The sequence below is a fragment of the Bacteroides clarus genome (assembly GCF_015555825.1).
In the GTDB taxonomy this organism is placed as follows: Bacteria; Bacteroidota; Bacteroidia; order Bacteroidales; family Bacteroidaceae; genus Bacteroides; species Bacteroides clarus.
In genome coordinates this window covers 1-92,792 of sequence record NZ_JADNLF010000015.1, presented here as the reverse complement: position 1 = coordinate 92,792, position 92,792 = coordinate 1, and the positions used below count along the sequence as shown (strand labels likewise).

Annotated in this window: 50 protein-coding genes and 1 tRNA gene; 16 read left to right on the top strand and 35 right to left on the bottom strand. The window is 44.9% G+C overall.

The features are described 5' to 3' along the window. Nucleotides 1-171: 171 nt before the first annotated feature. The gene (locus I2F54_RS14780) at nt 172-1,122 is read left to right on the top strand and encodes a transporter (protein WP_087412313.1); all 951 of its coding nucleotides are present in this window, start codon (nt 172-174) and stop codon (nt 1,120-1,122) included. A gap of 29 nt (nt 1,123-1,151) precedes the next feature. Here I2F54_RS14780 and I2F54_RS14775 read toward each other — a convergent pair whose 3' ends face one another. Together I2F54_RS14775 and I2F54_RS14770 are read right to left on the bottom strand one after the other, a co-directional pair. Next, nucleotides 1,152-2,099: a glycosyltransferase family 2 protein gene (locus I2F54_RS14775; RefSeq protein ID WP_009123092.1), complete on the bottom strand. Its 948-nt coding sequence runs from the start codon at nt 2,097-2,099 to the stop codon at nt 1,152-1,154. A 92-nt stretch (nt 2,100-2,191) separates the two neighbouring features. Next, nucleotides 2,192-2,569, bottom strand: coding sequence for a GtrA family protein (locus I2F54_RS14770; RefSeq protein WP_087412312.1), 378 nt, complete (start codon nt 2,567-2,569; stop codon nt 2,192-2,194). 93 nt (nt 2,570-2,662) lie between these two features. On the opposite strand from I2F54_RS14770, the gene I2F54_RS14765 reads away from it, so the two are divergent. From I2F54_RS14765 to I2F54_RS14755, 3 genes are all read left to right on the top strand, one after another. Next, nucleotides 2,663-4,378 carry an ArnT family glycosyltransferase gene (locus tag I2F54_RS14765; protein ID WP_009123094.1) on the top strand — a complete coding sequence of 572 codons (1,716 nt, stop codon included), beginning with the start codon at nt 2,663-2,665 and terminating at the stop codon, nt 4,376-4,378. 1 nt (nt 4,379) lies between these two features. After that, complete coding sequence (locus I2F54_RS14760; protein WP_022218331.1) at nt 4,380-4,916, top strand: HD domain-containing protein; 537 nt, start codon at nt 4,380-4,382, stop codon at nt 4,914-4,916. Nucleotides 4,917-4,995: 79 nt separating this feature from the next. After that, nucleotides 4,996-7,797, top strand: a complete 2,802-nt coding sequence (locus tag I2F54_RS14755) for a putative LPS assembly protein LptD (protein WP_009123096.1) — start codon at nt 4,996-4,998, stop codon at nt 7,795-7,797. Between the two features lie 119 nt (nt 7,798-7,916). Here I2F54_RS14755 and ung read toward each other — a convergent pair whose 3' ends face one another. Together ung and asnA are read right to left on the bottom strand one after the other, a co-directional pair. Beyond that, on the bottom strand, nt 7,917-8,579 hold the full coding sequence (gene ung, locus I2F54_RS14750; protein ID WP_009123097.1) for a uracil-DNA glycosylase: 663 nt from the start codon (nt 8,577-8,579) through the stop codon (nt 7,917-7,919). Nucleotides 8,580-8,707: 128 nt separating this feature from the next. Next, nucleotides 8,708-9,745, bottom strand: a complete 1,038-nt coding sequence (gene asnA, locus I2F54_RS14745; protein WP_022218330.1) for an aspartate--ammonia ligase — start codon at nt 9,743-9,745, stop codon at nt 8,708-8,710. A 217-nt stretch (nt 9,746-9,962) separates the two neighbouring features. Here asnA and I2F54_RS14740 point away from each other — a divergent pair. Continuing rightward, a tRNA-Arg gene (locus tag I2F54_RS14740) sits at nt 9,963-10,035 on the top strand. A 64-nt stretch (nt 10,036-10,099) separates the two neighbouring features. Here I2F54_RS14740 and I2F54_RS14735 read toward each other — a convergent pair. The 6 genes from I2F54_RS14735 to lysS all read right to left on the bottom strand — a co-directional run bounded on the left by I2F54_RS14735 (nt 10,100) and on the right by lysS (nt 16,741). After that, nucleotides 10,100-10,966, bottom strand: coding sequence for an outer membrane beta-barrel protein (locus I2F54_RS14735; protein ID WP_009123106.1), 867 nt, complete (start codon nt 10,964-10,966; stop codon nt 10,100-10,102). A 21-nt stretch (nt 10,967-10,987) separates the two neighbouring features. Further along, nucleotides 10,988-11,542 carry a hypothetical protein gene (locus tag I2F54_RS14730; protein ID WP_009123107.1) on the bottom strand — a complete coding sequence of 185 codons (555 nt, stop codon included), beginning with the start codon at nt 11,540-11,542 and terminating at the stop codon, nt 10,988-10,990. A gap of 199 nt (nt 11,543-11,741) precedes the next feature. Continuing rightward, the gene (locus I2F54_RS14725) at nt 11,742-12,479 is read right to left on the bottom strand and encodes an HAD family hydrolase (protein WP_195501668.1); all 738 of its coding nucleotides are present in this window, start codon (nt 12,477-12,479) and stop codon (nt 11,742-11,744) included. A gap of 147 nt (nt 12,480-12,626) precedes the next feature. After that, nucleotides 12,627-13,964, bottom strand: a complete 1,338-nt coding sequence (locus I2F54_RS14720; protein WP_195501667.1) for a glucose-6-phosphate isomerase — start codon at nt 13,962-13,964, stop codon at nt 12,627-12,629. A gap of 53 nt (nt 13,965-14,017) precedes the next feature. Further along, nucleotides 14,018-15,013: an NAD(P)H-dependent glycerol-3-phosphate dehydrogenase gene (locus tag I2F54_RS14715; RefSeq protein WP_009123110.1), complete on the bottom strand. Its 996-nt coding sequence runs from the start codon at nt 15,011-15,013 to the stop codon at nt 14,018-14,020. Between the two features lie 3 nt (nt 15,014-15,016). Beyond that, nucleotides 15,017-16,741, bottom strand: coding sequence for a lysine--tRNA ligase (gene lysS / locus I2F54_RS14710; RefSeq protein WP_022218326.1), 1,725 nt, complete (start codon nt 16,739-16,741; stop codon nt 15,017-15,019). 444 nt (nt 16,742-17,185) lie between these two features. Between lysS and I2F54_RS14705 the strand changes: the two genes are divergently transcribed. After that, nucleotides 17,186-18,544, top strand: coding sequence for an MATE family efflux transporter (locus I2F54_RS14705; RefSeq protein WP_009123113.1), 1,359 nt, complete (start codon nt 17,186-17,188; stop codon nt 18,542-18,544). A 20-nt stretch (nt 18,545-18,564) separates the two neighbouring features. On the opposite strand, the gene I2F54_RS14700 is transcribed toward I2F54_RS14705, so the two are convergent. After that, entirely contained in the window at nt 18,565-20,532 is a 1,968-nt protein-coding gene (locus tag I2F54_RS14700) for a sulfatase family protein (RefSeq protein WP_022218324.1), read from the bottom strand. Nucleotides 20,533-20,768: 236 nt separating this feature from the next. Between I2F54_RS14700 and I2F54_RS14695 the strand changes: the two genes are divergently transcribed. From I2F54_RS14695 to I2F54_RS14660, 8 genes are all read left to right on the top strand, one after another. Further along, a complete protein-coding gene (locus I2F54_RS14695; protein ID WP_195501665.1) occupies nt 20,769-22,670 on the top strand; it encodes a hypothetical protein in 1,902 nt (633 codons plus the stop codon). Nucleotides 22,671-22,710: 40 nt separating this feature from the next. Continuing rightward, complete coding sequence (locus I2F54_RS14690; RefSeq protein WP_195501663.1) at nt 22,711-26,754, top strand: two-component regulator propeller domain-containing protein; 4,044 nt, start codon at nt 22,711-22,713, stop codon at nt 26,752-26,754. Nucleotides 26,755-26,947: 193 nt separating this feature from the next. Then, nucleotides 26,948-30,136 carry a SusC/RagA family TonB-linked outer membrane protein gene (locus I2F54_RS14685; protein WP_009123118.1) on the top strand — a complete coding sequence of 1,063 codons (3,189 nt, stop codon included), beginning with the start codon at nt 26,948-26,950 and terminating at the stop codon, nt 30,134-30,136. A 26-nt stretch (nt 30,137-30,162) separates the two neighbouring features. Next, nucleotides 30,163-31,815: a RagB/SusD family nutrient uptake outer membrane protein gene (locus I2F54_RS14680; protein ID WP_229097212.1), complete on the top strand. Its 1,653-nt coding sequence runs from the start codon at nt 30,163-30,165 to the stop codon at nt 31,813-31,815. A gap of 127 nt (nt 31,816-31,942) precedes the next feature. After that, nucleotides 31,943-32,725: a DUF4886 domain-containing protein gene (locus I2F54_RS14675; protein ID WP_009123120.1), complete on the top strand. Its 783-nt coding sequence runs from the start codon at nt 31,943-31,945 to the stop codon at nt 32,723-32,725. Between the two features lie 80 nt (nt 32,726-32,805). Beyond that, nucleotides 32,806-34,419, top strand: a complete 1,614-nt coding sequence (locus I2F54_RS14670; RefSeq protein WP_148360206.1) for a sulfatase — start codon at nt 32,806-32,808, stop codon at nt 34,417-34,419. A gap of 39 nt (nt 34,420-34,458) precedes the next feature. Further along, on the top strand, nt 34,459-36,063 hold the full coding sequence (locus I2F54_RS14665; protein ID WP_195501661.1) for a sulfatase family protein: 1,605 nt from the start codon (nt 34,459-34,461) through the stop codon (nt 36,061-36,063). An 82-nt stretch (nt 36,064-36,145) separates the two neighbouring features. Continuing rightward, nucleotides 36,146-36,775, top strand: coding sequence for a cytidylate kinase-like family protein (locus tag I2F54_RS14660; protein ID WP_022218314.1), 630 nt, complete (start codon nt 36,146-36,148; stop codon nt 36,773-36,775). Between the two features lie 171 nt (nt 36,776-36,946). Here the strand turns inward: I2F54_RS14660 and I2F54_RS14655 are convergent, their stop codons facing one another. Both I2F54_RS14655 and I2F54_RS16235 read right to left on the bottom strand, forming a co-directional pair. Continuing rightward, complete coding sequence (locus tag I2F54_RS14655) at nt 36,947-38,608, bottom strand: putative transporter (protein WP_009123124.1); 1,662 nt, start codon at nt 38,606-38,608, stop codon at nt 36,947-36,949. Between the two features lie 21 nt (nt 38,609-38,629). Further along, a complete protein-coding gene (locus tag I2F54_RS16235) occupies nt 38,630-38,854 on the bottom strand; it encodes a hypothetical protein (RefSeq protein WP_087425558.1) in 225 nt (74 codons plus the stop codon). 22 nt (nt 38,855-38,876) lie between these two features. On the opposite strand from I2F54_RS16235, the gene mutA reads away from it, so the two are divergent. After that, entirely contained in the window at nt 38,877-40,778 is a 1,902-nt protein-coding gene (gene mutA / locus I2F54_RS14650) for a methylmalonyl-CoA mutase small subunit (RefSeq protein WP_195501659.1), read from the top strand. A gap of 84 nt (nt 40,779-40,862) precedes the next feature. After that, on the top strand, nt 40,863-43,010 hold the full coding sequence (scpA, locus tag I2F54_RS14645; protein ID WP_009123127.1) for a methylmalonyl-CoA mutase: 2,148 nt from the start codon (nt 40,863-40,865) through the stop codon (nt 43,008-43,010). A 225-nt stretch (nt 43,011-43,235) separates the two neighbouring features. Here the strand turns inward: scpA and I2F54_RS14640 are convergent, their stop codons facing one another. From I2F54_RS14640 to I2F54_RS14535, 22 genes are all read right to left on the bottom strand, one after another. Then, nucleotides 43,236-45,176, bottom strand: a complete 1,941-nt coding sequence (locus tag I2F54_RS14640; RefSeq protein ID WP_195501657.1) for a heparinase II/III domain-containing protein — start codon at nt 45,174-45,176, stop codon at nt 43,236-43,238. Nucleotides 45,177-45,225: 49 nt separating this feature from the next. Further along, entirely contained in the window at nt 45,226-46,494 is a 1,269-nt protein-coding gene (locus tag I2F54_RS14635; protein WP_195501654.1) for a DUF4995 domain-containing protein, read from the bottom strand. Between the two features lie 213 nt (nt 46,495-46,707). Then, nucleotides 46,708-47,400: a DUF6250 domain-containing protein gene (locus tag I2F54_RS14630; protein WP_195501652.1), complete on the bottom strand. Its 693-nt coding sequence runs from the start codon at nt 47,398-47,400 to the stop codon at nt 46,708-46,710. 4 nt (nt 47,401-47,404) lie between these two features. Continuing rightward, complete coding sequence (locus I2F54_RS14625) at nt 47,405-49,636, bottom strand: glycosyl hydrolase family 95 catalytic domain-containing protein (protein ID WP_195501650.1); 2,232 nt, start codon at nt 49,634-49,636, stop codon at nt 47,405-47,407. A gap of 192 nt (nt 49,637-49,828) precedes the next feature. Further along, nucleotides 49,829-52,120, bottom strand: a complete 2,292-nt coding sequence (locus I2F54_RS14620; RefSeq protein ID WP_195501648.1) for an alpha-galactosidase — start codon at nt 52,118-52,120, stop codon at nt 49,829-49,831. Between the two features lie 12 nt (nt 52,121-52,132). Further along, complete coding sequence (locus I2F54_RS14615; protein WP_195501646.1) at nt 52,133-53,797, bottom strand: alpha-L-fucosidase; 1,665 nt, start codon at nt 53,795-53,797, stop codon at nt 52,133-52,135. Between the two features lie 117 nt (nt 53,798-53,914). Next, a complete protein-coding gene (locus I2F54_RS14610) occupies nt 53,915-55,516 on the bottom strand; it encodes a SusD/RagB family nutrient-binding outer membrane lipoprotein (protein ID WP_195501644.1) in 1,602 nt (533 codons plus the stop codon). Between the two features lie 12 nt (nt 55,517-55,528). Further along, nucleotides 55,529-58,588 (bottom strand): SusC/RagA family TonB-linked outer membrane protein, encoded by a 3,060-nt coding sequence (locus I2F54_RS14605; RefSeq protein ID WP_195501642.1) that lies wholly within the window; start codon nt 58,586-58,588, stop codon nt 55,529-55,531. Nucleotides 58,589-58,756: 168 nt separating this feature from the next. Then, nucleotides 58,757-61,264 (bottom strand): DUF4962 domain-containing protein, encoded by a 2,508-nt coding sequence (locus I2F54_RS14600; RefSeq protein ID WP_195501641.1) that lies wholly within the window; start codon nt 61,262-61,264, stop codon nt 58,757-58,759. Between the two features lie 46 nt (nt 61,265-61,310). Then, complete coding sequence (locus I2F54_RS14595; RefSeq protein WP_229097211.1) at nt 61,311-63,992, bottom strand: glycoside hydrolase family 95 protein; 2,682 nt, start codon at nt 63,990-63,992, stop codon at nt 61,311-61,313. Between the two features lie 227 nt (nt 63,993-64,219). Then, nucleotides 64,220-68,251, bottom strand: coding sequence for a hybrid sensor histidine kinase/response regulator transcription factor (locus tag I2F54_RS14590; RefSeq protein WP_195501637.1), 4,032 nt, complete (start codon nt 68,249-68,251; stop codon nt 64,220-64,222). Between the two features lie 36 nt (nt 68,252-68,287). Continuing rightward, nucleotides 68,288-72,334 (bottom strand): hybrid sensor histidine kinase/response regulator transcription factor, encoded by a 4,047-nt coding sequence (locus I2F54_RS14585; RefSeq protein WP_195501635.1) that lies wholly within the window; start codon nt 72,332-72,334, stop codon nt 68,288-68,290. Nucleotides 72,335-72,544: 210 nt separating this feature from the next. After that, the gene (locus tag I2F54_RS14580) at nt 72,545-73,765 is read right to left on the bottom strand and encodes a glycoside hydrolase family 88 protein (protein ID WP_087426230.1); all 1,221 of its coding nucleotides are present in this window, start codon (nt 73,763-73,765) and stop codon (nt 72,545-72,547) included. A gap of 33 nt (nt 73,766-73,798) precedes the next feature. Further along, entirely contained in the window at nt 73,799-75,208 is a 1,410-nt protein-coding gene (locus I2F54_RS14575; RefSeq protein ID WP_022219549.1) for a sulfatase family protein, read from the bottom strand. A 28-nt stretch (nt 75,209-75,236) separates the two neighbouring features. Next, complete coding sequence (locus I2F54_RS14570) at nt 75,237-78,242, bottom strand: polysaccharide lyase family 8 super-sandwich domain-containing protein (protein WP_195501633.1); 3,006 nt, start codon at nt 78,240-78,242, stop codon at nt 75,237-75,239. A 139-nt stretch (nt 78,243-78,381) separates the two neighbouring features. Next, complete coding sequence (locus tag I2F54_RS14565) at nt 78,382-80,970, bottom strand: DUF4962 domain-containing protein (protein ID WP_195501631.1); 2,589 nt, start codon at nt 80,968-80,970, stop codon at nt 78,382-78,384. A gap of 208 nt (nt 80,971-81,178) precedes the next feature. Further along, a complete protein-coding gene (locus I2F54_RS14560) occupies nt 81,179-82,918 on the bottom strand; it encodes a DUF6562 domain-containing protein (protein WP_195501629.1) in 1,740 nt (579 codons plus the stop codon). A gap of 51 nt (nt 82,919-82,969) precedes the next feature. Then, nucleotides 82,970-84,025: a DUF6562 domain-containing protein gene (locus tag I2F54_RS14555; protein WP_009123145.1), complete on the bottom strand. Its 1,056-nt coding sequence runs from the start codon at nt 84,023-84,025 to the stop codon at nt 82,970-82,972. Nucleotides 84,026-84,037: 12 nt separating this feature from the next. Continuing rightward, on the bottom strand, nt 84,038-84,781 hold the full coding sequence (locus tag I2F54_RS14550; protein WP_195501627.1) for a DUF3575 domain-containing protein: 744 nt from the start codon (nt 84,779-84,781) through the stop codon (nt 84,038-84,040). Nucleotides 84,782-85,075: 294 nt separating this feature from the next. Then, nucleotides 85,076-87,625, bottom strand: a complete 2,550-nt coding sequence (locus I2F54_RS14545) for a DUF4962 domain-containing protein (protein WP_195501626.1) — start codon at nt 87,623-87,625, stop codon at nt 85,076-85,078. A 65-nt stretch (nt 87,626-87,690) separates the two neighbouring features. Beyond that, nucleotides 87,691-89,355, bottom strand: coding sequence for a RagB/SusD family nutrient uptake outer membrane protein (locus tag I2F54_RS14540; RefSeq protein WP_187366653.1), 1,665 nt, complete (start codon nt 89,353-89,355; stop codon nt 87,691-87,693). 23 nt (nt 89,356-89,378) lie between these two features. Continuing rightward, complete coding sequence (locus tag I2F54_RS14535; RefSeq protein WP_195501623.1) at nt 89,379-92,579, bottom strand: SusC/RagA family TonB-linked outer membrane protein; 3,201 nt, start codon at nt 92,577-92,579, stop codon at nt 89,379-89,381. Nucleotides 92,580-92,792: the final 213 nt, after the last annotated feature.

Sequence of the window (92,792 nt, the reverse complement as noted above, 5' to 3'; positions counted from 1 at the left end):
CTAACGAAAGGGCAACGGCTGTCTGACGTAAGGATGACAATTGTCTAACGAATTAAAAGTGCCGGATTTCCCGTTTATTCAACTCTTTTTTCCCTTTTATTTTCTGCGATGAGCCTACTTGTTGATAATATCCGTAACTTTGCGCGCAAATATTAATAGGTAGATACAGGTATGCTTCTTCGTTTTATAAAGAATTGGACATTGCCTTTGGCGATGCTTGCGGGTACCGCAGGGTACTTTTTCTTTGCAAGAATTCCTTTGCTTGCGCCGGCAAAACCCTGTCTGAACGGGCTGATAGCTCTCCTTACCCCGGCTTTGATTTTTGCGCAATTGCTACTGACTTTTTGCAAAGTGGAGGTGCACGAGCTGAAACCGAAGGCATGGCACGGTTGGCTGTTGCTGTTTCAGACGGTTTCGTGTCTGGCTGTTGCGGCTTTGCTGGTGTGCTGCCCCATGAAAGAGATGTATCGGGAAATCTTTGAAGGGGCTATGGTATGCCTTATCTGTCCTACGGCTACTGCTGCTGCGGTGATTACCGGCAAACTGGGCGGAAGTGCGTCGAGCCTTACCACGTATACATTGTTATCCAATCTTCTGGCTGCTGTGGCTGTGCCGTTGGTGTTTCCTTGGGTAGAGCCGCATGCCGACATAACTTTCTTTGCGGCTTTCCTGAAAATACTGAGCAAGGTGTTTCCGCTGTTGCTCCTGCCTTTCTTTATAGCATGGTTTCTGCGGGTGTTTGTTAAGAAGGCGCACCGGTATTTATTGGAGTTTCATGATGCGGCCTTTTATTTGTGGGCGGTGGCGCTTGCCATTGTGTCGGGGCAGACGGTGCGCTCGTTGGTGAATAGCGATGCGCCGGTGTTTGTGGAAGTCCTGATTGCTTTAGCAGGTTTGATAGCCTGCTGTGTCCAATTCTATCTGGGGAAGAGAATCGGCGGGCACTACAATGACCGTATCAGTGGCGGACAGGCGTTGGGGCAGAAAAATACGGTACTTGCCATCTGGATGTCCTATACTTATTTGAATCCGTTGTCCTCCGTGGGGCCGGGGTCGTATGTACTGTGGCAGAATATCATTAACAGTTATCAGCTCTGGAAAAAGAGAAAGAGGGAATCCTAAGCCCTCAGGGTACGGAGCATGTCAAGACATTATTCGTCGTACCCCAATTTCTTCTCGTTATAATCCGATGCGATATAGGCGGGGCGCCTTTTGGTTTCTTTGAAGATGCGTCCGATGTATTCTCCTATGACACCCAATGAGAACAACTGAATACCGCCCAAGAATAGGATAACCACTATCAAAGTGGGGAAGCCGGCAGCCTGGTCACCGTATATAATAGTCTTTATCAGGAAATAGATGGCGTAGATAAAGCTGGAAATAGAGCAGAGAATCCCGCATACGGTAGCGATACGTAAGGGAGCGGTGGAAGATGAGGTGATCCCTTCGATGGCCAGGTTCAATAGTTTGAAGAAACTCCAGGATGAATGTCCGGCGAGGCGGTCGCCCCGGTCGAACTCTATGCTTTTCTTTTGGTAGCCTATCCAGCAGAATAATCCTTTGGTGTATCGCTCTTGTTCCCGCAGACGCCTTAACGTCAATACGCAGCGGCGGTCGAGCAGGCGGAAATCACCTACGTTCGGCAGGATGTCTATCCGGCTCATGTTCTGCAGAATCTTGTAGAAAGCAAGCGACAGCCGGCGGCGCAACCAGCTCTCTTCTCCACGGCTGCGGCGCTTGGCGTAGATGTCGTCATAGCCTTCTTCCCAATATTGCAGCATCCGGTCTACGAGCTCGGGCGGGTCTTGCAGGTCGGCATCCATTATTACGCAGCAGTCTCCGGTCGTGTAGTCGAATCCTGCCAGCATGGCGATTTCTTTGCCGAAGTTACGTGAAAGATTTACGAAGTTCACCCTGTTGTCCGTTTGTCTGAGTTGGCGGATGACGTCGAGCGTCTGGTCGCTGCTGCCGTCATTTATAAACAAGATTTCCCACTCATAGGTATCGTTGCGGTTGATAAGCTCTATCAAACGTTGATAGAGAGCGGGGAGCATAGCCTCTTCGTTGTAGACCGGAATCAGTAAGGTTACTTTCTTCATTTCACAAGTGTGTATGATAAATACTTCGCAAATATATTATATTTAAGGAAGCTTTGAACAATATTACTTAAAAAAACATCGATTTGAGTACATCAACCTTTTCGTTTGAAAACGAAGCGCACCAATAAGAAATTGACCGGAATGGCTATGGCGAATACCGGAATAGGAGCGATGGCTTTGGAAAGTCCCAGCCACAGGAAGGTGTTCAGCAGTCCGATGTGCAACAGGTAATTGAATAAATGCGCCCCGCCGAAACCGAACGCTTTGCTCCATGACGGCTTTTTGCCGAACGTAAAGTAGGCGGTAAGGTAAAAATTGGCGATAAAGCTGAGGGCGTAACCGAGGGTGTAAGCTATATTTACATTGATGAATTTTTGCAGTAAGAAGTATATTCCGTAGTGCAGGGCGGTCGCAAAAACGCCCACCATGACAAAACGTATGAATTCGGGAAGTCTTTTTAATTGCTTCATTTTAGGTTTACACTATCATTGAGGCGGCAAAGTTAGGTATTGTTATAGAATAATTCGTATTTTTGCAGCGTGAAAATGTAAAAACGAAAATATATGTCAGACAGAAAGATAGCGTTCTGGTTTATTGCACTGTTAAGTGTGCTCGTATTGGTTCCCTTTTTAGGAGAAACCATTTTTTATTCGAAAGGGGAACCTCGTGAAGCGATAGTTGCGTATACCATGCTGGAAAGCGGTAACTGGATACTTCCGATGAACTATGGAGTGGAAATAGCTTATAAACCGCCTTTTCTTTATTGGACGATAGCCGTTATTTCATCCGTCTTGGGGGGAGTCTCGGAGTTTTCGGCACGTATGCCGTCGGCGCTCGCTTTTCTGGCTATGCAGTTGGTTTTCTTTAGTTTCGTTGCCAAACGTAAGGACGTAAAGACGGCGTTCCTGACCTCTATCCTTCTGTTGTCTTCTTTTGAAGTACACCGCGCGGCGGTAGCTTGCCGGCTGGATATGTTGCAAGTTTCCCTCATCGTGATTTCATTGTGCCTGCTTTTCCGGTGGGACGAGAAGAACTGCAAAGGAATTCCCTGGCTGGCCGTGTTGTTGATGGCATGCGCTACATTGACGAAGGGGCCGGTCGGCTCCATCTTTCCTTGCCTGGGTATCGGTGTGTACCAGTTATTGCGCGGACGTTCGTTCGGAAAGACTTTCTTTTCGCTGCTGGGTATCGGATTGTTATCCCTCATTCCTTTGGGTGTCTGGTTTTGGGCGGCTTATCAGCAAGGCGGGGAATCGTTTGTCAATTTGATGCTGGAAGAGAATACCGGACGCTTTTTCCGGAAAATGTCCTATGCGTCACATGAGAACCCGATATGGTATAACTTCCTGACTATTATTTGGGGATGGATTCCCTGGACTTTGGTACTGCTTATTTCCTTGTTCGGACTGAAATGGAAAAAGATGCATATCCTGCCGGAAGGGGCTTCCGTGGGTGAACGTTTGAAGAAAGGGTGGAATAAATTCCGTTCTCAGTCGCCGTTGCAGCTTTTTGCGTGGGTGGTAATCTTAACGATTTTCATCTTTTACTGTATCCCCAAGAGTAAACGCAGCGTATATTTACTGCCTATCTACCCGTTTATGGGAATGTTGCTTGCCGAATACCTGCTGGCATTGGTGCAACGGGGCGCGAAAGTGTTTAGGATTTCCGCCTGGATTTTTGCTTCATTGGCTATATTGCTTACCGTTACTTTCTTTGCGGTACGTCTGGGAATGATTCCCGAAAGCATTTGGGGCACAGGCAGGCACGCCGCCGAGAATATAGCGTTTACGCATGCGTTGCAGACCGTACAGCTTTCATTACCGAAATGGCTGATTGTGTTCTTGCCGCTTGTGGCTGCTGTCTGCCTGCTGTACATGCTGGTGAAGCGTGCGGATACGCGTTCGCTGTTATATGGCACGGCGGGATGCGTATTATGTATTTTTGTGTCATTGGACGGAGTTTACCAACCCAATATACTGGCGGTGAAGTCGGACAAGCATCTGGCTGTACGCTTGAATGAATTGGAGCCTCAGGGCACGGTATATTCGTATGGCGACTGGGTGAAATTCTATGGCATAAACTACTATTTGGGCGACCGCGTACGTATCTTTGATAGAATGCGGCCTGCCGAGGGGTATGTATTGGTGACGGATGAGTTGCAGGAAAAGTTCTTGCAGGAGAATAAAGATTCCTACCGGTTGGAAGAAGTGCATCGTACTCCTTTGCGCAGTTGTGATTTGCGTAGGAAAGTCATCGTTTATAAATTCAGCAAGAAATAAAATGTGCCCTCGCGAGTTGATTGACAAATATTATCCGGAAGCGGATGAACTGAAACATATTCTGCTGACGCACAGCCGTTCGGTGGCTGATAAGGCTTTATGGATTGCCGACAATCATCCGGAATTGTCTTTAGACAGAGACTTTTTGTATGAAGCGGCCATGCTGCATGATATAGGCATATTCCTGACGGATGCCGACGGTATCTGTTGCTTCGGCGATAAACCTTATATCTGCCATGGCTATTTAGGAGCGGATTTGGTGCGTTCGGAAGGTTACCCGCGTCATGCTTTGGTATGTGAAAGGCATACGGGAGCAGGTCTTTCACTGGAAGATATCATTGCGCAAAATCTGCCTGTTCCCCACCGTGATATGCTTCCGGTAAGCATGGAGGAGCAGGTTGTCTGTTTTGCCGATAAGTTTTACTCCAAGACGCATCTGGAACAGGAAAAAAGCGTGGAGAAAGCGCGGAAGAGTTTACAGCGCTATGGCGAAGCCGGCCTGCAACGCTTTGACCATTGGTGCGAACTGTTTTTGTAGCAATCTAAATTTCTTTAAAAAGGGAGATTATCCGTATAAATTACGTACTTTTGCCCTTTCAAGCGTAAACTGTTAGTTAATGACGCCATTGAAAGCAAATACATTCATATCATTCATACTACTATTCGTCTTACTCCTTCTTTCCGGTGAGGCTGCTTCGCAACGTCGTCGGCGAGGTGTTGTGCCGCCCGAAAGACAGCAAGCGGACTCTTTGCGGGGCGATTCGCTCGGACAGAGGATTGCGTCTTCTCACAGGAGAGGTGTGCGCGATACCTTGCAGGCCGATTCTTTGCAGATGGATACGCTGGCTGCTCCCGGCAAGAAAAAGCAGCCTTTGGATGCTCCGGTGACCTATGAAGCCAACGACTCTATTGTGTTTGCCCAAGGCGGATATGCGCATCTGTATGGCCAGGGAAAAGTGAATTATCAGCAGATAGAATTGGCGGCCGATGTTATTACCATGAATATGGATAGCAGCACGGTATATGCCCATGGGGTAGAGGATTCGTTGGGTGTGAAGAAAGGAACTCCGGTTTTTAAGGACGGGGAAACTCCGTATGAGACTAATACGATTCGCTATAACTTCAAGAGCAAGAAGGGTATTATAAGTAATGTGGTCAGTCAGCAGGGAGAGGGATATGTGACCGGAAACAATGCGAAGAAAGGCACTAATGACGAGCTGTATATGAAGAGCGGCCGATATACGACTTGTGACCACCACGAGCATCCCCACTTTTATATGCAGATGACTTACGCGAAAGTACGCCCTAAAAAGAATGTTGTGACGGGTCCTGCCTATCTGGTGGTTGAGGACGTTCCTTTGCCGCTGGCCGTGCCGTTTTTCTTTTTTCCGTTCTCGAGCAGCTATTCGTCCGGTTTCCTTATGCCTACATACATGGATGACTCCAGCCGCGGTTTCGGTTTGACGGATGGCGGGTATTATTTTGCTATCAGTGACAAGATGGATTTGAAGCTGCGGGCCGATATCTTTACGAAAGGTTCCTGGGCGTTGAATGCAGAGTCTAATTATATCAAGAGATACAAATATTCCGGCTTGTTCCAGGCAAGCTATCAGGTAACCAAGACCGGTGATAAAGGATTACCGGATTATTCCGTTGCAAAAGACTTCAAGATTGTCTGGTCTCACAGACAGGACGCGAAGGCCAATCCGAATCAGACGTTCTCTGCCAGCGTGAATTTTGCGACCAGCAGTTATGAGCGTACCAATATCGGAAACATGTACAACTCGAATGCCATGTCGCAAAATACGAAGACCTCAAGTGTCAGCTATTCCCGCTATTTCTTTGACAGGAAACTGACGGTTGCGGCAACCACCAATATTGCACAGACCATGAGGGACTCCTCGGTCAATGTCACTTTGCCCGACTTGAATATCTCTTTGTCTACGCTTTATCCTTTTAAACGTAAAAAAGCGGCAGGTGAGGAAAGATGGTATGAGAAAATCTCGATTCGGTATACGGGACGTTTGACCAACAGTATTCAGACAAAAGACAATCTTCTGTTTAAGTCCAATCTGATAAAGGACTGGAAGAACGGTATGAAGCATGAAATACCGGTCAGCGCTACTTTTACATTATTCAAATACTTTAATGTAACTCCTTCTGTCAGCTATACGGAGCGTTGGTACACGCGTAAGGTGATGAAAGATTGGGATCCCAATGCCGCCGGTGGCAGTGGCAAAGAAGTGGCTACCGATACGATTTACGGTTTCCATCGCGTATATAATTACAATGCCAGTTTGGGTATCAATACGAAGATATACGGTATGTATAATCCTATATTCCTGCCCAAAAAGAAGATACAGATTCGTCATGTCATAACTCCGTCGGTGAGCATAAGCGCTGCTCCGGATTTCGGTTCCTCACGCTATGGGTATTACGAGTCTTACATCAGGAATTATGCGGACGGAAGACGGGATACCGTGACGTATTCTCCCTATTCGGGACAAGCATTTGATGTGCCGGGAAGAGGCAAACAGGGAAATATAACCTTTAGCATATCCAATAACCTGGAAATGAAATATTACAGCAGTAAGAAAGATACTGTAAAGAAGGTTAGTTTGATTGATGAGTTGGGCGCCAATATCAGTTATAATATGGCTGCCGCAACGCGTCCTTGGAGTGACCTCGGTTTGAATTTACGTTTGAAGCTGAGTAAGAACTATACATTCAGTATGAGCTCTTCATTCAAAACATACGGTTATAAATTCGATAAGAATGGTAATGTGGTGCCTAATGACCGTACGGAATGGTCGTATGGACGTTTTGGTATATTCCAGGGGTACGGTTCTTCTTTCAGCTATACATTTAATAATGATACGTGGAAAAAGTGGAAAGAGAAACTGAGCGGTACCGGCGATTCCGATAAGGAGAAAAAAGACGAAGCGGCCTCTGAAGAAGGAGAGGGCACGGAAGACGGTTCCGATGATACCGGTATTCCTAAGAAGAAAGTTGAAAAAGCCGCTGTCGATTCCGACGGCTATCAAGTATTCAAAATGCCGTGGTCTCTGAACTTTAATTATAGTTTTAATATATCTGAGGATACCTCAAAGCCTATCAACCGGAAAACGATGCGTTATCCCTATCGCTATACTCATAACTTGAGCGCTTCCGGTAATATAAAACTTTCCAATAAGTGGGCGGTCAGCTTTAATTCCGGTTACGATTTTGAAGCTAAGAAGATAGTACAGACCACCTTTAATATCACGCGCGACCTGCACTGTTTCAGCATGTCGGCCAGTTTGTCTCCTTTCGGGCAGTGGAAATATTATAATTTCACTATCCGCGCCAACGCAAGTATCTTGCAAGACTTGAAATGGGAGCAGAGAAGCCAGACGCAGAGTAATATCCAGTGGTACTAATCATAATTTAAGTACGGATGACACGGATTCATTTTATTCTTTTTCCGTGCAATCCGTGTCGTCCGTACCTGAAAAATCATCAAATACATTTTGACGCAACTCCATTTACAGGTGCCGCTTTACCATTTTATCTCTTCCTCTCCGTGCGCTTTCAAATATTCATTGGCTTTGCTGAAATGCTTGTTTCCGAAAAAGCCGTTGTATGCGGAAAGGGGAGAAGGGTGGGCGGATGTCAATACCAGGTGCTTGTTGCGATCTATAAAGGCGCCTTTTCGTTGCGCATAAGCTCCCCATAATATGAAGACCAAATGTTCACGTTCTTCGGCAAGGATGCGGATGGCGGCATCCGTAAATGTTTCCCAGCCGTGGTTTTGATGGGAGCCGGCCTGATGGGCACGTACTGTGAGGGTGGCATTGAGCAATAATACGCCTTGTTCCGCCCAGCGGGTCAGGTTACCGGTGGGTGGCGCGTCCGTTCCGATATCTTCTTTGATTTCTTTGAAGATGTTGACTAAAGAAGGCGGAAAGGGTACGCCGTCATTTACGGAGAAACACAATCCGTGGGCTTGTCCGGGACCGTGATATGGGTCTTGGCCGATAATCACAACTTTTACTTTATCGAAAGGACATAAGTTGAAAGCGTTGAATATCAATTTTCCCGGTGGATATATGGCATATTTACCATATTCCTCACGAACGAAGTTCGTTAATGTATAAAAGTAATCTTTGTCAAATTCAGGCTGCAAATGGGCTTTCCAGCTATCTTCGATTTGAACGTTCATAATAAGAGGTGTTAGTGGTTTACGACGCTAAGATACAAATATTTCACCATAGTATACAAAGAGCCCCGCAGAGTTTTTGCTTTTTCCTTTGAAACTCTGCGGGACTTTATATCGTTTACAGGCTATATTCAGATTAGATGTATGTTGTGCGCCTTGCATTCCGCGCGCATGTCTTCAGGCCAGATGCTGGCTTGTATCTCTCCGATATGCGCTTTGCGCAAGTAGAACATACACAGTCGGGACTGGCCGATACCGCCGCCGATAGACAGGGGCAGAGCGTCTCCCATCAGGCGTTTGTGGAAGTAGAGTTCCAAACGTTTTTCTTCACCTTCCTGTTTGAGCTGACGCTGGAGGGCTTCTTTGTCTACGCGGATACCCATTGAGGATAATTCCACACTGCGCTGAAGCACATCGTCCCATAGCAATAAGTCGCCGTTTAGGCCGGGCAGGCCGTTCAAGCCGGGAGTTGTGTAGTCGTCATAGTCCGGGGCACGTCCGTCGTGTTTTTTACCGTCGCTCAGTTTGCAACCGATACCGATGATGAATACGGCTCCGAACTTTTTGGCGATGGCATGCTCCCGGCATTTCGGTTCTAGATTGGGATACATCTGCCGGAGTTCTTCCGCATGGATAAAGTGCAGTTTCTGTGGCAGGCAAGGCTTGATTTGCGGATACATTTCGTATACCATGTACTCTGTACGAACCATCGCCGCATAAATACGGGTGACTATCTCTTTCAGAAAATCTATATTACGGTCTTGTTCGGTGATAACACGCTCCCAATCCCATTGGTCTACATATAAAGAATGTAAGTTGCCTAATTCTTCGTCCGCGCGGATGGCGTTCATATCGGTATAGATTCCGTATCCCGGCTCTATATGGTATTCGGCAAGTGTCAGACGTTTCCATTTGGCAAGCGAATGTACCACTTCTGCTTGCGCATCGCCTAAATCCTTGATGGGAAAAGATACCGCCCGTTCCACACCGTTCAAATCATCGTTGATACCCATGCCTTTCAATACAAAAAGAGGGGCGGTGACACGACGCAGGCGAAGCTCGGAAGAAAGGTTCAACTGGAAGAATTCTTTAATCTGTTTAATACCTAATTCCGTTTGTTTTAAGTCCAATAAAGGTTTATATCCTTCGGGTTTTATCAGGTAGCTCATAGGTTTAATCTCTATAACTTCTATTAATTTGTTCGGCAAAGATAGGAATAATATTGATACTTGCTTCTATTTTGAGTGAAAAAATAACAAAATGTATGTGTATATTGCTTTGCTGCTCTCAAAATAATATCGAGGATATTCTGTGCGAAACAGATAGAAAAAATGCGTGAAGATTAGGAATATGCGGAGATTTTTTCTACTTTTGCATCCGAATTAAGGCTCCGTAGCTTAGTGAATAGAGCGTCAGATTCCGGTTCTGAAGGTCGTGCGTTTGAATCGCACCGGGGTCACTAAATAAAAAACTCCCTTTGCAGCCATGCGCAAAGGGAGTTTTCTATTATTATAAGTCTTAGTTTAGAAATAGAATGTCATGTTTAAGGCACCGCCAAGGCTTTCGGTTCCAATGTGGAAACCTCTGTCGCCCGGGCTGCTCAAATCGGTTCTTTCTTCGATTTTACCGAGTGTGGTGTTATATCCTTCTGTTTTTTGGTAGGACTGGGACCCGAACATATAATATGCTGTTACGTTAACCTCGGCGCCTAAAGAGATTTTAGGAGCAACGAACCATTCTACGCCGACACTTCCGGTAAGTCCCGTGTAGAAAGTACCGTTATCTTTTGTTTCCAGGGGGCGGTATCCGTTTGAGTATATACCATTGCCGCTGAATTCAGGAGAAATACTCGGTTGTTGGTTGACGGTAGTCATTTCATTGGCCCATTCGTAAGTGTATTTCTGTGTTTGAAAGGCGAAAAGGACACCTGCTCCAAACACGCCCTGTACTCTCTTCGAACCTTTGCGGTATTCCATTCCCAGGTTGAGGCTCATGCCGTTGTTGCTAACACGGCAGGCATCGATAATTTTATCTTCACTCAGAGGATTGTCCAAAAGAGCCTTATCATCTTGCACATAACCTCTGTATTTGTCGGCTCCGAACATGAAACCTACGTTGGCGCGCAGTGCGATGTTGTCTGTCAACATGTATTTGGCCAAAATAGAAACATCCGGTATTAAATTGAAGTCACTGTTGTCTTTTGTAAAAGACGAACCACCACCGAATGTATCGTTGTTATTACCACCGATGTGCTTCAGCAAAGGGATTACATTGACGCCGATGGCCCAATCTCCTGCTTCCGGAAGATACTGCTTGGCAGCCTTCTCCTGCGCATTTGCTCCCATTAACGGCAGCAAACAGATTATAAAGACGGATAATATCTTTTTCATGCGTTTATTATTTATTCTGCATTAATAGTTGAAGACGGTTTTATCTAATTCCTCATGGTTATATGTTGCCTTTCCTGCGGCGATAATATCATTAGGCTTTATGTCGCTTAATATTATTTCCGGTGAGCTATATACGGCATCTTTGGCGATAACAGAATTTTGGGTAGTGCCGCTACCGCTGTTAGAGTTGATTTTATAATACGGCGCCTCAAATGATTTGGCCTTAATAGTAACCGTAACTCCATTTTCAACGGCAGGAATTTCGATTTCGTATTTACCTTGGGCATCCGTTGTTGTTTCAAGAGTGGTATATCCTCCGTAACTGGAACTGTTGTTGTTAAAAGAAGAGTTATTTATCATTACATAAACAGTCGTGTTCATCACGGGCTTTTCGGTATTTACCGCAGTACTGCTTGATGAGGTTTTGTTATCATCATAAACGAAGCTTCCTTTGATGATAGCTTTCCCTTGGATATTGTCAATAGACAATGAAGTTTGATCTTCTGAGCAAGATGAAAACCCTAATGCTACGATAGCACAGGCGATTAAAGTTTTAATTCTAGTTAGTTTGTCCATAATTTTAAATGTTAGTAATTAATAAATATTGACGGCACAAATTTATTATTGTTTTATCTAACATCCAAATGAAAACTAAAATATTTTAATATTAATATCTTTTGTGTAAAATTAAATATCTGTTTTTCTGTATTTTAGGTCTATAAAGACTTTATCAACTTTAAGTAAAGCCGATGTGAAAAGTAAATAATATTTATGATTATTCTTGTGGCTCGAGCTCTTTCCGCACTATTTCCCAATTATCACAGAAAGCCTGCATGGAAGGAAACAATAAATCGGCTCCGGCATCCAATAGCACTTGTCCGTCCAATGGGCCGGTATTGACGGCAACCGTAAATATACCTGCTGCTACTCCGGCCTGTACACCGATAGGGGCATTCTCAATGACAATGGCTTCGTTGGCTTTTACGCCTGCTTTTTCCAATCCCATAAGATAAGGTTCGGGGTTGGGCTTACCGTATTTCACATCAAAAGCGGTTACCATACGTTCGCGCCGGAACATACCGGGAAAGTTATGGGACAACCGGTTTAACAAAGAGTGCTGGCCGGAACCGGTTACCAATACGGGAGTCAATCCTTCCGCTTTTATTTTTTGCAGCACCTCCCAGGAACCGGGCATACGTTCGGGGTCGGGGTGTTTGTTGAATTCTTCGCTTTTCTCGGCATAGATACTTTCTATCATGTCAGGAGTAGCGTCTTTGCCGTACTGCCGCTGATATACAAGATTTATTGTGGCGGCTCCGGTACGTCCTTCATGCATATAAGCTTCCTCTCTGCTCAGGTGCAGACCATGGCGTTCCATCACCTTATGCCAGGCATCCGCATGATAGGGCATGGAATTGAATAATACACCGTCCATATCAAAAAGGACGGCTTTCAGCCGGATATCAGCGTATCCGTGTTTTTTCAAATAGCGGGTAATTGATTCTTTGAACACTTGGTAAATTGAGAATTGAGAATTAAGAATTGAGAAATGGGGGGTGGGTAAATCAAGAGTTGAGAATAAAGAAACAGCTTCTTGACATTGCGCATGATTATTTGTGCGCAGCTATTTCTCAATTCTCAACTCCCGATTTTCAATTTATTACAGTCTTGCCTGAATTGCTTTGGATTCTTCTTCGTAGCCCGGCTTGTTTAATAAGGCGAACATATTCTTCTTGTAGGCTTCCACACCCGGTTGGTTGAATGGGTTGACGCCCAGGAGATAACCGCTGATACCGCATGCTTTTTCAAAGAAATACAGCAATCCGCCGATACTTTCCTCATTCAGTGCGGGGATAACGATGCGCATATTGGGTACGCCACCGTCTACGTGAGCCAGCTGCGTGCCGAGTTCTGCCATCTTGTTCACTTCGTCTACGTGCTTGCCGGCGAGGAAGTTCAGGCCGTCGAGGTTGGCTTCGTCCGAAGGAACTTGCAGGGAGTACTGGGTCTTTTCTACTGAGATGACGGTCTCGTAAATGGTACGTTCGCCTTCCTGAATCCATTGTCCCATGGAGTGCAGGTCGGTAGAGAAATCTACGGATGCAGGGAAGATACCCTTGTTCTCTTTACCTTCGGATTCACCGTAGAGTTGTTTCCACCATTCGCTCACGTAGTGCAGCTTGGGGTTGAAGTTTACGAGGATTTCAATCTTCTTGCCGTTCTTGTAAAGCTCATTGCGGGTAGCCGCATAGATGGCTGCCGGGTTCTCCGCGAACGGAACATCCTTTCCGCAAGTCTTTTCCATGGCTGCTGCGCCGGCTACCAGCTTCTCGATGTCAAATCCTGCTACTGCGATGGGCAGCAAACCTACCGGAGTGAGTACGGAGAAACGACCGCCTACGTTATCGGGAATAATGAAAGATTTGTAGCCTTCATTGTCTGCGGTGACACGTGCGGCACCCTTCTTGGCGTCTGTAACGGCAACAATCACTTTTTTTGCCATATCCTTGCCGCGTTGGTCTTCGCATTGCTTTTTCAGCAGGCGGAAAGCCAAAGCCGTTTCGGTAGTAGTTCCTGATTTGGAAATATTGATGACACCGAATTTCTTATCTTTCAGATATTCGGTAAGTTCGTACAGATAATCTTCACCGATGTTGTGTCCTGCATACAGAATAACCGGGCCGGACTTCTTGTCTTGCAACCATGTGAAACTGTTTGACAAAGCCTCGATAACGGCGCGTGCACCGAGGTAGCTTCCGCCAATTCCGGCAACAATCACTACTTCACAATTTTCACGCAATACTTGCGCGGTAGCTTTCAGGTTTGCCAAGTGCTCCTTTGTAATAGAAGAGGGAAGGTGCAGCCAGCCTAAAAAGTCATTACCTTTACCGGTACCGTTTTCCAATGCTTCTTGTGCAGCCTTAACTTGAGCTTCGTAGGCGAAAACGTTTTCTTTGGAAATGAATCCAAGAGTCTTTTCAATGTTCAAACTAATCATAATATTATAGGTTTTAAATTCTGTATTTCGTCCTTCCTGTTCCTTTTTCCGTATTACCGGAAAGAGTCAGTCAGTAACTTAATTTCAATCATCGGTGAGATGCGTTCATACAAGATGTTGTACACAGCATCCAGTATCGGCATATTCACGTGGTAATGCTTGTTGATTTCCTTGATACATTTGGTTCCGTAATAACCTTCGGCTATCATTTCCATCTCTATCTGGGCGCTTTTTACGGAATATCCCTTGCCTATCATCGTACCGAACGTACGGTTACGGCTGAAGTTGGAGTATCCCGTCACCAACATGTCACCCAGATAAACGGAATCACTGATGTTTCTGTTCAGCGGATGTACGGTTTGCAGGAAGCGGTCCATCTCCTGGATGGCGTTGGACATGAGTACCGCTTGGAAATTGTCGCCATACTTCAAACCGCTGCAAATCCCTGCGGCAATGGCATATACGTTTTTGAGCACGGAACCGTATTCGATGCCGGCCACGTCGTTGCTGACGGAAGTCTTGATGAATGAACTGGCCAGGCGACGGGAAAACTTGTCCGCCTTGTCTATATCGGGACAGGCTATCGTAAGATAAGAAAGCCGTTCGAGCGCAACCTCCTCCGCATGGCAGGGGCCTGCCAGTACGGCAATGTTCTCCGCCGGTACACCGTATTCTTTCGTGAAGTATTCCGATACAATCACGTTGTCATCGGGTACGATGCCCTTGATGGCTGTAATAATGAATTTATCCTTGATTTTTGTCTTCAGCTTCTTCAAGTGAGCTTTCAGATAAGGAGAAGGAGTCACAAAGATAAGTGTATCCGATTCCTTGACTACATCGTTGATGTTTGAGTTGAAATTGATACGCTTGGTATCAAACTTGACGCCCGTCAGGTAGGCAGGGTTATGACCGAGACGCTTAAAATCGGCAATGCGGTCGTCACGCCGCATATACCAATTTATAGTATCTTCTTGCGCCAATACCATTTTAGCAATGGCAGTGGCCCAACTTCCTCCGCCCATAATGGCTATCTTACCGGGTAGTTTCATTTCTTAGATTTTCTCAACCCAACCTTCCACATCTTTCACGGTCGGATTCGCCAGTTCCAATTTATACTTCTTGTTGATGCCGCAAATGTCCATATGCAACTTTTGCGGGTTTACATCTTTCATGTCACTAACCAGGTTGTAGCCGGCCTTCTGGATGACCGCCACCCATTCTTCCGGAATACCCAACTCCATAAATTTGGCCGGCGCGTCTTTCGGAGTAACCTTTTCGGGACGCATCTGCGGGAAGAATAATACCTCCTGAATGAATGCCTGTCCGGTCATCAGCATGGTCAGACGGTCGATGCCGATACCGATACCCGATGTGGGAGGCATGCCGTATTGCAGCGCTTTCAGGAAATCCTGGTCGATGAACATGGCCTCGTCGTCGCCCTTTTCACTCAGTTTCAACTGCTCTTTGAAGCGTTCTTCCTGGTCGATGGGGTCGTTCAGCTCACTGTATGCGTTGGCCAGCTCTTTGCCGTTTACCATCAGCTCGAAGCGTTCGGTCAGTCCCGGTTTGCTGCGGTGCATTTTGGTCAGCGGGCTCATTTCCACCGGATAGTCGGTGATGAAAGTAGGCTGTATGAATGTGCCTTCACAGAATTCGCCGAAGATTTCGTCTATCAGCTTGCCTTTGCCCATGGTGTCGTCAATCTCCATTTTCAGTTCGCGGCACACCTGACGGATTTCTTCCTCGCTCTTGCCGTTGAGGTCGTAACCGGTCTTTTCCTTGATGGCGTCCAGGATGGGCAGACGGCGGTAAGGAGCCTTGAAGCTGATGGTCTTTCCGTCGATGGTGGTTTCTGTGCCGCCGTTTACTGCGATACAGATGCGTTCGAGGAGTTTCTCGGTGAATCCCATCATCCAGTTGTAGTCCTTATATTGTACGTACAGCTCTACGCAGGTGAATTCCGGGTTGTGGTTTTTGTCCATACCCTCGTTGCGGAAGTTCTTTCCGATTTCGTATACACCCTCAAAACCGCCTACGATGAGTCTCTTCAGGTACAGCTCGGTGGCGATACGCAGGTAGAGATCCATGTCCAGTGAGTTGTGGTGGGTCGTGAAGGGACGTGCGCTTGCGCCGCCGGGGATGGATTGCAGAATCGGTGTTTCCACTTCCGTATAGCCGGCTTCGTCCAGTACGGCACGCATGGTCTTGATGATTGTGGCGCGCTTCAGGAACGTTTCTTTGACGCCGTCGTTCACGATGAGGTCTACGTAACGCTGGCGGTAACGCAGTTCCGGGTCGTCGAACGAGTCGTAAGCCACGCCATCCTTATATTTTACGATGGGAAGCGGCTTGATGCTCTTGGCAAGAACGGTCAGCTTCTGGGCATGGATGCTGATTTCGCCCATTTGGGTGCGGAATACAAAGCCTTCGATGCCGATGAAGTCGCCTAAATCGAGCAAGCGTTTGAATACGGTATTATACATTTCCTTGTCTTCGCCCGGGCAGATGTCGTCGCGGGTGATATATACCTGGATACGGCCTTTAGAGTCCTGTAACTCGATGAAAGACGCTTTCCCCATAACACGGCGGCTCATGATGCGTCCGGCTACGGATACGTGACGCGGTTCGGCGTCATCTTTAAATTCATTTTTGATATCGGTAGAGAAAGCGTTGGTTACATACTCTGCTGCGGGATAGGGTTCGATGCCCATCGCGCGAAGTTCATTCATGCTGTTGCGACGAATGATTTCTTGTTCACTTAGTTCTAATACGTTCATTTCGCTATAATTCACTCAATTTGGGGACAAAAATACGAAACATTTTTCAGATACCGAACCTTTAGGGGAATTTATTCACCGCAGAGGCCGTGTGCGCTGTGGCGGGCTGTTAAGTATTCATCAGGCAAAGTCTTGGGAAAAGATAGCTTCGGGTAGGGAAGAAGATAGTCCGGCTCCGCCGGAAAGCCTGTCTAAGGTAGGGAATGAACTTTATCTTCAGGCTGAAGATGTGTATCTCCAACCTAAAGATGGATATCCCCAGGTTGAAGATGTATATCTCTAACCTGGAGATGAAACTCAAAGCCGGAGTGAGCGCTCCTTCATCCCTGTCTCTGATGCTTTTCGGATAGGAGAGAGGGTGTCTTTTCCTTAAGACGAAGCGGGATGCTTGCTCACCTGACGAATTTTGAGTACCTTTGCGCCCTCGAAAAACAGGTAAAAAGTATGGCAGGACAAAAAACACCCACAGCGTTGGGTACGGAGAATATCGGTAAATTATTGATGCAGTATGCCGTTCCGGCAATTATCGCCATGACGGCGTCTTCCTTATATAATATGGTGGACAGCATCTTCATCGGTCATGGTGTAGGTACAATGGCTATTTCGGGATTGGCGCTGACCTTCCCTCTGATGAACCTTGCGGCGGCTTTCGGTTCGCTGGTGGGCGTGGGAGCGGCTACGCTGATTTCCGTCAAATTGGGGCAGAAGGACTATGATACGGCTCAACGGGTGCTGGGTAACGTGTTTGTACTGAATATTCTGCTGGGGGTGGCTTTTACGGTGGTGGTAATGGCGTTCCTCGACCCTATTCTTTACTTTTTCGGCGGTAGCGACGAGACTGTGGGATATGCGCGCGACTACATGCAGATTATCCTTCTCGGAAACGCCATTACGCATCTTTATCTGGGACTGAACGCGGTGCTGCGCTCTTCGGGGCATCCGCAGAAGGCGATGTATGCCACTATCGCTACGGTGGTTATCAATACGATACTCGACCCGGTATTTATCTACGGCTTCGGCTGGGGCATTCGCGGGGCGGCTGTCGCTACGATTCTGGCGCAGGTTATATCGTTGATATGGCAGCTCAGGATATTCAGCGATAAAGATGAGCTGCTGCATTTCCATCGCGGTATTTTCCGCCTGAAGCGTAAGATTGTCTTTGATTCGTTGGCTATCGGTATGTCGCCGTTCCTGATGAATATGGCGGCCTGTTTCATCGTAATCCTTATCAACCAGGGGCTGAAAAAGTATGGCGGCGATTTGGCTATCGGCGCTTTCGGCATTGTCAACCGGCTGGTATTTATCGTTGTGATGATTGTAATGGGATTGAATCAGGGAATGCAGCCCATTGCGGGCTATAATTTCGGAGCCGGACAGTACGGCCGTGTCACCAAGACGCTGAAGCTGACGATAATCTATGCGACCGGGGTAACGACTTTCGGCTTTGTCGCGGGTATGCTGTTCTCCGATTTGGTAGTCAGCATCTTTACGTCGGATGCCGAGCTGATTGCCCTCTCGGCAAAGGGATTGCGCATTGTAGTGATGTTTTTCCCCATCATCGGCTTTCAAATGGTGACGGCCAACTTCTTCCAGAGCATAGGAATGGCGAGTAAGGCAATATTTCTTTCCCTTACCCGCCAGATGGTGGTGTTACTGCCTTGCCTGATAATTCTGCCTCGCTTTTTCGGTGCGGCAGGCGTTTGGTACAGCATGCCGATTTCCGACTTGCTGGCCAGCCTGATAGCGGCGGCAATGCTGACGTGGCAGTTCCGTAAGTTTAAGGCACAGGCGCAAGGCGCCTGAGGAACCTGTCGTCCGGCTCATCAGTTTGGAAGCGGCACCATGGGTCTGCGTCCGTGATTCAGCTTCAGGCCTAATTGGTAGGACTCCGGACCATGAAGGTTCTTTATATCCATTTCACCGAGATTGACCAGGATACCGCGCGCCATGAGGCCGGCATCTTCGTTCGCTTTGCGCGGAAGCGTTTCGGCTTTGTCTTTCAGGTCTGCCAGATGAACGCGGATGGCGGGTTGCATGGCCTTATCCAGAGAGAGGCATTCCAATAGGGAATAACCGATTTTCCGGTCGGCTTCTTTTGCCGGATTGTTCAGGCGTTCGATGCCTTTGGCGGTTTCTCCCAGATAAGCGGCGGCATAGGCGGCTTCACAGGCTATGTAGGGGTCTGCGTCATTCAGTAAGGCAAGCAGGGATGCGGGGCAGGTTTTTAGCTCTCCTTTGGCTCCGAGTTGCGCCAGACCGACGGACGCCCAATAGCGCATTTCGGGATATTGGCTGGATAACGCTTTCTCGAACACGGGAGCATCGCCCGCATGGGCTGTACCCGCCAATTCTACAAGATTGTACAGTTCGTCCAAAGGATATTTCTCTTTGCGTACTTTATCATATAATACCACATTCTCGCGAGAGGTAGGCATGAAGAAGCCCAGGTCTTTGGTGGCGCGGATGTGGTCGGAGAGGGCTGTGCGCATCTTCACCAATACTTCTGCGTATTCGGGAGAGTCGGACAGGTTGTGCAATTCACCCGGGTCTTTCTCGAGGTCGAACAGCATTTCGGCGGGATGGGCGTTGAAGGTCTGCGCCCAGTCGGGGTTGGTGTTGTGTCCTCCCAAGACCAGTTTGTCCCATGCCTTATTGGACGGCATCCCCCATTGGTAGTAATTGCGCAGGGCGAACTGACGGTAAGGGATGTAGCTGCGGATGTATTTAAAACGTCCGTCGGTCGCGGCGCGTACCGGCATGAAGTGGTGCAGTTGGTTGGCCGCTAATGCGAATTGGATTTCACGCTTTTCATCGGATGCATACTTCCCGAATAATGCCTTTCCCTGCATGTGCTTGGGCGGTTTTACGCCTGCAAGGCTGAGTACGGTAGGTCCTAAGTCTGTGAAGTTGACCAAAGAATATTCTTTTCCGGATGCTTTTTCTCCTGCCAGGTGTTGCCATTTGGGCGGGAAATAGGCTATCATAGGCACTTCCAAACCGCTTTCATACAAGTAGCCTTTGCCGCGTGGAACGCAACCGCCATGGTCGCTGAAGAAGAAGATTATCGTGTTGTCATCCAATCCTTTTTCCTTTAAGTCTTTCAGGAAGAAACCCAGCCATGTGTCTACATCCTGTACGGCTTCCAGATGGCCGGCATAGTCGGAACGCACTTCGGGCAGGTCGGGCACGTAGGAGGGCAGGGTGAGCAGTTCGGGATAAATGCCTTCTGTGGTATAATCTCTTCGGCCGTCGGTGTGGAAAGTGCGGACGCGTCCCATATGGGAGGTTACCGTGTTGTATACGGCAAAGAACGGCTGGTCTTTGCCGCGCTGCGGACTGTTGTAGGAGGCTTTCGTGGTACATTCGTCCCAGCAGCTTTTGTTGTCCGTGGTGGAGTTGTAGTGTGTCTTGCTGTTGTTGGTGCAGTAATATCCGGCCTCACGCAGCCATTGTGGGAAGAAGATGTTTGCCGGAGTATCGTATGAAACAGGATGGACATCCATGCCGTAGGTCGAGGAGTAGCAACCCGTAATAAGCGACGAGCGTGCAGCAGAGCTTTGCGGAGCCACCGACCACGCGTTCATGAATTGTATGCCGTGAGCAGCCAGACTGTCCGCATTGGGGGTGTGTACATCCTTGTTGCCGTAACAACCGAACTCGTAAGCGCTGGTATCTTCGAAGGTGAGCCAAAGGATATTGGGTCTTTCGTTTTTTTTGTTGTCTGCTGCGTCCGCCTGGGCCGTATGCAACCCGCAGAAAGCAGTACACATTAATAGAGGTAAGTTTTTCATGCTATATCAGTTTTTATTAACAGTCGCTAAGGTAGGACATTCAAGGGGAATACACGCTTTTTTGTGTACAAAATGCTGTCAATATTGTTTCTATCGGCTAATTTTCGACAAATTTAGCGGGATTTGAACAATATTGCGGCTGGTTCTGGACAGATGTTGCGGGGTATTGGATAAAAGAATGGCCGAATATTAGCCGAAAGCTTTACTTTTGAAAAATAAATCTTAATGTTAATAGTATGAGAAATGTGTTCTTTGCAGCACTGCTTTATGTGCTGTCTTTATCCGGACAGGTACGTGCCGAAAATATCGTTTTTTCAGACAGTGATTTACGTAATGAAGCGGAAAATTTGTTGGTGGAGTGGGTGGATACTCTGCTGACTTATCAATGCGCGGAGCTGAATCCGGCGCTTGACGGAGGTATCCTGTGTCCTGCGTGTGCCCGTATTCACGGACGGATAGGTGACGCCGTGCTGCCTTTGATGTATCTGGCGGATAAGACCGGCAATGATAAATATTTGATTGCGGCCAAGCGTTTAATGGCCTGGATGGAAAATGTGCATCGTCCGGACGGTTCATGGATGAATGACGTGCACGTATCGGACTGGAGCGGTACAACCGTCTTTGCCGCTATCGCTTTGTATGAGGCGTTGCACTATCACGGACATTTGCTGGATGACTCGACCCGGAATCACTGGAAGCAACAATTATTGGAAGCCGGTGAATTCATGATGAAAAATCCTCAAATGTACAGCCGTCGTATGCAGGGAAAAATGAAACGTTTGAATAATGTGAATTATTCAGCTTCGGTTACTTATGCCTTGCAAGCCCTTGGTGGAATGTTTAACCGTCCTGATTTTCAGGAAGAAGCACGGATAGTAGCCTCGGATTTGAAAAACTTCTTCACGGAGAATGATTGTTTCTTGTATGGTGAAGGACCTAAGATTTGGAGCCCTACAAAAAACGGTTGCCTTCCTGTCGATTTAGGCTATAACATAGAAGAATCATTGCCTAATCTGGCCTATTATGCGCTTATGGCGGATAATCAGGAATTGTTGGCTATCGTGGAACGTTCGATGAATACCCATCTGGAATTTATGCTACCCGACGGAGCGTGGGATAACAGCTGGGGTACGCGTAGCTTCAAGTGGACGTATTGGGGCGGACGTACGAGTGATGGTTTTATGGGGGGCTATTATGCATTGGCAGACCGCTATCCCGAATATCTGGAAGCTATCCGCCGTAACGTGCGGTTGTTGAGAAAATCAACGGTTGACGGACTGCTTCATGCCGGTCGGGATTATCGCGCTTCGGGGATTCCGGCTTGTATTCATCACACCTTCGGACATGCGAAAGCTCTGACCGCGTTTCTGGAGTTGCCGCCTGTTAAAGCCACACCGAACAAAACGTTGCCGCGCGACGCGGAATATGGCGTGAAATTCTTCCGGGATATTCGTACATGGCTGGTTGCGGAAGGTCCGTGGAGAGCTACATTTACGGGTTATGATGCTGAGTATAAAGTAAAAGGAACTCATCCTATGGGAGGAGCCGTCTCATTGTTATGGCATGCGCAAGCAGGTCCTGTATTCGCTGCTACAATGAATCAGTATACATTGATAGAAGCGCCTAATATGCAGAGTAATAGCCGAAAGTATCTAATGAGCGGAACTCCTCGGGTCGAAATGGTGCAATACGGAACAAATTACAGTAATCTCGATGACTTGGATACGGATATTACGTATACTAAAGAAAAAGATACGCATAATTTCCATGTTAATACGCATTTGGTAGATATTGACCAGCAAACTCCTATCCAAGGTTCGATACCGGTGAGTATGGACTATGTTTATTCTAAACAGGGAGTAACCATAAAGATGGATCATTGTCCTTATTCCGCATATATGGTTTTGCCGGTAATCGCTTCACCTTCGGATGTTACCGAGGTTGGCTCTAAGAATATGCGTATCCGAAAAGAGAACGGGACCTTGGAAATCTCCTGTGTAAATGGTCATTTGAAGGTGGCTCCGACTGATGCGGACGGGCGTATATTTAATCCTGTACCGGGTTTTTCTTTTATTCCCCTGCAAGTATTCCCTGAAAGCCCAAGTAAAAAAATAATAGTTAAAATCATATATAATTAATATATTTTTGTTTCTTTGCCTTGTATTAATAATATAATATATGAAGATATTTCGACTTTTACTAATGCTATGTGGAATGTTATTTACCGGTATCGGGTTTGCCGATGAAATCGATGGAATGCGTTTCACGCATATAGGTTTGGAAGATGGACTGTCGCATAGTACAATATTTGGAATTAATCAGGATAAAGAAGGTAATTTATGGTTTGCCACCTATGACGGCCTTAATAAATACGACGGTTATAATTTTACGGTCTATCGTCATCAATACAAGAATCCCAAGAGTATAGCGAATGATATTACCCGTTGCGTCGTTATTGATGACGATAATCGTATCTGGATAGGAACACGGGACGGCTTGTCACTTTATAATCGTCGTCAGAATGAGTTCTCTAATTTCTATTATAAGAAAAGGGGACAAAATGTGGCTGTCATGAATATTGTGCCTTTACAGAAGGACTGGCTGATGATTGGAACAGCGGAGGGTATCTTGCTTTTTGATGTGAAAGGCGGACATTTCATGAGTGATACTCTGTCTACCGCTTTGCATCTGCTGAAACCTTCTGCATTAGTCAGGCAGGGGGACTGTGTTTATATCGGTACAGAGAGTGGGGTATATACCTATTTTTTACGAGATGGATCGTTGAAAAAGTTAGTAGAGCTACCAATTAAGGCACGGATACATGGAATTTTATGCCAGATGTTTAATAGAATATGGATAGCGACCGAAGGAAGCGGCCTATATATGTATGATTTAAAGGCTAAAAAGTTAAAGAACTATTGTTACGAAGATAAAACATCTGGTTTGAGTTCCAATTATGTACGCTCACTTGCTTTAGATCAAGAAAATCGTTTATGGGTAGGGACTTATAGCGGATTGAATATATATAAAGAAGGACAAGACTGTTTCTCTTTAATAGAAAGCTCGATGTCTCAAATTGGAACTTTGTCTCAAAATTCCGTACGTTGTATATTCAGAGATTCACAAGGTGGTATGTGGCTGGGGACATATTGGGGCGGGTTGAACTATTATCATCCTTTATGTAATCGTTTTCAACAGATAAAACATATTCCCTTTTTTAATTCGCTTAGTGATAATGTTGTTAGTTGCATTGTGGAAGATAAAAGAAATAATTTATGGATTGGTACTAGTGATGGTGGCTTGAATTTTTATGATAATGCGACCGGATCCTATAGAAATTATTTATTTAATTCGGATACATCTGCAGGTGTTCCTTTTAAAGATATTAAAACTGTATATGTAGATGAATTGGCTGACAAAGTATATGTAGGTGCACATGCTGGTGGAATGATGGTGTTGCATCGTAGAACTGGAAAGAAAGAGTTTTATAATCAGCAAAATAGCGATTTACCAAGTAATAATATTTACTCCATTATATCAGATGAGAGTGACGGGCTTTGGATAGTTTCATTAGAGTGTTTTTTTTATTTTGATATTACTCGGAAAAAATCAATTATTTTAAATAAAGATATAAAAGGAAATCCTATTCAAAAATATAACCGTTTATTGTTTCGAGATTCTAAAAGACGTATTTGGGTTGGTGGTGAAATGGGGCTTTCTGTATATAATCAACTGGATACATCTTTGTTGACTAATACTGATTTTCATATAACTTCAGTATTGCAACAGTCTTTTGTGAATTGTATCTATGAATCTTCATCCGGTTATATATGGGTTGGTACTCGCAATGGACTTTTTGTCTTACGAGAAGGAAATAAAGAGCCGCTGCAATATACAACAGATAACGGTTTGCCGAGTAATGTTATTTATGGGATTTTGGAGGATAGTTATGGACGCTTGTGGATAAGTACTAATCAAGGTCTGAGCTGTTTTAATCCGGATAGTCGAAAATTGCGTAACTTTACGATAGTGGATGGTTTGCAAAGCAACCAGTTTAATGCTGGAGCCTATTGTCGCGTCAGTAACGGACATATGTTATTTGGTGGAATAAATGGAATAACCTCATTCCGTCCAGAGACGTTAATAGACAATCCGTATACCCCTAAGCCTGTTATTAATAAGCTCTTTGTATTCAATAAGGAGGTTCTGCCAAATGATGAAACAGGAATCCTTAAAGAGAATATAGAAAGTGTAGATTCTATAACACTGAGATCTTTTCAAAACTCTTTTTCTATTTCATTTGTCGTTTCTAATTATATAGCAGGTAAACATAATACTTTTGCTTATAAATTAGAGGGGTATGACAAAGAGTGGTATAGACAAAGTGATATCAGCCCGGTATCATACTCTAATCTGCCTGCAGGAGATTACATATTTCTGTTAAAAGCCGCAAATAATGATGGCAAGTGGAGTAAAGAGATGGCGACCCTTCACATCAAGGTACTTCCGGTTTGGTATTGTACTTGGTGGGCTCTTTCTGTTTTTGTTTTGTCTTTTGTTTTATTGATATTAGCTGTCTTTCGTTTTTTTTGGTTACGTAAAAGTATGCAAACAGAAATTCGTATGGAGAGATTAGATAAAGAAAGACGTGAGGAAATCAGTCAAATGAAAATTCGTTTTTATATTAATATCTCGCACGAACTTCGAACTCCGTTAACCTTAATTGTAGCCCCTTTACAAGAGCTTCTTAGCGGTGTTGCCGGACATTGGGAACGTGAAAAGCTGTTATATATTCAACGGAATACGAAAAGGTTACTACATTTAGTAAATCAATTAATGGATTATCGGCGGGCTGAATTGGGCATTTTTGAGTTAAAGCCCATATATGCCAATGCATACAAAAGGGTGTTAAGTAACTTTTTGAACTATGAGAGTTTGGCAAAACGGAAAGATATAGATTATAATTTCTATTCAGAATTACAAGATGATGAAGTATTGTTTGACGGTACTTATTTAGATTTAATTATTAACAACTTATTATCTAATGCTTTTAAATATACAGAAGAAGGTGAAAGTATTTCTGTTAAATTGTATAGAGAGAATAAGTATATTGTTTTGCAGGTTATAGATACAGGGGTAGGTATACCTGATGATAAACAGCAGAAGATATTTGAACGTTTTTATCAAATGGAGAATGGACATGAGGGAAGTGGTATTGGCCTATCTTTGGTTCAACGTTTGGTTGAATTGCATCATGGACAAATTACATTAGTAAGTGAAGTTGGAAAAGGGTCTACTTTTTCGATTTATATTCCTCAAGATAAATCGGCATATAGTACTGAAGAGTTATTGGGAGGTAGTAGAGAACCGGAAGAACAACGTGTTTATTCAACGAATGCGCATGATGTGTATGTGGATGATACGGAAATCGTAGAACTGGATTCTAGTGAGAGAGAAGAAAGTGGTAAACATGGAACGATTCTTATTGTAGAAGATAATGAGGAATTACGTCAATATTTGTCCAATGGTTTATCTGTCCAATTTAATTTAATAGAAGCGGAGAACGGACAGAAAGCATTAGAGCTGTTGAAAGACAATGATGTGGATCTAATTCTTTCGGATGTTATGATGCCTATAATGGATGGAGTCAAACTTTGTAAATTAATAAAGCAGAATTTGAGAACCTGTCATATTCCTGTGTACTTGTTATCTGCAAAAGTAGATATTAAATATCAATTAAAGGGATTGCAAGTAGGAGCAGACGATTATATTCCTAAGCCGTTTTCAATGGAGGTTCTGGTAGCTAAGATTTTAAATATGTTGCGTACTCGTTATCGTATTTTTGAACGCTATTCCAAAACGCTGGAGATAGAGCCGGAAAAGATTACGAATAATGTAATGGATGAAGAGGTCTTGAAAAAGGCTATTGCTATCGTTGAGAAAAATATGAGTAATGTAGAATTCTCTACGGAACAATTTGCCAGCGAGATGAATATGAGTCGGTCTAATCTTCATTTAAAATTGAAAGCAATAACTGGTAAATCTGCTATTGATTTTATTCATAGAATACGGTTTAATCGTGCTTGTCAATTACTTAAAGAAGGGAAGTATACGGTCTCTGAAATTAGTTTTATGGTGGGATATAATACACCTTCTTATTTTGCTGCCCGTTTTAAAAAGTATATTGGATGTCTTCCAACTGAATATGGCAAAAATAATTGACTTTGTTAATCACTGTGCAGAGCGTGTATAAAGTGTGTTTTGCACAAAAATATTACTTAATAGACAATATTGATATTTGATTTGTAAAAAAGTGTAGAAATACAAAACATTATTTTTAATCTTTTTTAGAATCATGTCGTATGTTTGCTTTTGAAGAATTTATTCTGATTGTTAAACCTTAGATTATTTGATTATGCACAAAATTAAAGGAGTGATTGTGGGTATCCTCGCTTTTGTCACTATGGCTACGTATGCACAAAGTATAGTAGTTACTGGTAAAGTTGTTGACAGTGAGGGATATGAAGTTATTGGTGGTAGTGTCACTTTGAAAGGGGCTGCCGGTGTAGGAACTGTTACTAATGTAGATGGTAACTATTCTTTGAAAGTTAATAACGCATCAAAAGATGTTTTGGTGTTTTCTTATGTAGGTATGACATCCAAAGAGGTAAAGGTTAATGGGCAGAGCGTTATTAATGTTACTTTGGAAGCAGATGCTGTTATGTTGGATGAAGTGGTAACGATTGGTTATGCTACCGTTAAGAAAAAAGATTTAACAGGCTCTGTGTCTTCTGTGAGCTCTAAAGAACTGGCAGCTGTTCCCATTTCAGATGTAACTCAAGCTTTGAGTGGTAAAGTGGCTGGTGTGCAAGTAATTCGCTCTCAGGGTTCACCGGATGCGGATGTCTCAATAAAAGTGCGCGGAGGTACTTCTATCACCCAGAGTAATGAACCTCTGTATATAATTGATGGATTTCCTAGTGAAGACGGTTTAAAAGGAATTGAGTCTAGTGATATTGAGTCTATCGATATTTTAAAAGATGCTTCTTCTACTGCTATTTATGGTGCCCGGGGTGCTAATGGAGTAATTTTAGTTACTACAAAGGGTGGTAAAGCTGATAAGTTTAATATCAGTTATGACATGTATGTTGGATTCAAGAAAGTAAATAAGAAATATGATTTACTTGCTGTAGATGATTTTGTAAAGTTGGAGTATGAACGTGCTATCGATCAACCTGATATTATGCGTGATTATACAATTCCTACTTATGGTACTTGGGATGAATTTAATGGATTATATGGTAACCGAAAAGGAATAGATTGGCAAAAAGAAGTTTTTGAGAACCATTCCGCAACTACTCAGCAGCATAAATTCACGATTAGTGGTGGAAGTAAAACATCACAATATATGGTTACATATACTCGCAATGATGATAAAGGTATATGGTATGGTAGTGGTTTAAAAAGAGATAATTTCCGATTGAAACTTCATCAGGAGCCCGTTTCATGGCTTAATTTTTCAACAAATGTTAGCTATATTGATGAGAAAACTACTGGATTAGGTAGTCTTCAGGAAGGTGGTTCATATAGTCGTATGCAGCATGTAATTCAATACAGGCCGACTATTGGTAAGAGTGGAAATGATGCACAATTATTAATTGATGATGATGACCCTGTATTAATGCTGGAAGGTGCCAGTCAGATGCAAAGTCCGATTGCTTCTATCGAAAGTGAACAGATCGAGAAGCGTAATCGTATTCTTTCCATTAATGGGGATGTACAAATAAAAATAACGAAAGATTTGTCATATCGTGGTACTGTGGGAGTTCGTAAACGTACAATTAATGAGGATGTATTCTATTCAGAAAGGTCAAAACAAGCAAAAAATGCTGGAGCTCCTTATGGTTGGAAAGAGTTAGAAGAACAACAAAGTTTCATGTATAACAATGTACTTACCTATGATAAGTCATTTACTCCAGAGCATCATTTGACATTGGTTGGCGGACAAGAGTTTATAGAGTATAAAACTGATTACCTGAGGTCGGGTGCTCGCCAATTTGAGAAAGTTAATTTTGGTTTGGCTGATATGTCTTTAGGAGCAAGTCCTGACAAAGTTGTTACACGTCTTGAAAGCGATAAAATGTTATCTTATTTTATGCGTGCCAATTATAATTTCAAAGAAAAGTATCTTTTTGCAGCTTCATTACGTGCAGATGCTTCCAGTAAGTTTGGATCAAATCATAAGTGGGGAGTATTTCCTGCTGCCTCATTTGCATGGAGAGCATCGGAAGAAGAGTTTATCAAACAGTTGGGTGTCTTTTCTAATTTGAAGCTTAGATTAAGCTATGGTACTGCTGGTAATAATAAAATTGATAATTATTTGAGCCTATCAAAGATGGGGTCGGTATGGATTCCTTATAATGGTACAAGTACCGCATCAGGTTTTGTGAGTAAACAATTGTATAATCCTGATTTACAATGGGAAACAAATGTTACAGCCAATTTAGGTATTGATATGGGATTCTTGAATCAACGTGTTCAATTGAGTGTGGATTTATATAATATTGAAACGAAGAATCTGTTATTGGATGCACCTGTACCATTACTTTCTGGATATAAGTCGATGATGATTAATGCAGGAAAAACAAATAATAAAGGTATTGAGGTTGCTATTACCACTCATAATATACAAACAAAAGACTTTACATGGAGTACTAATTTAAACTTGTCACATAACAAGAATAAAGTAAAAGCATTGTATAATACGGACTATATGGAATTAATGTCTAATTGGGCTCAGACATCTGAATTCAATAAGGGTGACTATATGATTCGAGTAGGGCAACCATTAGGGCAGATGTATGGTTATCGTTTGAAGGGTATTTACACAGTAGATGATTTTACATATGATGCAGCCCAACAAAAGTATATTGTAAAAGAAGGAATACCTTATGATAAGAATTTTTATCCAAAACCAGGATATTGGAAGTTTGAAGATGTGGATGGTAATAAGGAAATAACGGAAGATGATAGGACTGTTATAGGTAATGCAAATCCGAAAATTTATGGTGGTTTAACCAATACTTTTACATGGAAAGGTTTCGATTTGAGTGTGTTTTTGAATTTCTCCATTGGAAATAAAATCTATGGAGCAAATAAAATGTACTATACTAAGTTTAATAACCGTTGGAGAAATACATTGAAAGATGAGGCGATGAGTCGTTTCACTGTGATCAATGATAAAGGTGAATATATTTTGAATGACCCCACACAGCTTGCTGCTGTCAATAAAGGACATAATTACGTATCAGTTGAAGGTAGTTCTAGTCTTTATTTCCATTCCGGATATGTCGAAGATGGATCGTTCCTTAAGATTAACAATATATCTTTGGGATATACCCTTCCAAAAGAGCTAGTCAGAAAAATAAAGCTTTCTAATATACGTTTTTATGCAACAGGATATAATCTTTATACATGGACTAAATATTCTGGATATGATCCTGAAGTCAATACATGTGCTAATAATGGACTAACTCCTGGTATTGATTGGGGTGCTTATCCTTCTGCTATTTCAGTTGTATTTGGAGCAAATATTACTTTCTAAATTTAAAATTATATACTTATAAAATTATGAAAACATTATATAAGAGATTAATTAGTATATCTATGGTTATTTTCTGTTCGGTACTACTCTTTACTTCTTGTGAAGATTTCCTTGCGGAAAAACCATATGATTTTTATGATGAACAAGACTTTTATAAAGATGTGTCGGAATTAGAATTAGCAGTGAATGGTGCTTATGAAGTATTAAGTCAAAAAATGACATATGGACATTTTATGTTAGTAAATGACTGTGATACAGATTTGAGCCATATAAAAGGTTCCGGTACAGGCCATACAGCTCGTGACTTAGGTCATTATAATATCTATACATCTCATAACTGGCTTGAGGAAGCGTGGGGATACTATTATACAGGAATAGACCGTGTAAATCGTATTATGGCAAATAAAGATCGTGTAGATTTACCAGATGAAACATCACAGGCAACCTTTAAACGCTTGATTGCAGAAGCAAGATTATTACGAGGTATCTGTTATTTTGATTTGGTACGTATGTGGGGAGATGTTCCTTTTAAATTGACAGCTTCTGATAAGACTGAGAATTTTGCTGTAACTCGTACAGATAGAGAAGAAGTATATCAGCAGATTGTAGATGATATGGAAGCTGCCGTTGCTGATTTGCCTTGGTATAATGAAGTTAGCTCGTACGAGGGACGTCCAACTAAAGGGGCCGCAATGGGATTACTTGCACGGGCGTATTTGTTTCGAGCCGGTTATTCACTACATCAAAATGGTAGAATGGAACGTCCTGATAACTATTTGGAATATTATAAGAAAGTGAAGGAAATCTGTGCGGAATTAATTAATTCGCATCGTCATTCTTTGAATGCCAACTATGAGAAGGTGTTTAAAAATATTTGTGAGAATGTAATGGAACCCAGTGAAGTTATGTATGAGGTACAGTTCTATAATCCTTCAGGAGAAGATGACCATAGTAGTAAAATTGGTTCTTATAATTCTCCTGAGATAAATCGTAATTCTTCTTATGGTTTGGGTAACTCCTTTATTAAGACCACTCATTTTGCTTATGATCTTTATGAGGTAGGAGATATTCGTAGGGAGACAGCGATCGCTACCTTTAAAATAGATGCTAATGACAAGGTTATTGAAATACCACGTAATGAAAGCTATACATGGGCTCCTGGAAAATGGCGTAGAAATTGGATTCCTGGTCCTCCGAAAGACTTGGAAAATATGGATATTAATTTTATACTTTTACGATATTCAGATGTGCTTTTAATGTATGCAGAAGCTGTTAATGAGGTAGATGGTCAATTGGATCAATTGGGAATAGAATGCCTGAATCAGGTTCGTAGAAGAGCATATGGATATGCCCCTACTACGGCAAACTCTGAAATCGATTTTACAGCAGCAGATTTTCCTGATCAGAAAAGCGTACAGGATTATTTATTTGTTGAACGTGCAAGAGAGTTGTGTTTTGAAGGTTTTCGCCGTTATGACTTAATCCGTTGGAATAAATTAGCTGATACTCTTGATGATTTTGCGGTGAAATTTAATGCGGCTGTTGCTGATGGGACATTGAAATCTTATGTTTGGGCAGCAGGTAAATATTTTGAAGCGGGTAAACATGAGTTATATCCTATTCCTGCTTATGAGATTCGGGAGACCAAAGGAAGTTTGGTACAAAATCCTAAATATTGATTAAGTCTATATTAGCAATATAAACTCTGTTTTAAATAGTATAGGGTGGCGAAAACAAAATGTACTATCATAAGGCTGTTTTTTGTCACCCTATAATTATTTATATACATTATTATTAACTAATCTTATGGGAAAACTTTTCTTTATACTATTGTGTATAGTTATCAATATTTGTACTGTTAAGGCACAAAATATAAATGATTCGATCCGGGTCTTGTTTATAGGTAATAGTTATACTCATTTTAATAAGTTACCGGATGATATACAGAAAATTGCTGCTACCCAGAAGATAAAACTATCATATCAGGCTTGTATTAGAGGAGGATATTCTTTTAAAAAGCATTTACAGAAACAGGAAGAAATAGAAATAATAAAAAAGGGTAGATGGGATTTTGTAATACTTCAAGAACATAGCGAAGCACCGGCTAAGCCAACTAAAGTTGTTGCACAGGAAACGTATCCCTATGCGCGAATTTTGGATAGCTTGGTACATATTAATAGTCCTGAAGTCCATGTCATTTTTTATATGACATGGGGACATAAAGATGGATGTCTGTCACCAATTGCTGATTATCCCATTATAGATACATACATAGGGATGCAAGAACGTTTAAAAACGAGCTATCTAGAAATGACTTACCAAAATAATGCATGGTGTGCTCCTGTAGGAATGGTGTGGCAACAAGTGCGTAGAGAACGTCCGGATTATGTTTTATATTGGCAAGACAGAACACATCCTTCGCCTCTTGGTACTTATTTGGCTGCTAATGTAATTTTCTCTACAATGTTTCAGAAACCTTACCAAACTTCCTATATAAAAGGCTTGCAAGTAGAACAAGCTGAGTATATACAACAAACGGCACAGAAGATGGTATTAAGTAATTTGAGACTGTTGAATATCAATAGGTGAAATGCGTATATAGTGTGTGAGAACCCTTGTAGATTATCAGATTGAGTACTTAGAATAGAACTACCTAAATTTAGATTGTTATGATGGCTACTACATTAAATATTGCTTTATTGTTGTCTGCATTCTCATCTTCAGACTATAGTGTACAACGTGAAGAACAGCAGGAGAAACCTAATATATTATTTATTGCTGTTGATGATTTGAAACCTATTTTGGGATGCTACGGTGCTCCTCTGATAAAAACTCCCAATATAGATCGTTTAGCTACTTTGGGTACTGTTTTCCAAAATACTTATTGTCAACAAGCTATTTCCGGTGCTACTCGAGCTAGTGTGTTAACTGGTTTACGTCCGGATAAAACACAGGTTTATGATTTGATAACAAAAATTCGTGATATCAATCCTAATGTAGTTACTTTACCAGGATATTTTAAGGATAAAGGATATGTGACAACTGCCATAGGTAAGATTTTTCATCCGACGAATGTTATTAAAGAAGATGGTGAGTATTCATGGAGCATTCCTCATACAGAAGCGGAGGAATGTTTAGCAGAGGCATATGGTTATCCTGCTTTAGGATATTATCAACATCCTGATACAAAATTGTTGGTTGAGAAGTATGGGATGGAAGCTAAAAAGAAAGGTCTGAAAGATGCGGAAGCAGCAAGATATATATTATCTCATATAAAACCTTCGGTAGAGTGTCTTGATGTACCGGATAATGCTTATGTAGATGGAGCTGTAACTTTAAAAGCAAAGCAGCAATTGCAAACATTGACAAAGAAAGGAAAACCATTTTTTTTGGCTGTTGGCTATCATAAACCTCATTTACCTTTTGTTGCACCTAAAAAATATTGGGATTTATATGATAGGAAATCTATGCCTATTGCTGAATTTCAAGCACATGCAAAAGGCAGCCCTGAACTTGCATATCATCGTTGTGGTGAATTGAAAAAATATACTGATATTCCTGAATTCTGTACATTTACAGATCAATCTTTGCATACAGGTTTGGCTTTAGAAAAGCAGAAAGAATTGATACATGGATATTATGCATGTATTTCTTATTTGGATACACAAGTGGGGGAATTACTTGATACATTAGATTCTCTTGGTACACTTCACAATACAATTATTGTTTTATGGGGGGACCATGGTTGGCATTTGGGCGATCATGATTTGTGGAATAAGCATACGAACTTTGAGAATGCGACAAAAGTGCCATTAATAATAGCTGCACCGGGAATGTCATCAGGTAATGCGGATACTTTTGCGGAATTTGTTGATATATATCCCACATTGTGTGACTTAGCGGGTATTGGTATACCTTCAGATATTGATGGGAAGAGTTTGGTTCCGGCAATGGAAAACAAAAAGAGTAGGATTCGTAATTATGCTGTTAGTCAGTATCCGCGTAAATTTACAAAAGAAGAGGCTGATAGGCGAGGATATACCAGCACAACAATAATGGGGTATTCTTTGCGTACAGAAGGATATCGTTATACTGTGTGGACTCATGATTTTACTACTAGACAATCTTTTAATGACGGAAAAATATATGCGGAAGAACTTTATGATTATCAAAAGGATCCATTGGAGACGATCAATGTAGTCACAGATAAAGAATACCTTAAAATTAAAGAAAAATTGAAAGATATGATGATGGATTTTTTCTCAAAGCAAATGGATAAATAGAGGAAAATAAATAGTTAATTGTTTTACAATGTTGTTGTTATGAATCGACTATCATATACACTATTGCCCCTTACCGCCCTCGGGTTCTCGGCTTGTACTTCCCCAAAGAAGGAGGTAAGTCGTCCTAACATTATCTTTATGATGACGGACGACCATACCACACAGGCGATGTCATGTTATGGCGGTCGTCTTATCCAAACTCCAAATATGGATAGGATAGCCAATGAGGGTATCCGTATGGATAACTGCTATGCAGTCAATGCACTGTCAGGTCCCTCGCGCGCTTGTATTCTCACGGGTAAGTTCAGCCACATGAATGGCTTTACCGATAATGCGAGTACTTTCGATGGAAGTCAGCAAACCTTCCCGAAACTATTGCAGGCAGCAGGTTATCAGACATCAGTGATTGGTAAGTGGCATCTGATAACCGAACCGCAAGGGTTCGATTACTGGTGTATTCTGAGTGGACAGCATGAGCAGGGTGATTACTATAATCCCGACTTTATTGAAAACGGTAAGCATGTGGTGGAGCAAGGTTACGTGACCGACATAGTTACCGATAAAGCGATCGAGTATTTGGAACATCGGGACAAGAGTAAGCCTTTCTGCATGATGTATCATCAAAAAGCTCCCCATCGCAATTGGATGCCGGCGCCCCGTCATTTGGGGATGTTCAACACCACCACATTCCCGGAACCCGGCACGCTTTTCGATACATATGAAGGCAGAGGACGTGCCGCCAAAGAACAAGATATGTCGATTGAGCATACGTTGACTGATGACTGGGATTTAAAGTTGCTGACCCGTGAGGAAATGCTGAAAGACACTACCAACCGTCTTTATCAGGTATATAAGCGTATGCCGGCTGCTGTACAGGACAAATGGGATTCTGTCTATGCGCAACGCATTTCGGAGTATCGTAACGGAAACCTAAAAGGCAACGCGTTAATCAGCTGGAAATATCAGCAATACATGCGCGATTATTTGGCTACCGTAGTTGCTGTGGACGAGAATATCGGACGGTTACTCAATTATTTGGAAAGGACTGGCGAATTGGATAACACAATCATTGTCTATACCTCCGACCAGGGTTTCTTTTTAGGAGAGCATGGCTGGTTTGACAAGCGTTTCATGTATGAAGAGTGTCAGCGTATGCCGATGATTGTCCGATATCCCAAAGCAATCAAGGCGGGAAGCACATCGAATGCGATAGCTATGAACATAGACTTTGCTCCTACATTCCTGGATTTTGCAGGAGTAGAAATTCCGGATGATATTCAGGGAGAATCTTTGAAACCGGTTCTTACCAATGAGGGGAATGCGCCAGCTGATTGGCGGAAGGCAGCTTATTACCATTATTATGAATACCCTGCCGAACATTCGGTGAAACGCCATTATGGTATTCGTACGACTGATTTTAAATTGATTCATTTCTATAATGATGTGGATGAATGGGAAATGTATGATATGCAGAATGATCCGCACGAGTTGAATAATCTATACGGTAATCCTGAATATACTGCTAAACAAGCCGAACTTATGCTGTTACTGAAAGAAGTGCAGGAACAATATAAGGACAATGACCCTGATGAGAGGATAACGGAATTGTTTAAAGGTGACAGGCGTTTTATGGAGAATCGGTGAAAAGTAGAGGATTCTTTGCCCGAACTTGATATTTAACAGGAGAATACTTATATTTGCTACCAATCATTCATAAAATATATCTATGGACAATAAATTTGTAGTAAATATAGGTCGCCAGTTGGGTAGTGGCGGACGAGAAATCGGAGAGAAGCTGGCTGTTCGCTTGGGCATTGATTTTTATGATAAGGAACTGATTAACCTTGCTTCCGAAGAAAGCGGATTGTGCAGGGAATTCTTTGAGAAAGCGGATGAAAAGGCTTCACAGGGAATTATAGGTGGTTTGTTTGGTATGCGTTTTCCGTTCATAAGTGACGGAGCCATGCCTGCAACCAATTGCTTGAGCAACGATGCATTGTTTAAGGTGCAAAGTGATGTGATACGGAAGCTTGCTTCCGAGAAGTCCTGTTTGTTCGTAGGGCGTTGCGCCGATTACATTTTGCGGGATAATCCGCGTTGTGTCAATATCTTTATTTCTGCATCGCGCGAAGATCGGATAGCCCGTTTATGCCGTCTGCATTCTATTTCGGAGAACGCGGCAGAGGAGAAAATGAATAAAGCGGATAAGCGGCGTGCGGAATATTATAACTATTATAGTTATAAGACTTGGGGAGCGGCTGCTACCTATCATCTTTGTATTGACTCATCCGTATTGGGTATTGACGAAACGGTCAGCTATATAGAAGAGTTCATAAGGAAGAAACTGAAACTGTAGTTTGCGAGTTCGTTGGAGTGGGAATATATCATCACATAAAAAAGCCCTCTGAATAAGCTCAATAATCATTATAAATAAAATCGGGGAGAAATTTACTATAATCCTACTAAAATTATAGTAAATTTCTCCCCGATTTTATTTATAGCTTGAAAGCGCTCCTTGAACTAATCTTTACATCATTGCCAGCAATATCATTTGTCCCGCCAGAATACGCAGGAACATCGTTAACGGATAAACCGTAGAGTAACCTACTGACGGCGCATCGTTACCCGATGCCTGATTGGAATATGCCAGTGCGGGCGGATCGGTATTACTACCGGCAATCAGACCCATTAACGTGAAGTAATTGACCTTGCAATAAAGTCGGGCAATAATGCCGATTATCAGTAACGGAATGGTGGTAATCAGGAAACCATAACCCACATAAGACAAACCGCTTCCTTCCACTACTGTTTGTACAAAATGCTCTCCCGCCTCTATTCCCACGCTGGCAAGGAACAGTACGATACCTATCTCACGCAGCATTAAGTTGGCGCTCATGGTGGTATATGTTACAAGATGAAGTTTGTGTCCGAAGCGTCCGATAAGGATGGCCACTACCAGCGGACCGCCTGCCAGACCTAATTTCACCGGAGTTGGCATGCCGGGAAATGCAATAGGCAGGCTGCCCAATAAGATACCCAGGAATATACCTACGAAAATTGTAACGATATTCGGCGTATCCAGACGTTTCAGCTGATTACCCAATACGCCGGCTACACGCTCTACGGCATCTTGTTGCCCTACAACCATTACGCGGTCACCCACTTGGAGTACCAGATTAGGATCGGCAAATAAGTCCATACCCGAACGGTTGATACGTGTTACGTTTACACCGTACATACTGCGGAAGTGCATGCTTCCCAGTTTCTTTCCGTTGATTTCCGACTTGGTAACCAAGATACGGCGTGAAACCATGGGAGTATCCTGCTTCTCCCAGTCTACTTGGATTTCCTTACCGATAAAGGCTGTTACCGCTTCAGCATCCTCCTCGGAACATACGATGAACAACTGGTCGCCGATGTGGAATTCCGTGTCTTGGTTCGGGATGCTGACATGCCCTTCGTGACGAATGCGGGAGCATACGAAAGAACGTCCCAGGAAGTCTTTCACCTGAATCAGCTTTTTACCGTCGATAGCTTCATTACGCACTTCCAGATGCAGCATATGCGGCATGTGTTTCATATCGGTTTCTTGCGTATTGAGTTGCTCTTCTTCTTTTTTCAGATTGATGCGGCAGATATAACGTACGGCGATAATAGCGCCGATGATACCCACTACGCCGAGCGGATAGGCGCAAGCATATCCCAATGCAATAGGATCACCTGTATAGTTCAGCTGGTTCAGCGCTTCTTGGGCGGCACCCAAACCGGGAGTATTGGTCACGGCACCGTACAGAATACCTACTATCATCGGAAGGTCTATATTACCGTCAATGAAGTAAATACTCAATGCGACAACGATATTCAGTGCCACAATGCCTACGGCAAGCATGTTTAGCGTCATACCCCCTTTCTTGAAAGAGGAGAAGAACGACGGCCCCACTTGCAGACCGATACAGAATACAAATAAAATCAAACCGAATTCTCGGATGAAATGCAAAATGTGTGTTTCACCTGTAAATCCGAAATGCCCCATCAGAATACCGGTAAAGAGTACAAACGTCACTCCCAGCGATACTCCGAAAACTTTAATCTTGCCCAACAGTACCCCTACGGATATAACGAATGCGTATAAGCAGACGATATGCGCAACGGATGTCGGGTCCCAAAGAAGACTTTCTAACCAGTTCATAGTACCTTATTATATATTGCTTTAAAAATTTTGCGCAAAATTACTTAATAAAGGGGAGGTAACAAAAGGTTTGCCTTTCTTTTTGTAATACCAACTTTGCAAAAGCGTGGGGTATGCGGGGAATATGTCTTGAATAAGGATGAACATAGTGCTATCTGTAAGTGCAATTTTCTCTAAAAAGCCTTTTTGTTTTAAGTATTTCCTTATATTTGCAAGTCTCTTGATGACAAAATGAATACTATTCATCTATTTTAATTTTAAATAAACTATGGCAGACAGTAAAGAAAAACTCTTCTCGGACTTTTCTCCGGTTTCTACGGAACAGTGGATGGAGAAAGTAACCGCAGACTTAAAAGGTGCGGACTTTGAGAAAAAGCTCGTTTGGAGGACGAATGAAGGATTCAAAGTGAAACCTTTCTATCGCATGGAAGACCTCGAAGGTTTGAAGACCACAAATGCTCTTCCCGGTGAGTTCCCGTACCTTAGAGGTACAAAGAAAAACAACAATGAGTGGTTCGTTCGCCAGGAAATAAAGGTGGAATGTCCTAAAGAAGCCAATACCAAGGCATTGGATATCCTGAATAAGGGCATCGATTCACTCTCTTTCCACGTGAAAGCCAAAGAACTGAGTGCGGAGTATATCGAGACTTTGCTGAAAGACATCTGCGCGGAATGTGTGGAATTGAACTTCTCCACCTGCCAGGGACATGTGGTGGAGTTGGCGGAACTTTTGGTCGCTTACTTCCAAAAGAAAGACTATGACCTTACGAAGTTGCAGGGTTCTATCAACTACGATTATTTCAACAAGATGCTGGCTAAGGGTAAAGAGAAAGGCGATATGGTAGCTACTGCCAAAGCCTTGATTGAAGCTACTTCCGTTCTTCCGAAATATCGCGTGCTGAATGTAAATGCGCTGACACTCAACAATGCGGGTGCATATATCTATCAGGAATTGGGCTATGCGTTGGCTTGGGGTAATGAATACATGAACCAACTGACCGATGCCGGACTGCCGGCAGCTCTGGTAGCCAAGAAGATTAAGTTTAATTTCGGTATCAGTTCCAATTATTTCCTTGAAATCGCAAAATTCCGTGCAGCCCGTATGTTGTGGGCCAATATCTTAGCTTCTTATAATCCGGAATGTCTGCGCGATTGCGAAAACAAAGGCGAACACAATGAATGCCGCTGTGCTGCCAAAATGAGAATACATGCGGAAACCTCGACTTTCAACCTCACTTTGTTCGATGCACATGTAAATTTGTTGCGTACGCAGACTGAGGCTATGAGCGCTGCTCTTGCGGGCGTTGATTCTATGACAGTGGTTCCGTTCGATAAGACGTATGCCGCTCCCGATGAATTCTCGGAACGTCTGGCGCGTAACCAACAGTTGCTGTTGAAAGAGGAATCTCACTTTGACAAGGTGATTGACCCTGCTGCCGGTTCTTATTACATCGAGAATCTGACCGTGGCTATTGCCAAGCAAGCTTGGGAACTGTTCCTTGCAGTGGAAGAAGAGAGCGGTTTCTATGCCTCTGTAAAATCCGGTAAGGTACAGGCAGCCGTGAACGAAAGCAATACGGTTCGTCATGCGGCTGTTGCCAAGCGTAAGGAAGTGTTGTTGGGTACTAACCAGTTCCCGAACTTCAACGAAAAGGCGGGCGACAAGAAGCCTTTGGAAGCCTCTTGTTGCTGTGGCGGACACAGCACTTGCGAAAAGGATGTTCCTTCACTGAACTTCGACCGTGCCGCCAGCGAATTTGAAGCATTGCGTCTGGAAACGGAAGCTGCGGGCAAGCGTCCTAAGGCTTTTATGCTGACTATCGGTAACTTGGCAATGCGCCAGGCACGTGCTCAATATTCTTGTAACTTCCTGGCTTGCGCCGGATATGAAGTTGTTGACAACCTCGGTTTCCCGACCGTAGAGGAGGGTGTGGAAGCTGCGATGGAAGCTAAAGCCGATATTGTGGTTCTCTGTTCGAGCGATGATGAATATGCGGAATATGCCGTTCCTGCTTTCAAAGCTTTGAATGGTCGCGCTATGTTCATTGTTGCCGGTGCTCCTGCCTGCATGGACGAGCTGAAAGCGGCAGGCATCGAGAACTTTATCCATGTTCGTGTCAACGTTCTGGAAACATTAAAGGAATTCAACAAGATATTAATCAAGAATTAAGAATGAAAAATGAAGAATAGGCTGAGCATTTATTCCGCATGGTAATTCTTCATTCGTCATTCTTTGTTCATCATTTTTAAGAAGATGAGAAAAGATTTTAAAAACTTAGATATATATGCCGCTTTTCAGCCTGCCAATGGTGCTGAGTGGCAAAAGGCTAACGGCATCAAAGCCGACTGGAAAACTCCGGAACACATTGAAGTGAAGCCTGTTTACACCAAAGAAGACCTCGAAGGTATGGAACACCTCAACTATGCGGCAGGTATTCCGCCTTATCTGCGCGGTCCGTATTCTGTAATGTATACCTTGCGTCCATGGACTATCCGTCAGTATGCCGGGTTTTCTACTGCCGAGGAGTCCAATGCGTTCTATCGCCGTAATCTGGCTTCCGGACAGAAAGGTCTGTCCGTTGCATTCGACTTGGCTACCCACCGTGGCTACGATCCCGACCACGAGCGTGTAGTTGGTGACGTTGGTAAGGCAGGTGTATCTATCTGTTCACTGGAAAACATGAAGGTGCTTTTCGACGGTATTCCTTTGAACAAGATGTCAGTGTCTATGACTATGAACGGCGCGGTACTTCCGATTATGGCATTCTACATCAATGCCGGTCTGGAACAGGGTGCTAAGCTGGAAGAAATGGCGGGTACTATCCAAAATGATATCCTGAAAGAATTCATGGTGCGTAACACTTATATCTATCCGCCTGCATTCTCTATGAAGATTATCTCCGATATCTTTGAATATACATCTCAGAAGATGCCTAAGTTCAACTCTATCTCTATCTCCGGTTATCATATGCAGGAAGCCGGTGCTACGGCGGATATCGAGTTGGCCTATACACTGGCCGACGGTCTGGAATATCTTCGTGCAGGTGTTGCCGCCGGTATTGATATTGATGCGTTTGCGCCTCGTCTGTCATTCTTCTGGGCTATTGGTACCAACCATTTTATGGAAATCGCCAAGATGCGTGCCGCGCGTATGTTGTGGGCTAAGATTGTGAAGCAATTCAATCCGAAGAACCCGAAATCACTTGCCTTGCGTACACACTCCCAGACTTCCGGTTGGTCACTGACCGAGCAAGACCCGTTCAACAACGTAGGCCGTACCTGTATTGAGGCTATGGCTGCCGCTCTGGGACATACACAGTCTCTGCATACCAATGCTTTGGATGAGGCTATCGCCTTGCCTACCGATTTCTCCGCGCGTATCGCACGTAATACGCAGATTTATATTCAGGAAGAAACTTATATCTGCAAGAATGTCGACCCATGGGGCGGTTCTTACTATGTAGAGTCTCTGACCAATGAACTGGCGCACAAGGCTTGGGAATTGATTCAGGAAGTGGAAAAACTGGGCGGTATGGCGAAGGCTATCGAAACCGGTATTCCCAAGATGCGTATCGAAGAGGCTGCCGCACGTACGCAAGCCCGTATAGACAGTGGTTCACAGACTATTGTAGGTGTAAATAAGTATCGTTTGGAGAAAGAAGCCCCCATCGATATTCTTGAGATTGATAATACGGCTGTTCGCCAGGAGCAGATTCAGAACCTGAAGACATTGAAGGAAGGTCGCGATGAAGCTGCTGTTCAGAAAGCGCTCGAAGCCATTACCAAATGTGTGGAAACGAAAGAAGGCAATCTGTTGGAATTGGCAGTGGAAGCTGCACGTGTTCGTGCCACATTGGGTGAGATTTCGTATGCTTGCGAAAAAGTTGTAGGACGTTATAAAGCAGTAATTAGAACTATTTCAGGCGTGTATTCATCAGAAAGTAAAAATGACAGCGACTTCCACAAAGCGTGTGAGTTGGCTGAGAAGTTTGCGAAGAAAGAGGGGCGTCAACCTCGTATCATGGTAGCTAAAATGGGACAGGACGGTCACGACCGTGGCGCCAAAGTGGTAGCGACCGGATATGCGGACTGCGGTTTCGACGTGGATATGGGACCGTTGTTCCAGACTCCTGCCGAAGCGGCTCGTGAAGCTGTGGAAAATGACGTTCACGTAGTGGGTGTTTCTTCATTGGCTGCCGGACACAAGACACTGGTTCCGCAGATTATTGAAGAACTCAAGAAGTTGGGACGTGAGGATATTGTAGTTATCGCAGGTGGTGTGATTCCCGCGCAGGACTATGATTTCCTCTATAAAGCAGGTGTAGCCGCTATATTCGGCCCCGGAACTCCGGTAGCGAAGGCTGCCTGCCAGATTCTTGAAATCTTATTGGATGAGGAATAATCCGTAAAGGGAAATGTTAAAAAAAGGGCGGAATGCTTTTGCATATCCGTCCTTTTTTCTTAATCTGTGTTATAAAACATGCTTTTTTTCTTGGATAATTTGCAAATTTCTCAATTGTCCGTATCTTTGCAATGTGTTTTTCATAGTATTAGATTTAAGGTTAACAAAGGTTGGAGTACAGCGGTACTCCTTTTTTTATGCCCGTACGTTACGTATGGAGTAAAATCAGAGTTTCTTCACCATCAGTTTGCTTTCACCGGTAGTTTGTTGCGATAATATTGTAAAACGGATACGCGTAAGCTTTTTCTGGCTCCATGAGTGAATTAATTTAGGATCAGTCAATTCGATGATATCTGCTTCGGGCGATAAAAGCTTTTTATTGTATTCCAGTTTGAATTTACCGGCTTCTCCTGTCAGGATGATGTTCTTGTCGTTGTCAATCTCAACTTCGTTGCAAGTCATCAGGCTTAATATGCTTGGTTTTTCGTAGGCTGCCAATTCCCATCTGTCGGTGATTGTGAAATCCTTTTTTCTGTGCAATGTATAGTTGCGGGTCCAGCTTTTCACGTTTGCTTCCTGCGGATAAGCCCGGGCTATGTCTATCTGATAAGATATGGTTTTGGCTGTGGCTTTGTATTGTTGATTGTACGCCGCAAACTCTCTGCCGTTCTTTTGTGCTGTTCCGTTAATGAGAGGCAGGTTATGATAATCGGATTGCATGGTCCATATCGTATATCGTTCCGGTCCGAAGGTCTGTCGGGTATATGTTCCCACACCTACATCTATAAGTAACGGTTTGGAATTGTAGTAAAGAATGCACGAACCTACATCGTTATGATTATGGCTCTCCTGATTATTCCCGCCTTTTGCAGCGAAAAAGAAGCCGTCACTTTTTCCTTCGGTATCACGCGCTACACAAATTTGGGTATCTTTAAACCAGTAACTGCTAATCAGCGGCTCGCCTTGCGGATAGTTGATAATGTCTTTGTACATAAAGAGTTCATCTAAGGCGGAAGCGAAATAGCCGTTTACCCCATTCTTGAAACTTTGGTTTTGTCGTGCCATCAATGAGGCGAATTTCATCATTGCCGGGTCTCCTATCAGTTTACCATACTGATATAGAATACCGGGACTTGGGCTTACTATGGGTGCGGAGTCGGCGAAGTTGACAAAATAATTACTGCCGATGTGTACCCGGTAGATGTATTGCGCCATATTGCGCAGGAGCGGGGAGCTGAATATGTTCACTTTATTTCCGGTTACTTTAGCCAATAAATCCAAAAACTTCAAGGCATAGCCGGATGCTCCGCTCCAATAGGTGGGACCTTCGTCACACGCACCGTCTTCATGATACATGCTGAAAAAGAAGTCTGTAGATTTCATCAGCTTCCACACTCCCTGTTGAATACGTTCCGGGCTCCTTTCTATCAGCATCAGCGCTTGCAGTACATTGTAGTTAACCCATGGATTCCAGTTATTAACTTGCTGGCCGCCGAATCCCATCCACCAATAATCATCCCGTGCGAAGTAAGGATTTATCAGATTTTTATTGACTTCCTCTACAATTCGTTCATTGATAAGAGGGCTTGTTTTATCAAATTCGTCTTTCAGGAAATAGTAGGTCCATGCCATTTGTGCGCCGATGTCGGCTACTACCAATTCAATGGTCGGTTCATTCCGGTCGGGAAGTCCGGAGCGGTCTTTCTGAAAACCGAGGTGTGCCGAGTGTATCCAAGAGGTTTCGCACAGAAACCACACGCCGTCTATGATAGCATCCATAAATCTTCCTTGTCCCTCTACCAATTCAGCGATGGTAAGGGCTTGCAAGGCTTTGTGGTTGGCACGTCCGGTACGGATTTCACCGGTACGTTTAAAAGCAAGGTAGTCGGAAGCGAGGTCGGGTTTCCATTCGTGTTTCAAGGCCCGTTCTCCGTTTTTGATGATAATCTTTCTGATTTCCGGGTCCACTTTCTCTTGCCAGGACTTACGGTCGGTATATTTAGGATAATCCACCCAGCTTTGGTGGTAGAGGATGGCGGTTCCTAAGTCTTCATAAGAAATGGTTTGCTCAAGAAGATGTCTTTCTGTAGCGTTGGCGGAAAAACCGGTACAGATAATTGTGATAAGTAATGAACCTGTCAATAACAGACTTTTTATTTTTGACATTTGCAGTATGTATTAGATGCGTTTATAAAAACAACCTTTTACCTAACCTTTATCCCTTGTTTTGTAAATCTATGTATCTTTTCAGCGCTTCCAGGTAGTAGTAGTCTGCATAATTCAACGGTACATCGATTTCGGAACCGTGCGGTAACGAGCCGGTGGAGTGCATCAGTACATAGCCTTGGTTACTGCCTTTTGCCGACAGGTAATCAGGACTTGAGAGATTTTTCAGAATCGTTTCCGCATAGTCAAAATATTTCTTTCCGTCAGGTATAAATGTACTGAGTTCCAAAAATGCTGATGCGGTGACGGCGGCAGCCGATGCGTCACGCGGAGTCTTTTCACCTGCCGGAGCGTCATAATCCCAGTAAGGAATAAGGTCGTCTGTCTTTACACGTTCCATAATCATGCCGGCGATATGAACAGCTTCCTGTAAGAAAGCGGTATCTTGAGTTTCACGATAACAAGAAGTGTAGCCGTATACTCCCCATGCTTGTCCGCGCGACCAAGCTGACTCTGCATTTTTACCCTGATGCGTTTGTTTGATTTCCACACTTCCGTCGTTGTTGTAGCTGACTACGTGGTAGGAAGTATAGTCGGGACGGAAATGATTTTTCATGGTGGTTTGCGCATGCTTTACAGCCACATTCTTATATTTTTCGTTTCCTGTCAACTTGGATACGTTGAACAGCAAGTCCAGATTCATCATGTTGTCGATGATTACGGGGAAGTTCCATGCTCCGAAATCCCATGAACGGATACAACCGATTTCCGGATTGAAACGAGCGCATAAATTATCCGCCGTTTCCACGAGTACGGCTTTAATGGTATCGTTGGGAGCGAGGCGGAGAGCATTGCCGTAACTGCAATTCATCATAAAACCTACATCATGGGTACCTTTCAGCTCACGTATCGGATTCAGTATATTAGTGTATTCGACAGCACGTTTCTTCAATTCCTCGTCTCCGGTCATTTCATAAGCGTACCAAAGGCTACCGGGGAAGAAACCGCTGGTCCAGTCGGAAATTCCGCAAAGATGTCTTTGTCCTAATTGCAAGGCTGCCGGATTAGGACGCAAAGAGTCGATATACGCTTTGTTTTCACGTTGTAGCTGTGCGTCGAGGAAATTTACATCATAACCGGAGTATATGGAGCGTGGCAACTTGTTTGTTCCGGAGAGTTCTTCGGCGGTTGATTTCAATTGATAGGAAGCGGCATCGAGTGCGTTGCTTATCCAGGCTTCTTTCTGAACCGGAGTGTTTTTGCAACCGGTCAGACCGATGAGTAGGGCGGTTGCAAATAACAGAGAGTTTCTTTTCATGTTATTAAGCTTTTAGTTATTTTCGTTCGTTGACAAAAATATGGATATTTAGGAAATATCTTGTACAAGATTGTTGAAAGGAACTTTGGCGCAGTTTAAAGGTGTATCACTTTTGTCGAATGCTGTTTTAATTCTGTATTTTCTTAAACGGAAGTATTACTTTTACCCTGTAAAACGGTAAAAATAATACTTCCGAATCAGATTTATTGTAAGTTATTTCTTCTTCAGACTTTTGACCTGAAAGTTTGTAAATAACGTGTGATTTTCCAATAAGCGGAGTCCGAAATGTCCGTCTCCTTCATTGTTTTTTATGGTTAACCGGAATAATTCCTCACCATTGATACGATATGTAGTGATTCCTTTTTCCACACGGATTTGGATGTCGTACCATTTATTCGGGAATAACAAATGCGATTTATCCGTATATTCTTTGATAACAGGGCGGGCTATTGCATCACTGGTATCCGCCGCTTTGGCAAAGTATTGGCGGAAGCGGGTGGTGGAGTTATGGTTTCCACCATATCCTACATAGAACAAACTTAACGTTTTATAGTGTTGAAAAATGCCGTTTCTCCATTCGCTGCGTGCAAAAAGATTGCCGGGGTGTTCCGGGTCGTTGGCACCCCAGAAACAGTTCAAGTCACTAAGGCGGTCATACTTGCCGCCTTGCATCAACATTTTCACACGATAACTGATTTCGTAATCACCTGTAAGGCGTTGGTTATACCATAAAGTAAGGCCTTTGGGGGCTGTAATTTCTAATGTGTCGCCCGATACGATGATTTTCACTTCGCCTGAGTGGTCTTCGATTGTCCAGTTCTTTAAAGCGATTTGCGCTTGAACCATAAGCGGAAGTAACATCAGTATGCTTCCTGATACGAGTTTGTGCAAGGTGTTTCTTGTCATACGGTTATTTTTTAGCTTGTTGTAATCCGAAGAAGTTTTGTCCTTTCCCGTTAACAGGACTAATCATAGGAATGTTTCCCCCTGCGGTAGTCAGGACAACGGTTTCTCCTTTCTTTAAGTCCAATGAGTATTCCCCTTGGCCTATTGGAGTAAGCGTTACATTACCTGCTTTGACAATCGGGTTCACCATATCCGTACGTAAGATGCAAGGTTCTCCTGCGAGACTTTTGATGCGAATACCGGTTGTCTTTCCCTCTTTTCGGCTGGCGGATACGAGAAATGCGCCTTCTGTCCTTAAATTCTGGAACTGCACATCTCCCCATCGGGAAGGTACGGCAGGGAATACGCGTATCTTTCCGCCCCAGCTTTGTAACAACATATCGTGTATGCACTGTGCACCGGACAACGGTGTCTCAATAACCGGACCGCTTTCCATATACATGGTATTGGGACGCAGGGTACGGGCAAACAAACCGTTCAGCTTTTCCAAAGCCTTGTCTCCTTCACCAAATGCGGCATATAGCGAAGAGGCTCCGGTATAGGTATATCCGAGGATGTTACCCGGCAGGCTATGCCAATGTTCCACAGATTTTTCCATAAGTTCCTTACTGCCGTTTTGCTCGGCATTCAGCAAGTAAAGCGGATAGAACATCAACAGATGTGAGTAATGGCGGTGTGAACGGCTGAAAGGCACATCTTTGCCTATCATCATGCCGTTTGCGTCTTGCGGATAGTCGGTCAGCTTCTCTATAACTTGCTTCCAGCGAGGTATCAGTTCATCGTCAATGGATAGAATTTTAGTTGTTTCAAGCAGCGTATTACATCCCCAGCGTAATAACGCAATGTCATAATTGCAATCTTCAGCGATACCATATTCAGGAGAAAAGGTTCTTTGCAAATGTAGTTTTCCTTGTTTATCTTCTTTCAGGAAGGGGAGATAGAAATTAATGGCGCGTCTCAGTGTTGGGAATATAGTATTTCTCAATATCGATTCGTCCATACTGAAACGGTATTGCAACCAAAGGTTGTGACAAATCCACGGCAGGTTTCCTACTTGGGCTTTCTTTTCCGTACCGGGAATATTCACGGTTTCTCCTATCAGATTGAAATCGGTAGCGACAGGCAGTGCTGCGGCATCTTTCCGGTAAGCTTCGGGAACATTGTTTATCAGATTGTTCAGATTGCTGCCGATTGCATTGACCAGCGGCATTCCCAATTCCAGACGGTTGGAAGCATATACAGACCAATAACTCAGTTGTACATTCAAGTTCCACCATGCATTAGGCCAGGGAGTCAGCACTTGCCAGGGGCCGCTGTTATCCAGCAGACCGCCGCCAATGCGTGTTGCGGATGCAAGTTTGTACATTTGCGCCCAATAGAAATTTTCCATTTTCTTATCGGGAAGACTTACGAAACTTTGCGGATAGTAATTATGCCACCAGTCCCGGTGTGCTTTTTGAAGAATGGGCAAATCGGTTGTTTGCAGACTTGCCAATGCTGTTTCTACTTTTTGTAATGCATCTGTTTCCGGATATGAGTGTGCGTTACTTATAAGAAGGATACTTGTATTATTTTTTCTTATTTCTTTCCAAGCAGTGGCTGTACCGCCGCCGGCCAGTAAAGGCTGCCAACAATAGTTCACTCCGTTACGTACGGATAACTGTGACGCCGGATTCGATACGTATCCTTTTTTCAGGTGTTTCTTGTTATTTCTTTGGATGGCGTTCAATTGCCTTGGAGAGTCTGTATTTTCCGGATAGAATTTCCATGTGAAATCCTTCTCACCTTCCGTAGCTTCAGCTTCGACAACGATATAAGGGCTTTCGGAAGTGACGTAAGTTTTCAGTTTTATTTCTCCCAAGGTAGTACGGATGCATCCGGTAGTTTCTGCATTCCATAAATCCAGTCTCATATCCCCGGATTTTATTTCTCCTGCAGGATGCAAGAGGAAGTAGCCGATAAGCAACCGGCATCTTCCGTAGACACCTCTATCATTTGTGCGATGGTCATGCACCATGCTGTTACCGACATCTACCCGTATAGCATTTTTACCGGGTTCTTTACAGATATAGGTTCCCATACTGCCGTTGCCCATAAAAGGAGCCTCGTACCAAGTTTGAGGCAGGCGAGTCCAAATCATGTCTTGCTGAGACATAAAATTTTTCCAATCTATCTGGCAGAAACAGCTGGCTGTTATGTACCATGCTACAATAGAGAATAATAGAAATCTTTTCATGTGTTATAAATTTTTTAATGTTTTTATGGTATGTTTCTTTCTCTTGTAGCAAAGGTAAGTGATTATTTGTGAAATAAGGTTTGATAATGTCGAAAGGTCTTACATTATACTTTGACGTATGCGTAAATTTGTTTGAAGAACTTTTGATTTTGTCCAAATCTCTTCGTTTTTTATTACGCACTCTTATTTTGGTTATTTGAATTCTATATTCCAATTTATCGTTCCTGATTTTTTGGGAGTAAATGATACTCGTATTAGTTTCCCTTCTTTTTGGATAAACATTTTACCGCTGTTACTCTTGGCGCTTTTAATATTAAATTCTTCCGGTACTATAATGCGGAGCTCATATCTGTCTCCTTTCACAACCGCACTTGTTCCGGATAGGGTTCTCTTGTCGGGATTCCATGATTCTTCTTTTACATCCATCAGTCCTTGAGTTATATGACGGGATGTGCTGATGACTTGTGGATAGACCTTGCGAGGGCGCACAGCTAATACTTTGCAAGATGCAGGAGCTAATGTTTGAGATAGTTTGCTTTTGATATTCCCCAAATACTTATTGTCCCAAAAGTCGAACAGTTCGTAGTTCTCTGAATCGTTCAGCCCCATTCGTTTCAGGCTATAATCAATTTGCGTGTTTTGTCGTTCGTTCCAATTGAATAATCCCAAAACAATCTGTCTGTCATTTTTTACCATCCAGATTCGGGGTTTATTATTTTCGAGAATATCAATAGGACGGGCATTTAGGTTGTGGGTGGGCAGTGCGCGCTTTATCATGTCTAAACGTTCGGGAGCTAACTCCGCATATTGCATGCTTGTCGTATTCATCGCTCCGGATATGGCCTGCCAAGATATCATCCAGCGGGCTTTATTCAGCGGGTTGGAGCTGCGTACAAAGTAAGGGTCGGGATCGTTGTACCAGACTTTGTTGTGCAGGAAGTACAGGTTGCCTGCATAGTCCGCTCCGGCTGTGGTTTTTCCCCATGCTCCCTGTATGGCACCGTCGTTATCGGGACCTACGCGCATAGCATCTACCATACCAAAGGATGCTGCGAAAGAACTCATGTTCTGAGTAGCGGCGCATCCTAAAAGAAAAACGCCCGGAGCTTCTTCTTTCAAGATGGATAGTCCCTTGCGGAAGCACTGTGTGAAGGTATATTCGTCGTTATAAAGACGTGCGCTTCCGTATACAGGTACTCCGTCATAGCTTCTGGTTACATAGATATTTTCTGAAGGCGCACCGGTATGCAGGCCGTCAATTTTGTAATAGCGGTATCCCCAATCGTAAATTCTTTTGAAGCGTTCGCGTAGAAACTTCTCACCTGCGGGGTTTGTGGCGTCGATGCAAGTACCTGACCATTTTTTTACGTCATAGGGAACGTCAGACCAAAGATGTTTTGCAAATATTTCTTTGGAGAAGTAAGGGTTGTGCATGTCACCGGAGAAAGGCATGAACCAAAGTCCGGGAGTAAATCCCGCTTGTTTCAGGTGCTTGGCTGTATATTGCATTCCCGATGGGAAATTTTCGTTACTTTCGGCAAAAGTTTTTAAAGGACCTGAGCCCAGCCTGTTTTTAGGAATACCCATGGAATTTTGCCAATGGTCGTCAATTTGGAAGGTATTCAGTCCGAAGTCCGCCAGATTTTCTTTTGCGAAATTGGCATTTTCCTGTAACATCTTTTCGGTGGAAGCTCCCGAGCCGTTTAGGTTGCGGTGATACCAGGTGCAATAAACTTCCGGCTTTGCCGGTAATTGTATCTGATATGCTTTGGCAAGATACTCTCCATATAGTTCCAGTCCTTCTCTTCCATCTTCGAAAAAGCCTATCAGTAGGATATCGGTGCCTCTTTCTTTGCCATTCCTTACCAAATAATTGCCGAATTCCAGTTCAGCTTTTACTTTGTATGTTTTCTTTCCTTTGTCCAGCTTCGGAGTCATAACTCCTATACCTTGTTTCTGCGTCAGCCAAGCCGTCAGAATAGAGTGCCGACTATCGGGTTCAGCTAATAGAGTGTAGGTATAACTTCCTTGTGCCTGTTGGACAGGAGCAAATCCACCGCTTCCCAAAGTATTTAATGGTTGGTTCATTTCACCTATACTCATTTCTACGGATGCTATTTCCAGGCGACTTACTCGTACATCCTGTCCTGAGCGGTTTTTCATTACTGTATGGATGTAGAGAAAAGGATTATTGCCATATAAAGTGAATGTAACCTTACGTCCATCGTTATAATGAGTTTCCAATGATTGTCCTTCTCCCCACAGTCGGTCGGACGTTTCTGTTTTCTCAGAGGCAATGATTTGCCCCGGTAGAAGTATATTTTTTACTTTGAGATCGGGAAGTTTTTTATTCTCTATTGTAATTTGTTGTTTGTGTATCCGCAAGGTAAGCAGATTATTCTCTATACTTACAGTTTGAGCGTTTGTATTGGATAAATTTATCAGGGTTGATAATATCAAAAATATAGTAATCTGGATTTTCATACCGGTCAATGTTTATTTGATTGTTACTTTGAAAGCATAGGCATATTCACCTATGGGGTGGGATGGCATTGTGATATACAATCCGTTTTCATCTTGTTCCCATTTTATTTTTTCTCCTGAAGCTAAGAATGAAACGGATTGAATGTTCTTTATCTCCTTACTGTTCAGGTTTTGTATCTTTATATTTTTGCCGTTTCCCGGCCAGTCCAATATAAAGATATATATTGTATTTTCCTTGGTGGTGAAGCGTATGTCTTTTGCAGTGAACGTATACATGTAGTCCGCATACTTCTTCTTACCCGCTACGGCATTTATGCTGAATGTCCCTTCACCGTATACTTTGAAGGGACGTGTATCATAAATTGCTTCTCCGTTCAATTTCAGCCAGTTACCTATCTTTATAAGTTCATCTCTGAATGTTTCGGGCAAGCTGCCGTCCGCTCGCAATCCTACATTGAGCATCATATTGCCGTTCTTGCTGACGATATCTATCAGGTTATCTACAATTTGTCCTGCCGTCATGCGCAATTTGTCTTTAGTCTTTCCTTGCACGACTGACCCCATACCGGCATCCCCGCCTTCTTTGCTTATGTTTAGAGAGTTTCCCATATAGAACCAGCCGGGATTGACAGTGGTATCTACCAAAAACGGATTCTTCTGCAAATCATCTTCACCGGAACATTCACGGTCTAAAGTATATCCTTCTCTCACTCTTTTGATAGTGAGTACGCCATTTTGTACACCTTTGCGCGAGAGATTCTTGTTGTAGAAATGAGCTGCCAATTGTTGGCCGTATATACCGTTGGGTAGGGGACCGTCGAAATAGAGTAATTCGGGTTCGTATTTATCTATCAGTTCTTTAGTTCTGAGATACCATGATTGGGCAAATTCTGGTTCCAACCGCATGATACGGTCAGAGGTACGTTTACCGTATAGTCCTTCATAAGCCGGGTCCATATAGTCATAAGGTATACCGGCATACGGACCTTCGGGGTCGGCATTTGTACCTTGGTAAAACATATGTTCATGACAGTAGTTACTTAGATGGGAAGAAATGGCAAAGTGTACGCCTGCCTTTTTGCATGCTTTCTGCCATGCTCCTACGATGTCTATCTTCGGCCCCATATTTACGGAGTTCCAAGGTTGGTGGCTTGAATCGTATAAGTCGAAGTTATCGTGATGAACGGCCATTACACCGATAAACTTGGCGCCAACCTCTTTGTAGAAGGCTGCCAATGAGTCGGCATTGAACTTGTCGGCTTTCCACATAGGTATAAAATCTTTGTAGCCGAATTTGGAAGGGTGTCCGTAAGTTTTCAAATGATGTTGGTATACCTTAGGCGCATGTGCTCTGTAACCCAATATGGGATATTTGTGTAATGCGGAGTCTGGTTCCTGATACCAATACATCCATCGGCCGTAATGTCCGTCATAACCCGGAATAGAGTTGATACCCCAGTGCATATAGATACCGAATTTGGCATCACGAAACCACTCAGGACATTGATAGTGCGCCGCAATAGAGGCATCGGTAGGTTTTATTGGTCCCGGCGCGATGTTGAATTTGAAAGTTGTTGCACTTGGGTTGATAAGGGCGTCTTGACCGAAGTCATCATGCTGTGCTTGGACAGTAAGGGTGTAGCATGAGAGGATGAGTAGTAAGATTTTAATATTCATGGTAGCAGTTTTGTCTGTGGATTTGGTATCTTTTTTGTAAAAGAGAAGGTATATGACTATATAATCTTAATTTGGCTATATAATAATATACCTTCACCTAAATCAGATTATTTGAAATTATTTATACCGTGCTGTATCCCACCATACACGAACGGAAAGACCATCGCCTTTGCCGCCGTTTAAGGTCGGGTCTGTTGCGTATTCTTTATTATTGCTTAATTCGTTGTCTACGTACCGCAGCTTTTTGATAAATTCATTATTTGCCGGATTAATCGTAGGTTCCAGACTTTGTTTAACAGGATTAAGCTTAGGATATCCGGTACGGCGGAATTCAGCCCATGCCTCTTCTGAATTAGGATATATTCCTATCCATTTCTGTGTGATAATTTTCTCTAATTTTATTTCAAAATCATCAGCGTTGTTCCAAGCTACTTGTCCGGTTGTAATGTACGTGTTGTCATCGGTTGTGGAGTAGGACCCTTCAGGAGCTAATGCTCTCATTTCTTCAAATGAAGCACGGATCCCCTCTTCATAGTTTGCCTGAGCATCTCCTGCCCCTTGCCAACCTCGTAAGGCGGCTTCAGCTTTTAGGAAACATACTTCAGAATAATTCATTAATCCTAATGGGGTAAAGTTGGCGTCTGTATTGGGTTTTGCAACATTAGAACCTTTTGCGGCAGAATTCCAATCGTATCCCCACATATATCCCCAAATACAGGAGTTATGACTATTATCATATTCGGGTAGCGAAAGGTCTGTAACAGGCAGTCCATTGGGTACTCCTCGATATTGTACTGCGTCCGCTTCTCCTTTTACCCACGCTCCGCTTTGAGACAGAATTAAGGTGAGACGCGGATCGGCCACCGTACCATAGCTTGTAAGCATGTCAACCATCGTTTTACTGGCTCGGGATTCATCGACAACCAAACTGCGTAATAACGGGTTTGCCCAGCGATTCGGTTGTGGCGGGGTTACACCGGCATTGTCACTGTTGGAGGCTATAAGGGATTCCTTTAAGGCAGCCTCTCCTTCGGCTTTAGCTTTATCGGGATCAATGAATGAGAGACGCATGGCGGCACGTAAACGTAAGGAGTTGGCTAACTTGATCCATTTGTCTACATCACCTTGGTAAATTAAGTCCTCAGTATTATATTGGAGTTGATTACTCTTTTTCTGTTTTAGTTCTGTGACGGCTTCGGTCAGTTCCTTAAAAACGTCATAATAGATATCTTTCTGGCTATCGTAAGGGATGAGCGTTTCTCCTCTTCCCGCTTTGAAATAGGGAATGTCCCCGAAAGTATCTGTCATCCTTATAGTGCTAATAGCTAAGTTGATACGCATGATTTGATACATGTCGTTGTATTCCGGATGATTTTCTAATGTGGGCTCTATTTCACGGATTCTTTTGACCATTTGTTGGTAATAAGGCGTCCAAAGTCCGCGTTCGGCCCATGAAGTGTTAAATACATAATTGCCAGAGGTGAAAGAGCTGCTTGTATTGGCTAGATATTGGCAATACAGGAAAGAATATAACAGAGCGGCTCTCTGGTAATCGCCATAGACAATGTGGAAACCATGATATTGCATATTGGGCAGTGACAGACTGGGAGATATTTCATTGACTGCCATTGGGTCTTTGTTCATTTCTTCAAATCCGCTTGTACAACTACTGATGGTAATGGCGGAAAGTAGTGTGATTAGAATCTTATGTAATTTCATAATAATATTTATTTAGAATTTTACGTTAAGTGAGAAACCTACTGTTCTTGTTGACGGAAGAGCGGCAAGTTCGAAAGCTTGGAATACGTCTTGGCTGTTTTGTGCAAACTCGGCATTTACGGGAGCGGCCTTGTAAATATTGAATAAGTCACGTCCTACGATAGAAACTTTTACATTGGTTATCGGAGTGTTTCTGAACCAGATTTTTGGCAGTGTATAGCCGATAGAGAGTTCGCGCAGTTTTACGTATGTGGCATCGTGTAAAAACTCTTCTCCTACAGGATAAGTTCCGGCGATAGTAGCATAATATTCTTGAGCAGTTACCTGCTTGGTGTTTTCCAGTCCGGTTGATTCGACAATACCGTTTACTACCATGCCGTCACGTCCACTCAATGTTCTCTTGGAGTTACCGGCACCGGTAGCATAAGCATCGGTCATTGAGAGGAATTGGCCGCCATATCTTACGTCTATAAGAGCGCTGAATACAATGTCTTTCCAAGATAGTGTGGTACCAAAGGAGCCTGTCCATTCAGGCATCATATTACCGATGACCTTTTCGGATTTAGTGTCAATGAGAGGCAGACCGTTGTCTCCTACCAAGATACGTCCATCTTCATTTCTTTTGTATGCAGTGGATACAATATCGCCAAATTTTCCACCTTCATCAATGACAACCTTTCCTACACGTACATTGGTGGTGAGCGGGAATACATAGCGTTTGTTCTTTTCATCCAGTTCTACATTGCGAGTTGTATTTTTACCCCAATTCAAAGTCACGTCCCAACGCCAGTCTTTGGTTTGGATAGGAGTACCGGTTACCATTAATTCCACACCTTTACTTTCCATTTTTCCTGCATTGATTTTCTTGCTGGCATATCCGGAGGAACCGGGAACAGTCATTGACAGAATTTGGTCGGTTGTGGTAGAACGATAATAAGTAAAGTCAATGCCCAGGCGGTTATTGAACATGCGGTAGTCTACACCTACTTCCCATGATAAAGTTTTCTCGGGTTTAAGGTCGGCCAATGGATATGTGTTAGAGCTACTTCCTACTGTATGGTTACCTAACGCTTCCAGAGTATATACGTTATAGAGCGCATAGGGGGCTGTGTCGTTGCCGACCTGTGCAATAGAACCACGTACTTTTAAAAAGTATTCTTTGGGCAGTTCAAATATGTCGGACAGAATTCCGCTTAAACTTGCAGACGGGTAGAAATAAGACCAATTGGATGAAGGCAAGGTGGAAGACCAGTCATTACGCGCTGTAACATCAAGGAAGGCATATCCTTTATATCCCAAAGTAGCATTTCCTAAAACCGAGTTGATGCGTTTCGATGAAAAGTCCTGAATAGCCAGTTTGCTTTCACCGTTACTTAATGCTACAAAATTGGGAATGATTGCTTTACCGCTTTCACCGGCTAAAGATTTAAATTTGTTGTAGTTGGTGGCAATCCCCACATTGGCTGTTAAGGAGAAATCTTTAAATCGTTTGTCAAAGTTCAGCATCAGGTCTGCGTTTAATTCTTCGCTTGCGGTGTTGGTAACGGTCATTAAGTCTTTAGGACTTTCCGCTTTTGCATGATAAGGCATATAGGTTTCTACGTTGTCTGAAATTCTATCCAAACCGATTCGTCCGGTTATTTTCAGCCAATCGGTGATATTACCTACTACGGTTACCTGGCCTTGGAACCTGTCTCTGTTCAATTCGTTTCCATTTCCGTTTGCAATAAGCCCGTATGGATTTCTGTATTCGGTATCTTCTCCATGCCAGTTCACAACATAACCGTCAATACCTACCGGGTTTTGTAAGTCTTGTAAACGGATATTCCGTGGTAAACGGATCAAATGTGACCATACACCGGTATAGAAAGTTTCCGGACGGTTTTTTACTTTTTCACGGAAATAAGATACTTTACCGCCAATGGTCAGATATTTGTTTTTGATTTCCACATTTAAGTTATAATTCTGTTTATTCATGGATTCATTGGGCAGAATACCCTGGTTACGGGTGTCGGTGAAAGAGAAACGCGCATTCATTTTCTCGTTGCCGCCGGTTGCGCTGACTGAGTTTACATAGTTTAAAGCTGTGCGGAAGAAATCATCAATGATGTTTTTCTGAGGTAACATGGCGTATTCTTTGTAGGACTCATCTCCATAAAGTTCTTTACGCCAGTTGGGAATCATTTGTCCTGTCATCTTGGGACCCCATGAACCACTGGCTTCCAGTGCATATTGTCCATTGGTACCCTGGCCATATACATCTTGGAATTCGTACGAGTCGTAGGCTTTACTCATAGAAACGTAGCCATTATATTCCAACTGCAATTTTCCTTCCTTACCCTTTTTGGTAGTGATGACAATTGCACCATTTTGTGCCCTTGAACCATAAAGAGCGGCAGCATTGGCACCTTTTAATACTGAGATACTTTCGATATCATCAGGGTTGATGTCGGCAGCTCCGGAAGAATATGAGAACTGTGTATTGCTGTTGGAATTATCCAGAACAGGTAGTCCGTCAACTACCCAAAGCGGTGTGTTATTACCGCTTAAAGAGTTCAGACCACGGAGCACAATACGAGTTGGCCCACCTACGCCACTACCGGATTGCGATATCTGTACGCCGGCTACCTTACCTTGCAGTAGGTTTGAAACACTGGTAGAACGGTTTTCTGAGAAAACGTCTGTTTTTACCTCTTGCATGGCATATCCTAATGCTTTCTTTTCTCGTTTAATACCTAATGCCGTTACGACGACTTCAGAAAGCATTTCGCTATCTTCTTTTAATGTAATGGAAAACGTGTTTTTTTTGTTGATGCTGACTTCTTGTTTCTCATATCCAATGAATGAGATAATAAGTTTACCATTCTCCGGAGCATCTAATTTGAAAGCTCCGTCAATGTCTGTTATTGTTCCAAGAGTGGTTCCTTCCACTGAAACATTGGCACCAATAATGGATTCTCCGTTTACATCTTTCACTGTACCTGTAATAGTTCTTCGTTGCTCTTGCGCAAAGGCAACGAAACAGATGAAAGACATCATTGTTACAAAAAGTAATCTAATGTGTTTTTTCATACGACTTTGTTTTTAAGTTAAACAATAAGGAATTTAAAGTATTATAATCTGTCTTATATAGACAATCTTGAATAAGTGTGTATGTTGTATATATTTGATATAAATGCAAATGTATTAATATTGCGGTAGATATTATTAAAATATATTAATTATTTGCAACGGTATATGCTATTTTTGTATTCCACCTGTATAGAGTGCAGGCCTGTCTCTCATTTCCCGTATTTCCCACGTCCCATTGAAGCTATCGTATAAGATAGAGGAATCCTTTCTTTTGTTTTCATACACTTTACCGTTTATAACAGGCCTGTTTTTTCCATAGCTGAATGTTGATTGTGTTTTACGGTTCCAAATATACAGACTTGCCGGACGCTTGGTATTCAGCTCCGCTTCAATCTTCCAGTCACCGCATTGAAAACTGTTATTGCCGGAACGTTCTATATTTACAATTCGGTTTTCGTTCGCTTCCACTTGAATAATAGTAAGTATACGATTGGCCTTACCGGGTTCATAACTGGCTGTCAACGACCAGGGAGCGGTAAAGTCTTCACCGCGGACACCTATTTTCCTGTTTGGCTCGGCGATAAACTTATCCGTTTGGCTGATAGTACATTTTTGTTCGCTGAACAAGCGGGCGACAGAAATATATTTGTCTTTTTTGTTACGGGTTGTCAACGTTGATGTTGTTTCGTCTATCTGGAATTTTACCGGACTGTGCAACAGCCAATCCCAACTTACCGCTTTAGTTGCTTCCAATTCGTCGTAGATAACCACGATGTTGGGGTGCAACAGGAAGATATGGCGGCGATACTTCTTCAGGGGAGTTTCTCCGAAACCGTTTTCCCGTGACTGTTCAAGATTGTGGCCGGCAAAGTTCTTTTGCCACATGGGGTATTCACTGATGCCGCAATAAGCGTTGGAAGCATCTCCCAAGGCATAGGAGACATGCTCCCCGTTGAACATGCGTACAATGTTTCCATACGCACGTGTGGTGAACGGTTGTCCGATGCCATCTATTAATAAGGTGTTGTGGGCGCGTGTATGGCGGTAAGACAACAGGTTATGCGGGTCGGAGAAGTTCATATAATGACCTACCGCATGGTAAATGGCTTTTCCGCCATAGTGCAAGTTGAAAGCATTCTGGTTGGAGTGCGTGTGGCTGCCGGAACCGAACGGACTGGAACGGAAGCTGAGACTGATGTTATGTTTATAGTCCTTCAAATCGCTGTTGGCTATCATTTCACCGGTATCTTTGAACCATACGGCTTTGGGAGCATCTGCCGGTAATTCGGTTTGTCGGGGACGTTGTTTGCCGCATGCCATACGGTAGAGGCGCGTTTCTGATTCTGTTTTATAACGGTTGTTGATAGACGAATACCAGGCGGCGTACGGGTCCTCGGTAGTGCGTGCCATGAAATCGGCAAAAGCACTGCGGATGCGCAGGGGCTTGCCGTTATTTTTTTCGTGTCCGTCGCCGAACCCCGCACTCAATGCCCGGGGTTGCCAGCTATACAGCATACCGATGCCGGCATTTTTATACCAGGGATGTTGCATGAAATCTGTTTTTGTCAGATAGCCGAACAGGGTGGGTACATAAGATAGGGTAACGGCATTGGCGCTGAAATAACTTGTTCCGTTATGCCATGAACCGTCGCGGTTGAAACCGGATGCCGGGGCGCGTGCCGTCCAAAGTTCGTAGCTGTATTCCAGATATTCTTTGGCAAGCGGATATTTGCCGTACATCACCAATGCGGCCTGCATGAAGTGGCGGAATGCGAACTGCCAGAAATGATTGTCGAAGATATGGGTTTCTTCATTTTCCAGAATATGGCTCTTATAATAGAGTGACAGTACATCCATAATGATACTTTCTATCTGTTTACGCTCTTGTGAACTGAAGCGGTCGTAACAATTCTCATAGGTACATGCCAATGTGTAAATCAATTCTCCGGCATTGAAATCATTGCCGATAACTTTCTTGTCAGGTTCTACGGCCAACAGGCAGCGTACGTTTTGTACCATTTTTTCTGCGTATATATCCAATTTCAGCATTTGATAGGCAGTATTCAGATTATCACATTCGACCGCCATACGGGTGATTTGTCTGTATGGTTTGGTATCGTTGGCATAGTTTGAACCGAGCGCATTGCGCGAGTCGGTAATCATGTTCTCGAACTCCGGATGTGAACGTACTTTCCTGCGCGCTTTCTCCAGATTGTCGTTCAGGAAACAATAGATGCGGGGATACGCTTGAGGGATGCTACTCAAAAAAACATTGGCTTCAGGTGTTACGAATCGGGGTATGTCACCGGTTACGGTAAAACTGTATGTCTTGCTCCAGGAAAACTCTTTACCTTCTTTGCTTACCGAACGCACACGCCAGTACCATGTACCGTTTTCCAATACTTTGTGCGGATTGAACATACACCAGGGCTTGGGTTGGGACAGCACGGTACTTGCATCCGAGAAGTCTTTGCTTCTTGATAGATTGAATTGCAGGAAATCCGATTGCTTGACGCTTTTTGGAACCAGCAGTGGCGAAGGGTTTATATATAAAGTATGCTCTTGTTGCGGATACGGCGTTTCGCGTTCATTTTCGTGGATACGCTGGATGTTTTCAGCCTGAATAGAAAGTGGTATCAGGCAGAATATCAAGAAGAGTAAGAGTTGTTTTTTCATGTTGGATAGTTATTTGTATAAAAACTGTTTTTATTAGGTTTGTTATTTATTTCTTTTCAACACAGATAGTTGTTGCCTTTCCTTCATTCTTTCTCCGGTCGAGTGATACAATCTTGAAAATCAGAAAATCAGTAGTTTTAAGTTCTGACGAGGTATATTTGTATGACGGTTGCTTCACGCCGGTTGCTATCAGTTCGTAATCGGGATTGTTGCCGCGAGTACGGTATACGGCATAGGCGGCAGCATCTTTGGCAGGTTTCCATTGAAGAGAAACGGTATCTTCGTTGAAACCGGCTGTCAAATCCTGTGGGGCTGCCGTTACAGTGTGTTGCGGCACATTACTTATTGTATATGTTTGGTTGGCTTTTGTCAGGAATGATATTTTGTCCTTACCAAGCGATTTGTATCTTATCATTTTACCGGTGGTATCTTTCAGTTCTGCACATGCAATGCCGGGGTATTTCAAGACACAAGTGTTATTCTGTTTTGACAACACTTTGGCTTCTGTGAGCCGTCCTTCCTTCCAACTGGCGGATACTTCGAAGTTGCCGCGTGCAGTAAGCCCTTTGTATGAACCGTCTTTCCATGCATCGGGTAATGCAGGCAGTATATGTATATATCCTTCATGGCTTTGCAACAACATTTCCGCAATGCCGGCCGTCCCGCCAAAGTTGGCGTCAATTTGAAAAGGTGAACGCAGTACGGCAAGGCAGGTTGCCCAAAGATTTTCGCGAATACCGTTTGTCAGCAAGGCAGCTACGAGATCATGTGCACGGTTACCTTCTTTGGCACGTGCCCAAAGATTTATCTTATGGGCCATAGACCAACCGGTAGAAACATCGCCGCGACGGTTGAGCGTTACTTTAGCGGCATCGAGCCATGCGGGAGTATTCTCATTTATCAGTGTGCCCGGATAAAGACCGATAAGTTGTGATAGGTGACGGTGATGCTGTTCCAGCACGATATCGCCATAGTACTTTTCTTCACGGTATTCTTTTATCTGACCGGAGTACCCTATTTGTACGGGGTCTAAACGCTTACTCTGTTCTTTAAAGAGACGGATATTTTCGTTATGCTCGCCCAACAGGTTTGCGGCACGAATGGCATCTTGATGGTTTTCATATATCATCTGCTGGTCGAAAGCGCAACCGATAGTGGGATAGGGACGGTTAGTGGCTTTAGCATATTGCTCGGGTGAAGCAGAAGGGTTGGCAAGTAAAAGACCGAGCGTATCGGTAGTAACCTTACTCAGAAAATCGGCTACTCCCAGTATGGCAGGATAGGATGTCTCTTTTAGGATTTGTTTGTCATTGGTGAAAGCGTAATAATCCCAAAAAAGTTTTGAGGTGAAAGCTGCCATGCCGGGACCGGAGTGTCCGCCGGGCATTCCTACCATATAGGCTCCCGCTCCTGTACCCATAGTCCAGCCATTGCCACCGGGTTCGTCAGAGAAATGCTGCGGGTGGTGTATTTTGATATACTTTGATGCAAATTGTTCGGCCATAGGTTTATAAGCCTTATGGTAATCGGAATAACTCTCAAACAGTTCGGTCAAATTGGTGTTGAAAGCAGGCCAATAGTTCATTTGTATGTTGATGTTGTGGGTATAGTTACCGTTCCAGGGGGCCAGCTCGTACTGGTTCCATACGCCTTGCAAAGTGGGTGGGAGAGCACCTTTGCGGGCACTGCTGATAAGCAGATAACGTCCGTAATGAAAAAACAACTCTTCCAGATACGTATCTTGCTTTCCGGCCTTGTATGCAGCCAACAGGCGGTCGGTGGGAAGATAGCTTTTGGGGCCGATATTCAGTTGCACCCTTTCGGTAAGCGAGGAGAAGTCGTTAATGTGAGTGGTGCGCAGTTGGCTATATCCTTTCTGGGTGGCTTTTATAAGGCGTTGGGATATTTCTGTGTGCGGATCGGGACATCCTTTCAGCTTTTCGGCAGGTTTATTGGCAAATACTTGAGGCGATAATCGGTAGTTGGTTCCTAAAGCCAAGAGTATAACGGCCGAATCGGCATTCTCCACTCGGATAGTACCATGGTCTGCGTTAGAGTCGTTCCAAGCGGACATACTGCCATTTATGGGAATCACTTTGACTTGCGCTTCATAAATCAGTTTCAGATATTCGGTTTTTCCTCTCAGCGTAATCATGTCATCTTTAGCGAACACCTTACCTTCACGTCCGTTATAGCTGAAGCGGGTTTGCGTGGGACCGCTCAAGTAACCTATGGTCATGGTATCCGTACGTTGCAGAGGTCCGAAAGGTACTAAATGTGCGATTTGCGGGCGAACGGTAAAAGTGAGGCTTCCGGGTTTGTCGGCGGTCAGCTTGATGACCAGTACATTGTCCGGATAACTCATGAAATATTCGCGGTGGTATTTTACGCCTTGGTATTGGTAACTGACTTCGGCGATACCTTTGTTTAAGTTCAGGCTGCGACGGTAATCGCTTCGGAGGTCATGGAAAAAGTCCAGGTATAAATCACCGAATGACGTTTGTGTTTCAGCCCCCCAAAGTCCCCGTATATATAAAGTTTTATCTGTCAGTTGCAATCTTTCGGTACTTGTACCGCCAAAGATACTGGTTCCCATATAACCGTTTCCGATGGGTAGCGACCAACGTTCCCAATCTATATCTATGGGACGTTCCGATTCATTGGCGGGAATCAGGCCGCCTTTGTTGCTTGCAGGTTCGTCGTACCAAAGTTCATAATCGGAGGTCAAACGTTTTATGTTTTCATGTTGTGCCTGTACATTGATTATATAAAAGAGGCATAATAGAACGATTAAGAGTTTCTTCCTGTTTTTCATATATGTATTCTTGCCTTTTTGTTCAAAGCAAATATAGGCAAGCAAATACTTTTCGGCTTATAGTAGCGTGTAATAAAAAGTGAGGCAGGTGCAAACCTGTCTCACTTTTGTCGAATTGTATTTTAATTCTGTCCGAATAGTTACTTTCCGTACTCTGACGGCAGGCAACCGAAGTATTTTTTAAAGCTGGTGGCAAAGTACGATGGGGTATTAAAACCTACCATTCCGCTGATTTCTGCTACTGTGTATCTTCCTTCTTTCAGCAGCTTGCATGCCCGGTTGAAACGTACCTTACGAATGAAGTCATTGGTCGGTTCGCCTGTCAGCGCTTTCATCTTGATATGCAGGTTGGAACGGCTCATGCACATCTCACGGGCAAATTCATCTGTGGAGAACTCTACATTATCTATATTTCGTTCCACTATTTCTATTGCTCTCTTTAATAACTCCTCGTCCAGCGGGTTGAGCGCCACTTTTTCCGGTTCCACTTCCAATGAGTTGGAATAATGCTCAATAGCCCGATACCGGGTACGGAACAGGTTCCTGATTTTCGCAACAATCACTGCCATTGAGAAAGGTTTGGAAATGTAATCGTCCGCACCCACTTGCAAGCCCTCCAATTGCTCTTTCAAATCGGTTTTGGCAGACAGGATAATAATAGGTATATGGCAGGTACGCAGGTTTTGTTTGATTTGTTTGCATAACTGTAAGCCGTCCATAACGGGCATCATGACGTCGGTCAGTATAAGGTCTATCTCTTGTTCTTTCACGATGGATAACGCCTCTTCACCGTTTTCTGCTGTCAGGATGTGATAGCTGTTACCTAACTCTTCGCAGAGGTACTGCCGGATGTCCGTATTATCTTCTACAATCAGGATATTTTCTTTACGTTGCCTGTCTGCTTCCGTTGTTTCCTCTGTCACTTCCTTTACTTCCGTATCGATTACATACATATTCCGGTCGTTGGTGGTATACATTCTCTGTTCTTCTATGGGGTCTGATGCGGATTGCTTCTCTTCCGGAAGATAGGTCGATTCTTCTGTGGGTAGATAGACGGAGAAAGTGCTTCCTGCTCCTTCTTCGCTTTCCAGTTCGATTCGTCCATGGTGTAAGTCTGCAAGTCGCTGTACCAATGATAATCCGATGCCGCTGCCCAAATGCTCATTATCTATTTGATAAAAGCGTTCGAATATTTTTCCCTGTTTGTCGATGGGAATACCGTTTCCTGTATCTTTTACCCGGAGAAGCAGTTCATGGTTCTCTTCCTGCAATGTAACAGTGACGCTTTTGCCCTCACCGGTATATTTGAAGGCGTTGGAAAGCAGGTTGTTTACAATCAGTTCCATATAATCCGGGTCGCAGAGAATCTCGCGTCCCTCGACATTGGAATTGAAGTTATAGGATATTCGCTTGCGTTGCGCCAAACGGTCGTAGAATAAAAAGTTCTTTTCGATAACATCGTGTATCGGGGTGAGTCTTACTTTAAGATTGAACACGCCTAATTCGGCACGCCGATAGTCCATCAGCTGATTCACCAGGTGTAGCAGCCGGTTGGTATTCTTCTGGACATGTTCCAATTGCTTGTGCAGCCATCGGTCGCTTACTCTATCCAGCATTTCCTGTACCGGAGCGAGAATCAGAGTGAGCGGAGTACGCAATTCATGGGAAATGTTGATAAAGAAACGTAGTTTCATTTCATTCATTTCTTTTTGCCGCTCACTGTCCACGCGTTCCATTTGCAGTTTGGCTTCCATACTTTTGCGCATCCAGAAGTAACGGAAGACGAAAATGACGATGGAGATAAAGGCGATGATGAATAACAGGATAGCCCACCATGTTTTATACCAAACGGGCAATACCGTGATTTCCAGTTCTGTCGGTATTTCATTCCATTTCCCGTCGCTGTTGGCTGCTTTTACAAGGAAACGGTAGGTTCCTGCCGGCAGGTTGGAGTAAGATACCGTACGCAAGATATTGGAGTTGTACCACTCTTTGTCATAGCCTTGCAGCATATAGGCAAACGTATTATGATTACCCGATATGTAGTTCGATACCACGAAATCCAGTGAAAACATGGATTGCTTGCTCGATAGTGTGATGCTTTTCGTATCGCTGATGTCTTTCTTCAATATGCCGGTATCGTCATCGGGAAATACCGTTTGATTGAACAGGTGCAATCGGGTGATTACAACCGGTGGAGTGTACGGATTGTCTACTATCTGTTCCGGATGAAATGTAGTGACGCCGTTGATGCCGCCGAAATACATTTGGCCGTCTGACGCTTGGTAGTAGGCATTATTCGTAAATTGGTTGCTTTGAAGCCCGTCATTGTCCGTATAGTTACGGAATTTTTCAGCTTCGGGCTGAAAACAGCTTAGGCCTTTGTTCGTGCTTAGCCACAGTCTGCCGGATGCATCTTCCAAGATTCCGTGTATCACGTTGTTGGGCAGTCCGTCAGCGGTGGTATACTGTTTATACTCCTTTGTGCTGTCGTCAAAACGGTAGAGCCCGTTTCGCGCTCCTATCCAGAAAATTCCGTTCCGTGCTTCGTATATGGCGTTGACTGCCTTGCGCCGTACCGGAAAACTGTCCGGGAGTATAGGGCAGACTAATAGTCCGTTATTGTCTTCCGTGTACACGTTCAGTCCTGTTTCGCTGCCCAGCCAAAGGCGTTGTTTACTGTCACGTAATATGTATGTAAATTGTTCCTGCTCCAAAGGGCGGCCGTTACTTTGGAGAGTTACGCGGGTAAATGTTTTCTGCCGGGTGTCAAAACGTAAAAGAACCGTCATGCCGGTCAGCCATAAGTCACCGTTGGCGGCCGGCCGGATGTCGTATACGTTTCTTGTATTTCTACTGTTAAACGTTTCGATATGGCCGGAATTCCGGTGCAGAATACTGAGCCCGCCGGTATGGGTTCCGATGTAGACCAGATTCTGCGCTTCATCTATATGTATGGCTTTTACGTCATTGGAAGCGAGGCCGTCTTTCTGTGTATAATGTGTGAATTTTTGCGTTTGCGGGTTGTAATAGTTCAGACCGCCGTTATTGGTACCTATCCAGATACCTTTTTGTGCGTCTTCTTTGATACAGCCTATGGTATTGCTGTTTAATGAATTTTCTTTTGCAACGGATTGTATGTTATGAAAGCGGTTCTTCAACGGATGGTAATAGTTTAATCCGCCATAATAGGTTCCTAACCACATTCCTCCTTGAGTGTCCATGAAAATGTCACGGACGGATGTTTGCGAAAGGCTTCCGCTGACCTCTGAATTGCTGGTATAGCTGTTAAAGGAGTCGGTAGCCTCGTTATAGATATTCAGAGAGTTGATAGTGCCTATCCACAAAACATTTTGCGAGTCGAGTATCAGTGAACGGATATAATTGGAACTGATACTTCCTTTCTTTCCGGGGATGTGGGTATAATTGATTGCTTCTTTTGTCCGGGGATTGATTTTGTATAATCCGTTTCCTTCTGTGCCCACCCATAGGCAGACCGGGGATTGCTGTAAAATAGAGAGTATTTGTTTTCCTTTCAGCTTCTCCGGCAGGACATTTTCGAGCGTGTTGCTGGAGATTGAGTAGACGAACATTCCTTCATAACTTCCGATGTATATATTGTCTCCTTGTCTGCTGATAGCGGTAGGTGAGATGGATAGAAGCGAAGGGTGCAGCGGGGTATCGGAAAATCGGCGGGTTCCGGTATCGAACCGCAAAAGATTCTCGTCTTTGCCTGCGAATAGGAGCAACTGATTTTCATTGATTTCCACCATACCGTTGATTGGGGTATTGGCTTTATTCTTCGGGTAGGTGTAATTGTAGAATTTATCTTGTGTTGCGTCATAGAGCGATAAGCCTTCCTGCGTACCTATCCATATATTTCCTTGTGAATCGCTCATGCACGCTCTGGTTATATCGCTTCCGATACTGTATGGATTCTGCTCGTCATGTTGATATACGGTAAAATCATAACCGTCGTACTTGTTCAGACCGTCATGGGTGGCAAACCACATATTGCCCTGTTTATCTTGGGTTATGTCAAAAATAGTATTCTGTGATAACCCTTCATTCACTCCGATATGCACAAAACTGATATGTTCCGCAGGCTGTGCATGAAGCGGTGATAACAATGCAATAATGGTTGTTATAAGGAAGGTGAAGTACTTTGTCATATTTTGTTTTTCTAAGTTTTTTGTATGGATATCTTGTTACGACTTGATATATTCCGAAGGCAGACAGCCGAAATACTTCTTAAAGCTCGTTGAGAAATAAGAAGGAGTATTGAAACCTACCATTGCGCTGATTTCAGCTACTGTATACCGTTCCTCTTTAAGCAGTTTACATGCCCGGTTGAAACGGATTTTACGTATGAAGTCATTTGTCGTGTCTCCGGTGAGCGCCTTTAACTTTAGATGCAGGTTGGAACGGCTCATACATATTTCGCGGGCAAAATCATCGGTGGAGAATTCCACGTCATCCATGTGTTTCTCAACAATGGCTACCGCTTTTTTCAGCAGTTCTTCGTCCATTACGTTGAGCGCCACTTTCTCCGGCTCTACTTCCAAAGAGTTGGAGTAATGCTCGATAGCCCGGTAACGCGTGCGGAACAGGTTTCTGATTTTCGTGGCAATCACCGCCATCGAGAACGGTTTGGGGATATAATCGTCCGCACCTACCTGCAATCCTTCCAGTTGCTCTTTCAAATCCGCTTTGGCGGATAGTATGATGATAGGTATATGACAGGTGCGCAGGTTCTGCTTAATCTGTTTGCACAGTTGCAAGCCGTCCATAACGGGCATCATGACATCCGTAAGAATCAAGTCCGCCTCTTGCTCTTTCATGAGCGCCAATGCTTCCTCTCCGTTACCCGCTTCCGATATGTGGTAACTTTTTCCCAACTCATCACTCAGATATCGACGAATATCGAGATTGTCTTCTACGATGAGTATCTTTTCTTTCCGTGTCCCGTCACTCTCTGCCGTTTCTTCTTTTATTACTTCTTTTTCATCTTCCGTGTCAACGATGTACATATCCTGATTGTTGGTGGTGTACACCTGTTGTTCCCCGATGGCGTTTGTCCGGGTTGCTATTTCTTCCGGTCGATATGCCGTTTCTTCTGTCGGTAGATAAATGGAGAAGGCGCTTCCTTCACCTTCCCGGCTTTCCAGCTCGATTCGTCCGTGATGCAGGTCTACAAGGCGTTGTACCAATGATAAGCCTATTCCGCTTCCCATGTGTTCGTTGTCCGCTTGATAGAAACGTTCGAATATCTTAGCCTGCTTGTCGATGGGTATTCCGTTTCCGGTATCTCTTACTTGCAGCAGCAGTTCCTTACCGGTTTCCCTCAGTACCACTGTAATGCTTTTTCCCTCATCGGTGTATTTGAACGCGTTCGATAGCAGGTTGTTGACAATCAGTTCCAGATAGTTGGGGTCGCAAAGGATTTCTTTTCCCTCTACCTCTGAAGAAAGGTTATAGGCTATTCTTTTTCTTTGAGCCAGCCGGTCGTAGAATAAGAAGTCTTTTTCAATGACTTTGTGAATCGGGTTACGTCTGACCTTGAGATTGAATACTCCCAACTCGGCACGTCGGTAGTCCATCAGCTGATTTACCAGATGCAGCAGCCGGTTGGTGTTTTTTTGTACATGTTCCAGTTGCTTGTGCAGCCATCTGTCACTTACCTTATCCATCATTTCCTGTACGGGGGCGAGTATCAGGGTCAGTGGCGTGCGCAGTTCGTGCGAAATGTTGATGAAGAAACGGAGCTTCATTTCGTTCACTTCTTTCTGTCTCTCTTTGTCCACCCGTTCCATTTGGAGCTCGGCCTGCATACTTTTACGCATCCAGAAGTAGCGGAATATGAATATTGTAACCGCGATGAAAGCCGCGGTGAACATCAGCACGGCCCACCATGTTTTATACCATACCGGTAATACGGTGATTTCCAGTTCGGTCGGTTTCTCGTTCCATTTACCGTCACTGTTGGCGGCCTTCACCAGAAAGCGGTATGTCCCTGCCGGCAGGTTGGAGTAGGACACGGTACGTTGATTGTCTGTGTAATACCATTCTTTGTCATATCCTTGCAGCATATAGGCGAAAGTATTGTGTTGGCCTGATATGTAGTTGGGCGCTACGAAGTCCAGTGAGAACATGGATTGTCTCGCGGTAAGGATTATGCTGCGGGTTTCCCGGATATTGGTTTTCAGTATGCGTGTACCGTCACCCGGTGTAACTTTCTTGTTGAAAAGCCGCAGGTGAGTGATGATGACCGGAGGAGTATACGGATTGTCTACGATTTCTTCCGGTTGAAAGGCCGTGATGCCTTTGATTCCGCCAAAGTACATCTTTCCATTGGCGGTACGGCAGTAGGCGGATGCTGTAAACTGGTTGCTTTGCAATCCGTCGTTGCTTGTGAAATTACGGAACCTTTCAGTCTTGGGCTGGAAACAGCTCAATCCTTTATCCGTGCTTATCCACAGCTTTCCTTCAAAGTCTTCCGATATGCCGAATACGACATTGTTAGGTAACCCTTCTTCAGTAGTGTATTGTTTACTTGTTTTATCCGTTTCATCAAAGCGGTAAATACCGTTACGGGTACCAATCCAAAAGATACCGTTGCTTCCCTCGTATATGCAGTTGATAAAACGATGATTGAGCGGGGAGTCCGAAGACAGTACGGGAATGCTTTGCAATTCGTTTCCGTCTTGTGTATAGACGATGAGGCCTGTCTCGCTTCCGAACCAGAGGCGCTGCTTGCTGTCCTTGAATACGGTGGTGATTCGCGTACTTTTAAACGGTCGGCCGTTCTTTTCGGTAGTAACGGGAGTGAACGTCTTCAGCGCGGGATTAAAACGTACCACCCCTCCCAATGTTCCTACCCAATATTCACCGTTACCGATGGGTACGATGGCATAGATGCTTTTTGTGGCAATGCCCGACGGATACGGGATGGTAAAGGTTTCGATGCGGCCGGTGTTGCGGTGTAACACACTGATTCCGCCGGCATGTACACCGATATAGACTTTGTTCTGTTGCTCATCCACATAGATTGTCTTTACGTCATCAGACCCCAGACCGTCTTTCTGAGTATAGTGGGTAAATGTATTGGTTTTGGAATTATAGAAGTTGACGCCGCCGCTGTTTGTACCGATCCATAAATTACTTTCCTCATCCTCTACTATGCAGTTTATTATGTTGTTGTTTAAGGAATTACGGTTGGGAACAGACTGTATCTTTTGAAAGCGGTTCTTCAACGGGTGGTAATAATTCAGACCGCCGAAAAAGGTTCCCAGCCATACTCCGCCTTGCGAATCGGTGAATATGCTGCGAATGGAAGTCTGCGACAGACTGCCTTTTCTCAGAGGGTTGCTCTTGTATATCGAAAACGAATCGGTTTCCTTTTGATATATGTTGAGAGAATTGATAGTGCCTACCCATAGCCTGTTTTGCGTATCCAACGAAAGCACGCGTATATAGTCTGAACTGATCGGGCGTGTGCTTCCCGGTGTTGCCGTATATTGCTTGACGTCGCCGTTCAGCGGGTTTATGAGGAATAGTCCGTTACCTTCGGTACCTACCCATAACTGGGTGGGAGACTGTTGCAATACGGCGGATATGCGTTTCTCTTTAAAGACCTCAGGTGCGATGCTTCCGATCGTGTTGTCCGGGACGGAGTAAGAAAACAGGCCTTCCCGGCTTCCTATATAGATGTAGTCTCCCTGACGATTGACGGATGTGGGAGTGATGGTAAACAAATCGGGATTTAGCAGGGACTTGGAAAATGATTGCGTGCGGGTGTTGAACAGGATGAGCTCTTCATCCGTATAGATAAGCAACAGTTCCCCGTTGACTGTTACAATCTTATTGACAGGCATGTTTTTACCCTCTTTCGTGTATTGGAAATTTTGGAAACACTCCTTGTCGCTGTCATACAATGAAAGGCCTTCATAAGTTCCGACCCATATTCTGCCTTGGTCGTCAGTCTGTAACGAACGGACGATATCGCAGCCTAAACTTAGCGGGTCTTTTTCATTGTGCTGATATACAGTGAATGTATAACCGTCATATTTGTTCAGTCCGTTATAGGTGGCAAACCACATATTATCGTATTTGTCCTGGGCAATATCGAATACGGTGCTTTGTGACAAGCCTTCGTCCAATCCGATATGGACGAAACTGATCGGTGCGGCAGTCTGTGCGTGAAGCGGATATATGAATAGCCAAAGTAATACGGATAATATGATAGGCTTTGTCATGGTTCATTGATTGATAAGGTTTTGTAACAACAAAGGTACGAAAAAACTCTATATGAACATGCCTGCGCCGAAAAGAATAGTTGCTTTTGGTACTACGCATATTTAGAATTGAACTTTTATCTTTAAGAATTAAAGTTTGGTTCTTATGAATTAAACTTTGATTCTTATAAACTAAACTTTAATTCTAAGTATGCGCAGTAACAAAAACAACTATATCACCTTATACAGCTCTTTCCCATTGATAAGTCGCAGGTATCTCAACAATCCCTCCATGTAGTAATAATCGGCATACGAGAGCGCGCCGTCCAACTCACTGTTACGCAGTAAGTTTCCGGTGGCATGCATCAGGATGAAGTTTTTATGGGTTCCGGGTTTTGCCAGATAGGCGGGAGAAGACAGGCTTTTCAGCTGTTTTTCTCCGGCTTCAAAGTATTTCTTTCCCCGGGCGGAATAAGTGCTGAGTTCCATTAATGCGGAAGCCATAACGGCTGCTGCCGATGCATCGCGCATCTTTGAGCGTTCGGGAGCGGAGTAATCCCAGTAAGGAATCATATCTTCGGGCATGTTGGGGTGACTTAGCAGGAAATCCGCAATCTTTTCTGCGTGTTGCAGATATTTCCGGTCACCTGTTTCGCGATACATCATCGTAAAGCCGTAGAGTCCCCAAGATTGGCCGCGAGACCAGGTGGAGTTCGCCGTGTCGTCCGAACCGTTGTTCCAATCGTACTTGCGCATGGCTCCCGTTTCCGGTTCGTAGTCCACAACATGCGGACAGGACATGTTTTTGCGGTAATGATATTTCATGGTTTTGTCCGCATGGGAGACGGCGATATGCCTGAGTGTGGTATCGCCGGACATTTTGTAGGCTTCCATCAGTAATTCCAGGTTAATCATGTTGTCTATGATGACCGGAAAGAGCCAGTCTCGTTTTACATCCGGTTCCCACGACATGATAAGTCCTGTTTTGTACGAGTAACGTGAGGTCAGCGTTTTGGCAGAACGGAAGATGATGTGGCGGTAGGCCTTGTTTCCGGTCAGCAGATAACCGTTTCCGAAGCATGAATACATTTTGAAACCTATGTCATGGTCGAAAGCATTGTTCTGTTCTCCTTCCATCAAGGCGGTGGCTTTCTCGGCACGCGTTTTCCATGTATCTTCTCCGGTGTAGGTGTACAGATACCATAACGTACCGGGGAAGAAGCCTGCCGTCCAGTCTGTTTTGGGTTGTAATCCCCGTTGGATAGAGCGTGGAAGCAGTCCGGTTTTCATAACTTCGTTGTACATGGCTTCCGATTGTGTTTGCGCCACCGTGAAGGCATTTGCCACCCATGCGGGCACCTCCTTCACCTGAAGAGGGTGCATTTGCCGGGCTGTCAGGATACTTTGGCAACCCAGCAGGGTTAATGCCAATAGCAGTACGGGTCTTTTCATGATACGATTCGTTTTTGTTTATACGAGTGTATTTTATTCAATTATAAGATGTTTCATTTCTTCGTCTATCTCTTTTTGGAACTCTTTGATTCGGGCGTACATCTGCTCTGCGATTTCAGGATGTTGTGCTGCCATATCGTTACTTTCCTTGGGGTCGGCTTCCATGTCGAAGAGGGCAAGGCCGATGTTTCCGCCTTTGGCAATCTGTTCGCCGGGCAGTCCGTCCTTGCCGGGAGTTTTTACGATGCGGTAGCTATGCGGAACTACGCATTTCCATTTTCCGTCGCGCAGAGCTTCCACTACGCCGTTGTATACAAAGTAGAAAGGCCGGTGTCCTGTTTCCTTTCCGGTAAGGATACCCCAAGCGTCTTGTCCGTCGAATTTATTCATGCGGGGCATCTGCGATTGGGTGAGGTTTACCAATGTCGGCGTGATGTCGAGGGCGGAGAGGAACTGGTCGCTCACCTTGCCTGCGGGGATTACGCCCGGCATACGGACTATGAAAGGTACGCGCTGTCCGCCGTCGAAGGTAGTTCCTTTGCCTTCACGCAGTCCGCCGTTGCTGCCGCCGTGATTACCGTAACTCAGCCACGGGCCGTTGTCGGAAGTAAACATGACAATGGTATTTTCGTCCAGCCCGTTGGCTTTCAGGGTTTTCATGATTTCGCCTACGCTCCAGTCTATTTCCATGATTACGTCGGCATAAAGGCCTTCACCGGATTTTCCTTTGAACTTGTCCGATACGCCCAATGGCACGTGAGGCTGGGTATAGGGCAGATAAAGGAAGAACGGTTCCGCTTTGTGGTCGTTGATGAACCGGATGGCACGCTCGGTCAGTCTTGTGGTCATTTGGTTGACGGGAGCGTTGTATTCTATCACACGGTCGTTGTCGTAGAGCGGCAGCGCCGGATAGGCATGGTCGGGTGCCGGGTGGTAAGGCCACATATCATTGGAATAGGGAAGACCGAAGAATTCGGTGAAGCCGTGGCGCAGCGGCAGATATTCAGGCTGATATCCTAAATGCCATTTGCCTACGATTCCTGTGGCGTAGTCGTTCTGTTTCAAATATTCCGCCAGAGTGATTTCACTGCGTTTGATGCCGTTTTCCGAGGTATCGTCTACTACGCCCGGTACTCCTACACGCTCGGCGTAACGTCCGGTGAGCAAGGCGGCACGGGAAGGGGTGGAAGCGGCTGCTCCGGCGTAGAAATTGGTGAAACGGGTTCCTTCGGCAGCCAATCGGTCCAGGTTGGGAGTTTGCAGGTGCGGACTGCCATAACATTTCATGTCGCCGTATCCCTGGTCGTCGGTCAGCAGGATTACGATATTGGGTTGGCGGGCGGATTTGTTATCTGCGTTTCCGCTCTCGGATTGCGTTGTTTTGGAGCCGGTGCAGGATGATAATCCTGCAGCAGCCAAACATACTATGGATAGTTTATTCATTGTGCGTTATTTTAAGTACTTCTTCATGTTACTTTTTGGGGATGTTCACTATTATCGGCGTAGCTGCGTACAAGTCCGATTGATAGTTGTATTTTGCTGCATCGCGGCTGTCCGGCAATTCTACCGTAACCTTGCTGCCTTTGCCTTCTGATGTTACCGTAACGGTTTCGCCTTCGAGCGGGTATACGCCTTTGGTTTGATAGGTATAGGTTCCGGCGGGCAATTTGGCGGATGTGCTGAAAGTCAGAGTTTGTTTCTGCCCGTCCGGCATCGGGTTGTTTACGGACAATACCCATTCCGCTCCATTATCACGCAGCATAATCTGTGCCACATCATTGGAAGTTACCGTGGTTTTGCCTACGGAAATGCTTCCCGGCTTGAAGAAAGCATACTGCCAGGTTTTGTCCGTATCGGAATATACCGCATGTGCGGCACCGTCTTGCATGGTGAATTCCAGGTCTTTCAACAAGGCTTCCACGCGTTCCGGCATTTCTTCCGCACTGACGTTGGGAAGCTGTATGTAACGGTAGGCGTTATCCCCGTTTTGTCCGGGCTGCACTCCATGGCTTACGGCGATAATGAAATTCGGTTTCTTATCGGCTATCGTGCGGTCGGTGATATTTATTTCCTTACCGCTCTTTATTTGTAATGACAGTTGTTTTACCGGTAAGATAACATACCCTTTGCTGCCTTGATGCAGCCAGCATACATCTTTTATTTCCTGTGTGAGGTTTACTGACTGTCCGGGCTCTATGGTTTGTATTTCTTCACCCGCACACCAAGTCAACGGACTGTTCAATGCGGTTTGGTCGATGAAAGTTGTAATCTCATTTCCTTGTCCCGGACGCAGGCGGGCGATATCGCTTCCCAAAGCGATGATTTTGTCCTCGATGAAATGGTAACTCTTGAACGCGGTGGCCGAACTGTATGTTTCTTTCGGCAGATGGTGATAGATACCCATGCCGGCTTTGCCGTCTGCCAGTACACCCGAAATCTTGTTCAGTCCCGGCAGCGATGCCTGCGCGTGTCCCAGCGGCATCGGATCGGTACGCCATTCTTCCGTCAGTCCGGGCAGGGCGTGCCAGTCGAAGTTGCAGATAACCTTGTCGGAATATTCATCTCCTTTTACTTTAACTTGCAAGATGCCATATCCCATGTGCCAAGAGCGGCGGACTTTCTTACTGAAATCCTCGGCGCCTACGGTACGTTCCGATTTCAGCTTCAGCGAAGCGTAAAATGGCATTTCGTTTTCACCGCGGCGGTGTACCAGATATTCGTTTACCCAATAGGCATCCGTACCCGAATATTCAAATGTATTGTCCTTCAGTTGCCGGCAGATTGTGTTCAACTGTTCTACTCCGGCCAGTTTGGAGCCTTTGTTCTGCGCATTGAGCATAGATTTCACCGCCTTGGTATAGGTTTTGGTGGTAAATGCGCGCAGGTCATCCAGGAAGGAACGTCCGGCAACAAGGAAGTCCATTCGCTGCTTGTAGAATAGTTTCGGATATACGTTCAGCAGGCGGTCCAGTTGGAACTGGTAGTATTTATCGGCTATTTTGAATTTCGTGTTCTTGAAATAGCCGTATCCGCTGTTACAGTCCGTCAACCATTCGAAGCCATAGGCTACCATGGCGGCATCGGTCGCATTGCCTATATGGTGGGAGATGGTTCCGTCGGGCTGGAACCCGGACTGTATATATTTGTGGGCTATAATATTATATTTGGTCATCCAGCGGCTGAGGTCCGGTACGATGCCGTGAGGGCTCCAACCCGGTGAGAAACTGAATCCTTTAAATGGCTGGTCGTGGTAGAAATCGCTGTACCAATACTGTACGTAAGTCAAGGGACGGTTGTAGTCTGCCCAGATGATGGGTAACGCCAATAATGTACGTGAACGGTGTCCGAGGTTGGCGTCTGCCCATGCACCGGACGAGTAGATGGTGTCTTGCAATTCGCCCCAGCGTCCATCGGGATTGTCGATGGCGCGGCGGCTTTCTATCTCGGCAAAGAAGATTTGCAGGTAACGTATCAGGGCGTTATGCACTTTCAGACAGGTTTCATCCTGATTGTGCATGCCTTTCAGCAGTTCGGGCATCAGATGGAGTACGGGCACTACCAATGGGTCGGTCAGTGTCCATTGGTGAGTGGGTGTCTGCATACCTGCCATGTTGTGCGCTTGCAGCATGCCGAAACCGTCACCGGTACAATTGCCGATCGGCTTTCCATTTACCATGACTTCGTTTCCCTCTACGGGCACGGAATTGGTATAGGTTAATATTGCCTGATACAAGGTCTCTTTTAACTCATTTCGCTTTTCGGGGTCGCCTTTAGGCCCGTATACCTTGGAAGTGGCGTAGGAATAACCCAGTCCGCCTATCCGGTTGGCGACTTCCGCCCAGTCGTATTCTATGGTTCCGCTCGGCGCATGGTCGTTGGTCGGGTCGAGCTTGGCTACATAGTCTTGCGGACGCCCTTGGTAACATTTCTCCAGTCCGGCAAATTTCCAGCCGTTGTTTTTCAGTTCGTCAATCTTGGCGGCTACTTCTTCATCGGTGTATTTGATACGTCCGTATAGACGTTTGTTCTCAAGTGTTTTCGGGGTATATCGCTTGTTGAACAAACTCCATAAGGTTTCCTTTACAACTTTGACGTTGATATTGAACTTTTTCAGTTGTTTGTCACCGTCCTTCAGGGCAATGGTCAGGCGATGATTGGAAGGGGTACTTCCGGTGTTCTGCCCTTGGGCCACGGTGAGTACGCCCATTATACGTTTAGATAAGTCGTATCGGGTTTCCAGTTTGAACATTTCGTTCTCTTGTTTGAGAATCTCAAAGTGATAACCGGCAGGAATGGGGTTTGTCAGCACATCCTTGTTCCTTTCCAAATGAATACGGCCGATAACTTCCGTTCCTTCCGGGCTGTTTACCGGGATGTCAAAGTAATTGGCAAATACTTTTTCTTCCTTTGGTGCGGCGGATGCCAGAGCCGGGAAGATGAATAATACAATCAATAACTGAAGAATCTTGTCTTTCATGCTGTTTTGGTTTTTATAGTTTCTCTTGCGAAACAAAAGTAACGTATTCACTCGAAACGGGAGTATAATGTTGTTTTTAAGGATAATAATATTCTTCTATTGCATTACAATTGTGTGCGATGAAATTATAATCTTGTTGTTAACGGGCTATACGGGTGGATGCGGGCAGCTGATCAATCACTTCTACAACTTTGTATTCACCGCCTGTTTCATCGTAAAGTAGAGACGACATGCTATGTTCTCTCGGGTAGAGTACACCGTTTAGTGTCGGGCTTTCTTTACCGTAACTGAAATGTACGGGATTATCCGAATGGATAATGTTGAGAGCGGCAGGTCTCGAGGCATCCAGTTCGACATTGATTGTCCATTTACCTACTGTCAGCGTGCCGCCTGTCTTACGGATGATTTGCGGAGCCGTGTTGCCGGCATTCACTTGTATTACGGCGAGAATACGGGTTTTATCTTCTCTTTCGATACGTGCCGTCATGTGCCACTGATTGGGATATGTTTCTCCCGCTTTCATGGTGGCGGGGTCGGGATTGACGAGAAACCGGTCGGTCAGCGACATGCTGACGGGGTTGTTGCAGAACAGTTGGGTCACGACAGTGTAGCCGGATTTATAATCGGCATGGTTGATTGTAAGTAACTCTTTGTTGAGAGACAATTGCGAGGGGCTGTGCAACAACCAGTCGTAGGTGACGGGTTCCGATGCTTCCAGTTCGTCGTAGATGAGGACGATACCTTCGGGATGTAGCATAAGTACATGGCGGCGGTATTTAGTAAGCGGTGTCTCGCCGAAGCCGTTTTCCGGGGTTTGCGTGATACCTGCCCGTTCAAAGGCTTGCACCCACATAGGGTCGTCCGAGATGCCGCAATAGGCTTTCGAGGCATCGCCCAGGCAGTAGGTGATGTGTGCGCCCTCAAGTGTGCGCATAATGTTGCCGTAGCCCCGGGTGGAATAGGGCTGGCCGATGCCGTTCACTAAAATGGTGTTGTGTGCCCGCGAGTGGCGGTAGGACATCAGGTTGTGGGCATCATTGAAGTTCAGGTAATAGCCCGAACTGCGATATATCTCTTTTCCTTTGAACAATAGGTTGAAGGCGTTTTGGCTTGATGTGGTGTGGCTGCCTGAACCGAAGGTACTGGAACGGAACGACAGGTTCACGTCTTTCTCCGTATCCGTCAGACAACTATGCATAGTGACTTCGCCTGTGTCTTCGTACCACACCATTTTGGCGGCATCGGCAGGCAGAGAGGTGTCGTAGCGGCGTGTGGAGCACATACGGTACAAGCGGAAGAGCCGGTCTCCCTGCATGGTATCGTCGCATTCCGAGGCATACCATCCGGCATAGGAGTCGTTCAGTTCGCGTGCCAGAAAGTCGGCAAAGGCGACGCGCTGCCGTGCGGGCTCATCGCCCTGCTCACTGCCGTCGCCAAAACCGCTGCTTTTGGAGTGGGGCGGCCAGGTGTAGACAAGCGAGCGGCCTGCGCTCTTGTACCACGGGTGTTGCAGGAAGTCGGTGCCTGTGACGTAGGAGAAGAGCATCGGCATGTAGTGCAGCGTTTCGAGGTTGGCATTGAAGTATCCACTGCCGTTGTGCCATACGCCATCGCGGTTGAAGCCCGAGGCTGGGGCACGTGCCGTCCACAGTTCGTAATAGTATTCCAGCATGGGAAGCACTTCGTCGGCATAGACAGTATTGTCGTACAGCAGCAAGGCGCACTGGAAAATTACGCGCATATTCTGCTGCCAGAAGTGGTTGTCGAAGATATGGTTTTCTTGTGTTCCGCAATGTTGGGGGTAGTACCAGCGAAGCACGCGCATCATCAACTTCTCGATGGCGGCGCGTTCGTCCGGTGTCAGCCGGTTATAGAGCTGGTCGTAGATACGGGCATAGCAGATGGCAATGTCGGTAGAGGCGAAGTTGGACGCGAACAGCAGTGCGTCGCTTACAGGGTAGGCAAGCATCTGCCGGAGCAGTCGGTACATGCAGTCGCTGTATTTGTCGTCCTGTGTCAGGTGCCAAGCGTCGTAGAGCGATTGCATGTGTATGCACAGTGTTCCGGTATTTTCGTTAGGGTTCATCGTGGTGTAGTCGGTATTGAGCGCGTCTTGTGCACGACCTGTCAGCATCTTGTATTCGCGGTGTGATTTTACGTTCAGGCGGGCAGTTTCTATCTTCGGGTCTAAATAGCAGTGGAGGCGCGGATAGCTGTGCGGCATACGGTTTTGGAATTCGCTGAAGGCGGGAGTGACGAATACGGGTGTTTCGTCCGGTACTTCAAAGTGATAGGGTTCGCTCCATTCGCCTTGAGGTGTACCGTGGGTGTCCGCTTGGCGGAAACGCCAGTACCAGATACCTGTTTCCAACTTGCGGTGAGGGTTGAAGATGCACCATTCATCGGCTTCGGAACGCATGGTTTCTGTGGTGTTGAAATCTTTGCTGCGTGAAAGTTCGAACAGCAGACGCTCACCTGTCTTCATACTTTGAGGTACGATGAGGGGGGGCGGGTTCAGATAGAGTTCGTTATCTATTTTGGGGTAAGGGGCGGTACGTATTTTGTCATGATAGGCATCGGAGAGTTCGGTTGTTTCTTCTCCTTCGGTGCCGGGCTCTTCGGAGGAAACGGACGGTACATCGTCGTGACAGGCGGAGAGCGAGAGTAACAGTACTGCAAGGCAGAGGTGAGCGGCATGGCGGCAGAGGGGGGAGAATGGTGTTTTCATATGGTTTTGTTAGGTGATTAATGTTTTCGTCTGCAAGTGCTTGCAGGAGGCTGCGGAACTGATGGGTACAAGATAAAGGTTTCTTATATTTTGAAACAACTTCATTCTGTACGGGGGTACTGATAGAACCCCGTCCCACACGCGTTCGTAGCTACGGCGGGTGAGACGGGGATGATTAATTATCTTGTTGTCAGTGGGCTGCAACTTCTTATTGTGCCTTGCTGATACCATCAAAGATAGTGAGGACGGGGCGGATAGTGTACTGACCGATATTCTCGGTACGGTAACCTATTTTGTTTCCGATAAGTTGTTCTTCTCCTACTGTTATTTGAGTATCTTCCTGTATTGATATAATAGCAAGCTGGTTTGTATTATCTTTTATAATGCTGCCTGATGTGAGAAGATAACTTGCACCGGAAGAGTTTTGGAATTTACTTTCGCCTCTGGCTGCCAGCCATGCAGTATATATGGCTGCTATCTGTGCAGGGAAAGGATACTCACCTGCTCCTTTATTTTGAAGTTGTACATTTTCTCCATTGAGAACTACACCAACTATATCCCTTGTTTGAGCAGCGGTAGGTATATACCATGTGCTAACGTTCTCGGTGGATGCTAAAACATTTTCTGTTTTCCATGCTTCGAGCGCGGTTAATACAGGGGAAGCATAGTCCGTAAATTGTGCCAAGAAGCTGTTGGATTGGGTTATTCCATATACGTCATCGCCAAAGATTTCAGTGGCCTCTTTCGTTCCGTTCAATGTCGGAAGTTCATCGTCTCCTTTTAATTTTGCACGGCTGGGACAGTCAATTGCGAACGCATAGCCTGCAATCGTTTTGCTTGTCATGTCAGTTCCATTAGCAGACTCGGTATAGTTACTTGCTGCATCGTTTACTGATTTGCCACCGTCTGTTACCAATTTCCACACGATAGCTACCGCTTGGTCTGAATATGTTTTGCTCCAAGTACCGTTTTTATTGATAAAATCACCTACTGCTAAAGCGTTCGGGTCTACCATGCCATCGGGGAAGATTACGTCTATTGAGGTATCTCCGTTTTTTTGTGGCTCTACAGTGGCTTCTACTACTGTGTTTCCGGTCAGCGTGATACTTGCACCGTTCAATTTGAGTTCTCCACTACTTGCGCTGCCGTCATCGTTCTTCAGTTCGAATGTGATGTCATTGCCTGTACCTAAGCTACCTTGGTTTAAGCCTGCAAACAGGTATACGCTGAACCATTTTCCGTTCTCAACAGTGAGTTCGGAAGAAGATATACTTGCATAGTTGTCTTTACCGGCATGTCCGGCAGTCTCTCCCGTCATTACGTTGAAACCGGTGGGAGCGGGTAAATCTTTTATTATGATTTTGGTGTACTCATCGTAAGCTGATTGACCGTCCTTGAATGTGATTTTAGTGAAAGGGCGCTTCATCGTGATTGATGCGAGTGACCCGTTTCCTGTGACAGGTTCCAGCGAGCAGGCGTAGAAAGCATCAGCTACATCGCCCTTGAACATCTCACTTCCGGCGTTGGCTGTATAGCTGATAGCTTTCAAGTCAGCCGTATTATAGATATTATCAGCGTCTGTGGCAACATCCGCCACTGTTCCTTTCACATAGTCCGCCCAGAAAAGGCATTTGTAAGCATCACTTGGTGCATTGAAAGTGAAAGTCACCTTCTCGCTTCCTGCTGCAACTTCCTGTACATATCTTCCGTCTGTAATGTCGCTGTTGTCGCTTGATTTCACTAATTGCAGAATGCAGCGCAGTTTATATCCGTCGGGGATAGTGGGTGCTACACGTGTCACAGGATCGTTCACCGGAATATTTACCGCTATCGATACAGTACCACCTCCTGTCTGGTCTTTACTTGAGATAATTTCATCCTGGCTGCATGAAGCTGCTATCAACCCCATTACGAATGCCATTGCTGTGAATAAGAAATTCTTTTTCATAATCAATGTGATATTAGTTGGTTAATAAATTTCATTATATAGTTAGTTTGGTTACTTAGTGGGATATACGGGAACCACAATCTCGTCTTCTCCGTCGAAGTCGGGATTGAAATCGATACCGCCATTAGGATCGGCCGTGAGGAAACCGTAGGTAACGGTAGTATTCTTGCCTGCCCATCCGGTGACATTGAAAGTGGCGGATGCCACTATCTTTTTATTGACTTCGATTTCCACCGTCACAGGGATGCGTGTCAGGGCATCGGGATCGGCAAATACGTAGTCGAAGGTTAGCGGATAGGTAGTTTGGTCTTTCAAGGCACTGTTCTTTATGGTACGTTCCTGCTGTAGGAACATCAGCCCGTGGCGGGGTATACGCTCCAGTACGTTATAGCCCATTTTGAGGTAAGATATATATTTGACGCGTACTATGAAGTTGTCACCTTTCAGCTTGCCGTCGCTAAAGAGCTTCAGGAACTTCTGTACATCGTTTGCCACAAGTTGGTAGCGCATAACAGGACGTGTCAATTCCATGTCGAGCGACACCTGGGTATTCCACTTGTCACGATACTCTTCAAGGTCCAGTTGCGCCATACCGCAGAAAGCATCTTTGTATTCGTTGTTGCTACGGTAACTTTCGCTGCCGTATACGGTGAGCAGAAAGTTGTCAGTGGGATTGTAAAAGTAGTCTTCCGTTCCGGTAATATCGTTTTCTTCATTAGGCATTTGCACATAATCGCTCCATACGGCTATCTCGTAATTGCGTGCATGGAGTTTCATATTGACGGGGATAGTCAACTCATCACGTCCGTTGGCAATGTCCTGATAAATCACCTGACGCGCCACGCATATACGGTTCAAGTAAGCGTCGATGATGAATCGGTGGCGGTATTGAGGGGATTCTCCGGCTTCGGGACGGAGCAAGGCCTCGCCGCCTTCTTCGGCGGCAGGCATCTTGAGGTTGAGTTTTAGTTTGGCATTCAGCGTCACGGATGTAGGGTCTATGCCTATTTCTCCGTCTTCGGTCATCACTGGGTGTTCGTACAAACAACCTGTCATCAAGGCAGGCAACAGCAAGTACAGTAGATATGTAGTGAGTTTCTTTTTCATGGTTCTTCCTTTTTAAAAACGATAAACTAATGAGAGGCCTGCGCGAGTGATGCCCCAGTAATGACGGATACGGGTGTTGAGCCAGGCTCCGTTCTCTATATTATAGAAAGTATCGTACTTCATATTGGCATAACCGGCTCCGATATTGAATTCGACTCCCCAATGGGCAGAGAGGTCTGCTTTGTAACCGTAGCTGATACCGGCTCCGGCAAGGGGGCGTTTGGCTGTCTGGTAACGGTTGTCTTCCCATTTGGCATTGAACCATGCCAGGTGAGTGTGCAGTCCGAAGAAATGTCCCGTTCCTGCTTTTTTCAGCCACCAACGTCCTTCGGGCTGTAAAGCTATGCCACGGATGGCGTGCTCACGTTCAATATCGCTGATACTCCACATTATCGGGAAATCTATGGTGATGTGTTTGTGTAGTTGTACTTCCAGGGCAAGGTTCTGCACGGCAAGCGCATCGAAAGGAACGTTGGTCTTCAGTGCGATGTAACGACTGTTGTTGACTTTCTTGACAGGCTGTACTTTACGTTTTTTGTCGTTTTTTGGAGCGGCTTTAACTTTGGCGGATGTCTGTTTTTTGGAGGTTGGCGTCGCCGTTTTGGAGGCGGCCTTTTGTTCTTTGACAACCGGCTTGTTGATGACGGTTTTCTTGTTGATAACCGTCTTCTTTGTATCTTGTGCCCAAGTGGCTGAAACCATTGTGAGGCATAGTATCAAGATTACTCGTCTTAATAAATAGGTATTCAGTTTCATATACTGGTATTGTTCATAGTTTATAACTGTGTTTTTCAGTCGCTATGCTTTTCGTTACTTTTCCTGTTGACAAATGTATATGTTCCGCAGAAAAAAGGGTTTCTGTTTTGTTTACTCTTCGTTCGAAACCGGCGAATTAGCTTACAATTCTGTTTAGAAGCCTTTCAGTATTGTGCATACTGAAGGGCTTACATATATATAGCATGATTTCTTACTGTTTCGGGATAAAACGCGATGCCGAAGCGTGTTCGGGCAGGGGGCCGTTTCATCCATGCTTCCGGTATTTCATTATCATTACGGTTGGTCATGATGTAGTTTCCCTGTTGGCATAGGTTCTATATCGGACATTTCATGAATGGTCCATTTACCGTCCATTACATCGAATAGCACGGAAGTGCCCGGTTCGCGTTTGTAGTCCTCACCTTCAATCTGGAGTGTTTTATTACCTAAGCTGAAGAGAACGCCGGTTTTAGGATCACGTATCAGCAGTTCGGCAGGTTGTGAAGGATCCAGTTGGGCTCTGAGCTTCCACTTTCCGGCAAGGACGAAGTCATTGGGATTGCCGTTCTTATCGTGTATTACGTTAAGGGGCTTGGCTCCGTCGGGTTGCAGGGTGATGACGGTAAGAATCCGATTGGCGGCACTCTTTTCGTAGGCGGCGGTCATGTGCCATTGATTGGGATATTCCCGGCCTTTGCGCATCTTCTTGGGGTCGGGAGCCGAGAAGAATCGGTCTGTCTGCGACAGTTTGCAGTCGGAGTTGCTGAATATCCGGGCGATAGAGGTGAACTTCTTCTCGGGATAGTAGGTGGTGAGAATCTTGTCCTTGCCGTTCTCATCGAACTTGAATTGTACGGGACTGTGAAGCAGCCAGTCCCAGCGTACGGGTTTGCCGGCTTCCAGCTCGTCGTAGATGACCACGATGTTGGGGTGCAGCAACAGGATGTGGCGGCGATACTTTTTTAGCGGTGTTTCGCCGAAGCCGTTGGCTACGGATTCCTCTACTTTTGCATTCTTGAAGTTCTTTTGCCACATAGGATAGTCCGTCAGGCCGCAATATGCGTTCGAGGCGTCACCGCAGGCATAAGAGATGTTTTCTCCCGACAACATGCGTACCAGCTTTCCGTAGGCGCGGGTTGTGAAAGGTTGTCCGATGCCGTCCACTAAAATAGTGTTATGGGCGCGGGTATGGCGGTAGGACAGCAGGTTGTGCGGGTCGCTGAAGTGCAGGTAATAGCCGGTGGAGCGGTATACGGGTACTCCGCGAAAGTGCAGGTTGAAGCTGTTTTGGTCGGAAAGCGTATGGCTGCCCGAACCGAACGGACTGGAGCGGAAACTGAGGAAAGTGTTCTCCCGATAACGCTTGAGGTTGCTATGTGCCAGCATCTCTCCGGTATCTTGCATCCACAGGGCTTTGGGGGCATCTTCGGGAAGTGGTGTGCCGGCAGGGTACATTTTGTCTGCACTGGCTATACGGTAGATACGCATATCCATATCGGCTGTCGCGGTCTTGTTTTCATTGCAATACCAGATAGCGTAAGGATCTCCGGTTTCGCGGGCGATGTAGTCTGCCAGAGCCGCGCGCTGGCGGGATACGTAGTTGAAACTTTCGTTACCGTCACCGAAGCCGGCGCTCATGCTCCGGGGAGGCCAGGCATAGACAAGCGCTTTGCCCAGGTTTTTGTAAAAAGGGTGTTGCAGGAAGTCGGTGCCTGTGACGTAGGACATCAGCGAGGGAACGTACCACAAGGTTTTCACGTTAGAATGGAAGTAGCCCTGTCCGTTGTGCCATTCGCCGTCGCGGTTGAAGCCGGATGCCGGGGCGCGGGTAGTCCAGAGCTCGTAGCAGTATTCCAGTATTTCTTTGGCCGTATCGTTCTTGTCGGCAAACATCAGGCCTATCTGCAACATCTCACGGTAGGCACGCTGCCAATAGTGGTTGTCGAAAATATGGTTTTCTACCCTTCCTTTACGTTGTACGTTGTGGTGATATTTGGCAATTTGAAAGGTGAGGTCTTCTATTTTCTGGAGCTCTTCCCGGTTCAATCGGTCGTGGCAGGCATCGTAGGTGTGGGTGAGGAGGAACAGTACATCACCGCAGTAGAAGTCATTAATCAGTTTCGGGTCGGGGGTGCTTGCCAGCAAAGCGCGTGTGTATGCCAGCATTTTGTCGGCATATCTCTGCTCGCCTGTGGCACGATAGGCGGTATAGAGCTGGTTGGCGTCCTGCCCCATCAAATTGGCCGCTTTATAGGGGGTGGGATGGGTCTCGTAGTTATTGTTCAAGGCTCTTTGGGCTCTGTTTGTAAGGTCTTTGTACTCCGGGCTTGTCTGGATATTCCCTTTCGCTTTCTTCAGTCCCCCTTCCAAAAAGCAATATATACGCGGGTAACCTTTCGGCATGTTTTTCATAAAGGCGTCGAAGGTAGGGGTCACGAATTGTGGGATATCTTCGCTGACACTGAAGTTATAGGTAGCGCTCCATTCACCCGCTTTCCCGGCTTTGTCTACCGAGCGGAAACGCCAGTACCAGGTGCCGTTCTCCAACACACGGTGCGGATTGAACATACACCAGGCAAGGGGCTTGGATTGTAGGGTCTTTCCTTTAGGAAAAGTCTGTTCTTGTGACAGTTGAAATTCCAAATAGTCCGCCTTGCGCATCTCCACCGGTACTATCAGTGGAGAAGGATTCAGGTAAAGCGGATTGTCTTGCTGGGGGTAGGGTGTGACACGTACATTCTCGTGCACTCGCTCTAAACCGGTTTTCTGTGCCAGTGCCGCCGGCGTTATAGCCAATGCGAACAGAAGCAGCAGTGTCCATTGGCGGATGAATTGTTTCTTCATGACGTTATGATTTGTAGTTTTTGATTTATGATTTCTCGACTTATGACTTTCAACTTCCGGTTTCTTTAGTATCCCGGGTTATTCTTACCGTTCAGAGTATAGTTGACCTGCATTTCGTCTTCCGGAATAGGGAAAAGCTCGTGCTTACCACTCTGAAAGTTGTTTCCGGCAGGGAAAGGTGTATTCCTATCGGTATTGACACTGGTTTGGCTACCTATCAACTGCAATGCCTCTTTCAAGATGCCCCAACGGATAAGGTCGTATTTGCGTACCCCTTCGCAGGCAAGTTCAAAAGCGCGTTCCCAATAGAGAACGGTACGTATTTTTCCGGCTTCGTTGGAGTCGTCTATGAAATCGAGGTTTAATACCTGCGGGGCTTTCATCAGTTCGTTGTAATTGCCGGCATTTAATTTCGTGGCTTTTGCACGGTCACGTACCCTGTTGATCAGTTCCCAAGCTTTGGCTGTTTCTCCCAGTTCGTTGTACGCTTCAGCGGCCGATAATACTACTTCGGCATAACGTATGTAGCAGAAGTTGACATCGGTCGCATTCAGCTCATCGTATCCCAAAGGCATCCATTCACGTCTCCATTTGCCTACAAATGCATAGCCGGAAATATCTTTCTTGACATGTGTATGCTTTTCTTTGTCCCAGTTCCAAACGTGTGTGGCAACCATAACCTCACGGCGCTGGTCTGTCGCTTCATAGAAGTTGCCCCATTCGGGCAGGCAACGGTATTGTACGGAGGCGCGTCCCATGACATTGTTCTTTTCATTGCCGGAAACGATGGCTTGCGCTACTTGTACGCCTATGATTGAGCCGAGGCTGCCTTTGCGGTTGGGATATTGGAAAGCTATCTCGAACAGGCTTTCTTTATTATTCAGTATTTCACCGGAAAAACTCTTGAATAGGGCTTCATAACTGTTAGCGTCGTCTTCGTAGAATCCGTGGAACTTTCCTTCTTCTTGAAAGGCTTTCCATTCTTCTATAATCGCTTTGAAGTATTCCTGACGTTTGTCGTTGTCGGGACGTTTCAGTGTACCGTCCATTTGGAGGCTGTAACCGGTACGTTGCAGCAGCACACGCATCAGCAATGCTCTTGCTGCCCCTTGTGTGGCACGTTCCGGTGAGGATGAGGCAGTACCCCACGCCAGATGTTGCTTGGCAAAGGTCAGGTCGCTGATTATCCGGTCATAAATTAACTCACGGTCGGTACGGGGTTTGTAAGTGGCTTCGTAGCTCTTGCTGTATTCGGTTGCGTAGGGTACGTCTCCCCACATACGCACCAGGTCGAAAGAAACCATGGCACGTATGAACATGGCTTCCGCTACATAAGACTGTAATATTTCATTGTTCCGGTATCCGTCCATCCCCTGAATGCCTTCAATCGTATAGTTGGCACGGTTCAGGGTTTTGTACTTGGCCTTCCAGGCGGTGTTGACAATCTGATTGGCGGGAGTCATGATGTAACTGAAGATGGCATCTTTGGCATTGTCGTTCTGTACACGGGTGGAGTAGTAAATATCGTCCGACCCCCAAAGATTGTAGTCCTCGGTCAACCCTTCATAGGTACCGATTACTGCCATTTCGGCATTTTCTTCTCTGATGAAATATCCGTCCTTTTCGTAGGTGTTTTCCGGTTTTTCCGTAAGCATATCGGTACAGGCGGATATGGATATGGCTCCCATAAAGAGCATGCTTGAAAAATATAGGTATTTAATTCGTTTCATATCGGCATTTGTTTTTATAAGATTTATAGGGTAAGGTTGAATCCCAGAACGAAGGAACGGCTACGTGGATAGGAACCGAAGTCGACACCGCGCGTCAGGCCGTTACCTGATACGGATGTTTCGGGATCGAATCCGCTGTAAGGAGTCCATACAAAGAGGTTGCTGGCTGTGAAGTAGAGGCGCAACCGCTGGATGGAAAGTTGCCTGATGAGCTTTTTGGGGAAGGCATACCCCAGGGAGATATTCTTCAAGCGCAGGAAAGAGGCATCTTCCACTGCCCAGGAGTGGATGTATTTGTCTCCCTGCTCCATATCGTATACGCTGGCTATGGTACGTCCGGCATTGACGGCTGCCAGTTGGGCAGGGTCGGTTATCAGTTCGCCTGTCTGTTTGTTGATGTATGTCCAGCGGCTGTCTATATCACAGATGCCCAACACATTGTAGTTTCTTTTGCCGCTTTGGGTATTGGAAAGCTTGGTGGCGTTCAGAATCTCGCCGCCATAGCTGAAGTTGAAGAAGATATTCAAATCGAAATCCTTGTATCTGAATGTATTGTTGATACCTCCGTAAAAGTCGGGGGTGGCATTGCCGATAACGGTTTTGTCTTTCTCGTCGACCACTCCCTTGCTGTCGCCTGTGTCATCGAGGTTGGCGAACTTCCAATCGCCGGGACGCACACTGTTGCGGTCGCTTCCTTTATAGGGAATACCTTCTTTCAGGGTATATTTTTGAGTATCGGGGTCATAGTCGAATTCATCCACTTGATAGAGACCGATGGTTTTGTAACCGTAGAATTGTCCGATGGCTTTGCCTACCTCAATCTTGTGAGTCTTCTGTTGCCAACCGAAAGCGTACTCTTCGTAAAAATAGTCTTCACCCGAGAGCGCGCGAATCGTGTTCTTGTTATATGAGATGTTGAAATCCGTTTTCCATGAAAACTTTTTCCGCTGTATGTTGAAAGAGCTTATGGCAAGGTCGAAACCTATATTCTGCGTTTCGCCCACATTACGTATCATATTGGTGAAACCGGAAGAGGATGGAACGCGTGAGTTCAGCAGCAAATGGTCGCTGCGGTTCAGATAGAACTCCGGTGTGACGATGAGGCGTTGGGCAAGGAAACCCATGTCCAAACCGATGTTCAGCGTCTTATTGGCTTCCCATTGCAGGTCGATGCTGGGGATGCCTGAAGGAACATAACCTGTAATGATGTCAGAGCCATTGGGGTATTTTACGGAGTCCAGAGTTTCCAGTGACATGAAGTCGCCGATGCGGTTGTTTCCGGCAAGACCGTAACCGATACGCAGTTTCAAGTCGGAGAAGATGTTCAGCTTCTTGATGAAAGGTTCTTCCGCCATACGCCAGGCTCCTGATACGGATGGGAAGACGCCCCATTTGTGTCCGGAACTGAACTTGGAAGAGCCGTCGGCACGCAAGGTGGCTGTGAACAGGTACTTATCTTTGAAGTTATAGTTGGCACGTGTAAAGAAAGAAATCATTCGGTTGCTGTTGACATAGCTTGAGGAGATGGAAGTGGGAACACCTGCGCCCATGTCGTTCAATCCCAAGTCGTCGTTGGTAAACTGGTAGGCATCCGCACGGAGCGATTTGCTCCAGCTGCCTATCCATTCCTGACCGAGCATCAAAGTGAGGCGGTGCTTTTTCTTATAGGAATTATTAAAGGTAAGTACATTGGAGGTTTGGAAGCTGTTACTTTCAGAATATTGTATGTATCCGCCGATACTGGAACGTTTGGCGATAGCGGACAAGTCACCGTTGAACTGGTCGTTGCGGTTCAGCTGGTAGCGGGTACCGATGGTATTGCGAAAACTCAGTTTCTTTGAAAAGTTGAATGTGAATCCGCCATTGGCTTGCAGGCTGCGGGTAAAGCGCGTTCTGGCTTCTTCCTGTGCTGAGATGATGGGGTTCTGCATCGGGTTGTCCTGTTCATCCTCGAACATGGGGTCTTCACCGGAGAGCAAGTCCGTATCGGTACCTTTAATACCGCTCATGGGACGGTATTGGAGGATATGTTCCATCTTATTGAAACGCGTACTTTGTCCCGAAGTACCCATACCGTAGGTTTTGCCTTGGTTGTAATTGAAACGGGCGTTTGCCTGAAAGCGTGACGAGGCCTTGTGAGAGATATTGAAAGATATGTTATGACGGTAATTACCGCTGTATACCATGGCTCCCAACTCTTTGAAGTAGTTGTAACTCATGCCGTATTTCAGTTCTTTAGTACCTCCGGATATATTAACGCGATAGTTTTGAGAAGTGGTGATACGTCCTAACGCTTCTTCCTGCCAGTCGATACCTTCGCGGTTGGCATAGTTTTCGTCGATGTCTTGGAAAGAACCGTAACGGTTTTGGAAACCGGTCACCCCTTTGCTGCCGTCCAAAACATAGTTGCGTTCATAGTCGAGCAGTGCAAACTCTTTGGGAGACAGTACATCCAACTTTCTGGCTATTTTACTGACACCTATATAACTGTCGAAGCTGACGTTCATCTTGCTTGTGTCTTTGGGCCCTTTCTTGGTCGTGATTACTACTACACCGTTGGCGCCGCGCGCACCGTAGATAGCGGTGGAAGAAGCGTCTTTCAGGATGTCGATGCTTTCAATTTCTCCAGGGTCGAGGCCGGACATACCGTCTTCGCTGGGATAACCGTCAATGACGTAGAGCGGTTCGTTGCTTTGAGTCATGGAGATGCCACCGCGTACATTAATGGAAATAGAGGAACCAGGACCGCCTTCACTTTGTGAGATTTGTACACCCGCCACACGTCCTGCCAGAGCTTGCGCCACGTCGGAAGTGGGAGTTTGCATCAAATCCTCGCTTTTTACCGATACGACGGAACCGGTAAGGTCGCTGCGCTTGGATGTACCGTAACCGATGACAACTACTTCGTCGAGCAATTTACTGTCCGATTGCAGCGTTACGTCAATCCGTTTTTTCCCCTTTACATGTACTTCCTGGGTTCTCATTCCGATGAACGAAAAGACAAGGATATCTTTGGACGGATTGTTTACTTTCAGCGTATATTGTCCGTTTAAATCGGTAATGGTACCGACACCCGCGCTTCCTTTGACTGAGATGTTGGCGCCGATTACTTCCAATCCTTCTTCATCTATGACTTTTCCGGTGACGTTGATACTTTGCGCATACGTGCCTAAGGTTATGAAGAGGCACGATGTCAACAGGAGAATCTTTCGAATGTTTTCCATATTTAGAATCTTATAGTATTATGTTTGTAATCACTGATTTTCCGGTTGCTAAATTATGCCTTTTCTCCATACAGGACTTTTCCCCATGTATTTTGATGTTATCGGTATGTTGATTTAACTTTCAGTTTTGTGCATCCGGCTTTCATTTCTGTACAAACAGGGGAATATATATGGTATAAGCAACAGAAAGCCCTTTTCCAAGACTCGGAAAAG

Bases quoted from the DNA above. Each gene is read 5' to 3' on its own strand.
- I2F54_RS14780 (WP_087412313.1), top strand. From the start codon at position 172: ATGCTTCTTCGTTTTATAAAGAATTGGACATTGCCTTTGGCGATGCTT.
- I2F54_RS14775 (WP_009123092.1), bottom strand. From the start codon at position 2,099: ATGAAGAAAGTAACCTTACTGATTCCGGTCTACAACGAAGAGGCTATG.
- I2F54_RS14770 (WP_087412312.1), bottom strand. From the start codon at position 2,569: ATGAAGCAATTAAAAAGACTTCCCGAATTCATACGTTTTGTCATGGTG.
- I2F54_RS14765 (WP_009123094.1), top strand. From the start codon at position 2,663: ATGTCAGACAGAAAGATAGCGTTCTGGTTTATTGCACTGTTAAGTGTG.
- I2F54_RS14760 (WP_022218331.1), top strand. From the start codon at position 4,380: ATGTGCCCTCGCGAGTTGATTGACAAATATTATCCGGAAGCGGATGAA.
- I2F54_RS14755 (WP_009123096.1), top strand. From the start codon at position 4,996: ATGACGCCATTGAAAGCAAATACATTCATATCATTCATACTACTATTC.
- ung (WP_009123097.1), bottom strand. From the start codon at position 8,579: ATGAACGTTCAAATCGAAGATAGCTGGAAAGCCCATTTGCAGCCTGAA.
- asnA (WP_022218330.1), bottom strand. From the start codon at position 9,745: ATGAGCTACCTGATAAAACCCGAAGGATATAAACCTTTATTGGACTTA.
- I2F54_RS14735 (WP_009123106.1), bottom strand. From the start codon at position 10,966: ATGAAAAAGATATTATCCGTCTTTATAATCTGTTTGCTGCCGTTAATG.
- I2F54_RS14730 (WP_009123107.1), bottom strand. From the start codon at position 11,542: ATGGACAAACTAACTAGAATTAAAACTTTAATCGCCTGTGCTATCGTA.
- I2F54_RS14720 (WP_195501667.1), bottom strand. From the start codon at position 13,964: ATGATTAGTTTGAACATTGAAAAGACTCTTGGATTCATTTCCAAAGAA.
- I2F54_RS14715 (WP_009123110.1), bottom strand. From the start codon at position 15,013: ATGAAACTACCCGGTAAGATAGCCATTATGGGCGGAGGAAGTTGGGCC.
- lysS (WP_022218326.1), bottom strand. From the start codon at position 16,741: ATGAACGTATTAGAACTAAGTGAACAAGAAATCATTCGTCGCAACAGC.
- I2F54_RS14705 (WP_009123113.1), top strand. From the start codon at position 17,186: ATGGCAGGACAAAAAACACCCACAGCGTTGGGTACGGAGAATATCGGT.
- I2F54_RS14700 (WP_022218324.1), bottom strand. From the start codon at position 20,532: ATGAAAAACTTACCTCTATTAATGTGTACTGCTTTCTGCGGGTTGCAT.
- I2F54_RS14695 (WP_195501665.1), top strand. From the start codon at position 20,769: ATGAGAAATGTGTTCTTTGCAGCACTGCTTTATGTGCTGTCTTTATCC.
- I2F54_RS14690 (WP_195501663.1), top strand. From the start codon at position 22,711: ATGAAGATATTTCGACTTTTACTAATGCTATGTGGAATGTTATTTACC.
- I2F54_RS14685 (WP_009123118.1), top strand. From the start codon at position 26,948: ATGCACAAAATTAAAGGAGTGATTGTGGGTATCCTCGCTTTTGTCACT.
- I2F54_RS14680 (WP_229097212.1), top strand. From the start codon at position 30,163: ATGAAAACATTATATAAGAGATTAATTAGTATATCTATGGTTATTTTC.
- I2F54_RS14675 (WP_009123120.1), top strand. From the start codon at position 31,943: ATGGGAAAACTTTTCTTTATACTATTGTGTATAGTTATCAATATTTGT.
- I2F54_RS14670 (WP_148360206.1), top strand. From the start codon at position 32,806: ATGATGGCTACTACATTAAATATTGCTTTATTGTTGTCTGCATTCTCA.
- I2F54_RS14665 (WP_195501661.1), top strand. From the start codon at position 34,459: ATGAATCGACTATCATATACACTATTGCCCCTTACCGCCCTCGGGTTC.
- I2F54_RS14660 (WP_022218314.1), top strand. From the start codon at position 36,146: ATGGACAATAAATTTGTAGTAAATATAGGTCGCCAGTTGGGTAGTGGC.
- I2F54_RS14655 (WP_009123124.1), bottom strand. From the start codon at position 38,608: ATGAACTGGTTAGAAAGTCTTCTTTGGGACCCGACATCCGTTGCGCAT.
- I2F54_RS16235 (WP_087425558.1), bottom strand. From the start codon at position 38,854: ATGAATAGTATTCATTTTGTCATCAAGAGACTTGCAAATATAAGGAAA.
- mutA (WP_195501659.1), top strand. From the start codon at position 38,877: ATGGCAGACAGTAAAGAAAAACTCTTCTCGGACTTTTCTCCGGTTTCT.
- scpA (WP_009123127.1), top strand. From the start codon at position 40,863: ATGAGAAAAGATTTTAAAAACTTAGATATATATGCCGCTTTTCAGCCT.
- I2F54_RS14640 (WP_195501657.1), bottom strand. From the start codon at position 45,176: ATGTCAAAAATAAAAAGTCTGTTATTGACAGGTTCATTACTTATCACA.
- I2F54_RS14635 (WP_195501654.1), bottom strand. From the start codon at position 46,494: ATGAAAAGAAACTCTCTGTTATTTGCAACCGCCCTACTCATCGGTCTG.
- I2F54_RS14630 (WP_195501652.1), bottom strand. From the start codon at position 47,400: ATGACAAGAAACACCTTGCACAAACTCGTATCAGGAAGCATACTGATG.
- I2F54_RS14625 (WP_195501650.1), bottom strand. From the start codon at position 49,636: ATGAAAAGATTTCTATTATTCTCTATTGTAGCATGGTACATAACAGCC.
- I2F54_RS14620 (WP_195501648.1), bottom strand. From the start codon at position 52,120: ATGAAAATCCAGATTACTATATTTTTGATATTATCAACCCTGATAAAT.
- I2F54_RS14615 (WP_195501646.1), bottom strand. From the start codon at position 53,797: ATGAATATTAAAATCTTACTACTCATCCTCTCATGCTACACCCTTACT.
- I2F54_RS14610 (WP_195501644.1), bottom strand. From the start codon at position 55,516: ATGAAATTACATAAGATTCTAATCACACTACTTTCCGCCATTACCATC.
- I2F54_RS14605 (WP_195501642.1), bottom strand. From the start codon at position 58,588: ATGAAAAAACACATTAGATTACTTTTTGTAACAATGATGTCTTTCATC.
- I2F54_RS14600 (WP_195501641.1), bottom strand. From the start codon at position 61,264: ATGAAAAAACAACTCTTACTCTTCTTGATATTCTGCCTGATACCACTT.
- I2F54_RS14590 (WP_195501637.1), bottom strand. From the start codon at position 68,251: ATGACAAAGTACTTCACCTTCCTTATAACAACCATTATTGCATTGTTA.
- I2F54_RS14585 (WP_195501635.1), bottom strand. From the start codon at position 72,334: ATGACAAAGCCTATCATATTATCCGTATTACTTTGGCTATTCATATAT.
- I2F54_RS14580 (WP_087426230.1), bottom strand. From the start codon at position 73,765: ATGAAAAGACCCGTACTGCTATTGGCATTAACCCTGCTGGGTTGCCAA.
- I2F54_RS14575 (WP_022219549.1), bottom strand. From the start codon at position 75,208: ATGAATAAACTATCCATAGTATGTTTGGCTGCTGCAGGATTATCATCC.
- I2F54_RS14570 (WP_195501633.1), bottom strand. From the start codon at position 78,242: ATGAAAGACAAGATTCTTCAGTTATTGATTGTATTATTCATCTTCCCG.
- I2F54_RS14565 (WP_195501631.1), bottom strand. From the start codon at position 80,970: ATGAAAACACCATTCTCCCCCCTCTGCCGCCATGCCGCTCACCTCTGC.
- I2F54_RS14560 (WP_195501629.1), bottom strand. From the start codon at position 82,918: ATGAAAAAGAATTTCTTATTCACAGCAATGGCATTCGTAATGGGGTTG.
- I2F54_RS14555 (WP_009123145.1), bottom strand. From the start codon at position 84,025: ATGAAAAAGAAACTCACTACATATCTACTGTACTTGCTGTTGCCTGCC.
- I2F54_RS14550 (WP_195501627.1), bottom strand. From the start codon at position 84,781: ATGAAACTGAATACCTATTTATTAAGACGAGTAATCTTGATACTATGC.
- I2F54_RS14545 (WP_195501626.1), bottom strand. From the start codon at position 87,625: ATGAAGAAACAATTCATCCGCCAATGGACACTGCTGCTTCTGTTCGCA.
- I2F54_RS14540 (WP_187366653.1), bottom strand. From the start codon at position 89,355: ATGAAACGAATTAAATACCTATATTTTTCAAGCATGCTCTTTATGGGA.
- I2F54_RS14535 (WP_195501623.1), bottom strand. From the start codon at position 92,579: ATGGAAAACATTCGAAAGATTCTCCTGTTGACATCGTGCCTCTTCATA.